Genomic DNA, 115343 nt, shown 5'->3' on the forward strand with positions numbered 1-115343 from the left:
CGTTACCCGTACATCGGACGCTGGTCGCTTCGCATGCCGCTGTTAGAGAAGGTTTCGTATGATCAGTACGATACCGTCCGACGCGTCAAAACGCTCCACTTTCGCCAGTGGAAATTGCCGTTCGGCATGATCGAAGCAGAACATATGGAGACGAACAGAGAAAAAGTGGTGTACCCGGTTCGCGAGGCTGAACAGCTGGCACTAGCGCGGGCAGAACAAGATGTGTTGAGCAGGCTCGGTCCGCACGGTTCCATTCAGTCGAGCAAAATTTTGCAGAAAGACGTGAAGGATGGTAAAGTGATGTTAAAGATTCTGTTCACCGTCCGTGAAAACATTGCGGAACAACGCCCAATTTTGTTAGAGAAAAGCGAGGACGATACATGACCGACGCGTTAAAAATACAGTTGGCGGACACGTCCGAAAGTCAAGCGCTTTTTGGTCCGCACGATCATTTGCTCAAAATTGTCGAAGAGGAGACCGAGGCCAGAATAGTCGCTCGGGGCACAGAAATTGCCATCTACGGACCGCGGGAAGAGCAAGAGCGATTGGAACAGTTGTTTGAGGCGCTCTTGTCGCTGATCAGGAAAGGAATAGCGGTGACAGAACGCGATGTGCGATATGCGGCGGAGATGGCGCGCCAAGGCAAAGTCTACGAACTCGTGGACTTGTATGAAGTCGAGATTGGAAGAACTTATAAGGGGCAGGTGATTCGCCCCCAAACGCTGGGACAGCGCCACTACATATCGGCGATAAAAAAACACGACATCGTGTTCGGCATCGGACCTGCCGGAACTGGGAAAACGTTTTTGGCCGTCGTGTTCGCCGTCATGGCATTAAAGCAAAATGCGGTTAAACGCATCGTTTTAACGCGCCCGGCAGTGGAAGCAGGTGAAAATCTCGGGTTTTTGCCCGGTGATCTACAGGAAAAAGTGGATCCGTACTTGCGGCCTTTGTACGACGCTCTTTACTATGTTTTGGGTGCGGAACCAGTAACTAAACTGATCGAGCGCAGGACGATAGAAATTGCGCCCCTCGCTTACATGCGTGGACGGACGCTTGACGATTCTTTTGTCATACTGGATGAAGCGCAAAATACGACGCCGGAACAGATGAAAATGTTTTTAACCCGATTAGGGTACGGTTCCCAAATGATCGTCACAGGGGACATCACCCAAATCGATTTACCTCACGGCAAAAAATCGGGTTTGATGGAAGCAGAACGCATTTTGGGTTCCATTGACGGCATTGCGTTTGTCCACCTGACAGAAGAAGATGTCGTACGCAATGCCCTTGTACAGAAAATTATTGAGGCGTATGCATCAGCTGATCGGGGGGCTTTTCACGAATAAGGGGCTAAGACAGATGAACGGCAAAAAAAGGAATTGGTTGCAAGGCATTCGAGAATGGCGCATACCGGGTTACTGGAATACGAGTTCACGGGTCAAGTTTTTGCTTTACGCCGTGTTGGGACTGTGTATGTACAGCTTGCTGATGGGGAGTGTCCTTCCTGAACGTTACGACGTAAAAGTCGGTTCCATCAGTCCTGAGACGATCGTGGCACCAGTGGATCGCATTGATCAGGTTGCGACAGAACAGGCCAAAAAAGAGGCAGCGCGAGCGGTGCCAAGACAGTACAAAACAGACGAGCAAGTGACAGACGAACAGGTGGAAAAAATTAACCGGTTGTTCCTCGACGCCAGGCGGAACGCCGAAGATGACTCCCTCTCAGAAGAGGAGCGCGTGGAGAACATTCGAGACCGGCAACCGTTTGACCTTTCGGATGAAACGCTCAAGAGGCTCGCGCGCATTTCTGCAGATGAACTGGTGCAAACACAGTCGACGACGCGAAACATTGTACAAGACGTGATGAACGGCGGTGTCGACGAATCGGGATTAGAAGAGGCCCGCAATCGCGTGGACCAGCAATTGGTCACGGCTGATCTGGGCAGCGATGCCCGTTTTGTCGCCCGCGAGGTCGCCCGACAGGCCATCGTGACGAACGTGGTGTACGATGAAGCTAGGACGGCTGCCATGCGTGAAGCAGCAGCGGAAAGCGTGGAACCCGTTCGCATCAACCGCGGCGACACGATTGTATACGAAGGCGAAGAAGTGAGTGAACAGCAGTACCGGCAGTTGAAGGAGCTCGGTCTTTTGAACGAATCCGGGAGACTTTGGCCGTATATCGGCCTCACCATTTTTATTATGCTGTTACTCGCTTTTTTATACTTCTCTATTGATCAAGTCAAACAGGACTTGCATCGAGACAATACACGGTTGCTCATGCTGGTGATGATTCTCTTCATCAATACGGCCGGGATGAAAATTGTCAGTCTGGGACAGAGTGTGGAGTTTAGTTCTGTCGGTTACGCGGCCCCCGTTGCCCTCGGGTCGATGTTAATCGCCATTTTGATTGACGTCCGCCTCGCGCTGTTCACCGGGGTCATTTTCAGCGCCGTTGCAGCTGTCCTGTTCAATGTGGAAGGGAGCGGGCTGTTCGACTACCGCTTCGGCTTCGTGACCTTAATCATGTGTTCTGCCGCCGCTTTCGCGTTAGCGGGGGCGAGGTACAGGAGCTCAGTCTTACAGGCGGGTGTCGTGGCAGCCGCCGTCAGCATTGCGCCAATTACGGCGATGCAAATGCTCACGGGGGGAGGCTTCAGGTGGCAGGAGTTTTTAACGTCCATCGGATTTGGCGTGGGAGGAGGGTTTTTGGCCGCCGTCCTCACCATCGGCCTGCTGCCTTTTTTCGAGGCCGCGTTCAGCATTTTGTCCCCGATGAAGCTGATTGAACTGTCGAACCCGAACCAACCTTTGTTGCGCAAGTTGCTCATTGAAGCCCCCGGGACGTACCATCACAGCGTCATTGTGGGGAACCTGGCGGAAAGTGCAGCGGAAGCGATCGGCGCTGACGGTTTGCTCGCCCGTGTCGGCGCTTTTTACCACGACCTGGGGAAGACGAAACGGCCACAGTTTTTCATAGAAAATCAAGTGAACAGCGAGAATCCGCACGACAAAATTTCGCCACACTTAAGTAAAACGATTATCATTAACCACACCCGGGACGGGGTAGACATTTTGCGTGAGGCCAACATTCCGAAACCGATTCAGGACATCGCCGCACAGCATCATGGAACGACACTTCTGAAATATTTTTACCATAAAGCGGTGAAACTGGATGACAGCGGGCAGGTACTGGAGGAGGACTTTCGTTATCCCGGGCCAAAAGCCCAGTTTAAGGAATCGGCCATTGTCGGTATAGCCGATTCGGTGGAAGCCGCCGTCCGCTCCATCAGTCGTCCAACGCCTTCGCGCATTGAGGCCCTCGTGCACAAAATTATTCAGGACAGACTGGAAGACGGCCAATTTGACGAGTGTGATTTGACGTTAAAGGAATTGGATACGATCGCGAAATCGATGCTAGAGACATTGCAGGGAACGTTTCATCACCGCATTGAATACCCTGACGACTCAGAAGATAAAGGAGCGAAACACGCGTAGATGCCGATTCAGATACATCTGAACAATGAACAGTCCGTTCAAGCGATCGGTTCATTTGAAGCCGTCGTTCGACAGTGCATTGAACGGGCTGCCGAAATGGAAGGCGCAATGCAAGGAGAGGTGTCCGTCACCTTTGTCGACGACGAAACGATTCGACAGCTGAACCGCCAGTACCGTCACGTCGATCAACCGACGGATGTCCTGTCTTTTCCGCTAGAAGGCGGCTCCCCCGGCCCTGAAGAAGACAGCGACATTCCCCTTTTGTTCGGAGATATTGTCATTTCTGTGCCACGTGCCGTAGAACAAGCGGAAGCTTACGGCCATTCGCTGGATCGCGAACTCGGTTTTTTGGCAACACACGGGTTTCTTCACTTGTTAGGTTACGACCACGAAGATGAACAAGAAGAGACTCGCATGTTTCAACGGCAGGAAGAAGTTTTGGCGTCCCTCGGTTTGAACCGGTAGAACCTGCGGCACATTGCGGCGCATTCGAGGCAACTGTCATGTCTACTGCTGGGCTGTCCCGCGGGCGAATGAACCGCTGTCGAAATAAGACGGTTACGTGTAGCGAGCGGCGCCACACCCCGATTCTAGCATGGGGCAAGGGAGGTGCGCACGGGTGTCAACGCGCAATCTTGTGAAAAGCTTTCAATATGCTCTGCAAGGGCTTATCTACACCTTGGCCACACAGCGAAATATGCGCATTCACTTCACTATCGCCTTGTGCGTGATGCTCCTGAGTCTCGTGCTCGGCGTGAACCGCTGGGAAGCGTTACTCGTCTTTATTGCCATTACACTCGTCATGATTGCGGAATTATTTAATACCGCTATTGAAACCCTCGTCGACATGGCGACTGAAGAGTTTCATCCTTTGGCAAAAGTCGCAAAAGACGTGGCAGCAGGCGCTGTGTTTCTGACAGCTGGCCTCTCCATCGCCATCGGAATGACTGTGTTTGTCCCGTACGTTTACGCTCTCGTGCACCAAACACTCGTAACGGAATTTTACAACCCGGACATTAGCGCCGTCTTCATTTTGGGGGTGGTTTTGTTCGGGACGATTGCGTTAAAAGCTTGGGCACGCTACCAAACCTGGCATAGCAGTCCGAGCTTGACGACAGCTGTAGCCGTATCCATCGTACTGCTCGTGTGGGGGATGACGTTGCATCTCACGGTTTCACTGCTCGTCACGGTTCTCTCCCTGTTGTTAGTCGGGAGCAAGTTGATGACCCAATCGGACTGGCGATCGGTTTTATGGGGAGCCGTCGTGGGCGGAGCGGTCACAATCGGCGGGTTTTTACTGACTTAACCCTAAAGAGTCATTCGAAAAGACCATGAACGACAAACGGTGTGCTCATCTGAGACAGCAGAGGGAAGCATGAGCACCAAGGCAGTGACCTCGAAGGTCACGTTTTCTGGGAATTAAACATGCCCAGATCTCAGCAGGCGCGTATCGGTGCCGCTGGGTGGGATGTGCGCGACTCTGAAAGGAAACAGGTGATGGCGTTGAAGGCATTAATTGAAGCGGCCACAGCGGCGAGACAACAGGCGTACGTACCCTATTCAAACTTCGCCGTAGGAGCAGCTCTGCTGACTCAAACGGGCCAAATTGTAACGGGATGCAATATTGAAAACGCGTCGTACGGATTGACGACCTGCGCTGAACGAACGGTATTGTTCAAAGCAGTGTCCGAAGGCGAGAGGGACTTCCGGGCTCTTGCCGTCGTGGGGAACACATTGGGGCCGATTACCCCTTGCGGTGCTTGTCGCCAAGTGATGGCCGAGTTATGTCCGCCGGAGTTGACCGTATACCTGGCCAATTTGGCGGGGAAAACTTTGGAGACGACGGTGAAGGAATTGTTACCTTACGTTTTCGACCAGGAGGCGCTGTATGGGAAACGAGAACGTTAAATCCGGATTCGTCGCCTTAATTGGACGGCCGAATGTCGGCAAGTCGACGTTGTTGAATGCGATTCTCGGACAAAAAGTGGCGATTATGTCGAACAAGCCACAGACGACGCGCAACCGCATTCACGGTGTGCACACGGATGAACGCGGCCAGATAGTGTTTCTCGATACACCGGGCATCCATAAGCCGAAATCTCGACTGGGAGATTACATGGTCAAGGTGTCGATGAACACGCTGCAGGAAGTGGACGTCGTTTGCTGGATTGTCGATGTAGAAGAAGAGATGGGGCCGGGGGACCGATTTATCGCCGATGTGTTGAAAAAAGTGGAGACGCCAGTCTTCCTCGTCGTGAACAAAATTGACCGCGTACACCCCGAGCGCCTGCTCCCGTTTATTGATCAGTTTCGAAAAGAACTCGAGTTCCAGGAAGTCATCCCAATTTCAGCTTTAAACGGCAACAACGTCCGGACACTGGTCGAACAGATTTACGAGCGCTTGCCAGAGGGACCGAAATACTATCCAGACGATCAGTTGACGGATCACCCTGAACAGTTTATCGTGTGTGAATTAATTCGCGAAAAAATATTGCACAAAACGCACGAAGAAGTGCCCCACTCCATTGCAGTCGTCATCGAAGACATGGAACAACGCGACGACGCGAAGGGCACGGTCTACGTCCGGGCGACGGTGTATACAGAACGGCCCTCACAAAAGGGAATTATCATCGGTAAACAGGGGAAGATGCTGAAAGAGGTCGGGAGAGAAGCCCGGCAGGACATTGAACGTCTGTTGGGCTCGCCTGTATACTTAGACTTGTGGGTGAAGGTGAAAAAAGACTGGCGCAATGAAGAACACGCACTGCGCCGCTTCGGCTACCGGGAAGATTAATTTATACCTGACATTATTTCCAAGGGATAGGGCTGGCTGAAGCGTCTCATCCTAATCATTGCAAGTAAAAATGGGAGGGATGCGACAGCATGCGGAATTTTTCTTGGTACGTCTTTTCGCTGACCGGAGACATTGACGCGTATTTGTTGTACAAGGCTTCCGACAATATCGATTTTCAGGAAGAGCACACTCCCCCAGATCAGGAGGAAAAGGTGAGCAGTAGGGAGCGGTAGACCGGACAGAGGGAAGAGAAGGCGATGTTGACAAAAGCGGAAGGAATCGTCATCCGCGCGCGCGATTACGGAGAATCTCATAAAGTGATCGTACTCTACACGCGTGAATTTGGAAAAATCGCGGTCATGGCGCGCGGTGTCAAGAAGACGAAGAGCCGATTAAGTTTTGTCACGCAAGTGTTGACACACGGTCAGTACCAATTTTTTGCTGGATCGGGGATGGGGACGTTAAGCCAGGGAGAGGTGATCGAGTCTCACCATGCCCTCAGACAAGACGTTCTCAACATGTCCTACGCGGCGTACATGGCGGAACTGACAGATAAACTCACCTTGGAAAAGGAAGTGAACCCTTACGTTTTCCATTTGTTGTCAAAGACGTTCTCTTACTTAGAAGAAGGGAAAGATGCGGACATTTTGTGTCGCATATTTGAATTAAAGATGTTAAGTGTTGCGGGATACCGCCCGCAATTGGATCAATGTCTCCATTGTGGGGAAGAAGACAAGCCGTTTTACTTTAGTGTGGCCAAAGGGGGGATCCTCTGTCAAGACTGTCGCCTTCCGGAAGAACCGGTTTTGAGCCTCTCAACTTCCGCAGCGAGGCTGTTGCGGTTGTTTCTCCACTTTGACATTAACCGCATAGGTGAAATTCGCGTCAAACAAGAGACGAAAGATTTGCTGGAGCGAGTGATGTATGACTATACCGACTACCACACTGACCTCCGCTTGAAGTCCCGAGACGTCTTAAATCAGATGAAAGCGTTCGAGGAACACAATCCTCGAACCATTTGACAACTTCCGCTGAAATGAGTAAACTTCTTTAATAACAGAAAATCATGTGTGTTGCTGTGAACGGCAGGAGTAACCGACGGTGATGGGTGGAAGCGAGCCGGGGAGAGTGCAAGCCTGGTCCCTAGCCCGGTGAACGGCGGCCTGGAGCAACCGATGAGTGAAGAAGAGGGTATGCCGTCGGCGTACCAAGTAGGGTGGAACCGCGGGAAAAACTCCCGTCCCTACGTTGTGAAGGGTGTCGCAGCGTAGGGACGGGAGTTTTGCGATGGAATAGACGGAAAGGCAGGTGAAGACGTGCAGAGGTGACAGAGAGAATGTCAGCTCTGCACGAAAAAGATGAACTTTCAGGACATGATCTTGACACTACACTCATTTTGGGCGAAACAGAACTGTGTCATTATGCAGCCGTACGATGTGGAAAAGGGGGCGGGGACGATGAGTCCGTTAACGTTTTTGCGGTCCATCGGCCCCGAACCGTGGAATGTGGCCTATGTGGAACCGTCGCGCAGGCCAGGGGACGGGCGTTACGGTGAGAACCCAAACCGCCTTTATCAACACCACCAGTATCAAGTCATTTTAAAACCGTCCCCAGACGACGTTCAAGACCTTTATCTCGACAGCTTGCAAGCATTGGGCATTAAACCTGAGCATCATGACATCCGCTTTGTCGAAGACAACTGGGAAGCCCCGACGTTAGGGGCGTGGGGGCTCGGGTGGGAAGTGTGGCTGGATGGGATGGAGATTACGCAGTTTACGTACTTCCAACAAGTCGGCGGCCTCGACGCAAATCCGGTGTCGGCAGAAATTACGTACGGCTTGGAGAGACTGGCGTCTTACATACAGAATAAAGAAAGCGTCTTTGACCTCGTGTGGGTCGACGGTGTGACGTATGCCGACGTGTTTAAGCAGCCCGAGTTCGAACATTCGAAATACACGTTTGAGATTGCAGATAGTCGTGCGTTGTTCGACATGTTCAGCATGTATGAGAAAGAGGCACAGCGGGCCCTCGAAGCCGATCTCGTGTACGCTGCTTACGATTACGTACTGAAGTGTTCCCACACGTTTAATTTGCTCGACGCGCAAGGGGCGATCAGTGTGACAGAACGTACCGGTTACATTTCCCGCGTGCGCCAGTTGGCTCGGCGCTGTGCCCAAACGTACTACGATTCCCGGAAGCAGTTGGGGTTTCCGCTCTTGAAAGGGGAGAGCGTCCGTGGCTAAGCGCGATTTACTGATCGAAGTCGGAACGGAAGAAATGCCCGCACAAGTTGTGGCTCCTGCCGCTTTGCAACTTAAAGAGAAGTTGGTCGGGTGGTTGGACGAACAGCGGATTCGTTACGACCGGGCAGACTGGTACGGGACGCCGCGAAGGATAGCTGCCCTCGTTTACGGCGTAGAAGAAGAACAGGATGCGTTGAACGAAGAGTTTAGGGGGCCGGCGAAGCGAATTGCCGTGGATGAAAATGGCGCCTGGACAAAAGCGGCTCTCGGTTTTGCCCGGGGGAAGGGCGTCTCGACGGAACATTTGTTTTTCAGGGAACACAAAGGTGAGACGTACGTCTTTGCGCGGAAGGAACAGAGGGGACAAGCCACTGATCGGTTGTTGAAAGAAGGATTAGAGCACATCGTCACGTCTCTTTCCTTTCACAAAACGATGCGCTGGGGCTCGCACTCAGTGCGCTTCGTACGTCCCATTCGCTGGCTCGTTGCCCTGTACGGGAATGAAGTGATTCCCGTTACAATCGCCGGGGTATCGTCGGGGAATGTCACATACGGACACCGATTTCTCGGGACGTCAATGGCGCTGGAGATCGCTTCCGATTACAAAGAAACACTGCGCCGTGGCTATGTCATCGCCGATCCGGAAGAACGGAAACAACGCATACGGGAAGAGTTGCAGAAAATAGCTGACGAAAACGGCTGGAGCATTCCCGTTGAACGTCAGTTACTAGAAGAAGTGACGTACTTGGTGGAATATCCGACAGCTGTTTCCGGTTCCTTTGATCCGGCTTTTCTGGAAGTGCCGGACGACGTGTTGATCACGTCTATGCGGGAACACCAGCGCTATTTTCCCGTTAAGTCGCAAGAGGGAAAGTTGTTGCCCCACTTTGTGACGGTCCGAAACGGTGACGACACGTCACTGGACACAGTGGCCAAGGGGAATGAAAAAGTGCTGCGGGCGCGCTTGGCAGATGCCCGTTTCTTCTACCGAGAAGATCAGAAGCGGTCGCCCTCCTTTTTCAATGAAAAGCTGAAGCACGTTGTGTTTCACGAAAAGTTGGGAACCGTGGCAGACAAAGTTCGCCGGATCGAGGCTGTCGCACGAAAGCTGGCAGACTGGCTAGGCGCGGATCAACGGACGAAGGCTCAAATAGAACGAACGGCTGAACTGTGCAAGTTCGATTTGGAGACCCACATGGTGGCTGAGTTTTCCGAGCTCCAGGGCAAAATGGGTGAAGAGTACGCCCGGATTGCAGGGGAAGAACCTGAGGTCGCCAAGGGGATTTTCGAACATTACTTGCCCCGTTTCGCAGGAGACGATCTCCCGGTGACAAAAACCGGCATTGTTGTCGGGCTGGCTGACAAAATCGATACGATTGCCGCCTGTTTTGGGATCGGCATCGTGCCGACAGGGTCACAAGATCCTTACGCGTTAAGGAGACAGGCTGCCGGCATTACACAGGTCATACTGGAGTTAGACTTGCCCCTCATACTGGATAAGTTATTCGATGCCGCCCTTGACGAATTGGAGGCCCGGGACAAGTTGGCCCGTCCGAAGCATGAAGTGGTGCAGGAACTTTTTGATTTCTTCCAACTGCGCTTAAAACATATACTGCAAAGTAAACACGTGCGCTATGACGTCATCGACGCCGTCCTGAAAAGCGGCGTCTCCCATGTGCAAGGTGTCGTCGCAAAAGCGGAGCTCTTGATGGAGCGCGTGTCCGACCCGGCGTTTAAGCGAACGGTTGAAGCCTTCACCCGAGTGGAAAACTTGGCGGCAAAAGCGGGGGGCAGACGGTTGGCGTTCAACGACGCCCTCAACCGGGAAAAAGCCGAAAGCCAACTGACAGACGCTTACCGTCGCGCTTTGCAGCGTTTCAAGGCGGGTGAGGAAAACGGGCGAATTGACGACATGTATGACGCCATCGCCTCAATGGAAGATGCCATTCACACGTTTTTTGACGAAGTGATGGTCATGGTCGACGATGCCGAGATCCGTGCGAACCGCCTCGCCCTGTTGCAAGCTGTGTCTCGTTTGACTCGCCAGTTTGCACACTTCAACGAAATCGTGTTCGCATGAGGTCGCACGCGGCGTGAGCGGCTGCCCTTGCACGCGTGCTCAAACAGGATGACGATGAGAATGATAGGTGTGATCCCCGCACGGGGGTCGACCGTTAAGGGTGGTGGGAAACATCGAATTATCCAAGCGACAGCAGAAAATCATCGAGATCGTCAAAGAGAAGGGGCCGATCACGGGCGAACTGATCGCGGAACATTTAAATTTAACGCGAGCGACGCTGCGCCCGGACTTGGCGATTTTAACGATGTCGGGTTTTTTGGAAGCCCGTCCCCGCGTCGGGTACTACTACGCGGGAAAAACGAGAGACCAGTTGTTCGCCCAGCGGATTCGCCAAATGAAAGTAAAAGATTATAAAGCTGTTCCAGTCGTCATGACGGAAGAAGCATCCGTTTACGAAGCGATCTGCAACATGTTTTTGGAGGACGTCGGGACGCTGTACATCGTACGTGAAGGCGCAATTCTTTCAGGAGTGTGTTCGCGTAAGGATCTGCTCAAGTCCTCCATGGGCAAACAAGACTTAAACGCGGTGCCGGTCAGTGTCGTCATGACGCGCATGCCGAACATCGTGACGTGTTTCCCGGAGGAATCGCTGTTTGATGCCGCTTCAAAAATCATACAGTATCAGGTGGATTCCCTGCCGGTCGTCAAACCGGCTGAAAAAGACAGCGATCAGTTGGAAGTGGTGGGGCGTATCACGAAGACAACCATTACTAAAGCGTTCGTTGAATTAGGGGAGGGACGGGAGACCGTATGACGGATGAAAAAGCTTTACAGTCACCGATCGTCTATGTCATTTCGGATTCCATTGGGGAGACGGCGGAATTCGTCGTTCGTGCCGCGGCCAGCCAATTTAACGGCGGCGATGTACAAGTTCGCCGTGTCCCTTACGTCGACAGTCAAGAAGCTATTGACGAAATTGTACAGGCAGCTCAAGAGGACGGAGCGATGATTGCCTTTACGATCGTCATACCGGAACTGCAACAGTACCTAATAGAACAAGCAGACGAACGAAATGTGCGTTACGTCGATATCATGGGGCCGATGCTCACGGCCTTGGAATCTGCCTACAACCGCCCTCCGAGGAGAGAACCGGGTCTTGTGCGCAAGCTCGACGAGGATTACTTCCGCAGAGTGGAAGCGATAGAGTTTGCAGTCAAATACGACGACGGCCGCGACCCGCGCGGACTGTTGCATGCCGACGTCGTCCTCATCGGCGTTTCGCGCACGTCGAAGACGCCGCTCTCCATGTACTTGGCGCACAAACGACTGAAAGTGGCGAACGTTCCCCTCGTTCCAGAAGTGGAGCCGCCGGAAGAACTTTTTCGCATTTCGCACAAAAAGATTATCGGGTTGACGATTGAAGCGTCACACTTGAACCGCATTCGCCGTGAGCGGTTGAAGGCCCTCGGTCTAACGTCTGACGCCAACTATGCGAGTGTCGAACGCATTCAGCACGAACTCGAATATTCTGATCGGGTGATGAAACGCCTCGGATGTACCGTCATCAATGTGTCGACAAAGGCCGTTGAGGAGACAGCCAACATGATTCTCGACCTGATTCGACAGGGGCGAACCCGTTAGGCGTAAGCAAATGTCAGGGAAATAAGCAGGATTTTTTCGACCCGGTCGCGTATACTATAACAATGGTTTTAGTTTCCAACGGGGAGAGAGGTGATAGGGATTCGTCAAAGAACGGAGCAGTGGGAGCGTGAACATTTGTCCGAGTACGCCTGTCTCAGTTCCGAATCCCGTGGCCGCGACCGCCCGATCGAGCCGTGCCCGATTCGGACCGAATTTCAGCGGGATCGGGACCGCATCATTCACTCTCGGGCGTTTAGGCGGTTGAAGCAAAAAACGCAAGTGTTCATTATACCGGAGGGGGACCACTACCGCACCCGTTTGACCCATACGCTAGAAGTGGCGCAAATTTCGCGCACTATTGCCAGAGGGCTGCGGCTGAATGAAGACTTGACAGAAGCGATTTGCATGGGTCACGACTTAGGGCACCCCCCTTTTGGACACGCAGGAGAAGAAGTGCTGAACAACATTCACCCCGGGGGATTTCGTCACAATGAACAAAGTGTGCGGGTGGTTGAAAAACTGGAAGGCGGCACAGGGTTAAACTTAACGTGGGAAGTGCGTGACGGAATCCTCCACCACACGGGGAAGCACGATGCCAGCACGTTGGAAGGTCGGATCGTGAAAATTGCCGACCGAATCGCCTATGTCAATCACGACATCGACGACGCCGTTCGCAGCGGCATCTTAAGCGGTGAAGACTTGCCAAAAGAGTGTATCTCCGTGCTTGGAGAAACGCACGGTGCACGCATCCACACGTTGGTTTCAGACGTCATTTTAACGAGCGAGGGAACGGGGGAAATTCGACTATCGAAAGAAGTGAGCGAAGCGTTAAACGAACTGCGGTCGTTTTTGTTTAAGAACGTGTACCTCGATTCTGAAGCTAAAAGAGACGAAAACAAAGCGAAAGAAATCGTGGCTTACGTCTACCGCTATTTTACTACGAGACCGGAGCAGTTGCGACAATTTTACTCATATTATACCGAAGACCAACCTATTGAGGAAACGGTGAAAGACTTTGTCGCCGGGATGACGGACCGCTACTTAATCAACTTGTACCGTCAGTTGACACTGCCTAAGCCGTGGGCTTTCCTTTAAAAAAGCGCATGCCCATCCGGTATTTCCGACAAAATTCGCATAATTAAAACATGTCTATTCTAGCAGGAAGTCGAAAGCTTTTGTAGAACATATTACTAGACCGTTTATGGGCAGGAATTTGACGAATTTTGCCGAATGAGTCTGATTCGTAAAAACGTTTGAGGGTGATCTCAGGATGGCGGGGTTTATTCCCGACGAGATCGTCGAACGCATCCGGGATGAGTGCGACATCTTAGATTTGGCAGGTAGATACGTCCACTTGAAGAAAAAAGGGCGTTACTACTTCGGTTTGTGTCCCTTTCATTCGGAAAGGACCCCGTCTTTCTCGGTTGATCCGGAAAAACAGATTTTTCACTGTTTCGGTTGTGGTGCTGGCGGGGACATCTATACGTTGAAGATGAATTTGGAAAATTTGACATTTGCCGAGGCAGTACGTGAGATAGCGAACGAGGTCGGCATTGCCATACCGGATCAAAACGAAGCAGAAGGAGATGTTTCGCACGCGAGGCGGAAAAAAAGCAAAATACTAGAAGCCCTTGACCTCGCAGCTAAGTTTTACCGCTACGTACTCCAGGAGAGTGTCTACGGAACGAAGGCTCGTGATTACGTTGCATCACGTGCCTTTTCTCCGAAAGTTCAAGAAGAGTTCCAACTCGGTTTTGCCCCTGGTTCGTGGGACAGTTTATGGCGCTTTTTAACGCGGCGCGGAATCGACGAGGCCGTTTTACAGGAAGCTGGTTTAGTGATGCCTAGACAAAACGGCCGCGGGTCCTACGATCGTTTTCGGCAACGGCTCATGTTTCCGATTCACGACACGCAAGGCAGGGTGATCGGTTTTGGGGGAAGAGTCATCGGAGAAGGGGAACCGAAGTACTTGAACAGCCCGGAAACACCTTTGTTCAACAAGAGCCGCACCCTTTTTAACTTACATCGTGCGAGAAAAGCGATCCGTCAAAAACAGGAAGTTGTGTTGTTTGAAGGGTATGTCGATGTCATTACCGCATGGCAGGCAGGCATTCACCATTGCGTAGCTTCGCTGGGGACGTCGTTGACAGAAGAACAGGCGCTTCTCATTAGGCGTAACAGCGAAAATGTCATTATTTGTTTTGACGCGGACAGTGCAGGAGAAGATGCGGCCTTGAGGGGGTTGGATGTGCTCAAGAAACAAGGTTGTTCGGTAAAAGTCGCCCAGATGCCTTCAAACACAGATCCCGATGATTACATTCGGCAATACGGGGGGAGGCGTTTCGGCAAAACATTATGGCGGCAGCCATTCCGTTAACAGCATTTAAGCTGCGAAATCTCGAAAAAGGGGTCGATTTAAAAGACGAGGACCAGAAGTTAAAAATGGTGGAAAAAGCGCTGGAGATCATTACAGATCTGCCAACGGCAGTGGAACGGGATCACTACTTGCGGCAGCTTGCCCAAAACTACGATTTGTCCTTTGACGCCGTTAAAATCGAACAGCGGCGGATCTATTACCGGCGCAAAAAAAACAAACAACGAGGGGATAAACCTGGGGGGGAGTGGAATAATAGGAGAATACCCAAACATATGGTCGCAGAACAAGAGTTGCAACCGGCACACTACAATGCCGAACGCCAATTGATCGCGCTCATGATGCGTGACGCCAATCTGGCTCAGCGGATTGAAAAGGAAGTTGGCAGTGCCTTCAACGTTGACAAGTACGCAGCGCTTGCAGCTTATCTATACGCTTATTACGCAGAAGGGAATCCAGCGGATCCTGGACGATTTATCCGCTCTCTGCCTGACGAATCGCTAAAACAGACAGCCTCTCAGCTAGCGATGTCCGATGTGCGGGAAGATGTCCCTGAACACGAAATTGACGATTACGTCAGACAAATTCGCATTTATCCGCTACTAATGGAAATCGAGGCAAAGCGGCGTCAAGTGAGATTAGCCGAACAAGCCGGAAACTCGGCGGAGGCTGTGAAAAACGCTCAAGACCTGATTCGTTTGGAGCAGGTGTTGAAACTAAGGAAGGAGGGAACTTAATTGGCAAACGATCAAAATACAGGGTCTGAAGGTGACATGTCCCTTGAGCAAGTGAAGGAACACTTACTCAATGTGGGTAAAAAGCGTGGAGCACTCACTTATAAAGAAGTGATGGATCAGCTCTCTCCCTTCGAACAGGATTCGGAACAAGTGGATGAGTTTTTTGAGTTTTTAAGTGAACAAGGCATAGACGTTACGAACGACGAAGACGACATCCTCAACCACCAAGCAGAGGACGAGGAAGATCTCCTGGACGATGACTTGAGTGTTCCGCCGGGGGTGAAAATTAACGATCCGGTCCGCATGTACTTGAAAGAAATTGGACGCGTCCCCCTCTTGACGGCGGAAGAAGAAATTGAATTGGCAAAACGCATCGAGCAGGGTGACGAAGAGGCCAAACGGCGTCTCGCTGAGGCTAATTTGCGACTCGTCGTCAGTATCGCCAAACGATACGTCGGCCGTGGGATGTTGTTCCTCGACTTGATCCAAGAAGGGAACATGGGCTTGATCAAGGCCGTTGAAAAATTCGATTACGATAAAGGGTTCAAATTCAGCACTTATGCGACGTGGTGGATCCGGCAGGCTATCACGCGGGCTATTGCCGATCAAGCGCGTACGATTCGCATTCCCGTCCACATGGTTGAAACGATTAATAAATTGATTCGCGTATCCCGTCAGCTTCTGCAAGAGTTGGGGCGCGAGCCGACCCCTGAAGAAATTGCGGAAGAGATGGATCTGACGCCGGACAAAGTACGGGAGATCATCAAGATTGCCCAAGAACCGGTATCGCTGGAGACGCCCATCGGGGAAGAGGACGATTCACACCTCGGTGATTTCATCGAAGACCAGGATGTTTTGGCTCCGGCAGATGCAGCTGCTTATGAATTGCTGAAAGAGCAGTTAGAAGACGTGCTGGACACTTTGACAGAACGTGAAGAGAATGTCCTTCGCTTGCGCTTTGGATTGGATGACGGGCGCACGCGTACACTGGAGGAAGTGGGCAAAGTATTCGGTGTGACGCGTGAGCGCATCCGCCAAATCGAAGCAAAGGCACTGCGTAAACTGCGTCACCCAAGTCGCAGTAAACGGTTGAAAGACTTTTTAGAATAACGGCTTCCTAACGACACTTGTATCACAAAGTGTCGTTAATTTTTTGTTAGAACGGAGTTTGGGACCGCTTTCTAAGCAAATTGTATCGCTTTTTTGTCACGCTTGCAAATGGAACGAGACGGAGTAAACGGAAGAAAAACGCCATATAGAGAGGAATCGTTGCCAAAATTGCGTATAATTCGTTGGAAGCGTTAACAGAAAATAGGTCACACCGCGAAGGAGTAACCCCGCTTTTTCTGTACATGCTAATAAAGGAATCTAAAAGTGGGGGTTTGCTCGATGAAAAAGCGTTACTACTTGTCCCTCTCCGTTGGAGCGTTTTGTTTGTTTATGGCCATGGTAAGCCTCTGGCATCCGTCTGAACCAAAAGAAGAGCAAGAAAGTCAGTCGGCGATGGTGGATGTCGTAAGCGATAAGGAATATAGCGCAGTCACCTCTGAAGAAGAGCGCACCCATTACCGTATTGATGCGCGTTACGACGAGTCGTCCCGTTCTGTAGACGGCAAGTTGCACGTTCACATCCCGAATCACGATGCCCCAAAATGGGAGAAGGTGTATTTTCACCTGTTTCCGAACGCGTTTCGCGACTGGGCGTTCAACAAAGCCGCTGCACCTGAAACGGAAGGACACATCGAAGTGGATCACGTCCGTGTCAACGGCAAGGCCATCAAACCGAAAATCGAGAAGACGCTTATGACACTCGAGTTGCCGCAACCTCTCGCAAAGGGGAAAAAAGCAGAGGTAGAGATGGACTTCTCCGTTAAGCTCCCCACTGGAGCCATGCGCTTAAACCACGTGGACAACACGGCGTTTTTGGCCCAGTGGTACCCGATGTTGGCGGTTTACGACGATGACGGTTGGCACACGGATCCGTACACGACGATCGGCGATCCGTTTTACACTGATATGGCGGACTACACAGTGTCCCTCAAGGTCCCCGCGGATACCGTGTCATTAGCAGTGCTGACGACCCTTTGAAGGGCTCATCTTCCACCGTTCGTTTGGCCCAACAGAACGTCCGTGATTTTGCCGTTGTGATTACGAAAGACTACAAAGTCAAGAGGGGTAAAGTGGGGAATACGGACGTAAACGTCTGGTACCGACAGGAGATGGAGGACGTCGTGGACGAGTTGTTGGCCGCAGCCCAAAAAGGCCTGCATTTTTTTAATGAGAAATTTGGCCCATACGCCTATCCCGAAGTGGATGTCGTGTTGGGGGAAAGCGGACATGGCATTGCCGGAATGGAGTACCCCGGTCTCGTGACGTCATTAGACCGCGTTTCCACTCGAGACGGCGAAGAGGCCGCCGTGAACGTCGTTGTTCACGAATTGGCGCACCAGTGGTGGTACGGAATGGTCGGAAACAATCAGGTGAAAGAACCGTGGCTGGACGAGGGGTTGACGACTTTCTCTGAATCGCTGTACATGAGTGAAGTCGAAGGACGACCAGAGCAACCGTTGTTCAAGAAGGCAGTGATGAGCAGTGAACAAGTACACGCCAAAAAAGGGTTGACTGTCGTCCAACCGGTATACGCCTATCCGGAACAGCTGTACGCACTGATGGTGTACGTCCGCCCGGCTGCCATGTTGTGGGATTTGAGCGAACAAATCGGTTTGGAGAAAGTGGTGGACATCCTACACGCGTACTTTGACCAATACCGGGGCAAAACGGCGACGACGGAAGATTTTATGCGAGTCGCCAGTGAGGTGAGCGGCAAAGATCTAGAGCCGTTCTTCAATCAGTGGCTGTACTTTAAATGAGACGTCCATCCGTTATAATAAAGGGGAACACGGTTTGAAAGGGAGAGGCGGCTTGCTGACATCCAAGCGTTTGCTGGAGACGGCGCACCGGGTACTGGAAAACGCGCCAGTAGCGGACATCGGAACAGACCACGCTTTGCTGCCCTGTTACTTAGTGGCGAACGACTTCGTTCCAACAGCTGTTGCAGTAGAAGTGAATGAAGGACCGTACCGAATGGCCCGCCGCCACGTAAAAAAGTACGGACTGGGTGGGCGAATCAGCGTACGGCACGGCGACGGTTTAACAGTCGTCAAACCAGGTGAAGTGGCAACCGTTGTCGTAGCCGGAATGGGAGGGGCGCTGATCGCAGACATTTTGTCCCGCGGAAAGGACGTCCTGAAGCAGACTAAGCGCCTCGTGCTGCAGCCAAACAGTGTGGCACAAAAAGTGCGGCGGTGGATGATGGACGAGGGATGGCAGCTGACCGATGAAGAACTCGTATTCGAGAACGGTCATTTTTATGACATTTTGGTAGCAGAGCCGGGAAAGCCGACACTCCCTTACGTGGACGCTCATTCCGATGCCCCGCTCTCCTTTTTGCTGGAGATCGGGCCGCTGCTCTGGCGGAGGAGACATCCGCTTCTGCGCCAAAAGTGTGAGAGAGAAATCGAGAAATGGGAACGCATTTTGGATCAAATCCCGGAAGGTAGCGAAAGGCGTTCTGAAGTGGAGAACCGGATTCAAAATTGGAAGGAGCTGATCTTATGTTTGCCCAGGGCGAACACATCGTCCGCATCTTCGAACAGTTCGTCCCGCCACATTTAGCGGTAAAAGACGATCCCATCGGATTACAGGTGGGGACCCTGCGGAAAGAAATAAAAAAAGTGATGCTCGCGTTAGACGTTACGCCGGAAGTCGTGGAGGAGGCGGTTCGTCAGCATGTCGACCTCATTATTGCCCACCATGCCGTCCTATTTCGTCCCGTTCGTTCCCTTCGCACCGATACGCTCAAAGGGCGTCTGTACGAAAAGCTGATCAAACACGACATCGCCGTCTACATCGCCCATACGAACTGGGACATCGCGCACGGCGGTGTGAATGACGTCATGGCTGAAGCTCTAGGCCTTAAAGAAAAGCGCGTGCTGTCACCGGTAAAGTTCCAGAAGCTGAAAAAGCTCGTCGTCTTTGTCCCGGAACAGTACCACGACCGCCTGCTTCAAGTGTTGGGAGAAGCTGGCGCCGGGTGGATCGGAAACTACAGTCACTGTACGTTCAACCTGTCGGGGACAGGCACGTTTCAACCGATGGAAGGCTCCACTCCTTTTATCGGAAAACAGGGAACGTTGGAAAAAGTAAACGAGGTCCGCATTGAGACGGTAGTGACCGAAGATGACGAGCAAAACGTCATTGAAGCGATGCTGGAGGCACATCCGTACGAGGAAGTGGCGTACGATGTATACCCCCTCGATTTAAAAGGCGAAACGTACGGGCTGGGCCGCGTCGGCAAACTTGAACAAGCGGTGACACTCGGTGAGTTAGCCGAAAAGGTAAAACGGACATTTGAGCTGCCGGCACTGCGCGTTGTCGGCCATCCCGAGCGGAGTATTCGCCGTGTCGCCGTAATGGGAGGCATGGGTTCAAAATATTTAAAAGACGCTGTCAGGGAAAGGGCGGACGTCTACATCACGGGAGATATTGACTTTCACACGGCACAGGACGCTCTGGCAGAGGGAATCGCCCTCATTGATCCGGGTCACCACGTCGAACACATCGCCCTTGAGCCGATGCAAAAGCGTTTGTCAGAAGCGATTGCGAAAACGAAAACAGTCGTTATCTTGTCGACAGTGAACACAAATCCGTTTCGTTACGTGTGACTGTCAAAATGTGCGCGTAATCCCAACAAAATGGCCTTGTACGACAGAGGGGATCGTGGTATACTCATAACTGCTGTTTTAGCGGGAAGTAAACCAGGTAATCGCCGGCGGACATCCGCAAGGATCCGCGGGAGGAAAGTCCGAGCTCCACAGGGCAGGGTGCCGGTTAACAGCCGGTGGAGGCGACTCCAAGGAAAGTGCCACAGAAACAAACCGCTTGAGTATTCACGCCAACGTGGAGACTCGATCGTTAGCCGGATGAGTTTCCGACAACCGAATGCTTGTGAATACTCAAGTAAGGGTGCAACGGTGCGGTAAGAGCGCACCAGCAGCATGGAGACATGCTGGCTAGGTAAACCCCACCTGGAGCAAGACCTAGTAGGGAATCAGCGACTTCTCGAGTCGCAGCTGTGGCCCGCAGCGATTCCGGGTAGGTCGCTTGAGCTTTGCAGCAATGCAAAAGCCTAGATAGATGATTACCACTCCACTTGCGGGAGCACGAAGGAAGTGCACGAGTACCGCTGGAGAACAGAACTCGGCTTACGGTTTACTTCCCGTAGCCAGGGAAAAAAGGCGGCGATGCAGCCGTCTTTTTTGAATCAAGGCGATTAATTAAACGAGTTGGGATTGTACTTTGGCCTTAAACTGTCGATCTTCTAAGAGTTTTTTTACAAACAGCGAAAACTTTTGTTGCACCCACGTTATCTCAACGCCGTCTGGATCGTGAACAAAAAAAGCGAGGGCATATCGGTGGTTGTCGACTCTCTCCGCATACAAAGCAATCGTTGCCACATACCGCGTACTCCCGCCTTTTGCCCCTATTCTCAAAATTTTGTCTGAACGGTAAGAATGACTTTCCAGTAAGTGGCGTAAAACGGATAGCCCTTCTCCGGATAAGATTGATTCACTATGGATCTTGTTCATTAATAAAGCGTATTCTTTCGCCGTTGATGCGGGTAAACGGTCTGATATAATCCTTTCAAATTTTGGATTGTGTAAGTGTTTTTCGAGGTGGTTTAGGAGCTGGTCCCGTTCATCCCTCAGTTGTTGATGGATTTTTTTGCAGTACGAGCCGTATTGTTCGCGATCCATGCTGTTAATCAGGTGAATCGTTTCTGCATTAGACAGTTTTTTTTCGTGTTTCATCGCTGCCGGCAACAAAAAGGAAGACGTAAAATAGTAGATGTCGCTGTGATCTTCGATTCCCAGCAGTTTCATCCTGGCGTTAATGTTGTCGACCCCTAACAGGTCAATCAAAAATTCCGTGTTCGCATTGGAGCTGAACTGTATCATGCCGCTCGCTACGTCATACAGGCTGACGTGGCCGTCAACGACATTGTCTCCCAAGCTCTGCAACCATTTATCGTGTGCTCCGCCATCTGTGCGAGGTATGTAAAATTTATCTAATTCAGATAGGCTGATCATTTGGTTTGGGTCAAGTCGACCGTCCACCACCTGTTTTGAAAATTCAACGGCTACGATGATTTTGACACTGCTGGCGAGTGGCATTAATTTTTCAGAGTGATAATCGATGACTGTTTCATCGTTCTCTATCAGGTAGAGCGAGCACTTGTCAGGGTGTTCTCTTACGAAATTTAACACGTCTGTCTCGTCTTTTTTTAAATCTTTTGCTTTTAAATAAAAGGGAATTCCGATTATAAAAATGAGAATGAACGTTACAGTCACCAATACGCCAAACACATTCCGTCCCCTTTCCACTACTGCTTTTCCCTGACGATCGAGCGGGAAGATTCAGTATACGGGTTTGCTGAGAAAGCTTTTTTTGCACCGAGTTGGTGCCATCTGTTTTTGATTCCGCCAGTGAAAGCTTTTATCAATGAACGGATTTTACAGTAGTACTGTTTGTACTCCCTGTCCGTGAATAAAAGAAATTCTACCGATATCATAATCAATGAAAAAGTGAGTAAACCCATTCCGAACAAAATACCTAGATGAAAGGCGCACATAGCAAGCACAGAAATTATTTTGGTTATGCGGTTGAATATTAGGAGCGGAAAAGCTAACTTTATGACGATGGTGGCATACGTGAGAATGATTGACAAATAAAGGTGATTTTCACTGATGGCGGAAAATAAGGGGAGAGAATAGGATTCAACTTGAGAAATGTAGTACAAAGCTGTACCAGAGTTCCACTTCTCGCCCATGACTTGATAGAATGCTGAGATGTAATAAACTAAACAGAGCTGTATCACGCACGCAGCCACCGCATAGTTATGTATAGTGCTGTTTAACAGTTTCCCAAGCGTTTTTTTCGGAAAGCGACGTCTCTTTTTCCTTCTTCTATCTAAAGAAAAGTGCGCGGTATTATTTGTAAACATCATGAAAAATAAAATAATGCGCATTAAGTTGTCTCCGCCATCGCCGATGTAACCGATGCGCTGGTATAGCGAAAAGTAGAATACGAAGGTTAAGATGCTGACAACGCGCCCCCTGTAGCCCAAGATGAATAAAATCGTCACCAGAATTCCCAAGTGGTAGACAATGTCAAAATACAGTAAGGACGCACTGAAGTTGTACAGCGAAAAGATAGCTGGATCGTAATCCGTGATGCCTACGTCGCTGAACAACAAATACCTTTGAAAATAATGCATTAAATAATTGTAGAGGATAATAATTCCGAAAACGATTCTCAAGATACTCGTTCCAATTAAAAAGCGGTCTTTTGCCGCCCACGAAACAAAGGCTGACAGCCGATTGAATGAGAGCACTTTGTTCACCACAAAAACCTCCTCTTACACACGTCATGTTTTTGAGACAATCGTGATGGCACGTAGCGGGCTATTTAAAAGCGACGACTTCTGAATCGATAGGTTGCCAGTCAAACTCGACATACCGCCGTTCAGGTTCGTAGTTCTTCTCATTTCTCTTGGAAAAGGGAACAGGCTCGACAGCTTCTATCATCACTTTAATGGAGTCAATATCTCGCTCCGGATACAACGATTTTGCGTATGAGGATGCAAATTTGAATATTTCCTCTTCTGCCTTTTTGCGGACTTTATCTTCCATTTTTTTAATTTCCTCGTCGATTTTTTCGTCCGTATTCTTGTTTTTCAGTTTGTATACGACGTCTTCATGATTGCCGTTAAAATATTTGTTGATTAAACTGTCCCCTATTCTCAGCATTCTGTTAAAGGGAGTCAAAACGTTGGATCGATTTAAATTTTTCATTGGACTGGTTATATCGATCCACTCACCTCTAGCCAGTTCCGAACCTTTTTTGAGTTTTACTTGTAAAAGGAGGTTGTAATTGACGGTTAAAGGCTCAGGAGCAAACAAGTGCCAGTTCTGTGTAAACAAAGGGTCAATGTAATAAGTTGAATACCGATTGACTTGAACAGATAAGGGATTTGTCGGTCCTGTATCGAATACCAGCAAGACGGTATGAACGGTTAAGAACACGATAAGCAGTACATTAACCACGACCAAGGAGAACAGCCGCCGTCTTTTTTTCATTCGGATCCTCTCTCTTCAAGGCACAGTGCTTCCAAATGGAAGCGCTGTGCCTTTCCATATTAATCAAATGCGACGTCTAAGTTGCTAGCTTCTACGTCGTCTGAAATCTTAAAGATGCTGTGCATTGCAGCCTGTTTTGTAATCTCATCCGCATAGTATCTCACAGCTTCCTTGCCGTAAACATAGGCTTTTTGTGCAGCCTTTGCCACGGCGCCCCAAACGTGGGGCTCATAAACCGTTGAATCGGTTTTTCCTTCCGCTGCATTCACTGTTCTGACTTCCAGGGCACTGTCTGAATTGTGGGATGCGAAAACAGTGGCACCCATGGCGAAAAAGACAGCGGAGCAAAGGATTAGGACAAAAAATTGTTTCTTCAATGCTAACTCACCTCCTTAATTACTAAAAATTTGATATTCTAGAATAAATATCTAGAAATATCAATCAAGATAATACCATTTATACGCATTATTTTAAATAGTACGTTATTAGTAATTTTAATAGCAATACAGTAATAAAATATTAAGTTCTCAGGTGTGCGTATGAAATCATCTCTTGAGTGGTAGACATTTACATGGTCCTTTTTTCCTTCGCGATGCTCTTTTATCTCGTTTTCGAATATTCATTTTGTTTCCAAACACCTAGTCAGAAGAGCTTATTTTGCTGGCGTGCCGACAATGTCGCCTTTTCAACGTCAGTTGGCGAGATGCGCATTCCGCCCTTGCGAAATAATAGTCACAATAGTACAATATTCGTGAAGGTGATGGTATGGGAGATTCGAAGCGGGGGCGAGAGTTGCAATTTGCCAACCTGGTTCGGTCTTACCGAAAAAATCACATCGGAAAGGGACCGGAGAAAATTAAAATCACGTTTTCCGGAAATTGGGCCATCGCTCACATGAGCGGCAACCTAAGTCCGGTAGAACGGTTTATCGCCAGCTCCGAACAAGGGCGGATGATGATTTGGCAGGCGCGCACTCACATGATAAAGGAGTTGTACAGTCAAACGCGGCCGAAGGAGATGGAAGAGCTCGTCGGGGCTAAGTTCGTCCAACTGTTCACAGACATTAACGTAGAAAAAGACGAGACCGTCTCCGTGTTTGTCTTTGACCGGCCGATTGACGGCAGCGATACAATGCACACCATCTAAGGAAGCAAAGGGAAAGCAACGGATGGTTGACAGTACATAAGTGCTGATGGATTAACCACCTTCTTTTCACGCATGATCGCATAGCGGGGATAAGGTGGTTTTTTCTTTACCGCAAAACGATCATCTCGTAAACACCCTGCTGTACCTTTAAAAAATAATAGGAGAGGGTTAGGACAATGAGTAAAGTTAAGAATCGTTGGTTGATTGCGTTGTCAGCAATCGCTATCCACTTGTCAATCGGTTCCGTATACGCTTACAGTGTGTATCAAAATCCGCTGTCTGACCAATTGGGATGGGACACGACAGACGTATCCCTCGCCTTTACGATTGCGATCTTCATGTTGGGCACATCGGCGGCTTTTTTAGGTCGATTAGTTGAGAAATACGGACCGCGTCGATCTGCGCTGGTCGCAGCGGCTTTCTTCGGGATAGGAACACTCGGCGCCGGTTTTTCGGTATCCCTCGCATCGTACCCTCTGTTTTTGTTCTTTTACGGATTTATTGGCGGTATCGGATTAGGCATCGGTTACATCTCTCCGGTCTCGACTCTCGTAAAGTGGTTTCCCGACCGCAGAGGCTTGGCTACGGGGATGGCGGTTCTCGGGTTTGGCGCCGGTTCTTTAATCACGGGTCCCATTGCCGGCTGGCTGCTCATTGAAACGAGTATTCCCAATACGTTTTACATTTTGGGGTTTGTGTACTTGATCTTAATGGTATCAGGGGCCACTTACCTGGAAAAACCTGCGGACGGTTGGATGCCCAAGGGGATGAAGAGCAAAGGAACTTCTGGCACACCGGTTGTCGAAGATCTAGCACAGTTGACAGCAAACGAGGCGGTGAAGACAGCGCGTTTTTGGATGCTGTGGCTGATGATGTTTATTAACATCTCAGCGGGCATTATGCTGCTCGCCGTCGCCTCTCCGATGGCGCAAGAAATTACGGGGATGTCTGCCATCACCGCGGCTAGCGTCGTCGGCTTGCTAGGCCTCTTTAACGGCCTTGGACGGATCGGGTGGGCGTCGTTGTCCGATTACATCGGCCGGCCGAATGTGTACATCGCCTTTTTCGTCATACAAGTCACAGCGTTCTTCTTGTTGCCAAACATTACGAGTCAAGTGGTATTCCCGATATTGCTGTACATCATCATCACCTGTTACGGCGGCGGGTTTGCTTCCCTCCCCGCCTTTATTGGCGACCTGTTCGGAACGAAACAGCTCGGCGCCATTCACGGCTACTTGTTGACATCGTGGTCGATGGCGGGAGTGGTCGGACCGATGGTCGTCTCATACATTTACGATACGACACAAAGTTACACGACGACTTTTACTATTTTTAACGTTTTGCTCGTCATCGCTTTAGTCACATCTTTGGCCATGCGCTTGAATATTAAGAAAATAAGGGAGAAGCAGGGAGTGTCCGATGTACAGAAGCCGTTAACGACATAAGTACGGAGTGATGGTCAATGGGTCGAAAGCAAACGGCCTCAAGGCACATTGTCAAATACAGGATGATGAAGGGGGCGGAAGCAGAAGATGACGTCGCGGTCGAATATCCGCTGACCATTGTGTTGAACGGGGAAGAATGGGCGACGGTCGTTTGCACGCCGTCGGATTTGGAGGACATGGTGTTAGGATTTCTCGCGGCAGAAGGTATCGTTCGCTTTCCCGCTCAGATTCAGTCTCTCACCATCGATGAGCCGGGCGGTTTCGCCTACGTGGAAACAGAGCAGAGACAGTCGGTACCCAAAGGGGATGTGATGAAGCGATTGATCGGATCTTGCTGCGGCAAGAGCCGGCACATTTACTTTCTGAACGATGCCAAAACAGCGAAAACGGTGGCGACTTCGCTGCACATACCGGCAGAAGACTGTTTTCGGTTCATGAATCGGCTGCACGAGATGTCAGCGTCTTTCCGACAGACGGGCGGTGTCCACAATGCCGCCCTGTTTAGCCCAACGGATGTGGTGGTCGCGCGGACAGATATCGGCCGGCACAACGCCCTCGACAAAATTTACGGCTATTGCTTGAAGCACCGCATCCCGGTCGACGACAAACTGATTGTGTTCAGCGGACGCGTGTCGTCGGAAGTGCTGTTAAAAATTTCGAAGATCGGGGTGGGGATTTTGTTGTCAAAGTCAGCTCCGACAGATTTAGCCATCGACTTGGCCGATGAGTTAAATGTGACGGTTGTCGGGTTCATCCGCGGCAACAGCTTTAACGTGTACACACACCCGCACCGCATTAAAGGATTAAATTTCAAAGGAGGCAGATCCCAACATGGGCACAGACACGATATCGCTCACAGTTGACGGGGTTGAACTGCATGCGCGTGAAGGGCAAAATTTATTGGAGCTGATGCGTGAACGCAACATCGAGGTTCCCCACGTCTGTTACCACCCGAGTCTAGGCCCGATCGAAACGTGCGACACGTGCATCGTCCAAGTAGACGGCGAGTTAGTCCGGGCTTGCGGGACAGAGGTCCGAGCGGGGATGACCGTGGAAACGACGTTGCACGAAGTGAAAGCAGCACAAAGAGAAGCGATGGACACGATATTGACGAACCACCAACTGTACTGCACTGTTTGCGACCACAACAACGGGACGTGTGATATCCATAACACCGTGAAGGCGCTCGGCATTGAACACCAGAGCGAACCGTTCAAGCCCAAACCTTACGCCGTCGACGCGACCAACCCTTTTTACCGTTACGACCCCGACCAGTGCATCTTGTGCGGCCGCTGTGTCGAAGTGTGTCAGGACGTGCAAGTGAACGAAACCCTTTCTATCGACTGGTCCCTTGAGCAACCGCGGGTCATATGGGATGACGGGGTTTCGATCAATGAATCGTCGTGTGTGTCTTGCGGCCAGTGTGTCACCGTTTGCCCGTGCAACGCCTTAATGGAGAAGTCGATGCTCGGGGAAGCAGGCCATTTGACAGGTATCGAACCAGAGACCATCAGGGGTATGATCGAGCTGACGAAAAAGGTGGAGACGGGGTACGGATCGCTCATGTCCGTATCAGACGCGGAAGCGGCCATGCGCGAACACCGCATCAAAAAGACGAAGACAGTGTGCACCTACTGTGGTGTCGGGTGCAGCTTCCACGTGTGGACGAAAGGTCGGAAAGTCTTGAAAGTCGAGCCGCATCCCGAATCGCCTGCCAATGGCATCTCTACGTGTGTAAAGGGCAAGTTCGGCTGGGATTTCGTGAACAGCGAGGAAAGGCTGACAAAACCGTTAATTCGGGAAGGTGATCACTTTCGCGAAGCAGAATGGGAGGAAGCGCTCCAACTCATTGCTGATCGACTGACGGAAATAAAAGAAACGGACGGGCCAGACGCCACTGCGTTCATTTCCTCGTCCAAGTGCACCAATGAAGAATCGTATTTAATGCAGAAGTTTGCCCGGGCCGTCATCGGTACGAACAACATTGACAACTGTTCGCGTTACTGCCAGTCCCCGGCGACACAGGGGCTGTTTCGAACGGTCGGATACGGCGGGGATTCTGGCTCCATCCGTGACATTGCCACTGCGGACCTCGTCATCGTCATCGGTTCCAATACGGCTGAGTCCCATCCTGTGTTGGCCACACGGGTGAAACGGGCGCAGAAGCTGAACGGGCAGAAGCTCATCGTCGCCGATCTGCGCCGCCACGAAATGGCGGAGCGGGCAGACATTTTCTTGCATCCGCGGGCAGGTTCCGATCTCGTCTGGCTTTCCGCCGTGACGAAGTACATCATCGACAAAGGGTGGCATGACACTCGCTTTCTGGAAGAACGGGTGAACGGTTTTGAGGAATACGTCGCTTCACTCGAACCGTTTACTTTGGAGTACGCCGAAGAAGTGACGGGAATTCCGAGGGCGACCCTCATCCGCGTGGCCGAAGCGATTCGCGATGCGGACACAACGTGTGTGCTGTGGGCGATGGGCGTCACGCAACAGCAGGGCGGAAGCAACACGAGTACGGCCATTTCCAACTTGCTGCTCGTGACGGGGAATTACGGCCGCCCGGGAACGGGAGCGTATCCCTTGCGGGGGCACAACAACGTTCAAGGTGCGAGCGACTTTGGCAGCATGCCGAACAACTTTCCAGGTTACGAGTCGGTCACAGACGACGCCGTCCGGGCCCGCTACGAACAGGCGTGGGGCGTTGAGCTGCCGAAAGAGCCGGGAATGAACAACCACAACATGGTCAACGCCATTCACGACGGAAAGTTAAAGGCGCTGTACATTATCGGGGAAGACATGGGCATTGTCGATTCCAACATCAACTACGTCCAGGCCGCGTTTGAAAAGCTGGACTTCTTTGTCGTACAGGATATTTTCCTGACGAAGACCGCTGAGTATGCCGACGTCGTGTTGCCGGGAAGCCCCAGCCTGGAAAAAGAAGGGACATTTACCAACACGGAAAGGCGCATCCAGCGTTTGTATCGAGCTCTTGAACCTTTAGGGGATTCGAAGCCGGATTGGATGATATTGCGCGATCTGGCGAATGTCATGGGGGCCAACTGGCACTATGAGCACCCCAGCGAGATCATGGACGAAGCAGCAAAACTCGCCCCGCTTTTTGCCGGCGTCACCTACGAACGCCTGGAGGGGTACAACAGCTTGCAATGGCCGGTGACAGAAGACGGGAAAGATTCCCCGCTGCTGTACACGGAGCGCTTCAACTTCCCGGACGGAAAAGCCCGGCTTTATCCGCTGGAGTGGATTGAACCGGACGGCACCGATGACGAGTACGACTTACACGTGAACAACGGCCGACTGTTAGAGCACTTCCACGAAGGAAACATGACGTACAAGGTGGAAGGCATCCGCGCCAAAACGCCACAGGCGTTTGTGGAAGTCTCACCGGAGCTGGCAAAGGAACGCGGCTTGAAAGACGGGACGCTCGTGCGCCTTCAGTCTCGGTACGGAGCAGTGAAGGTTCGCGCCTTCATTACGGATCGCGTCAAAGGACATGAGCTGTACCTCCCGATGAACGATGCCGGGGAGGCCGCCGTCAACCGCCTGACTGGCAGCAAGACGGATGTAGAGACGAATACACCGGCCTACAAAGACGTTGCCGTGAAGATGGACGTGTTAGAAACAGAAGGAGAGTCGCCGCTGCCTCGCGTCAACCACCGCTTTGGCAACCGTCAGCCGCAAATCGGTGTACAAGTGGAGAAAAAGTGGGAGCGCACCGATTACCGTTTTCCCGGCGGTTCTGTTAAAAAGGATGTGACGTACAGTGGCTAGACCGATCAACCGCATCAAACGGCTTCCAGAATCTGAAGACGTGCGCAAACAGCGTGATCTAGAGGACATTGTGCAGGCGCTGTCCCGCCACAAAACGGCGGTACTGGAGACGATTGAACTCGTGCAAGGATTGTACGATCGGGGGATTTTGCCGCTTTTAAACAGTTTAGTGGCAGAAGGGGACAAAGTGTTGGCCATTGCGGTGAAAGAACTGAACAGGCCGCAAAACGCACGCATTCTGGAAAATTTTGTTCAGCTTGCCCTGCTGGTAGGCTCTTTGGATCTTGAGCGGTTAAAGCCGATGTTGGACAGTGTGAATGCCGGTTTGCAGGAGGCGGCGACAGGAAAAGCGTCGGAAAACCGGGAGAGCCTCATATCCCTGTTTAAAGCACTGCGCGACCCGGACGTGCAGCGCGCCCTCTCTGTCCTCATCAGCTTTTTAAAAGGGATGGGGAGTGAGGGAGACAGGACGTCGTCTGGATGGGACGGGCTTTAATGCGACAAATTTTATGGAGGAGTGATGAATAGTGGGACAATCCATTCCTGAGATCGCACTTCACGACGGGCTAACCTTGCCTGTGATCGGTCTCGGCACGTACAACCTTAGAGGGAACGAAGGAGTCAACGCCATCACGAGTGCTATAGACTCAGGTTACCGGCTCATCGACACAGCGTACAACTATGAAAACGAAGGAGCGGTAGGGGAGGCTGTTCGGCGCAGTTCTGTACCGAGAGAAAAATTGCGCATTACGTCCAAGTTACCAGGTCGGTATCATGCGTATGACAAAGCCGTTCAGGCTGTTCAAGAATCTTTGTTTCGGGCAAATTTAGATTACTACGATGTGTATTTGATCCATTGGCCGAACCCTAAGCAAGATCTGTACGTGGAAGCCTGGCAAGCGTTAATTGATGCTAGAAAGTGGGGCTACGTCCGCTCGATCGGGGTTTCTAACTTCCTGCCTGAACACATCGAACGCCTGGAAAAGGAAACGGGCGTTAAACCTAGCATCAACCAAATTGAATTGCACCCGTTTTTTAATCAAGAACCTTTAAGGACATGGCACAGGGAGCGTGACATTCAGATCGAATCTTGGAGTCCGCTAGCGCGGGCAAGGGAAATTCTACAAAATCGCACACTTCAACACATCGCCCGGCGCCATGACAAATCGATTTCACAAGTTATTTTACGCTGGCATTATCAACTTGGCGCCATTTCGATTCCTAAATCGTCGTCTCCCAAACGACAGCTTGAAAACTTGTCGATATTCGATTTTTCGCTGAACGAAACAGAAATGAGGGAAATATCGGATTTAACGCGTCCGGATGGCAGAATTAACAATCAAGATCCAGCGACGTACGAAGAGTTTTAAGTCGCTTTGAGCGTGTGAAGAAGCGCATCGCTTCACGTACAAGCGGTGCGCTTCTTTCTGTACGCCCAGCATGGGCGTCATCTATAGGGTGAAAGTCCCGAACGGGGGCTGGCGAGCGCCTACCGTAGTCAAAGGCAAGGGTGTCCGTCGCGAGGCGGAATCTGAAGGAAGCCGGAGACAAACGCACGGGTCAAGGTACACGAACTGGATTTGAGGCAGGATTAGTTGGATGAGTTGCCAGAACACAACGAAATCCAAAGCCGCCAAGGGCTCATCCTGTAAACTCCAGTGATCGCGGGCGGAAAGATGACGCTCTTATCTGGGGAGGCCTGCGGAACACGCGAAGTAACATCGTAACCGCAGTCGAGAGGCTGCGCTGAATCCGCAGGAGTCAGCAGAGGCCATAGTACGCAAGTACGGGGCGCCGGAAAGCGGAAGGGCCGAACCGAAAGGAGAGAGGAAACCGATGCGTTCGAGAGAAGAGCGCAGACAGCAGAATATCCCGCAAGGGAGCTGCCAACAGAGAGCAGCGGTGAAGCCGCGAGGGTATGTTGGAGCGCCGAGCTCTTCTCCGGCACAAGTCGCCCCTTCCTCTCGCGAAGACCATAACGACTTGCTGGACAGGATGCTTGAGAGAGAAAATCTCTTGCTCGCATACAAGCGAGTGGTCCGAAACGGAGGAGCGCCCGGAGTGGACGGAGTAACGGTAGCTGAACTGCAGGCTTACCTGAACACACACTGGGCACAGGTGAAAGCAGAGCTCCTAGCGGGAACCTACAAACCCGCGCCAGTCAAACGGGTGGAAATCCCCAAACCTGGAGGCGGCGTGAGGCTTCTAGGGATCCCGAACGCGATGGACCGGCTCCTCCAGCAAGCCCTGCTGCAAGTGATGCATCCGATCTTCGATGCTCACTTCTCATGGGACAGCTACGGCTTCCGACCAGGGAAGCGAGCCCATGATGCGGTCCTTCAAGCCCAGCGCTATATCCAGAGTGGATACAGATGGGTTGTGGACTTGGACTTAGAGAAGTGCTTTGACCGAGTAAACCACGACATGCTCATGGGGAGGGTAGCAAGAAGGGAGCAGGACAAGCGAGACCTGAAACTCATCCGGGTGTACCTCAACGCCGGAGTCATGGTCAACGGAGTATGCCAACGGACAGAGGAAGGGACGCCGCAAGGCGGACCGCTGAGTCCGCTTCTGGCCAACATCTTGTTGGACGACCTGGACAAAGAACGAAAGAAACGCGGGTTGCAATTCGCACGTTATGCGGACGATTGTAACATCTTTGTCGCTAGCAAGCGCGCAGGGGAACGCGTCATGGAATCGGTGATTCGCTTTGTAGAGGGAAAGCTGAAACTGAAAGTGAACCGAGACAAAAGTGCGGTAGACCGCCCCTGGAACCGGAAATTCCTAGGGTTCAGTTTTCTGCCGGACAAACAAGCAACGATTCGGTTAGCCCCGAAGACCGTCTCCCGATTCAAAGATAGAATACGTGAGATGACGAGTCGTTCACGGGCGATCTCCATGGAAGAGCGAATTAAACGGCTCAACCGCTACATCATCGGTTGGGTCAGGTACTTTCGACTGGCATCGATGAAGACGCACTGTGAAAGATTCGACCAATGGATTCGGCGCAGACTGAGGATGTGCCTATGGAAACAATGGAAACGGGTCAGAACCCGTCTTCGTGAACTTAGGGCCCTTGGCGTACCAGAATGGGCCTGCTTCATGATGGCCAATTCCCGCCGAGGACCATGGGAAATGTCCCGGAACACAAACAATGCCCTTCCGACTTCCTACTGGGAAGCGAAAGGGCTGAAGAGTATGCTTTTTCGTTATATGGAACTTCGTCAACCTTTTGGAACCGCCTAGTGCGGACCCGCATGCTAGGTGGTGTGAGAGGACGGGGGCTAGCCGCCCCCTCCTACTCGATTTCTCAAAGCTTTTCACTGTTCAGATGGCTGAAACTCGCGGGAAACGGACAAATGCTGTATACTTACTCTATCTTGAATATACGCGCCTAAGTAACTGAGCACCAGCCCAGAAAGACAACACCAAGTTGTTTCTACGAATCAGCGATTGAGAGAGTGTCATTGTCGGTGGCACAAAGCTTCTTGGGACTATCTTCAAACGGTCGTGAGGTGACGTTATGGTTCGCAGAGGAGTGTTTTGGATCGTTCTCATCGCCGCAATCATGCTGTTATGTTTGATCGTGCCTTTCACCGCGTTAAGCGGTGTCGATGCTTGGTACGGGAGTTTTCTGTTCTGGGTTGTCGCCACGTTGGCGGTCATTGTCATCAATGTTGTCATCACCGGGAGTTGGAGGGAGTAACGTGAGTGCGACTTACATTTGGTGGGGAGTAACGCTTTACACAGTCGCTGCCGGCATTGTCGCTTTATGGTCGAAGAGAGGGAAGTCACGCACGATGTCTGGCTACTTTTTGGGGAACCGCGCCATGGGCGGTTTTGTTTCGGCGTTGAGTTACAGCTCGACGACATACAGCGCCTTTATGTTAGTCGGGTTAGCAGGGCTTACGTATCAGGGCGGAGTCGGAGCGTTAGGCTTTGAGCTGCTCTACCTTTGCGGTGTGTCTTTAGTCGCCGTCTTCGGCCCGCGGTTCTGGCTGGCCGGGAAACGGTTCGGCTACATCACGCCGACGGAAATGCTGGGCGACCGGTATGACAGCAAGGCCGTATCACTCGTCACCGCTGTGTTCAGCTGTCTTTTTTTGATCCCGTACACAGCGGTTCAACTGGCCGGGGTCGGCTATTTGTTGCAAGGGATGACGAACGACGCCATTTCTTTTACGACCGGGACCGTCCTAGCGACGGTCTTGGCCATTGTGTTTTCCCTCACGGCAGGTTTGCGCTCCGTCGCCTGGACGGATGCGCTGCAGGCCGTGTTTATGGTTGTGACGGCTACGTCCGTCGTCCTCGTGGTGATTGACAGTTTGGGAGGATTTGGTTCGCTTTTTCACGCGATTCAAACGGAACACCCTGGCATGCTCACAGTGCCTGGAAACGGGTATTTCAGCTTTAGTACTTTTTTAGGGTTGACACTGCCGTGGATTTTCTTCAGCATCTCTAACCCGCAAGTGAGTCAGCGCCTCTTTACCGTCAAGTCGATGAAAGACTTGCGGCACATGCTCCTCGGCTTTCTCTGCTTTGGATTCATTTATACACTGGTTGCAGTGTTGTGGGGTTTTTTGGCTCTGACTCAGTTTCCAGATCTTCCGACCGCTGACTTGGCCACACCGAAACTCCTCGCCTCGAGCTTGGTGCCGACTGCATTAGGTGTGATTGTGATGATCGGCATTATGGCGGCAGCCATTTCAACGGTGGATTCCATTTTGTTGACGTTGTCTTCCGTTGTGGCGCGCGACGTGTACAGGCGATCCGACGAGGCGCAGCAGCTTTTGATCGGCAAGATTGTCATTCCCATCATCGCCGTCCTCGCTTTCTCGTTTGCCCAGCTGGAACTCAATCTGATCGCCGTGCTATCGGTTTCGGCTTCTGCCGGACTGTTGGTGATGGTGCCGGCCATCGTCGGAGCTTTCTTCTGGAAGCGCGGAACTGCGGCCGGAGTGATCGCCAGTACAACGGTCGGCGGGTTGCTCGTCATCGTTCTCGAGCTCTTTCAGCTAAAGTGGCTCGGGCAAGGGTCCGGTGTTTGGGGGTTGACCGTGTCATTAGTCCTTTATGTCGGCGTCAGTTTGCTGACACGCGCTCCAGAGGAGAAGGCGGCAGCGTTTTTGAGCTATGTCCGAAAGGCATTGCGGGAGAAGGGTGCGGTGTAAGCGAGATGGTTGCATACACGGTGTGATGTCGGCTTACACATAGGTAGTAAGAACAAAAGGAAGAAGGGGAAAGCCATGGGTCAATCGCCGATCACACCGTCGACAGACGAAGATAAACGCATTTACAAGTTGGAACAGTTGCGGGAAGCGGCACGTTTGGACGAGCGCGAAAGGCGGGAGGAACTGGAGGAAGAAAAGGAAGCTGTTAAAAACTTTTGGAAGGCCGTCCAAGCTGGAATTTTAATTGTGAGTGCGGTGGTGATAGCGTACTTCGTCTTCTTTTAAGACGCACTGTGGTAAAATGTAACACAGCACGAAACATGGGAGTGGACAAACGAAGTGGACGTACGAGTAAAACCGACAAAACGGCTGGCCGGAACGATCAACCCGTTATCATCGAAAAACTATACGACCCGCTACTTACTGGCTGCGGCCCTTGCCGACGGGACGAGCACGATCCTCCATCCGGCTGAGAGTGAGGACGGAGAGGCGATGCGTCGCTGTTTGCGCCATCTCGGGGCCGGCATAACAGAGGACGGAGAACAGATGACCGTCACCGGGTTTGGACGCCGTCCGCATCCGGTGAAAGAACTGGACCCGGGAAACGCCGGTGCCGTCGCCCGCTTTCTGATGGCTGTCGGAGCGTTTTTGCCTGAGGTGACGTTTATAAACAGTTATCCCGCTTCCCTCGGGAAGCGGCCCCACGGAGATCTGTTAAAGGCGCTGGAACAAATGAACGTGAGATCGGAGTCGCGGGACGGGAGATTGCCCGTGACTCTGTACGGCGGAAACCCGAAAGGGGGCCACATTTCGGTATCGGGTGCAATCAGTTCGCAGTTTTTAAGTGCGCTATTGTTTTTAACGCCGCTATTGGACGAAAATTCCACTGTAGAAGTCACAGGAGGTTTAAAGTCGAAGCCGGCTGTGCGGCAGACGCTGGACGTTTTAGACCAGGCGGGAATCGCCATTGAGGCAGACAAAGATTTGTTGCGGTATCGTGTTCCCGGCAGACAGGAGTATCAAACCAACACGTACACTGTCCCGGGGGACTATCCGGGGACGGCGGCGATCATGGCGGCGGCAGCGGTGCTCGAATCGGACGTGACGATCTTGCGCATGGACGCGCATTCGCTGCAAGGGGAACGGGCGATCGTGGACGTGCTGCGAAACATGGGCGTGCCGCTCAAACACGAAAACGACACCGTCTCCATTCGTGGCAACGGCCGGTTGCGAGCGGTAGAGTTTGACGGTGACCGGGCGACGGACGCGGTGCTGGCGATGACGGCCGCCGCCGTGTTTGCCGAAGGGACATCGCGTTTTTACAACGTGGAAAACTTGCGTTACAAAGAGTGCGACCGCATCTCTGATTTCCGGAGGGAACTGGTGAAGGCGGGAGCTGTTGTCGAGGAAAAGCAAGATGAGATCATCGTCCGCGGATCACCGCAAGGGTGAAGGGCGGGGTGGAAATTCACTCCCACTACGACCACCGGGTAATCATGGCGCTAACCGTCGTCGGCTTGCGCTCAGATGAAGGGGTGCTCATCCGCGACGCACACCACGTGGCCAAGTCGTACCCCCAGTACTTCGACCACTTGCGCGCCCTGGGAGCCGAGATCGAAAAGATTGACACGTGACAGCGGGTCATGATTGCCCGACAAAGCAGGAGGCAGCATGGAGGTCTTTCGTGAGAATACATGCTGCCATGCTTGCTTTTAGCATCAGAACATACTGACCGATTTGTATGAGAGAGGGGATGTCTTCAGACATCCCCTCCCCCATGTGCTTTTGATTCCCTTGCTGGTGAATGGCATTGTGTTTGCTCACTGCCAATGTAAACGGAATGCAGCGTTTTTTAGCTCTCCTGCCGTCTCATCCCCACTTCTGTGACTCGTTTTTCTTGTGGCGGACGACGAAACGTGCGATGCGCGCCATTGCCTCCCGCAAGTTATCGATGGATGTGGCGTAAGAGCAGCGAACGTGTCCTTCCCCGCTTTCTCCAAAGACGTGCCCGGGCACGACGGCAACCTTTTCCTCCATGATGAGTTTCTCGGCAAATTCGGACGACGTCATGCCGGTCGATTCAATGTTGGGGAATGCGTAAAACGCCCCCGCCGGTTCGTGACAGTCCAAACCGGCGGCCCGGAGTGCGTGTATCACAAAATTTCGCCGCTGCCGGTAACTTTCGATCATGCGCTGCATTTCGTCAAATCCGTTTTTCAACGCTTCGATCGCCGCCATTTGGGCGTTGATGGGTGCGCACAACATGGTGTACTGATGAATTTTCGTCATCGCTTGAATGACGTCTTCCGGCCCCGTCGCGTATCCGATGCGCCAGCCCGTCATGGCGAAAGCTTTGGAAAAACCGGAAAGCAGTACGGTGCGCTCTCTCATGCCCGGGAGGGACGCAAAACTGACCGGGTGGCCGGTGTAATTCAGTTCAGCGTAAATTTCGTCTGAGACGGCCAAGAGATCCAATTCTCGCACGACGTTGGCAATGTCCATAAACTGTTTGCGGGTCATGACGGCTCCTGTCGGATTGTTCGGATAAGAGAAGATAATCGCTTTGGTCTTGTGCGTTACGTTTTGGCGAATGTGGTCCGGGGTCAACGTGAACCCTGTCTCTTGGGTCGTGCGGATTTTAACTGGCACGCCGCCAGCCATGCGAATGATGGGATCGTAAGAGACGAAGCACGGCTCCACGACTAAAATTTCGTCCCCGGGATTCGTGATCGCTCGGATGACGAGATCAATGCCTTCGCTGGCGCCGACGGTGACGAGCACTTCTCTCTCCGGGTCGACGTCCACGGCGAATCGCTCGAACAGATACCGCGAAATCTCTTTGCGCAACTCTAACAGACCACTGTTGGACGTATAACTCGTGTAGCCCCGTTCCAGGGCGGCAATAGAGGCTTCTCTCACGTGCCACGGGGTGACAAAGTCCGGTTCCCCCACCCCTAGTGAAATGACACCTTCCAGTGTTTGGGCCAAATCAAAAAATTGACGAATACCGGACGGCGGCATATTTCGGACGTTTTCGGCAATGCGTGTCATGGTGTGACGACCATCCTTTTATCGTCGTCGCTTTCTTCAAAGACGACACCGTCGTGCTTATACTTTTTTAACAAGAAGTGGGTCGCCGTGGAGACGACTGAATCGAGAGTCGCCAGTTTCTGTGAAACGAAATAGGCGACTTCTTTCATCGTTTTCCCTTCTACAGTGACAGAGAGGTCGTACGCGCCAGACATGAGGTAAACCGATTTCACTTCTGGAAACTTGTAAATGCGCTCCGCGATTTTGTCGAACCCGACATCGCGTTTTGGAGTGACTGTCACATCGATCATCGCGGTAACCTTGCCGTTTTCGTCAAACTTCTCCCAGTTAACGAGGGTGGGGTATTTGACGATAACGTGCTGTTCTTCCAGTTCTTCCACCATTCTCTCGACTTCTTCTTTTGATAGGTCGAGCATGCCGGCCAGTGTGTCGGCATCGTACCGGCTGTTTTCTTCAATCAGCGTCAGCAGCTCTTTCGCTTTAGTCCGATCCAACCGACTTCACTCCTGATGATTTTTAGCGACTAATCATGATCTTATCGCAACACGCCTCAATCGACAACCCATTTTTGACCCTTTCTCCTATCGTATGACCGTGGCGGTGAAAATGAAAAAGCACCTCGGAAAAAGGTGCTGACGAAGTGGTTGGTAAGAGACTAAAATTTTAACCGGCGCCCTGACCCGCAGTTGTTTCCAACACTCGCCGTTCGACGTAATCGTGAAAAAACCACTCCACGATGGCGATGATGAGGGCGGAGAGAACAGACACGAGGTACGTGTACGATTGGTAGATCAAAAGTCCGGCCACCCACACGAAGGCAGCGTCTGCGATGGGAGCCACAAATTTTCCCGCGTACTTGAGGACGATGAGATCGCCGAGGACGTAGCCTATTAGCGTAAACAGCACACTCATTAAGAGTGTCTCGTAAAAAGTAACGGCAAAGTTGACGGTGATAAACAAGGCGATAAACACGGAAATGAATTTAATTCCCAGGGCTTTTAAATGGATCAAGGATGTTCCCCCTTTTTGTCAGGCGACTCCCTATTAGTGTGGCATCCACAATCGCTTTTATGTACGTAGGACGCGGGAACTTCGTTAAATGCAAAATCAGGTGGAGGAATGCCATTCATTTCCTCCACCTGTTTCGTTTGGAGCTATAGAGATATCTCCTGTCCTTTTTGGCTAGCTGTTCGATTGACTGCTCTCGGCTTTGAGCGGCAAGGATGCTGGGTCGGAACGGGTGATGCCGTCGTAAGTCACAGCAGCGAGACACGCTCCCATCAGGGGACCGATCACGTAGACGGGAAACTCAGTCCAGTGGATCGTTCCCCCGAACAGACTGGCGACGACGTAGGGACCAAAGGTGCGGGCAGGGTTGAAGGAAGCGCCCGTCGGTCCAGCTGTCATCATGATGATACCCCCGACGGTCAACCCGATCACGAGTCCCGCAAATCCTTTTGGAGCCCGGGGATCGACGGCGACGGCCATAATGACTATCATCAGAATAAACGTTTCCAGCGCTTCTATTAGAATCCCTTGGACGTAACCGGTAGTAGGCGCGAGTACAGTCGCTCCCACATTCCCGACAGTTGCGCCGCTTTGGCCGAGCACGAGCAAAATCCCGAGCGCCCCTGCGACTCCTCCTGCTAACTGAGCGGTGACGTACGCGGGCACGTCATGCCACGGAAAACGTTTGACAGTGGCAAGTCCGACAGTTACGGCAGGATTGATGTGGCATCCGGATATTCCCCCGAAAGTGTAAACCATCGCCGCCACGATAATCGCAAAGGCCAAACCGATCACGCCGATGTCCGCCAACGTCGCAGCTCCACCGGCTTCGGCCGTTAGGATGCCGTTAAAGGCTGCGGTTCCCGGGCCGATGAGAACGAGGAGTGCCGTTCCGATAAACTCGGCTGCACATCGCTTAAACAATGAGGGTGGATGATCCATCGTGACCACCTCTCACGGTTTTAACTGACCATGCCGTGGGGGTCGATGACGAACTTCTTGGCAGCGCCTTTGTCGAAGTCGCGGTACCCCTTCGGTGCGTCATCGAGGGAGATGACGGTGGCGTTCACTGCCTTGGCGATCTGCGCCTTGTCGTGAAGGATGGCCATCATCAAATCGCGGTGATACCGCATGACCGGTGTTTGACCGGTGACGAAATGGTGCGCTTTAGCCCATCCAAGCCCGATGCGGATCCTCAATGTTCCGACTTGGGCATCTTCGTCGATCCCTCCCGGGTCGCCGGTGACGTACAGACCTGGAATCCCCAGTTTTCCTCCGGCCCGAGTGACATCCATAATCGTATTTAACACAGTAGCAGGTGCTTCCTCGTGGTCTGTTTTATGGCCGTATGCCTCAAAACCGACGGCGTCGATGGCGCAGTCGACTTCCGGCACGCCGAGTATTTGCTCAATCTGTTCGCCAACGTCGTCGTGTTGACTCAAATCAATCGTCTCACAGCCGAAACTTCTTGCCTGGGCCAGCCTTTCCGGCTTCAGGTCGCCCACGATGACGACTGCGGCACCTAGCAGTTGTGCCGAATGGGCTGCCGCGAGTCCTACGGGGCCAGCACCTGCCACATACACTGTGGAACCGGTTTTCACACCGGCACTGACGGCGCCGTGATACCCGGTGGGGAAGATGTCAGAGAGCATCGTCAAGTCGAGTATTTTCTCCATCGCTTGATCTTTGTCCGGAAACTTGAGCAACTGGAAATCTGCATACGGGACCATGACGTACTCTGCCTGACCGCCGACCCAGCCGCCCATGTCGACATAGCCGTAAGCGGAGCCGGGACGATCTGGGTTGACATTCAAGCAGATGTGGGTGTTGCCCTCTTTGCACATGCGACAGCGGCCGCAGGCGATATTAAACGGAACAGACACGAGGTCACCTTTTTTAATAAATTCAACATCGCGCCCAACTTCGATGACTTCACCAGTAATTTCGTGTCCCAGCACGAGTCCCACCGGTGCTGTCGTGCGGCCCCTGACCATATGTTGGTCACTGCCGCAAATGTTTGTCGTTACGACTTTCAAGATGACACCGTGTTCGCACTTGCGTCCGACGTTCAACGGATTGACTCCCGGACCGTCCTTCAGCACGAGCTCTGGGAAATCGATGTTCTGCACCTCGACCTTTCCGGGTCCGGTGTAAACGACAGCCCTGTTACCCGCCATTCCGCATTCCTCCCTTGATAAAGTAATCATTTTGTGCTCGCCAAATTAGGAAGCAAAAACCGTGCCATGTAAGTAAATCGCTGTCCCCGGACATGTTTACAGAACACGCCAGGATAGATGTTCCACTTTTTAACGATTCAGTTGTTCCGTTTTGGAACATATATGAAAATTGTTATAATTAGGGCGGAAAGTGTGATATAATGATCGCGAATCCAACTGTTCGGGAGGTGGTCGCGTTGTCATCCCTGAATACGTGGAGTGATACCGAAATCGTTCAAAAGTCTTGGAAGCGCTGTCAAAAATACGGCCTAAGGCCGACAGATGCAGTTTACGATTCAGTCATGACCGGTAGACGTTTGAACGAAATCATAAAAGAAAACGAAACATTTATTCAACACACTGTTCGCATCTTGGAAAAACTTGCGCCGTACATCCGTCAATCGGGGCATATTGCGACGCTGGTGAGCAAAGATGGGACCATCGTTCACACTGCAGGCGACCCCAGTTTTGAAGAACAGGCCAGAACAGTCCACCTGCAAGTCGGAACCAATTGGCAGGAGCGCCGAAAGGGGACGAACGCGATGGGCGTCGCCTTAGTTGAACAAAAGCCTGTCCGCGTTCACGGGGCCCAGCATTTTTATGTAAAAAATCGCTTTCTGACGTGTGCGGCCAGCCCGGTGTTCACGCCGAGAGGTGAGTTGGCGGGGGTGATCAACATGAGCGGAAGAAAGGAAAGGTTTAACCCGCTCACGTTGTCACTCGTGAGCATGGTGGCCGAAACTTTGCAAAGTCGCCTGTTACTCGAGGAGGCGCAGCATGAACACGTTTTGACCGTAAGGGAGCTTGAGCGCACAGTCGACTTTACCCCCTTTCCGCTTGTATCGTTAGATCACGAGCGCCGAATCATTCGGGCGAATCAGGCTGCGCGGCGACTTCTAGGACAAGATTGCATCGGCAAAGAATTTAAGGAAAAAAAGGGGTTTGTCGTTGAAACGATTTCCGACAAAACTCGTAAAACGTGGCGGTCTGTAGCCGTTTACAAAAGAGAGAGACAAAAGAAAGAACGGCTGTACACCTTTCAAGATATCGCCGGAGCTTGTCCGCGTATCCAACATGTGAAACGCCTTGCTGCTAAAGCGGCCATGACGGATTACCCTATTCTCCTTTTAGGGGAGAGCGGAACAGGAAAAGAACTGCTGGCCCAGTCTATCCACACGGCCAGTCCGCGCGCTGATCGCCCCTTTATTGCCGTAAACTGTGGCGCGTTACCGGACAGCCTCTTGGAAAGTGAATGGTTTGGCTATGAGAGGGGAGCTTTTACAGGCGCCAGGCGGGAAGGCGGTATCGGCAAATTTGAGGCCGCTCATTTAGGCACGATTTTTCTCGATGAAGTGGGTGATTTGTCGCCGCGGGCTCAAGTGGCTTTGCTTCGTGTTCTACAAGAAAAAGTCATCACCCGTGTCGGCGGCGTCAAAAGTCGACAGGTGGATGTACGCGTTGTTGCAGCGACGAACAAAGATCTGTTGCGGGAGGTGAAAAAAGGGACGTTTCGCACTGATTTGTACTACCGGTTGAAGGGTATCCAACTATCCCTTCCCCCGCTTCGCGAACGGAGTGACATTATTCAGTTAGCTGAAACTTTTTTAGAAGAGATGGATTACCCTTCCGCTCGCTTGTCAAAAGAAGCTCAAGAAAAACTTGTCTCTCACAGTTGGCCGGGCAATGTCCGTGAACTGAAAAGCGCTCTCGTTCAAGCCGCTTTTTTGGCCGAAGGGGGCGACATCCGGCCTGAACATTTGCAGTTTGAATGGGATCACGGCGATGATGACCGCACTGACAGTGTTCCCACTTTAAGAGAGGTGGAAATAGCCGCTATTCAAAGATCGTTGAAAGCAACGGGATGGAATGTCAGCCGAGCGGCTGAACTGTTACAAATCGGACGAAATACACTGTATCGCAAGATGAAAGGGTATCAGATCGAAAAATTGTGAAACTGAAGACGTCAATTGCCCGCGTGTCGAAAGGGCGTACAGTGTGCGAGACGATCGCTCTCCAAGTCGTACTTTGCCCAAAGTGCTCAGGCGGGGAGCCGGCAAGGGACGGCAGAAGTGACTGAAAAAGCAGGTTTAAACATTGTGTTCCGCCGCTTCTGCCGCTCCTTGCTGCAGCAAGTACATTTTGTGATACAGCCCTTTTTTCGCCAGCAGTTCCCGGTGGGTGCCCCGTTCCACGATTTCTCCTTGGTGCAGCACTAAAATTTGATCGGCGTCTTGAATTGTGGAAAGGCGGTGGGCAATGGCAATCGTCGTACGGCCTTTGCGCATGTTGTGTAACGCCAGTTGAATCGCCTCTTCCGTTTCCGTGTCGACACTTGCCGTCGCCTCGTCGAGGACGAGAATTTTCGGATTTAAAGCCATCGTGCGGGCGAAAGAGATAAGTTGCCGCTGTCCGCTGGACAGCGTAGTCCCCCGTTCCCCGATCGGTTCGTCGTACTGTTGCGGCAGGCGTTGGATAAACGCATCTGCTTGAACGAATTGGGCGGCTTGTCGAATGTCCTCGTCACTAATGTCTGCGTGACTTAAGCGAATGTTGCTCTTCACATCTCCGACGAACAAAAACGAGTCTTGCAACACGAGCCCCATTTTACGTCGCAACTCCTCGTTGTCGAACGTCTCAAGCGGTGCGCCGTCAATGGTGATCTGCCCCCGGTCGAGGGGGTAGAAACGCATCAACAAATTGGCAACGGTACTTTTCCCGCTTCCGGTGTGGCCGACGAGGGCCACTGTTTCCCCGGGTCGGGCCGTAAATGTAATGTTTTTTAACACGTCGGTCTTCCCGTCGTAAGAGAAAGAGACATTGTGAAATTCGATGTGCCCCCTTTCGATACGCGGTGTCTCGTCTCCTTCTTTCTCGGGGGCGGTTCGCTTGTCGTCCAGCAGGCCGAAGACACGTTCGGACGACACGATCGCTTGTTGAAATTGATTCAGCCACACCATCATGTCATTGACCGGTTCAAAAAAGCGGCCCAAGTAGTTGACAAAGGCGTACAACACCCCAATTTCCACTGTATGTGAGAGCGATTGAAACCCGAAGAACATCAGCACGACGACAACAGCCGCTGCGTAAAGGAACTCGACGGCCGGTCGGAGCAACAAACTGTTCAATTGAATGTTTTTCATTAAAGCGCGGTAATGGTGCTCGTTGATGTGGGCGAATTCGCGCCGCATCCGTTTTTCTTGCCGCATTGCCTGGATGACGTTCATTCCTGAAATCGATTCGTTCAGTTTCGTGTTGAGCTGGCTCAGTTTGAACCTGGCAACGCGGTAAACTTTGGCGCTGAAGTAGCGGTACACGAGCATGAGTCCGACGATGAGCGGCATGAACGTCAAGCACATCATGGCCAGGCGGACGTCGAGGACGAACATGCCGACCATGATGCCCACCAGGAATACGCCGTTTTTCACAAACGTTGACAACACGTGGACGAACAAATCTTTGATCGCTTCAGTGTCGTTTGTGATCCGGGAGACGAGACTCCCGCCAGGCGTTTGGTCGAAAAATGTGAGACCGAGGTCCTGCACTTTGTTAAACACATCGATGCGCAGCTGTTGAATAATTTTGAGCGCCACCTTTTGAAAGAGAAGGAGCTGGTAGTAGTTCAGCCCGACAGCGGCTACGTGCAGTGCGCCGTAAGTGACACACAAGATGGTGATCGGCCGCCAGTCAAAAATGCGCGGTGTCAAATAGTCGTCAATAAAGACTTTCGCCAGAATCGGCCCCACGACATCTGCCGCTGTGCCGCACATGAGCAGCAAAAAAGCGAAGGAGAGCGTCTTTTTGTAAGGTTTTGCATAACCGAGCAAGCGGCGAAAGGCCCGATGTGGCGAAAGGGATTCGGTTGTGTGCCATTCGTTCAAGACGTCATGCCTCCTTTGGCGACGAGTGCTTCCAACTGTTGGCTGCGGTAGACGGAAGCATACCATCCTTCGTTGTTCATCAAGTGATCATGTGTGCCGCGTTCGACGATGCGCCCTTGATCCAGCACGAGAATGAGGTTCGCGTGTTGAACGGCGCTCAAGCGGTGCGCGGCAATGATGGTCGTTTTGTTTTGCCGGGTCTGTTTGAGAGAGCGGAGAATCGCCTCCTCGGTTTTGGCGTCAACCGCTGACAGCGAATCGTCGAGAATGAGGATGTCCGGATCGGCGAGCAGTGCCCGGGCAATGGAAATACGCTGTTTTTGTCCCCCTGACAGCGTGACGCCCCGTTCGCCGACGATGGTGTCGTATCCGTCCTGAAAGCCGAGAATGTCCTCGTGAATGTGGGCGAGACGCGCCACGCGTTCAATTTCCCCTTGTGATGCATCGGGGTTGGCGAACGCAATATTTTCCGCAATTGTGGCCGAGAAGAGGAAGTGGTCCTGTGGCACGTAGCCGATCGAACGGCGCAAGGCGTCAAGCGTGTAATTGTAAATCGACCGTCCGCCAATGGCGATATCCCCGTTTTCACAGTCGAACTCTCTCAGCAACAGTTTCAGAACGGTCGTTTTGCCGCTCCCGGTTTTGCCGACGAGCCCGACGGTTTCGCCAGGTTGGAGCGAGAAGTGAACATTTTGTAACGCAGGTGTCTCCTGCCCGGGGTAAGCAAAAGTTTGAATGTGGAACGCGATCTCCCCTTGCGGCCTTTCGTCGACGGCTCCTTCCCGGTTGACGATGTCCGGTTTGATCTTCAGCAGCCGGCTAATGCGGTCGTACGATGCGCGGCCCCGTTCCACAATGTTGAACAGAAAACCGAGGGCCAGCATCGGCCAGATCAGAAGACCTAAGTAAATGGTGAAACTCGTCAATTCCCCAAGGGTCATGGTATTGCGTACGACGAACACGGCTCCGAAGAAAATGGCGAGAAAGTAGGAGATGCCGACGATGAAGGAAATCGTCGGATCGAACAAGGCGTCGATTCGAGCGACGGCCATGTTCTTGTCCACAACGTCAGCCGACTGCTTGCGGAATTTTGCTTTTTCCGCTTCTTCTATGCCGAATGCCTTGACCACCCGCATTCCAGCGACGTTTTCCTGCACTTTGTCGTTCAATTCGGAGAACGCTGCTTGGGCTTTGTGAAACCGTTCGTGCAACAGGGTGCCGTACCGGCTCGTCGCCCAGGCCATGAGCGGCATCGGCATTAACGTAATCAAAGTCAGTTCCCAGCTGAAAAAGAACATGACGATTACCACGAGGCTGCCCATGACAACGGAGTCGACCAAAGTGAGCACACCTTCCCCTGCTGTCCCTTCGACAGCCTGTACGTCGTTTGTCGCATGAGCCATTAAATCTCCGGTGCGCCTTTTTTGGAAAAAACCAGGGGACATGTTCGTAAAGTGTTCGTACAGCTGGTTTCTCAACTGCCGCCCGAGTTTGATTGCAGACCCGAACAGCATGGACCGCCAAATAAAGTTGGAACCGTAATGAATGACACCGGACGCGAGTATCAGTCCGACCCAAACAAGCAGGGTATTGACAGTGAGTGATTTTTGTTCTATGTGATCGACGATGACACCGACGACGTACGGCGGCACCAACGAGAACGAACTCGCTACGATTAAAAAGATAATGCCGATGATGTAACTCTTTTTCTCTTGTACAAAAAACCACCACAAGTCGCGAAAAACACGCATTTTCTTTTCCTCCACCGACTGTATTCGCATATTTGACATAAAAACACCATGGGTGGAACACAACCCATGGTGTGATCGTTTCGATGTACATTGACCGGTTAAGTACTAAAGTGTCAAACCGTCCAAACAAGAGGTTGTGTCATGAACTGTGTATGACATTGTGGACTGTGAGGAAAACAAACCGCTATTTGTACGCATGACACACACCTCCTTTTATTATGGGAATTTTCCTACATGGGCTATTATATAAAGGTTTCGATAAGAAGTAAAGCTTTATGCTTCGCTATTTTTATGACAAGTGAAAAATTTAACCCGCGCACGGTTTGACGTTACACACCTCGAATTGTGATAAACTGGACGAAAAGAAGAGGACAGGGAGTGGTGGCATGAAAAAAGCGCTGCTTTCGTGGAGCGGGGGGAAGGACTGTTTACTCGCCTTGGAACGCATACGTCAGCAAGGGACATATGACGTGGTCAGCCTTTTGACGACGGTGACAGAGGATGTCGACCGGATCAGTATGCACGGTGTGCGGCAGTCACTCCTCGAAGCGCAAGCCCAATCGTTGCAGCTTCCGGTGACAACGGTTCGAATTCCGCCAGCGGCGAACAACGACACATATGAACAGCGAATGCGTGAAACGTTGGAGCATTTTTGCGATGACGGGGTGGATACCGTGATTTTTGGCGACGTTTTCCTGACCGATGTGCGGGAGTACCGGGAACGACAGCTGGCTCAAATGGGAATGAGGGCGCACTTTCCCCTTTGGGGAGAGGCGACAGACCGATTGGTACAATCGTTTTTGGCGGAAGGTTACAAGGCGACGACAGTGTGTGTCGATGCGGAAGCGCTGCCGAAACGGTTCGTCGGTCGGGATCTGACCCCATCCTTTTTTAAGGAGCTCCCGGACACGTGTGACCTTTGCGGGGAAAACGGGGAATATCACACATTCGTGTACGACGGACCGGCATTTCGATCGCCGATACCGATTGTAAAGGGGGATATCGTCCTGCGCGAGAAACGGTTTTACTATTGTGATTTACTGTTAGATCGACAGTGAGAGGCACATGTTCCCCGTTCTTCTCCATATACATGTGAGAAAGAGGAGTTTATTCGGGGGAGGAAACGTGATGGCAGTACGGCCGCCTATTCTGAAACCGGGGGATACGATCGGGATCGTGACGTTAGGCAGTCCGCCGGATGCCAACGTCATTGACGCCCGCATCGCCACATTGCGAAATTTAGGGTTTAATGTCGTATTGGGGCAGTATGTGTACGCCCGGAACGGATTTCTCGCCGGGACGGATGAAGAGCGAGCATTTGACTTAATGAACATGTTCCAAAATGAACAAATAGACATGATATTGCCTTCCAGGGGCGGAGTGGGAGTGGCCGGCATTTTGCCGCATCTCGACTACGGGATCATCCGGGAAAACCCCAAAATTATCTCCGGGTACAGCGACATCACCGTATTGTTAAATGCTTTGTACGAGTATGCCGATCTCATTACGTTCCACAGTTTGATGTTGATTGATTTCAACTTGGCGACTCCTGCGTACAACTACGATCAGTTTTTTGCCGCCACGTCGACATTGACAGCGCCCCGGCCGATTATGAATCCGCCGGGAATTCCGACCGTGAGCCGAGTGCCGGGGAATGTGACAGGGCCCATTGTCGGAGGCAATCTCACGTCTTTCGTCGATACGTTGGGAACCCCCTTTGAGATTGATACGCGAGGGCGCATCCTGTTCCTGGAAGAAATCCGCGAACCGGTGAATACAGTTTACCGGTATATGAACCATCTGAAATTGGCTGGAAAATTCGAGGACTGCATCGGCATCGTGATGGGAGAGTGCACGGGGTGTCAGGTGGCGTACGGCATGTCGTATGAAGATCTCATCAACGAATTCGTCGTTCCCCTCGGCAAACCGCTGATGACGAATCTCGCCACGGGACACGGATCATATAAGGCAGCGATTCCGATTGGAGCAAATGTCAATCTGGATACCGTCAACAACACGTTAACCGTGTTGGAGCCGGCTGTCAGCCGTTGATAAGGGGTTAAGGCGGTTAACCACCCTTCATGCACTACACCCCGACTTCAGCCGGCCTTTGTCCAACTGTTGCAGGGACGCGTTCAGCCCGTCCGCTTCGATAAACAAACCATCCATTGCTTTGGGCGTAGGGCCTCACATTCTAAGCAGAGTGGAAAAGTAGAGCACTTCGTTTGCATGCCTGAAACAAATATCGCTACAACCTGACTGGTAACCTGGGTTGCCGCATTAAAAACTTAATTATATTTTGGTAACCAGTCACCATGTGCTTCAATCAAATCGTCACACAGAGAAACAATATCATCGATCGATAATTCGGCTGATGTATGTGGATCTAACATAGCGGCTTGATAGATGTATTCTTTCTTTCTTGTCATTGCAGCTTCGATCGTGAGCAATTGAGGATTAATGTGGGTTCGGTTTAAAGCTGCTAATTGCTCAGGCAAATCCCCGACATATGTAGGTGCAACACCACTGGCATCCACCAGACAAGGAACTTCGACACATGCTTTCCTTGGGAGATTACTAATTAATCCACCAGTGTTTAACACGTTACCTCCGAACTTAAACGTTTTATTCGTTTCCATTGCTTCGATGATATAGGAGCCATACTCATGAGTACGTTCATGAGTTAAATCTCTGTTATGAACTAAGTGTTCACGCATTTTTTTCCAGTCTTTAATTTGCTTTTCGCAGCGCCTTGGATATTCATCTAACGGAATGTTGAACTTATCAATTAATTCAGGGTATTGTCTTTTGATAAAGTAAGGGTAGTATTCTGCATTGTGTTCGGAAGATTCAGTTACGTAATACCCAAATCGCAGCATCAATTCAAAACGAACCATATCGTCATGCTTGGTTTGTTGTTTTATCAGGGCTCTTTTTTTTATTTCTGGATACAAGTCTTCTCCATTACGTTTAATTTCTAGCAACCAGGCCATGTGATTAATCCCGGCGATTTTCCATTGAATGTTATCCGTCGGCATATCTAATGATCTCAATAATTGATCTGCACACACTTGAACACTGTGACATAATCCGACTGTTTGTATTCCTCCATATTTTATCATGGTTCCAGTGAGTACAGCCATTGGATTAGTATAGTTTAAGAACCAGGCATCAGGACACACTTCCTGCATGTCCCTGGCAAAATCCAACATGACAGGAATCGTTCTCAAACTACGGAAAACGCCTCCAATTCCAATCGTGTCGGCTATCGTTTGACGTAAGCCGTATTTCTTTGGAATTTCGAAATCTGTTATTGTACAAGGATGATACCCTCCTACTTGAATGGCGTTAATGACGTATTTTGCGTTTCGTAAAGCTTCTTTCCGATTTGTGTAGGGAACAATCTTTACTGTTGAATTCAGGCGCTCTTTTAAATGGTTTAACATCATGTCAGAATCCCGTAACCTTTTTTGGTCAATATCGTATAGGGCGAACTCGAATCCTTGTAAAGCAGGAACTGTCATACAATCTCCAAGTAAATTTTTTGCAAAAACTGTACTGCCTGCACCGAGAAAAGTAATTTTCGACATTTTTGTTTGACCTCCTGATCACGTAGAAATACGGAATTGGGTTATTTACTAAATTTAACTAAAAACACTCAAGAGTATTTATCTAAATACTCTTTTTTCTAATAAAATATGATAGCATATGTTTTTTATTCAGAAAATATTGATTAATAAATTTCTATTTGATAATATTTAAAATAAAAATTTATATAACATGTAAAAATACATTGGGATCGATTTTATATAATTTTTTAGTAAATATTTATTAAGTTAAAGCTCTTTAAAAAGAGGTTGAGTAATATGGCCACCATAAAAGACATTGCTGAGCGTGCAAAAGTGTCTGCCTCTACGGTCTCCCGTGTACTTAATAATGATGTGACCTTATCGGTATCCGAAGACACACGGCAAAGGATCGTAAGATGTGCCGAAGAAATGCAGTATAAGACAGTAAGGGAGCGAAAACGAGAAAAAGAAAAGTTATCTATTCATAACAAAAGAATAGGTATTGTCTTGAATAAATCAGTAGAAGAAGAACAGAGTGATCCCTACTTCTTGGACATTCGACAAGGTATTGAAGATGAGTGTCGTAATAGAGGTCTCTTTTCAACTGAGTTATTTAGGCCGAACTGCTTCAGCTTCGGATATCCATTTGATGAATTGGACGGTTTGATCGTTGTGGGGAGATTAAATGTGAAAACGGTACAAGTGTACAACGAGTTAAAAGAATACAGTAAAAAGCGCGCAAACGTTGTGTACATCGATTACTCTCCGTGTGATCAAATGTTTGATTCCGTGGCGGTAGATTTTGAAAAGGCTACAAATATGGCGTTAGATCATTTACTAAGCCTTGGCTATAAAAGTATTGGTTTTATAGGGGCTTGTCAGGTAGAAAAGTTTGGTCAAAAGAAGCAGATTATGGATGATTTGAGAAAAATTTTTTTTGAAAAAAGGATGAAGCAGGAAGGGTTGTATCGTCCTCAGGATACTTATATTGGAAATTTTACGATGAGCGATGGTTATGAGCTCATGAAAAAAGCGATAAAAAGAAAAAATCTTCCTGAGGCTTTTTTCATAGCAAGTGATCCAATGGCGGTAGGCGCGTTAAAGGCGTTACAAGAAAATAAAATTGATGTCCCCACACAAGTTGCCATTGTAAGTTTTAACGACATTGAAATGGCTCGTTTTGCCAGCACATCATTAACCACTATAAAAGTGCATACACAAGAGATGGGGAAGTTAGCGGTAAAACTTTTGTTAGATCGCTTGAATGGAAGGGCAATTCCAATAAAGGTAACAGTACCGACAGAACTCGTGGTTCGTGAAAGTTGTGGGAGCCAACTGAAAAGAAAAGCGACGTACAGCTAATACGTCCATACGAGGTGGTGGTAGATGCTGTGACGATTGTATATCTTCTTCCTTTATCCTAATAGAAACGGAGGTATCGTAATGAAGAACTTTTTAAAGTTTTTTGTTTTAGTGTCCCTTCTAATCTTATTCTCAACTGGTTGTGGCAATGCGAGTGGCGATTCTACCAATGATCCATCTTCTGGAAAAGATCAAGTCACCTTAACGTTTTTTTCCACTATTACGATGGAGCCTCAAAAAGAAGTGATGGCTAGTGTAGTTGATCAATTTGAAGAAGAAAATCCTGAGATAGTTATTGATGACAACTATCCAGGAGGTGAGTACGAAAGTATGCTCCGTGTGAAGATGGCTGCTAATGACATGCCAGATTTATTCGACACACATGGATGGGCAAAAAAACGTTACGGTGAGTATGTAGTTGATCTAAGTAATATGGAGTGGGTTGACAGACTGGACCCTGCTTTAGACCAAATCTTTAAGGATAAAGACGGTAAAGTTTATGCATACCCTTTAAATCAAGCAAAAGATGGGTTGATTTACAATAAAACGCTTTTAAATAATTATGGAATTGATCCTCCCGGCACATTCGAGGAATTTATGGCCGCATTGGAAGAGATTAAAGAAAAAAGCGATGGAGAAGTGATCCCTTTTTGGTTTGCAGGGTCGGATAAAGGTGCGTTAGCTCAATACTTTGATCAATTTGCAACCCCCCTATTAATTACACATCAAGATCATAACTATGAAGAAGAGCTGTTGAATGGATCAAGTCCGAAATTGTGTGTAAAAAGCTCCTCGGTTAGATAAGCTGCCTACATGATGCGTGTCACCTTACTATGTGTTTTTGCTGAATGGCTTTTGCGCCAGGTGAAGTAATCTTCCATATCGAGGTATTTCCGACCACTGGCCCACTTCTCATCCTGTTCCATGAGTAAGGCCCCCAACAGACGAATCACCGATTGGCGGTTGGGAAAAATGCGAATCACACGTTCCCGTCTGCGGATTTCTTCGTTCAACCGCTCGACGCTGTTGGTGGTACGCAGTCGCTTACGGTACTTCTCAGGGAAAGCCAAAACGGCGGTGGCATCATCAAACCCGTTTTCCAAAATACGCATGGCTTTAGGCGCTTTCTCTTCAAAGACTTTCAGCGTTTCGTTCAAAAGCATTCTGGCTGTTTCGATATCCGCTGCATCCAGGATGCCACGGACATGGCGATGAACTTCGTCTCTCAGCGCTTTTGGTGTGGCATCCAGAATATTACGCATCAAATGGGTTTGACAGCGTTGCCAGGTGACCCCTTGGAAATGGTGACGAATGGCACGGACTAAACCGCCATGGTCATCAGAGGTGATCAAATCGACACCACCAAGACCACGTTGTTTTAACCAACTGAAAAATTCGCTCCAGCTGGCTTCCGATTCCGTGTCACCGGTCATGATCCCCAAGACTTCCCGGTAACCGTCTGTGTTGACACCGATTCCTATCATCACTCCTCTGGACCGTACCCGGCCATCCTCACGGACTTTGAGGTACAAGGCATCCACCAGCACAAACGGGAACCGGCGGTCTGAAAGCGGACGATAATTCCAAGCCTCCACAATAGGATCAAGCCTTTTGCACAGGTCTGAAACGGTGGACTTGGAAAAATGAGTGCCGCAAAGCTCTTCGGTAATCTGAGTCACTTTACGTGTGGAAACCCCATTCACGACCATTTCCATCAAAGCCAACACCAAAGCTTGCTCGCTCCGTTGGTAACGGGCAAACAGTTCAGTGGAGAACTGACCGTTTCGAATCCGTGGAACACGTAACGTAATGGTCCCCACCCGAGTGGTTAATTGATGAGGATAGGATCCATTGCGATAGCCTTGACGGGAATCCGTGCGTTCATAGCGTTCAGCTGCCAGCTGTTCGGTCACCTGCGCTTGGAGAATTTGGTTTAATACCGATTCCAGTAATTTCGCTACACCAGCGTCTTTTGAATGTCCTAAAAAAAGTTGCTGCAAAAGTTCTTGATCTACGGTAATCTGGTATTGAGCCATTTCAAAATTCTCCTCTCCAGAATGGTATTTCCGACAACTCCATTCTAACCGAGGATTTTGAAATTGGCTCCTTTATTTTTAAGGAATCCATTTTACACAATTATAAGGACTTAACTTGTTGAATGGCAACTTTGATTGGTCTAATTACACTTTTTTGGCTGAAAAACTTTTAGAGATGCAACAAAAGGGTTTCATTAACAAAGACGTGCTGACGGCACAAAACCATGAAATGGTCAGTTTAATGGCTCAAGAAAAAATAGGCTTTGTCATGGGAGGCTTGACTGGCCATGACGTTGAAGAAATGAATCCTAATGTTCAACTTGGAATCATACCGGTTCCTTCCATCCATGAAGGAGGAATACCGAGTTGGATCGGTGGAGAGCGCCATACTGTTGCCATTTGGAAAGACACTGATCATCCAGAAGAAGCGCGTAAGTTTGTTGAATTTCTTTCCCAACCGGATATAGTCAAAAAGATAGCAGATGGAACAAGCTTACCACCGGGACTAACGGGTGTTGAATCAGATAACTATTTTGCTACAGATTATGAAGCCTACTCACATGTAAAGGTGGAACCGTATTTTGATCGCGTTTATTTGCCGAGCGGTATGTGGGATGTGATGGGAACGACAGCTCAAGAACTCCTATCCGGTTCGCTCACTCCTGAAGAAGTATCAAACACGATGGATGAAGAGTATAATCGACTGAAAGAACAAAAATAACAAAATATTGTTGGAAGGGCAGAATACGGTGTTTCTGTCCTTTCACCAGCTTTTACTTAATTGGAGTTGAGAATATGAGTGAAATCAAGCTTAAATTAAGGCCCCAACTTGTAACAGTCAATTACTTTAAAAGAAAATATGTGAATTCACTATGCTGGATGTACCTTCCGGCGCTGTTAATAGTGTGTACATTTATAATTTATCCGTTTATGAATGGTCTCAAAATTTCGTTTACAGACTGGAACGGGTTTTCTCAAACATATCGTTACGTTGGATTGCAACAATATCAAAGATTGCTTCATGATCCGGATACGTGGGTTGTTGTACGAAACACGTTGTTATATGGATTGGGGAGCACGTTTTTTCAGAATGTCATTGGTCTTCTTTATGCTTTATTACTAAACCAAAATATTCGCTTAAAAACGATTACACGCACAATTGTCTATTTACCAGTCATTATTAGCCCGTTGATCATGGGCTATATTTGGTATTTCTTTTTTGCATATAACGGTGGAGCCATAAATGATATACTCCAACTTATCGGTATTGAACCGATTAATGTATTGGGAAATCCGGATTTCAACATATGGATTATTGTATTTGTGAATACGTTCCAATTTGTGGGAATCGCGATGATCATTTATTTAGCTGGATTGCAAAGTATTTCAAAAGATTATTATGAGGCAGCACAGATTGATGGCGCCTCGAGTTTTCAAAAATTTAAATCTATTACCTTTCCACTATTAATGCCCTCTATTACCATCAATATGGTTATAAATATTATTGGGGGATTAAAACTCTTTGATGTTATCATATCTCTTACTGGCGGTGGGCCAGGTAATGCTTCGCAATCTATGTCGACTTTTATGTATGACTTATATTTTTCCAGACAAGATGCCGGATATGCGGCTACACAGGGAGTATTAATGGTTGTCATTATATTAATTCTCAGTTTAAGTGCTTTGATCGTTTTTAAGCGCAAGGAGGTCGAGGCTTAATGTACAGAACGGATCTTGTAAAAAAAAGAATACTCGTTGTCCCTTCTTTAATGATTGCATTATTTCATTTAATTCCTTTTTACATTTTGTTTACCACCTCCTTAAAGCCAAAAGGTGACTTTAGCTCAAAGTGGATTTTATCCAGGAATATCAGTTTTCAAAATTTTGGCGAAGCGTGGGACAAGGCTAATCTTGGAAATGCCCTTGTAAATACTTCTGTCATCACTGTCTGCGCTGCAATTTTATTGATCTTCTTTGGTTCATTGGCAGCATATCCATTAGCTCGAAGGAATACGAGGTTAAATAGATTGATCTATACGTTATTTATCGCCATAATGGTCGTTCCTCCGTTAACTGTTCTCGTACCGCTGTATCAACTAGTCGTTAACATTGGTATGATGAATACGCTTGAAATCGCAATATTGAATAATGTCGCAGCATATATGCCGCTTACCATTTTTCTATATTCAGGTTTCATTCGCTCCACCATTCCAAAGGAGATTGAAGAGGTTGCTCGTGTTGATGGTGCAACCACATTGAGTATTTTTTACAGGATTGTATTTCCACTGCTAAAACCGGTCACAGCAACAATTCTTATTATTTCTTGTATATTCATTTGGAACGATTATCAGTTTGCGATTTTTTTTCTACAAGCCGAGGAAGTTAAAACTTTTACAGTCGCTTTATCAGGGTTCTTTGGTGAAAATGTGAACAATCTAAATTTGGTAGCAGCTGCGGCTATTATCTCGATGATGCCTATGGTCATCCTTTTCCTTTTCTTACAGAAATATTTTATTAAAGGATTAACTTCCGGTTCAGTAAAAGGATAAACAAATGATAGTGGATGGAGGTTTCCGCTTGGAGTATCCGTAACAGGTGGAGAATTAACAGGATGAGGTCGTTTTGTTGGATTGGAAGGGAGTTACAGGACATATAAAGTGTCTGCTCTTGTTAACCAGAATTTAAAGTTGAAACAGGTAAGGTTATTCTGTTGTTGAAGATTGACGATAACGAATATTAAAGTTTTTTCTGGCTTCAACGCGCTACGGCTGGGTAAGGACTTCCGCATGTTAACGGAAAAACGTTATGTCGAGATGTGCGTGCGTTCAATATAGGATAAAGACATAGTGACATTAAGCATATACAAAGGGAGGTTGTCGTATGAAGAGGATTTTGTTGGCTTGTTCGTCAGGAATGTCCACGAGTCTGTTAGTTGAAAAAATGAAACAAGCTGCTCTTCAAAAGGGGGTTGATGTCGAAATTTGGGCAGTTGCCCAGGATAAAGCGAGCACGGAAATGGATAAAGCAGACGTTTTGCTGATCGGACCGCAAATGCGCTTTTTGAAGCAAAAACTGGAAGAAAAAGCAGATGAAATCAATATACCGGTAGATGTCATTGAACCCGTCGCTTACGGACGGGCTGACGGGGAAGCAGTGTTGAACAGGGCGCTTGAGCTGATCAGGGAAAGGGGACATTGAACGGTGAATAAATTCATGGAAGTGCTTGAAAACGTTTTACTCCCGCTAGCAGACAAACTCAATAATAACCGGTATTTAACCGCATTGCGGGACGGCTTTATGGTGGCCCTGCCGGTGATCATCTTTGGTTCGATCTTCGTTGTGATTGCGAATTTCCCTTTTTTGGACAAACTTTTGAGCCAGAGCGCTTATGAGGCCTACCAATCCGCTTTAGGTCCGGCCTCAGCAGCCACGCTAAGCATTATGGGGTTATTTGTCATTGTCGGTATTGGTTACAAGCTATTGCAGCACTACGGCGGTGAAGCGATTTACGGAGGGGTTGTGGCCATCGCGTCGTTTCTTATCCTCACACCGCAGGTAGTTGAAAGTGTCACCGGTGTTATTCCAACTGCCAGTCTCGGGGCACAAGGGATGTTTTTAGGGATTTTGACCGCTTTCGTTTCCGTTGAACTGTATCGTTTCTTTGTGAACAGGGATTGGACGATCAAAATGCCTGCCGGTGTTCCGGATGCGGTCTCCCGGTCTTTCAGCTCTCTCATCCCGATTACACTCACTTTGACCGTTTTTTTAATCGTCCGGATCGCCTTTAGTTTGACACCGTTTGTGACCGTGCAAGATTTTATTTACACCGTTGTGCAGGAACCGTTAACCGCCTTGGGCAGCGGATTGGCGGCGACGATCGTCGCAGTCGTGCTGATTCAGCTGTTCTGGTTTTTCGGCCTTCACGGGCAAATTATTGTGAACTCCGTGTTCGACCCGATTTGGTTCACGTTGAACAATCAGAACCTGGAAGCCTTCCAGGCAGGAGAACCCCTGCCCCACATTATTACAAAGCAATTTATCGATTCTTTCCTCGTGGGCATGGGCGGATCAGGGATGACGCTGGCTGTGGTGATTTTGATTTTGATTATCGGGCGCAGCCGACAGCAAAAAGAGCTGGGGAAATTAGGGGGGCCTCCCGGCATTTTCAATGTCAATGAGCCGATCATTTTCGGACTCCCGATCATTATGAATCCCCTCGTCTTCATACCGTGGATTCTTGCGCCAGTCGTGGTCACTATCGTCACGTATTTTGCGATGGCAACAGGGTTGGTTCCGCCGCCGGCTGGCATTATTGTGCCGTGGACGACCCCGATCATTCTGAACGGTTTTCTGGCGACGGGTAACGCTTGGCAAGGCGGTGCGCTGCAACTGGTGAACTTGCTCATCGTCATGGCCATCTGGTGGCCCTTCCTTAAAATACTGGACAAAAATTATTACGAGAACGAGAAGAGTCGCGAGAAGTAGTCGATAACTTTTGAAGCCCTGTCATCGACGCAGGGCTCCATTGATTTTACATCAAAGGTGGTAGACGTCGTGGAAAATAACGCAACAGAAGTGGCATTCCAAATCATTCTTTACGCTGGAAACGGAAGGTCCAATGCGATGGAAGCGATCCAGGAGGCGAAGAAAGGCGAGTTTGAAAAGGCGGACCAGTTAATGAAAGAAGCGAGTGAAGAACTGAGCAAGGCTCACGAGTACCAAACGAAACTGCTTCACGAGGAAGCGAGTGGAAACAATCCGTCCGTCAACGTCATGCTCATCCACGCGCAAGATCATTTAATGACTGCGATGACGGTAAAGGATTTAGCTTCGGAATTCATCGAACTGTATCGAAATCGATAACGGAGGGATTTTTCATGTCCGTCACATACACATTTCCGAAAGGTTTTTGGTGGGGCAGTGCCACATCTGCAGCACAAATCGAAGGGGCTTCCAATGTAGGGGGGAAAGGGAAAAGTATATGGGATCACTGGTACGAGCAGGAACCTTATCGCTTTTACGGAAATGTCGGGCCGACGACGGCGTCGGATTTTTACCACCGGTACAAAGAAGACATTCGCCTCATGAAAGCAGTCGGGCACAATTCCTTTCGGATGTCGCTCGCTTGGTCGCGCCTCATTCCTGAAGGACGGGGAAAGGTCAATCGGGAAGCAGTTGATTTTTACGACAGGGTGATCGATGAACTGCTGTCGCATGACATCGAACCGTTCATCACCCTGTTTCACTTTGACCTGCCGATGGCTATGCAGTATGAAGGCGGGTGGGAAAGCCGTCGAGTGGTCGACGCTTACGTTGAATACGCCAACGTGTGCTTTAAACTGTTTGGCGACCGAGTCAAAAAGTGGTTCACGTTCAACGAACCGATCGTTCCCGTCGAGGGCGGATACCTTTACGATTTTCATTATCCGAATGTCGTCGACGGCAGAAGAGCGATACAGGTGGCGTACCACACCATCATCGCCCACGCCAGAGCGGTTGAGGTCTTTCGCTCTTTGGCCATCGAAGACGGTAAAATCGGGATCATCTTAAATTTGACCCCTTCTTACCCGAGAAGCCAACATCCCGCCGATGTGAAGGCATCCAAAATCGCTGACTTATTTTTCAACCGCAGCTTTTTAGATCCGGCAGTGTTAGGCGAATTTCCTCCCGAACTAATTGACCTTTTGAACGAACACGGACACGTACCGGTGACGCAAAAAGGGGATGCTGAGACCGTTCAAAAAAACAAGGTGGATATTCTCGGAGTGAACTACTATCAACCGCGGCGTGTCAAAGCGAAAGAGCACGTGCCCCATCCGGACAGCCCCTTCATGCCGGAATGGTTTTTTGATCACTACGAAATGCCGGGCAGAAAGATGAACCCTTATCGCGGTTGGGAAATATACGAAAAAGGCCTTTATGACATTATGCTCAATTTGCGTGACAACTACGGAAACGTCGAGTCGTTTGTCTCTGAAAACGGCATGGGGGTTCAAAATGAAGAGCGCTATCTCAAAGACGGCCAAATTCAGGACGATTACCGCATCGAGTTTTTCCGCGAACACCTAAAGTGGTTGCACAAGGCCATTCAAGAAGGTTGTAACGTAAAAGGTTATCACGTATGGACGTTTATGGACAACTGGTCTTGGATGAACGCTTACAAAAACCGGTACGGCCTCGTTTATGTTGACCTGGAAACACAAAAGCGCACCCCGAAGAAAAGCGCTGAGTGGATGAGAGCCGTATCAGAGCAAAATGGCTTTTAATTCGCTCAATGTTTGTTTTTGTTTCGGTTTGTGTGGAAGGTGATGTGAATGAACTCCCGCTTACACGTGATACTGCGTGAACTGCTGGCTGCGTCATCTGCACTGACCAGTTCGTATTTGGCGAGCGTGTTACAAGTGAGTTCCCGCACTGTACGGGGTGATATGAAGCGACTTGATCAGTGGCTGAGGGAGCGCGGGGCATCTATTCAGGGGGAAGCGGGAAAAGGGTATCGACTGATCGTTAACGATGATAAAACGTTTCGAGCATCCTTAGAAGAGCTGTCAAGGGGCGATTCTGACCGAGATTCGGTTCCGGTCCTCCCTGAAGAACGAACGGTGTATCTGCTAAAACGACTGTTGTTGAGCGGGGACTTTATAAAAATAGAGCAACTGGCGGACGAACTTTACGTGAGTAAGTCAACGGTGCAAAATGATTTAAAAGCTGTCAAAAACGTTTTGGAAACGTACGACATCGTACTGAAAGCAAGGCCGAACTACGGGTTGAAGGCAGAAGGCCGAGAAGTAGACATTCGTTTTTGCATTTCCGAGTACGTGTTCAACCGGCCAAAAGGGGTTTCGACGGTAAACGGGAGGACCTCCCATCTGCTCTCACCGGAAGAGATGGATCAACTGTGGAGCATTCTGCTTGATGAAATATATAAAAGTCCCCTCAAGATTGCGGACATTGCGATGAACAACCTGTATATTCATATCGCCATTGCGATTCAGCGTATCAGAAACGGATACGAGATCTCTTTAGTTCCGAAAGAAATTCAAGACATCGCACAACAACAGGAATTTCAGATCGCGAAGCGCCTGGTCACCAACATAGAGAGACAGTTCGGCGTGGCGTTTCCCAAAATGGAAGTGGCTTACATCACCTTGCACTTGCTGGGGCCAAAAGGGCGGCGGAAAATGTGGCCGACGATGAGACGGTGAAACATTTATTGGACGACGACATCTACCAGCTTGTCAATACGGCATTGGATACCGTTGAAGAGCACTTGAATGTGGGGCTAAAGAGAGACCGGGAACTCATGATGGGTCTAGGTCTTCACTTAAAGCCGGCCATCAATCGACACAAATATCGCATGAATGTGAGGAATCCACTTCTCGAAGACACCAAGCGAAATTACCCTTTGGCATTTGAAGCGGCCCTCTTTTTTGCCAAAGGCGTGGAGGAACAGATCGGAATTCGGTTTCAAGAGGATGAATGCGGATATTTTGCCCTCCACATTGGCGCAGCAATCGAGAGGCAAAAGGCAGAACAAGACGCGAAAACGTGTTTGATCGTATGTGCATCCGGATTCGGCAGTTCACAGTTGATTTACTATCGGCTGAAAGCCTACTTTGGCGACCAGTTACGCATTTTGGAAACGATCGACTACTATAAACTGCCGAAGACAAATCTGGATGGCGTCCATTTTATTGTCAGTACTGTTCCGATAGAGGAGCGACTGTCCGTTCCAGTCATTCACGTCAATGCCATTTTAACGGATGAGGATGTAGCGAAGGTCGACCGGTATGCCTCCGATGAGGAGTCTATCCTCCGTTTTTTCAAGAGGGATTTACTGTTCCTGCAGCGCGATTTGGCCACCCGCGAGGACGTTTTTAAGTTCTTCCAGGAAACCTTGCAGGAGAAAGGGTTGGTTGGCGATTCCTTTTTGCAGGCACTGTTTGACAGGGAAGAGGTTGCTCCCACTGCTTACGGAAATCTTGTAGCCGTCCCCCATCCCATCACCCCGCAATCGGATGAGACGTTTGTTGCGGTTTGCACACTGAAAAAGCCGATCCAGTGGGCGGAACAGTCCGTCCAGTTTGTCTGCTTGTTAAGTGTTAAAAGGGACAGTCAGGAAGATTTGCAATCACTTTACGAACTGCTGGTGAAAGTGACGAATAACCCGACAACGGTCCAAGCGTTAATCAAATGTGAAAACTACGACGAATTTGTAAAGATCGTGCTCGATGAGCGGCACGCGTAAGGCAGCTTCGTCAATGAATCCGACTTCTTGCGAAAGGTGATCGCCAACGTGAGTGTCAGTGTTGGCGATCTTTGACAGAATGCGCATCTTGTCGCCAGTCGCTCATATGCGAGAATGATGTATAATAGGAGAAGAGGACATGGTAGTGATGTTTGTGGCAGAGCGCTGCGAAAGGTGATGCCATTCATGCACTTGAGCGACAAAACAGTCAAGGCGGTAAGAGAACAATCTCGACAGATGGAGCAAATAGGCAATGTGACGCCACGTATTCTTAAGATCATGTATGACTACAATCTTTTTAAACTGTTTGTCCCGCGAGAACTGGGCGGAGAAATGTTGCCGCTTCCCGACGCTTTAAGGGTATTTGAACAGGCCTCCTGGATTGACGGCAGTTTCGGCTGGTTAACCGACATCGGTTCAGGCGGGGGATATTTCGTATCGTCCATTTTACCGTCCGTGTGCCAAGAGACCTTTTCCGACAAAAAGGCGGTCGTCGCCGGAAGCGGCGCCCCTTCGGGAACGGCGAAAAGAGTGGACGGCGGTTATTTGGTCAGCGGACGGTGGAAGTACTGCAGCGGTTCACCTTATGCGACGGTCTTTACGGTAAACTGTCAAATTGAGGGCGATGCACGAGATTCAAACCCGGAAGTGCGTTCGTTTATCTTGCCTCCGGATCGGGTGAAGGTCATCGAAGACTGGAACGCCTTCGGCTTGAAAGCGACCGCCAGTCATTCCATCGCTGTCGACGACGTATTCGTGCCGGATGAGCGGACATTTAACGTATTTGACGATTGCGTCTACTGGCATGACCCGCTTTACCGATATCCGTTTCTCCAGTTTTCCCAGACATCCTTTGCTGCCGTGTGCATCGGGATTTGTCGGCATTTTCTCGACGAAGCTAAACTTATTTTGAAGCAGAACAAAGGGGTGTGGGAAACGTCGTCTCCTAACCGATACCCGTATGTCCAGCGTAAAGTAGAAGGAGCGGAACGGACTCTGCAGCAAGCGACTGAAAACTTTTACCGGGCAGTCGATGAATCGTGGGATACCCTCGTAAGGCACTCAGACCTTTCCGAACAGGTACAAGAACAGGTTAGTTATGTGTGTCATGCGACGAGCAGGGCAGCCCTTTCCTGTGCGCAGTCTGTCTTTCCTTATTTGGGGATCAGCGCCATTATGGAAGACGCTCCGGTCAATCGGGCGTACAGGGATTTGCACACGGCTTGCCAGCATACGATGATAGTTCCTTTTTATGAAATCGAGGTCAAAAGCTAAGGGGAGAAGCCGGTTGTACGACTTTACGGTCATCGGCGGGGGGATTGTCGGTCTTGCGACAGCGTACCATTTAGTTCACGCGTACCCGCAAGCAGCCGTCCTCGTCTTGGAGAAAGAACAGTCCCTCGGTTTGCATCAGACGGGAAACAACAGCGGTGTCATCCACTCTGGCATATACTACAAACCGGGGAGTTTAAAAGCGCGGTTTGCAACGGAAGGCAACCGGAGGATAGTTGAGTTTTGCCAAAAATACCGCATCCCGTACGAACAGTGCGGCAAAGTGATTGTCGCGACGGCAGAAGCCGAACGCCCCCTTTTACACACTCTGTACGAGCGGGGAATCGCCAACGGACTGACGTTACGCAAACTGACCCCGAACGAATTGCAGGAGAGGGAACCGCATGTACACGGGCTGGAAGCGATATTCGTGCCGAGTACCGGCATCGTTGACTATGTGCAAGTGTTGAATACGTTAGCGCGCGTCGTGGAAGAAAAAGGCGGAGAGATTCGGGTGGGGACCCGAGTTGAAGGCATGGAAGAGGAGGCTGAGTTTATAGACATAGGGACGAATGCCGGAACAGTGCAGACGCGTTTTGCCATCAACTGTGCCGGCCTGTTCAGCGACCGTGTCGCCCGTATGACCGGCCTTTCCCTTGGAATGAAGATCGTTCCTTTCCGCGGCGAGTACTACGAGTTGAAGCCCGAGAAACGACATCTGGTGAAGCATTTGGTCTACCCCGTGCCGAATCCGGCGTTTCCGTTCCTTGGCGTTCACTTTACGCGAATGGTGGATGGCTCCGTCCACGTCGGTCCGAATGCGGTGCTCAGTTTGAAACGGGAGGGGTACCGCAAAGGGGACGTGAACCTGCGGGACAGTTGGGATGTGTTGACGTACCCCGCTTTTTGGAAAATTGCGTTTAGGTACATGTCAGTCGGCTTGAGCGAAATGGTGCGGTCTTATAGTCAACGAGCGTTTGTGCGGAGCATCCAACGGTTTATTCCGGAAATAACCGCCGACGATCTCGTCCCGGCACCGGCAGGAGTGCGGGCGCAGGCGTTGACCCGGGACGGACGGCTCGTCGATGACTTCATCATCGTGAGGTCTAAGAGGGCGGTACACGTGTGCAATGCGCCTTCTCCGGCGGCTACTGCTTCCCTCGTCATCGGCGAGCACATCGTCAGTCTCATGGCTGAGTCGTACACTTCCCATAAAAAACGTGTCACAAAATCTGTCTGATTCCCCTTGCGTCTTTTTATGAACTGTTACAATAACGGTAGGATAACGGACAGCGAGGGGAGTAAGGTGAGCAGACGGAAGATTGCAAGGCTCGAGGTCTGAGAAAATTGTTTCCACACGAAAGGTGGGAAGAACGTTGTCGAAACTCCAAGCGCACATTCAGCAGGAGCTTCACGTCAAACCTTCCGTAGCACCAGAAGAAGAAGTCAGAAATCGGATCGATTTTATCAAGCGCTACGTGACGCAAACCTCGGCCAAAGGGTTGGTCCTGGGGATATCGGGCGGACAGGATTCTTCGTTGTGCGGCCGCCTCTGCCAACTGGCAGTCGAGGAACTGCGGGAGGAAACAGATAGAGACTACGTATTCATCGCGATGCGTTTACCTTACGGCCGGCAGCAGGACGACGCTGACGCAGAACGGGCCCTTGCCTTTATACAGCCCGACAGGTGTATCACCTTGAACATAAAAGAACCGGTCGATGCGTCCGTCCGAGCGTTTGAGGCCGCAACGGGGGAGAAAATCACCGACTATCTCAAAGGGAACATTAAAGCCCGCGAGCGCATGAAGGCCCAATATGACGTGGCAGGGTTTTATCAACTGCTCGTAGCGGGGACCGATCATGCGGCGGAGGCTGTGACGGGTTTCTTCACGAAATTTGGCGACGGCGGATGCGACCTTGTTCCCCTCTTCGGGCTGACGAAGAGACAAGGACAGGCATTGTTAAAATATTTAGGGGCAGATGATGCCATCTATACTAAAAAACCGACGGCCGATTTACTGGACGACAACCCTGGACGTCCGGATGAAGACGAATTGGGGCTTCGTTACACTGACATCGACGACTATTTGGAAGGCAAAGAGGTGGAGGGTCACATCGCCCGAAAAATTGAATCCAAGTATTTAGCGACACGGCACAAGCGACGACTCCCGGTCACGCCGTTTGACACGTGGTGGACTTAAGTTTCACATCGCTCGATTTAACATATGCTTGAATGGTCACTAGAAAATGTCCGGGTACAAAAGTTGGGCGAGCTTCTCAATCCCGGTCAAGAGGCGCGGTGATGGACGGCAGTACAACCCTTCTTCCAGAATGTGAACCCGGTCCCGTTTGGCGAAACGCTGTCCTCGCCACGCGGGACGGCTGACGATCTTCTCCACCTTTACCTTTTCCTTCGGGACACCTGTCCACACGACAAGGGCGTAATCCGGGGCCGCTTGAACGACTCCCTCCCAATCTGTCTGCTTCTTTTCATCCGGATGGTCAGCAAAGACGTTTACCGCAGAGACGGCCTCACTCACATCGGTCAGCCAATTGTTCCCGCCAGGGGAAAACACCGGTTTGGGCCACCATTCCCAGTACAGTCGGGGAGTGTCACCCTGCGACGAACACCTGTCTGCCACTTCCTCTATCCGCTCTTTCATTTGATGCACGAGTTGAGACGCTTGAGCGGTGCGGTTCGTCGCCGCTCCTACGTCTAAAATGTCGTCGTAAATGTCTTCCAACCGTTTTGGATTGAGGACGAGGTAAGGAATGCCGAGATCTTGCAGTTGTTCGACATTTCGCTCCATGCCCGGGACACTCAGGGAGGCGACAATGAGACTCGGTTGCAGTGCAGCCACTCTGTCCATGTCGATGGCGAGATCGGGTCCGAGATCCGGCAGGGAGCGGACGGCGGGAGGCCAGTCAGAGTAGCGGTCGACGCCGACAATGTGATCGGACAAACCGAGACAGGCCAATATTTCGGTGTTGCTTGGACATAACGAGACGATGCGCACGCTCCTCTCTCCTTTCCGTCACGTATCTTCATTCTGTTCGGCCAGCTGGGACAACACGTCTCTTCGCACGTCTTGGATATGGTGGCGCATGGCTTCGTGGGCCTTGTCCGGCTGTTGCGCTTCAATCGCATGTACGATTTTTTCGTGATCCTTTACCGATTGGGCGAAACGTCCCGGGATGCTAAGGGCGTGCTGACGCCCCACTTTCATCAGATCGAGCAAGCTGTTCATGATCCGCAAAATGACAGAGTTGTGCGAAGCTTGGGCGATGGCGTAGTGAAAAGCGTGGTCGTTGCGCGTGGCAAAATCGGGATCCGGAAGGTCGCGCATGTCCTTATTCGCTGCCGCTACGATGGCGTGGAGATTTTTCAATTCGTCGTCGGTGCGCCGGGCAGCCGCCCATTTGGCTGCTTGCGCCTCGAGGACGAGTCGCACGTCAAACAGGTCCATGAGGGTATGTCGTTTCAGTGAGACAGCATTAGCCAGCTGGGAAATGACGGCTTCATCCGGGTCTGCGACGAACAGACCGTGACCGTGCCGGATGTGAATATACCCCATGGCGGAGAGAATTTTCAACGCCTCCCGCATCGGAGTGCGGCTCACATTGAGCATGTTGGCCAACTCCCGTTCTGGGGGCAGCTTTTCTCCGGGTTTCAGCTCACCGTTATAAATTAACTGCTTCATGTAGTCGACGATTCGGTCGGTAATATTCGTACGCTGGTCTACCAACGGTTTAAACACATAGTGTCACCCTTCCTTCCTCATTCCATTGGATTTCATTATAGCAAATCGAAAGCCGCATCACCTCCATACCCGAGGCAGACGGGATCAAGGCATGATCTCGTGGATGAACACGTCAACTGGCCGAGGGAGGACATGTCCCTTCAATGTGACCGTGTAAAAGTGTCGATTCAGGCTGAGACCACTTAAAGAGTAAGCTCGCAAAATGTTGAGTTGTAACTCTTTTTCAATAGCGGCCGCCGAAAGAACGGATACGCCCAAGTTTTCTACTACAGCCCCTTTGACTGCTTCAGTGCTTCCCAGTTCGAGAAAAACCGTCAACTCCGACGGAATGACGCCTTGCGACTGCAGGCGCTGTTCCAACACCTGGCGGGTGCCCGAGCCTTTTTCCCTTAAAATGAGGGGAGCTTCCAGCAGAATGTTGGGGTGGGCTGTTCTCGTTTGTCGGCAGAGGGCGGGGTGGTCGAATACGGGGGAGGCGATCAAGACGAGTTCGTCTTCCTGGAACGGTTGCAGTTCCAGGGCAGGGTCGTCCACAACCCCTTCCACGAGGCCGATGTCCAACACGCGGGCACGTATCTTTTCCACAATGTGCTCCGTGTTCATGATATGCATCGATAACTGGATGTGCGGATACTTCTGTTTGATTTTCCCCAACATTTTTGGCAACACGTATTCGCCGATCGTCAGGCTAGCGGCGATTTCCAGTTTGCCGCTGACCGTATGTTGTAAAGATTCAATTTCTTTCTTTGCCGCATCGAAAGAGTTCACGATCTCTTTGCCGTAGCGGTACAAGATCCGTCCCGCTTCTGTCAATTCGACGCGTTTTGTCGTGCGGTGGAACAGTTGGGTGTCTAACTCGTTTTCCAGTGACTTAACCTGCGAGGTGACCGTCGGTTGCGCCATGTGCAGCGTTTTGGCCGATTCGGAAAAACTTCTCTTTTCAGCGACGGTCATAAAAACTTTAAGCTGGTGTTCGTTCATCCTCATCCTCTTCCTTCTAGTAGAACCATTGTACTAGGAGGACGCCGAACAAGACAAGGGCACTGCTGCCGATGGCGCACGTCATCATCCCTTTTCGGCCGTTGTCACGAAACGCTTGGAACGAGACTCCGAGCCCGACGCCGACCATCGCCATCGCGAGTAACAAACCGCTGAGTGAAAGCAGACCGTTCACGGCGTATTCCGGCAACCAGTCTAGTGTGTTCAAGGCGCTCATGGCGAGAAATCCGACAATGAACCACGGAACCGGGAGGTTTGCGAGCCGTGAGGCGGATTGGCTTTGTACCCTTTCCCAGCGGTGTCTCTTGTTGTAAAGCGTCCCGATGGCAAGGGCGACAGGGATGAGTAAGGCGACCCGACCAAGTTTAACTAACACGGCCATTTCACTGCTTGAAGTTCCCCCTGCCGCTCCGGCGGCAATGACGTGTCCCAGCTCGTGTAGCGTGGCTCCGGTCAAGACGCCGTAAACTGCCGGGTCGTAGGGGAGAAGCGGGTACAGAAACGAGTAAGCGAGAGCGCCGACCGTTCCCGTCAACGCAATAAACGATACGGCGAGCGCTGTCACATCTTCTTTAGCGCGGATGAGGGGGGCGACGGCAAGAATGGCAGACGCGCCGCAAACTGCTGTCCCGACAGCCGTTAGTAACGTCAACTGTTCCGGCAACTTCATGCGCTGTCCAATGGCATGCATGACGATAAGCGTAAACACAATCACGAACGCGTCGATGGCGATCACGTTTATCCCGCTGGCCCATATATCATGCAAATTGAGACGCAAACCCATGAGAATGATGCCGGCTTTCAACAACCTTTTTGTCGTAAACGTAATACCTGCCTGTGCGCCAGCTGGTAAGCCCAGAGACGCGCGCCAGCTCATGCCGAGCAAGATGGCGAGGACGAGTGCTCCGACAATGGACAAGTAAGGCAAGCGCGCCAACTGAAGGGAGGCCAAGGCCAACACAAACGTCAAAAAGATGCCGCGGCTGTATGTCAGAACAGTGTGTTGATATGGAGCAGAGTTCTGGGAGGCGGCGGATAGGTTGTTTCCGTGTACAGACATAAGCATCCTTTCCTTGTACAGTAGGTTATTACTACATAACTGTAGCACGAATTTCTGCACGGATTATTCATAACTCGTAATCGCGTTTATTACATTTTTCAATGAGTAACACGTGTAAAAAACGTCACAACACGATTGACGCATACGCTAAGTGTTGGTAAATTGTTTGTATAGGTATTACCTATTATGTATGAAGATTAAGGGGAGGTGGGATCGGGATGAGCGACAGTACTCAGAGTAGTGTTGCGGCCCGCGATGTTGAGAGACAAGATCAGAAGGTGAAGGTTCATCAATTTCTCATTCATCACAAAGGGGATCATGTCGGTGTGGCCGTCACGGATATCCGTGCAGGGGAGAAAGCTGTTGGTGTCTACATGGACGACGATTCGACAATCGAGGTTGAGGTGAAACACGATGTGCCACTCGGGCATAAAATCGCGTTAGCCTCTCTTAAAGAAAACGAACCTGTCCTGAAGTACGGCATTCCCATCGGCGTGACGACTTGCAAATGGGAAGTGGGCGATTACGTGCACACACACAACATAAAAACGGCGAGGTGGTAATGAAAGTGGAACGTCAACTGTACGGGTATCGCAGGGAAAATGGAAGAGTCGGCATACGCAATCACGTCGTCATTTTACCAGTAGACGACATATCCAACGCTGCGTGTGAAGCGGTTGCGAACCATGTGAAAGGTACGCTAGCTTTGCCCCACTCGTACGGCAGACTGCAGTACGGGGAGGACTTAGAACTGCATTTTAGAACGATGATCGGCACCGGTTCTAACCCAAATGTGGCGGCTTGTGTCGTCATTGGCATTGAAGAGAACTGGGCGAAGAAAATCGCTGACGGCATTGCGCAAACGGGGAAACCAGTCTCATACTTTTCGATTGAAGGTCACGGGGATTTTGAAACAGTGCGGCGCGCGTCGTGGAAAGCGAAGGAATACGTCCAATGGGCTTCCGAACTGCGACGAGAACCAGTGGAACTTAAGGATCTGACCGTCAGCATCAAATGCGGCGAATCCGATACGACGACGGGACTGGGATCCTGCCCGACGGTTGCCCAGGCTGTCGACCGCTTGGTCGATGCCGGAGCCACCGTCATCTTCGGTGAAACGTCGGAGTTGACTGGCGGAGAACACCTTATCGCTGAAAGAATGGCCACAGAAGAGTTAAAGCAGAAGTTTATGCGGGTGTACAAAGACTATGTCGGGGAGATCGAGTCAAAAGGTGTGGACTTACTAGGGTCACAACCGACACAAGGCAATATTGCCGGAGGCTTGTCGACAATTGAGGAAAAAGCGTTGGGCAATATCGCCAAAACCGGGACGAAGGAAATTATCGGCGTATTAGCGCCGGCCGAAGCGCCGAACAACGGAAACGGTCTATACTTCATGGACACCTCGTCGGCAGCCGCCGAGTGCATCACGCTCATGGCGGCCGGAGGAGCTGTCGTCCACTTTTTCCCGACCGGCCAGGGGAACATCATTGGAAATCCCATCGAACCGGTGATCAAAATTACCGCGAACCCGAAGACGGCAGAAACGATGCGCGAACACATTGATGTGGACGTGCAAGGCTTACTGGCGCGCACGATCACGCTTCCGGAAGCAGGCGACATGCTGATGGATTACTTGTACCGCACAGTCAACGGCCGTTTGACGAGTGCCGAAGCGCTTGGACACCGTGAATTCGTCATGACGAAACTGTACCGCAGTGCGTAGAGACAAGGGGATGCGAGTGCTATGAACAACATGCTGGATCATTTCACGGGAGCAGGCAATGAAAGATGGAGGTGCTGATCACAGAGTTTATCGATGAAAGCGCGCTGTCGCTGTTCGATGAAGCCGGTGTCACCTACGCTTACAAACCGGAAGCGTGGCAAGGATTTTCGTTTGATGAGAAAGCATTGGCCAGTTTGAAGGCGATCATCGTTCGCAATAAAACGCGGGTGGGGGCAGACCTTCTAAATCAGTGCCCGCAGTTACAAGTCATCGGGCGTCTCGGTGTCGGCCTTGACAACATCGATGTGGCGGCGGCGAAAAAAAGGGGCGTTTCTGTGGTCAGCGCGCGCAATGCTAACGCCATATCAGTTGCAGAATACGTCATCGCCGCCATGTTAGCAGTCGTCCGCCGGCTGAGAGAAGCGGATGAACACGTGACGGAAGGCGGATGGGATCGCCATACGTTCACCGGACTGGAATTGTACGGGAAGACGTTAGGCTTAATCGGATGCGGGGAAATCGCACAGCGCCTGGCCTTGAGGGCGAAGTCTCTCGGGATGAACGTCATCGGACACGATCCGTACGTCGCGCCGTACGACTTTGCTCCTTCCGAGCTCAAGATGCAGTTGCGTTCCCTGGACGAAGTGTTGGAACGGGCCGATTTCGTCAGTTTGCACGTGCCCCTGACGGAGGGGACACGACATTTGATCGACTACAAGAGACTGAAGCAGATGAAGCCGTCAGCGTATCTCATCAATACGTCCCGCGGTGGGGTGATCCAGGAAGAACACTTAAGGCAAGCTTTGCAAGAAGGTCGCTTGGCCGGTGCGGTACTGGATGTCTTGGAAGAGGAACCCCCGCACCGGGATCACCCGTTACTCGGTTTAAAGGGCGTGTTGGTCACGCCGCACATTGCCGGTCTGACAGTTGAATCTCAGGCCCGTGTTGCCCGGCTCGTCATCGGTGAAGTGCTCCACGAACTGCAAGGTGATCCGTCCATATGCCGTGTGTAGAAAGAGGTGTGCCAAAGATGGCCAGACAAACCCGCACAGTTAGTGCTGAAGAGCTGACGGCTCTCGCGGTGGAGATATTGACACAAGCGGGCATGAACGAAGCGGATGCTGTGACGAGTGCGAAGGCCCTTGTCCAGGCGAACTTGGAAGGAGCTGACAGCCACGGCATCTCCCGGCTTCCCGTATACGTCAAATGCTTGAAGAGCGGCAGAATCAACCCGACGCCTGACATTCGAATTTCCCACACAGGAGCGGTCATCACCGTCGACGGAGACAACGGGCTCGGTATGGTTACCTCTATGCGGGCATTGGAAGCGGCGGTGCCGGTGGCTAAGGAACTGGGCATAGCCGCTATCGCGATTAAACACAGCAACCATTTCGGCGCCGCTTCATACTACTGCCGGCAGATGTGTGAGCACGGCCTTGCCACTGTCGCTTTTACGAATTCCCCGAAAGGGATTCCCCCCTGGGGAGGGCGTCAGGCATACTTCGGCACCAATCCCATCGCCTTCGGCTTTCCTTACAAGGATGAACCGATCCTAGTCGATTTGTCTTCCAGTGTCGTCGCCCGGGGGAAAATCATCCTCGCGGCGAAAAGCGGTGAACCCATTCCCGAAGGATGGGCGATTGACAAAGACGGACGCGCGACGACGAGTGCCGAAGCTGCACTGAAAGGCGCCGTCCTCCCAATGGCGGGCCCGAAGGGCTACGCCGTTGCCCTTGCCGTGGAGATGATGGCCGGCATTTTAACCGGAGCTGCTTTCGGACCACACGTCGGCTGGATTTACGATGACGAGACAGAGCCCGCGAATGTGGGACACTTTTTCATCTTGGTAGATATACAGAAATTTATGGACATGAAACAGTACGAACAGCGAGTGGAGAAGATGAAGGAAGAGGTTAAAGGCGTTCCGCTGGCAGAGGGATTCGATGAAATCCTGATTCCGGGCGAACGCAAACGGCGCAGCGAAACTGTGCGGCGCCGCGAAGGCATTCCGCTTTCTGAAGAAGTGTGGAAGGAACTGAATAAATTATTAAAGGGTAAATGATCTAGCTAGTGTTATGTAATTAATTATTAGTATAATGTTTGTAAGCGATTACTATTATAAAAAGGAGGGAATAACGTTGAAAAAAACAGTAAATTGGTTTCTATTTTTATTAATAGCAGGTATTGTTACGGTGTTCGTCGCGTGCGGCAGTGAAACTTCAGAAGGAGAACGCAATGCGGGTGACGACTACCCGTCGAAGCCAATTACGTACATGATTCCGTTTGACGCAGGTGGGCAATCGGATTTAGAGGCGAGGAGACAACAGCCGTTCTTGAAAGAAGAACTTGGGCAATCGATCAACATTACGTATAAACCGGGGGGAGGCGGTTCCGTCGGATGGGCGGAACTCGTGCAGCAAGAGCCAGACGGACACTACATGGCCGGGATTAACATCCCCCACATCATCTTACAACCCCTTTCCCAAGAAGATACTGGTTACGAAACGGAACAGATTGAGCCAGTGGCCGTATTTCAAGCGACCCCCATCGGCCTCGCCGTGATGAAAGACAGTGATATTGAGACGATGGAAGACTTTGTGGCGGCCGCGAAAGAAAATCCGGGTCAAATAACGGTCGCCGGTACGGGAACGTACTCTGGACATCACTTGGCGTTTCAACAGCTGCAAAATCTGGCAGACATCGATATCCAATATGTGTCCTTTACCGGCGCTGCGTCCCAAGTCCAGGGTTTTCTCGGTGGCAACACGACAGCCATCCTCGCCAACTCCAACGATTTGGTCAGTTACAAGGATGAACTGACGATTTTAGCCATCGGGTCTGAGGAGCGATTCGAACCGTTGCCCGACGTACCGACATTTAAAGAATTGGGATACGACATGACAGCGAGCATCGACCGGGGGGTGGCAGTGCCGCCGGGGACACCAGCAGACATTGTTCAAAAGCTGGAAGACGCGTTTTTAAAGATTGCGAATGACTCGACCGTGCAGCAGCAGATGACGGAAGAAGGGTTTGAACCGAAGGCGTTGGGGGCAGAGGAAACGAAAGCCTATATCGAGGAAAAGACAGCAGAATACAAGCCGCTGTTAGAGGAACTGCAATCTTCTGAAAACTAGATGTGAAGGCAGGTGAAAGAGATGTTAGACGTTCTGCCGGAAATCGTTATTTCCCTCACACAACCGACTAACATTCTGTTGATGATCGCCGGTGTTGCCGGTGGGATCGTCATCGGCGCACTGCCCGGTTTAACGGCCACCATGGCCTTAGCTCTGATGTTGCCCTTTACGTTTACGATGGAAGCAGACGCCGCACTGATCACGCTGGGCGGCATTTACATCGGCGCCATATATGGTGGGTGTATTGCAGCGATTTTGATCAATACTCCCGGGACTCCGTCATCGATTGCCACGACGTTTGACGGATACCCCTTGACGTTGAAGGGTAAGGCGGAACACGCTCTCGTCACGGCTGCCTTCAGTTCCAGTTTGGGGGGAGTGCTAGGTGGCCTTGCCCTTCTTTTCATTACACCTCTGTTAGCGAGTCTCGCTCTAAAGTTCGGCCCGCCGGAATACTTTTGGGTTTCCGTTTTCGGATTAACGATTATTGCCACACTGTCGTCTGGTTCACTGTTAAAGGGATTGCTCGGCGGAACGTTAGGATTGTTGCTCAGTACGATCGGCATCGCGCCCATCGGCGGAGAATCCCGTTTCACCTTCGGCTTTCCGCCGCTACAGGCGGGTATTGATCTCATTGTCGTCTTAATCGGTCTGTTTTGTATCCCAGAAGTCATCGGCATGATCGAACAAAAAGGAGGAGCGAGGGACAGAGCATCTTACACGCCGAAAAAAGGGGTGGCCTTCGCTGTCATAAAAGAATTGATTCGCAAACCGATCTTGTACTTGCGATCGTCCGTCATCGGCATCGCCGTCGGGATCATTCCCGGCGCGGGCGGCAATATTGCAAGCTTGCTCTCGTACGACATGGCCGTCCGCTTTTCCAAAGACAAACAGTCATTCGGAAAAGGAAACATCGAAGGTGTCGCTGCTTCAGAATCGGGGAACAACGCGGAAGTCGGAGGTTCTCTCGTCCCCCTGCTTTCCCTCGGGATCCCCGGCGCGGCCCCGGCAGCAGTGCTGTTGGGGGCGCTCATGATGCAAGGCATACGGCCCGGGCCTGACTTGTTCACGACGTCGCCGGGACTGGTGTACACGTTTTGCTGGGCGTTTATCGTTGCGAACATCGTGATGTTCGTCCTCGGTTTTTACGGTTCTCGATACGTCGCTCAGGTCATTAACATGGCAACTTTTTACTTAGCTCCTCTGATCGTCTTTCTGACGGCTATCGGCTCTTACGCCATTCGCAACAACATGCTCGACGTGGCGATGATGATCGGATTCGGTATTTTAGGCTATATCTTAAAGAAAGCCGGTTTTGAACCGGGGCCGATTGTGTTGGGTCTCATACTTGGTCCCATTGCCGAGACAGGACTTTCTCAATCGATGCTGATGGGGCAGGCACAAGGTAGCATCTGGTCGCTTTTCTTCAGCCGCCCCATTTCCGTCACGCTCATACTGTTGTGTCTCTTTTCCCTCATGTGGCCTCTTTTGTCTAGAACGTTGTTGGGCAAATCTTTGGAACACAAGAGGTCAGAAAGGAGCGGGAATCAGCCGTGAAAAGAATCAATCACGATACTTACGCCGCTGTCGCATTTTTGGCCATCGCGTGTTTTGCGCTGTGGGAGACGCGGGGTTTGAACGACATGAGTGCCATGTTTCCGAGGACGATTGGGTTCATCTTGTCAGGTTTGAGTGCAATCTATCTCGCGGCGAGTGTGTTCAACCCCGAGAGGGACAAGTTATTCGCATCGGTAGACAAACGGCGTGCCGTTTCCATGGGGTTGGGAATGATCGCTTACGTGGTGTTCATGTGGTTCGCTGGATTTTTGTTAGCCAGCTTGTGTTTTATCGCTTTTTTTGTATGGTTATTGCAAGGTAAAACGGAGAGGCGGTTACGACGAGTGATGCGAGCAAGCTTCTTTTCACTGTTAGTCGGGGGAGGGTTTTACCTCCTGTTTCGCTTCGTCTTTTTGGTGCCCCTGCCGGAAGGGGTGTTGTTCGGAGGGTAATCACCATGCCGCGGCAATAGAATATGATCCTGAATTATTCATATAGCTGAACTTAAAATATCAAAAAGCGCGTCATACCAGGCCATTAAAAGCATTCCACCTTTTCACCCAATGGGTGAAAAATAGAAATGGAGCCCAACCTTTGGTATTGTAAAAGTGACCAAAACCAATACAAACCAAGGAGGCTCCCTTATGCATAGTGTAAACGAGCAGACCATGCATTTCAACAAAAGTGTGAAAGTCAATTTTGAAGGTGGAAACCTGACCTCAGATGCCGGTTGGTTACTGTATAAAGAATTTGATGAAAAAATCGGGCTCAGTCAAGCGATCACGGATCACCTCAATGTGAATGATCCAAACCGTCATCACATCCATTTTAACGATGACGTCATCATCCAAAAGATCTATCAGCACATTGCCGGGTATCATGCGGATGATCATGCCGATGAATTACGTCATGAACCTGTGTTGACCACCATTTTGGGTAAAGAAGTCCTGGCTTCTCAACCGACCATTTCCCGGCTAAATCAGAAATTGGATAAGGAAACGATGAAGCAGTTGCAATCGGTCAATTCACTGATGCAAAAACGAGTCGATATCATCCAACCCAAGGAAAACATCATGATGGATCTGGACTCGACCAACTTGGCCACCTATGGTGAACAGCATGGATCCGCCTTTAACACGCATTATCAAGCCCAGGGTTACCATCCCCTGATGATGTTTGATGGACTGACTGGAGATTGTCTCAAAGCAGAACTGCGCGCTGGTCATGTGTACACATCCCGGCAAGTCGTCCGCTTTGTCGGCCCTGAAATCAAGCGATATCGGAAGCAAAGTCCATGGGCAACGCTATGCATACGCGGGGACAGCGGTTTTGCCATCCCGGCTCTCTATCAATTGGCGGAAACACATGATGTCCACTATGTGATCCGCTTAAAAGCAAACAACGTGTTGAAACAAAAAGCACAGCCATTTGAAGATGAACTCTGGAAACAGTTTGATCTGAACACGACAGAAGCCAAGGTGTTTTACACATCATTTGACTACCAGGCACGTGCTTGGGATAAGCCGCGTCGTGTGGTGGTCAAGATGGAGAAACCGGAAGGTGAGCTTTTCTTCACCTACACCTTCATCGTGACCAACATGGGGCTCTCACCCAAAAACATCGTCAAGCTTTATGCGAACCGTGGCACGATGGAAAACTTTATCAAAGAAGCCAAGAACGGCTTTGCTTTCGATCAGATGAGCAGTCCATCGTTTTACAGCAACGCCACAAAGCTGCAACTCATGGTGCTCGCCTATAACTTCAACAACTGGTTTCGTCGACTGTGTCTACCCAGAACGATGAACAAAAATCGTATCGACAACATCCGTTTGAAGTTGCTTAAGATCGCGGGAAAGCTGGTTCGTTCAGGCAGATATCTGACATTTAAACTGTGCAGCAGTTGTCTGTATCAAAAGGCTTATTGGCAGACTTTACGAACCATCCATCACCTCCCACGGTTTGGTTGAATGAGATGATATTAGAAAAGTCAATCTCATAGCATTCACATTGACCACAGGATCAGTGTGCCCTTTTACAGCCGATTATGAAAGCTAGCGTATGACTTCCTGCTGTTTTTCCAGTAGATTAGGTAATATATTTGAGAAAACATCTAGGGAAACCAAAAACTTACAAAAATCAGGCTTGAAACTGGTTTTTAAAACATTTGAGACGCGGTTATGAATAATTCAGGTATGATTTGTGATCCATTGTTCTGGAACAGGAATATGATTGATTTTATCCGGATTTGAGATTATAAAGATGCTCTGGATATTTTTTAAGGAGATCACTCTGATGGGATGCCCCTCTTTAACTTGCAAGATTCCTTTTTGACCGTTGACCATCACCGGAAGTGCTCCTTTTTTGGAAATTCCTTTGAGAAACAGAATATAACGGAAAAAAAGAAACAGAAAATCGATGGAAAAAATTTGTCTTGCGCAGGATTCCCTCCTGTTTTAGAGCGGCTCTTTTTGAGATAATGTAAAGAGATACAGCTGAGATGAAGACGTGAATCTTAGGCAAAGGGAGGCCACGTGTGTGAAAAAATTGATTAACCGCCCGGACCGAGTCGTCAGCGATATGCTGGCAGGAATGGCACTGTCGTACCCCGATCGACTGCGTCACCTGGAAGGGACAGGTGTCATCGTCAGGCGCGATGCCCCGGTGACGGGCAAGGTCGGTTTGGTGAGCGGCGGCGGCAGCGGACACGAGCCGGCACACGCCGGGTTTGTCGGCACAGGCATGCTGGATGCGGCTGTTGCCGGGGAAGTGTTCACTTCTCCCACGCCGGATCAGATTCTTGAAGCGATTAAAGCGGTGGACAGTGGCCAAGGCGTGCTCTGTATCGTGAAAAATTACACCGGGGACGTATTGAATTTTGAAATGGCTGCCGAAATGGCGGCGGCAGAAGGGATCGACGTGGATCACGTCGTCGTCAACGACGATGTTGCCGTGGAAGACAGCACGCATACGACCGGTCGGCGCGGCATAGCTGGGACCGTGTTCGTCCACAAAGTGGCCGGCGCCCGGGCACAAGCAGGCGGAACGCTGCACGAAGTTAAACAGGCGGCTCAAACAGTGATTCAAAATGTGCGCAGTATGGGGGTCGCTTTAACGCCCTGCACGCTTCCCGAAGCTGGAAAACCCGGCTTCACTTTGGGCGAGAATGAAATTGAGATCGGCATCGGTATTCACGGTGAACCGGGTGTGGAACGGACAAAGGTGCGAACGGCTGCCGACGTCACGACAGTGCTGGCAGACAAAGTGTTGTCGGACTTACCGTTTCAACCGGGAGACCGGGTGGCAGTTATGGTGAACGGGATGGGAGCTACACCGTTGATGGAACTGAACGTTGTCGGCAAGGAACTGCACGCCATTTTAAAGGAAAAGCGGATCGAGGTCGTGGATACGTGGATCGGCGAATTCATGACATCTCTCGATATGGCCGGTTGCTCGATTACGCTGTTAAAAATGACAGACGACACGGAAAAATGGCTGTCAGCGCCGGCAGACACGGTGGCAGTCAGGAGGTATTGAGATGGATGTCAAACAAATGGTTGCCTGGTTTCGACACTATGCTGACGTCCTGGACGATCAGAAAGCGTTATTGACCGAGTTGGATGCCGCGATCGGTGACGGTGACCACGGCGCGAACATGGCACGCGGCTGGCGGGCCGTCAAGGAAGGGCTGCACGAGTTCAGCGGCAACGTCGGGGACAGCTTCATGCTCGTCAGTAAGACGCTGATTTCAAAAGTGGGCGGAGCGTCCGGCCCGTTGTACGGGACGGCCTTCTTGCGAATGGGGATGGCCGTGAAAGGTAAAGACGCCATTGAGTTGTCGGATTGGCCCAAACTGCTTCAAGCCGCTTCTGATGGCATCGCGCAGAGGGGCAAAGTGTCCGGCGGCGAAAAAACGATGTACGACGTGTGGAAACCGTTATCCGATGGACTGATGCTGCGGGACGATTTCGAAGGTGAACAGTCTTTGGTCAGATGGTTGGCACAAACGGCCGCAGCGAAAGCAGAAGAAACGAAGGAGCTCAGAGCGACGAAGGGACGCGCTGCCTACCTGGGAGAACGAAGTGTCGGTCATCCCGATCCGGGAGCTGTTTCGACGAGTCTGCTGTTTAAAAGTTTGCAGTCGACATTGGCTCCAGACTGAAGGAACAAAGTGTTTTAAAATCAGCCGCGTCTTGTCGTTTAGAATAGTGGCAGCAGAAGAAAAGGTTCAGAAAGGGTATCGGATATGCTCGTTCACATTGTAGGACTCGACCGCACTTACGAGAATACGGTTGTCAACTTGTTGCGCCTCTACTTCGATGACGCTGACGTGACGTACGAAGGGGATAAGGACGCAGACATGACGCTGGCGTTCACAGTACGAGAATCCCATCGCGGGAGTCAAAACGTAGACGTCAAAGTGATTGGCCGCGAACAGGAAATAGGCGCCCGCGCCGAGCGGAACGTTCCAACCCGTTCATTAGACGAGCGGCGGAAGCAGATGAAAAGAACGGTGAGTCAGGCTTTGCTTAAAGCGCTTGGCTCTTTAACTGGTATTCGGCAGCCGTGGGGCATCTTGACCGGCGTGCGGCCGACCAAATTGTGGCATCAGGCAGTGCAGCGGGGATTCGACGATGCAGACATTAGGCGGCACATCGCGGCAGAAACGATGGTGGCACCGGAAAAGCTGGATTTGATGCAGACGATCGTGAAGCGGCAGCGCGAAACGATCCCCGATCTATACGAACTGAAGCAGGCCGTGAGCATTTACGTCGGAATTCCGTTTTGCCCGACAAAATGCGCCTACTGTACGTTTCCCGCTTACTCCATTCGCGGACAGCAAGGTTCTGTCGATTCGTTTTTATGTGGGTTGCACTATGAAATGCGCGAAATCGGAAACTGGCTCAAGGAAAGGGGGATCGCGATTACGACGGTTTACTTCGGCGGCGGCACGCCGACGTCGATAACGGCGGAGGAGATGGACCGCCTGTATGCGGAAATGTACCGCGCTTTCCCCCACATGGACCGTGTGCGGGAAGTTACGGTGGAAGCAGGTCGGCCGGATACGATCACGCGGGAAAAACTGAACGTGCTCAAAAAGTGGAATATCGATCGCATCAGCATCAATCCTCAATCCTACATTCAAAAGACGCTCGATGCCATCGGTCGGCACCACACAGTGGAGGAGACTGTGGAAAAGTTTCACCTCGCGAGGGACATGGGGATGCGCAATATCAATATGGACTTAATCATCGGGCTGCCCGGAGAAAACGTCGAACATTTTGAACACACGTTGCGCGAGACGGAAAAACTGATGCCGGAATCCCTCACGGTTCACACCCTTTCGTTCAAGCGGGCTTCTGAAATGACGCGGAACAAGTGGAAGTACCAGGTGGCAGACCGGGAAGAAGTCGTCGACATGATGAACCGGGCGCGAGAGTGGACGGCAGAGAAGGGCTACACCCCGTACTATCTGTATCGCCAAAAAAACATTTTGGGTAATCTGGAGAACATCGGTTACGCTTTTCCCGGTAAGGAGAGCCTGTACAACATCATCATCATGGAAGAACAGCAGACGATCATCGGCCTTGGTTGCGGCGCATCCAGCAAACTGGTGCACCCTGAGACAGGAAAGATCTCGCGCTATGCTAATCCGAAATCGCCGCGTGTGTACAATGAAAACTTTCAAAAATATACCGCGGACAAACTCGCGTTGCTTGAACAATTGTTTGCCGTGTGACGGCTTGATCAGGAGGTTGACGATGACGACAACGTCAGATGCGGCCATCGTTCTCGTGTCGCACAGTTCAAAACTTGCATCGGGATTGCAAGAACTCATTCAGTCTATGGCCCGGGACGTGACGGTACGGACGGCAGCCGGAGACGGAGAAGGGGGCCTCGGCACTCAGTCAGACGCCATCACGGAAGCGATTCGGACAGCCGGCGCCCGGCGTGTGCTGCTCTTTTTCGACTTGGGGAGTGCCATGATGAACGCAGAACTGGCTGTGGAGGTCATGAGGATGGAGGACAGGAGTGTAGACGTCATCCTGGTCGACGCTCCCCTTGTGGAAGGCGCGTTCGCTGCAGCGATGGCTTTGCAGACAGGGAAGGACATTGAGGATGCCGTACAGGCCGCCGAAAGAACGCGGACAGAGGGGAAGAAGCGGTAGACGTCGGCGCGTTGAACGTTGTGGGAAGAGTCTTGTTCGTGATAAGATGAAAGAAAAGGCTTTCGAAGAGATGCCAGGTGGGATAAAAAAAGAGCTGTCCCACTTCTGTCGTTTGAAAAGATAGTTCAACGCGTTGTGGATATCTTCTCAAATGAGAGGTTTAATTGCTACCGTTAGCACCGACTAGGTACTGCGTTGAAGTATGATCGATTGCATTCGCATCTTTCGAATGGAGACGGTCGAAAGTTTGGCCACGTCCGAGGTGGTGTGATGACGATTCGCGCGATGATTGCAGAAGACGAGCGTTTAGTGCGGGAGGAATTAGCCTATTTATTGCAACTGGAAGACGATGTCGTCTTGTGCCCGAGTGCGGAAACGAGTGAACAGTTGCTCGCTCTAGAGCAACAGTACAAACCGGATGTCATCTTCCTCGATATCCAGATGCCTGGGCTGTCAGGTGTGGAAGTAGCTAAACAGATGAAGGGGGCGAGCAGCGGGTCCCCGACTTCTCCGCTGTTTGTCTTTACGACCGCTTATGACGATTACGCTGTCGAGGCGTTTGAACTGGAGGCAGTGGACTACCTGTTGAAACCGTACGATGAAAAGCGGTTTAAAATTGCGATGGAACGGGTGCGCCGACGGTTATCACAGCCGTCAGCGGGTGAAAGAGGTGGACGTGACACGCCAGTTTCAGTGCAAACGCAGCTTGGGACGGCCAAAATTATGATCCATGACGGTGAACGGTCGGTGATCCTCTCCCCGGAGTCCATCTGTTATGCGGTAAGAGTGCGGCGCGTACTGGAAATTCACACGGAAGAACAAGTGCTGCGGACCAAAATGACGCTGCAAGAGCTGGAAAGGAAGTTGCGAGGCTTCCCTTTCTTTCGCTCGCACAGGGGGTATTTGGTTAATTTGGACTACGTTCATGAGATTACACCGTGGTTTAATGGAACGTACAACTTGATTTTACGGGACGGACATGCAAGTAAAGTGCCGGTCAGCCGGGCCGCGGCGAAGCGTTTGTTTCGCCTGTTAGAGAATCACTGACGCGTGCCGTTCTCTTAAACAGCCATTAAAAGATACGGAGTGAGTAGTTTGTCTGGTCGACCGCCTTACGAATTGCGTTACGATCCGAGATTAAAAATTGAGCGGCCGTCCCTTAACGTCGATTACGAAGCCCTGTCCAAAACAGAGCGGGAGGAATTCGAAGTGATCTGCCAGAAAGTGTGCTCGCGCATTTCATTGCAAATTCGATCGTTTGAGAAAGCGTATTTGGAGCGCTTCGAGGCACTGGAACGGACCGAAGACGACGAGGCCTTTTACGTGCTGTTAGACGAGATGAATGAAATCTCGAGCTGCATCAGTGACTTGAATGTGCTCTTTTTACATATTGAAGGAAGGTTTTTGGCGAGTCGTGAGCACGCGTGACATTCGTTCAAAGTACCACTGTTGCGCCTCCTGCCGCCACTTTGCTTCTGGACGCGAAGACGGCCGCGTGTACAACCGCTGTGAGCGCCTCGGTTACCGCACTCACCCCAAGTATCAGTTTAACTGCTGGGATCCGAAGGATCGCGTAAAGAAGCGCATGATGGAGGAACGGTGAGGGCTTTATGTGGCTAACCATGACGAGACGAAGATGGAGGGAACGAGATGAAGGTATTAGTGTTGGGCGGCACGCGCTTTTTTGGTAAGCGATTGGTGACACGTGCGGTGGAATCCGGTTGGGATGTCGTCGTCGCGACGAGGGGGCATTCTTTCGCTCAACTGCCGCAAGGAGTCCATCACGTCCTGGTTGACCGGCATGACATTCAGTCGATGGGGCAGGCGTTTCGCGATCAAACATTTGACGTCGTGTTCGATCAGGTCGGGTATTCGCCTGACGACGCCCGCTTATCGTGCCAGCTCTTCCGCGGAAACGTCGGCCGTTACGTGTTTACCTCTTCCGCTTCTGTTTACGAGCCGCAGATGATCCCGTTGAAAGAGGAGCATTTCGATCCACGGACCTTGGCGATTCGCTACGGAGGTCAAAGCGAGTTGACCTATCCAGAGGGGAAGCGACTTGCCGAAGCGGTCTTCTTTCAACAGGCGACTTTTCCCGTTGTGGCTGTTCGCTTCCCCATTGTCATCGGGGAAGACGATTACACCGGCCGTTTTCGCTTTCACGTGGAACGGATACAGCAAGGTAAACCGATCGGCATTCCAGGGAAAGCGGCCAAAATGTCGTTTATTTCGGCAGATGAAGCTGGGGCATTTCTACACTGGTTGGCGACGTCAGACTTGCGTGGACCGGTGAATGCCGCATCGCATATTCCCTTGTCGGCGACAGAGGTGATGGACATCATCGCCGAGGAAGTCGGTCAACCCCCTGTCATATCCACAAGCACTCGAGAAGGGGAAAGGTCCCCGTACTTTATATCGGAAAACTGGACGCTAAACTTGACGAAAGCCGTCGAGCACGGATACCGCTTTACGAACAGTAAAGAATGGCTGCCGGAAGTGACGCGAAAGTGCATGACGTGAATGGGCAATTGTGGGGCCGTGCCAGTGATGGGCAGTTCAACCAGACCGTGTGATGATTGACCTAGCAATGACAATGTAAGGTTAAGTGAGAAAGAAAGGGGCAGTGCATTGGCTAAAGAAAGTTCGTTTGACATCGTCTCCCGGGTCGATGTCAGTGAAGTGGGGAACGCCGTCAATATGGCGAACAAAGAGATCAAAAACCGTTACGACTTTAAGCGGAGTATCAGCAACATTGAGCTGCAAAACGACGAAGTTGTCATCACTGCCGACGATGACTACAAGCTGGAACAAGTAAAAGACATTTTAAGTGACAAGTTGGTGAAGCGAGGTGTGTCGCTGAAGAGCGTCCGGTACGAAAAACAGGAAGCGGCCAGCGGCGGAAACGTCAGGCAGCGCGCTCAATTGACGCAAGGAATTGACCAAGAACATGCAAAGAAAATCAGCAAAGCCATCCGCGACAGTAAACTAAAAGTGAAGAGCCAAATTCAGGGTGACCAGCTCCGGGTGACTGGGAAGAGCAAAGACGATCTGCAAAAAGTGATTGCCCTTGTGAAGGAGATGGACCTCCCCATCGCCGTGCAGTTCGTCAATATGCGTTAACGTTGTTTACGCTAAATTTACAATTGAGTGGAGTGGCTGCAGATGAATCGCGAAGAGTACGTGAGACAATTACTAGGTGAAGACGATCCAGTGTTACTCAACATACGTCGACGCATTGCCGCTGCAAAGATGCCAGAAATTTCCGTTGAGCCGGAATGGGGCCGGTGGTTGACGATGTTAGTCCGCATGGTGGGAGCTGAGAGCGTGTTGGAAATCGGCGCACTGGGTGGGTACAGCGGGGTCTGTCTCGCGCGGGGATTGGGGGCGTCCGGAAGATTGATTTCGTTGGAGATCGATGCCCGGTTTGCTGAGTTTGCGCGGGAAAGCATGAAGCTCGCTGGCCTCGACCACTTGGTAGAATACCGGGTAGGGGACGCCATGGACACCCTCCCCCAGCTCGCCAGAGAAGGTCAACAGTTCGATGTCGTGTTTATCGATGCCGACAAGGGACATTACCCGGACTATCTCGAATGGGCTATTGAGCTGTCCCACGCTGGCAGTGTCATCGTTGCCGACAACGCAATGTTGCGGGACCGCGTCTTGAACCCAGACGATCAGCGCCGTTCTACCGTCGCGATGCGAAAGTTTAACGAAATGATGATGCGCGACCCCCGGCTAGAAGGACTCGTCATTCCGTTTCACGACGGTTTCGCCGTCGCCTGCGTCAAATAGAAGGCCACCTGCGTTCGCTGCATGGGCACCTTTCACGCTCTCTCTGTATATATTGTGGGCGTAGAGTGCTCAGAAGGGAGAGAAAATATTGAATAGCTGGAAAGTGGTGGCCCAACACTTGTCAAACGCCAACTTGACGCAAATATTGGAGTGGGCGATACGCAAATTCGGCGAGAAACTGACATTGGCCTGCAGTTTTGGCGCAGAAGATGTAGTGTTAGTCGATGCGTTACAACGCATTCCCGGTGGAAAGAAAGTCGATATTTTTTACCTGGACACGGACCTGCATTTTCCGGAAACGTACGAAACACGCGACCGTTTGGAAGAAAGATACGGGATTCGGTTTAAGCGAGTGACACCCGACTTGACTCTGGATGAACAGCAGGCCTCTTACGGTCCTGCTTTGTGGCGTCAAGATCCGAACCGATGCTGCTATCTTCGGAAGGTTCAGCCGTTGGAGAAAACGCTGTCGGAATACGATGCCTGGATGACGGGGATACGCCGCGAACAGTCGCCGACACGGCGCAAGGCTCAGATTGTGGAAGTCGACCAACGCTTTCTCCTGACGAAAGTGAATCCGCTCGTACACTGGACGAGTGAAGACGTGTGGGCGTACATTCGCGAAAGGGATGTTCCGTACAATCCGCTTCACGATGAACGATATCCGAGTATCGGATGCGCACCCTGCACGCGGCCCGTTCATGAGGGAGAGGATCTGCGGTCTGGCAGATGGAGCGGCTTTCAAAAAACGGAGTGCGGGCTGCATCAAACATGAGATGAAACGAAAAAAGACTTGTGTTATCTTCTACGATTCGATAGAATGGAATCAAAAGGGGAGTAGCTTTTACAACAAAGTCGTCATGACAGAGAGTCTACCTCTCTCGGCTTTGTTGGCAACGACGAGTTGTTAGCAAGACCTTTTACCTAAAGCAGGTAAAAGGTCTTTCTTTTTTGGGGATACTTCGTGATGGGGGTACACGTGATGGTATTGGACTTAGATTTTTTTACGGCACTCTTCAGCATCATTGTCATCGACATCGTTCTGGGCGGAGACAACGCGATCGTCATTGCGATGGCGAGTCGTAACCTTCCCGACAAACAGCGCAATCGAGCGATCGTCTTCGGGACGGGGGCCGCAATCGCTGTGCGTGCCGCTTTAACTTTTGTCGCCGTATACTTATTAAGCGTACCGTTCTTGCGCTTGATGGGAGGGTTACTCCTCGTCTGGATCGCATTCAACTTGTTGACGAGTCGCAAGGAACACGCTGACGTTCAAGCCGGTGCGAATTTGGGGCAAGCGATTCGGACGATTGTCATCGCCGATGTCGTCATGGGACTGGACAACGTGTTAGCTATTGCCGGGGCCGCAGATACTGCCCACAACAGCTACTTCCTCGTCATTCTCGGATTGTTAATCAGCGTTCCGATTATCATTTGGGGAAGCAAAATTATTTTGACATTCATGGACAGGTTTCCGATCGTCATTTACGTTGGCGCCGGTGTGTTGGCGTGGACGGCAGGTAAGATGATTACAGACGACCACATCGTCCACGCTTGGCTTGCCAGTATTCCGCATGCCGCGGTCTGGTTACCGCTGTTGCTTATTGTTGCCGTATTAGCATTTGGCAAACTGAAAAACAGAAAGGCTGCACAAAACTAGAAAAACAAAAATTTACTCTTTCTCATAAAAAAGTTAAACTAGAAACAGAGAAAAATAAGGGAGAAGGGGGCCGATCATCGGTTGCGGCAAAAACCGAGCATACTCATTTTGTCTGCCGGTTACGGGGAAGGTCACCGTCAAGCGGCGACGGCGTTGTCCCGCGCATTTCAGGAGCGGTCAGAGCCGATCCGCGTCCATGTCGTCGACTACATGGAGATGGTTCATCCGGTTTTAAACTCCATCACTCGGCATTTGTATCAAAGCTGCGTCAAATACGCTCCGAATGTGTACGGCGCATTTTACAGGCTGACAGATAAAATTCCGCCGACGTCCGTCGTGCAAAAACTTGTACGCCAATTAGGCGCCCGCAAATTGCTCACATATATCCGCTCGACTGGGCCGGATGTAGTCATCAACACGTTTCCCCTTTCTTCAGGGGCGATGGCGTGGTTGAAAGGGCAGGCATTAACCGACGTCATGTCAGCGACAGTGATCACCGATTACACGGTGCACTCCCAGTGGGTACACGACCAGACTGACCGGTACTTTGTCGGGTCCCAGCATGTGAAGGAAACGCTGCTCGAGAAAGGAGTCCCAGCCGGAAAAATTGAAGTGACCGGCATTCCGGTCCGGCCTTGTTTTCACGAGCGGCATGACCGTTCCCACTTAAAGCAGACGTTGGGGCTTGACGAGCGCCCGACACTGTTAGTTATGGGAGGTTGGCACGGAGTTTTTAATGCCTCGACATGTGAGCGACTGGCAGAAGTGGGCACAACGGTACAGCTCCTGTTTGTTTGTGGCGGGGACCGACAACTGTTTCACCGCATATTGCCCTTGCAGATGAAGTATCCCGATCGGGTTCGCGTCTTTGGGTACGTGTCGAACATTCAGGAACTGATGGCCGTTTCAGATTGCATCTTGACCAAAGCAGGAGGGCTGACAACGTCAGAGGCGTTAGCGATGGGAGTGCCGATGTTGTTGTACCGTCCCATCCCCGGTCAGGAGGAGGCCAATGCCCGTTTTTTGATCGAACGAGGCGTTGCGTGTTTGGCCCGCCATCCGCACCAGCTCATCGAACAGTTCACACACTTGTGTCGCAACAGCGAACAACTTGCATTAATGAAGGAGCGGGCCAACAGCGCAAAACCGGGGAATGCCTCTGAAAAAATTGTGGACTGTGTGCTCACACACACTGAAGGGCGGAAGGTTGTATTCGCCGCTGTCAAGTCTTAAGTTGGGTGAAGGAAAATAGGTCTAACCCGTTTTCGCCCCCATAAGATGTCCATAGGGACAAGATCAGGGGGGATTTGTTTTGAGCCACAGTTTGAAAATGACATGTAAAATCGGTTTTACGTACATCGGCACTGTCGTGGGGGCCGGGTTTGCGTCAGGACAAGAAATTTTGCAATTTTTTACGAATAAAGGCCCTTTTGGATTTATCGCCATCCTCTTGGCGTCTTTGGGGTTCGTCTGGCTGGGAAACCGGATGATGTTGCTAGGAGCCAGGTTGAAAGCTGCTTCGTACGAAGAGTTTAACAACTATCTGTTCGGCCCAACAGTCGGGAAGGTCATGAACGGTTTTGTTACGCTCATTTTATTCGGAGTCACGACGGCCATGATTTCGGGAACAGGGGCGTTGGCCGAAGAACAAATCGGCCTGTCCTTTCACGTTGGCGTGTTGTTTACCCTGTGTCTCGCATACTTTGTCATGTTGCGGGGGCTGGACGGGATTCTGTCAGTCAATTCCCTCGTCGTGCCGATGATGTTGTTTTTTTGTGCACTGATTGGTGTCAACGGATTGGCACAGTTAGTGGATGTATCATCAGATCTTGTGGCAGTGGAGACGTCAACGACGCGTTCGTGGGTGATGGCGGCCGTCACGTACGTGTCGTTTAACTTGGCGATGGCTCAAGCGGTGCTCGTTCCGATGGGAGGTGAAATCAGGGACGAGCGATTGATTAAGAACGGAGGACGTCTGGGAGGTATAGGTCTCGGAGCCATGCTCCTGGCGACCAATCTGGCCCTCGCGTTAGAAGGAACGTCCATTTGGCATCTGGAGATTCCGCTGGCGCCGATTATTGCCGACTTGGGAACTATTGTGAAAGTGCTGTTCCTGACAGTGATGTGGGCCGAAATCTTTACGACACTCATTGGCAATGTGTACGGACTGTTAGCGAATTTGGAAACAGTGTTCCCCTTCAGTCAGAAAAAATGGCTCATGCTGCTGTTTGCTGCTAGTTACATGTTGTCCCTCGTCGGCTTTTCCAATCTGGTCGGTTACGCCTATCCGCTGTTCGGTTATTGCGGTATGGTGACAATGGTCTTGCTGGCGTCGCGCAAAATGCCCCCAGCGCGAATCTAGCGGAAACCGCTATGAGCGGTATGGTGACAATGGTCTTGCTGGCGTCGCGCAAAATGCCCCCAGCGCGAATCTAGCGGAAACCGCTATGAGCGGTATGTGTTATAATATTCTACGAACGGATTACGAACGAAGTTTGGGGGATGTCAATGCCTGAGTCTGGCGTATTCGGCTTCATATACCGTGTCACAGATGTCATTTACAAGTTAGCCTGGAGCAATATTCTCTGGTTTTTTACATCGGGGTTTCCCCTCGTTCTGTTCATCTTCGGAGATTGGATTATTCCCCTCGCGTTGTTTCTCCTCATAGGACCTCCCGGGACTGTGGCACTGTTTCACGTGATGTCCGTCTGGCAAAAAGATGGAGATCTTTCCGTTTGGAACACGTACTGGTCCGGATGGAAAAAGAACTGGAAACGCGCATACAAAGTCGTGGACGTATACGTCATAATCGGCGTTATATTAGTTGTCGATTTAGTTGTCGTGGCGAACGCGCCGCAATCCGTTTTAAAGTGGATCGGCTTTTTGCTCTTTCCGACGGCGACTCTGTACATCCTCACCAGTGTCACATTGTTGCCGCTCCTCGTGCGTTACCCGTGGAAACTGTTCGAACTCGTTAAAAATGCGTTCGTCTTGTCGGTCAGCCACCTGTTTTCATCTACAGCGGTGTTGTTGAGTTTGGGTGTTGTCATTGTGACGGCTGTCAGTTTCATGCCTCCCTTGGCTTTCTTCTTCTCCGCCAGTGTCACGGCGTGGGCGTTTACGTGGCAGACGGGCCGTATCCTTGACAAAATCGACCGTTTGCAAAAAGAGCGCAGTGAGTCTTTGGAAAGTAACGCGATGTAAACAATTTTAGACGGTCGCGGCCAATCTCCCCTGACCATGGGGAGACATTTTTTTTGGTTACAACAAAAATGGTCATCTGGACCATTTACTTATAATCGTTATTATATTATAATCATTATAAATAAGACAACCAAGGTTCATGCTGCCGAGGGCGGCATGAACGTCATTTTAGGCGGAGTTATAAGAATGAGTTTCGTTATCACGTGAAAGGGTGAGGGACGTGGAACTATCGACAGCAAAAACCGTCCAGTTTCATAAGCGAACAGGCAGCCGCAAGGAATTCCTCAAACAGAACGGCGAACTGCTCGCTGCTATTTTGAGCGGGGTTCTGATCGTCACCGGATGGATGCTCAGTGTGGGGGACTGGCCACTGGCGTCAGTCGCTTGTTACCTCACGGCTTTTGTCATCGGTGGGTACGCCAAAGGAAAAGAAGGGATAGAAGAGCTCATCCGGGACAAACAGCTGAATGTGGAAATGCTGATGATATTGGCAGCTATCGGTTCCGCCGTGATCGGATACTGGGCGGAAGGGGCCATGCTCATCTTTATTTTTGCGTTGAGCGGTGCGTTGGAGACGTACGCCATGAACAGAAGTCGGCGGGACATCTCCAGCCTGATGGCGCGGCAACCGGATGAAGCGAGGCTGTACGAAAACGGCGTTGAACGAAAAGTGCCAGTGAAAACGTTGCGCAAAGGACAAGTCGTCGTCGTCAAACCGGGTGACCTCATACCGGTTGACGGGACCGTCGTGGAAGGGGTGACGTCCGTCGATCAATCCGCCATAACAGGTGAATCACTCCCGGTCGAGAAAAAAGCAGGGGACGACGTACTGGCCGGTACAGTCAATGTGCAGGGAGGCATTCTCGTTCGAGTTGACAAGTTAAGCGACGAAACGCTGTTTCAAAAAATGGTTCAACTGGTGCAAAAAGCGCAGTCGGAAAAGCCGCCGCAACAACACTTTATTGAAAAGTTTGAAAGAAGGTACGTCGTCGCGGTACTCGTTTCGGTGGCCTGTGTCATGTTGTTCACGCCGTTTCTGTTGAACTGGAGTTGGAATGAGGCAGCCTACAGGGGAATGGTCCTGTTGGTCGTGGCATCCCCTTGCGCCCTCGTCGCTTCAGTGATGCCGGCTCTGCTCTCGGCCATTTCCAACGGAGCGAGGCGCGGGGTGTTGTTTAAAAGTGGCAATCACGTACAAAACTTGCAAGGGGTGCGCGTCATCGCCTTTGATAAAACTGGAACCCTGACAAAAGGTGTTCCGGAGGTAAGGGACATTGTGGCGTTTCACGGTTACGACGAAAAAGAAGTGTTACAAGCCGCGGCCTCCATCGAGCAACTGTCGACTCACCCTCTGGCAGAGGCCATTGTCAAGCGAGCCCGTGAAAAGGACCTTCCCCTTTCCCGGCCGGAAGGGATGGAGTCCGTCACTGGCTTCGGCATCACAGGGAAGTTGAACGGGGCCTTATGGAAAGTGGGAAAAGAACAGTTTGTGGATGCCCCCTTCGTCGAGCGAGCGAAAGAGCGGGTAAACGAATTCGCCAGACAAGGGAAAACCGTCGTTTTCGTCCAGCGGGAACGCGAACTCGTCGGACTGATTAGTCTGGAAGACGTCATGCGGCCCGCTGCGAAACAGGTGATCGAGGAACTAAAGCGACAAGGCATCTACACCGTCATGCTGACAGGGGATTCTGAGGAGACGGGGAGGTCGCTCGCAGCTCAAGCAGGTGTCGACGCCTATTACGCCAACTGTTTGCCAGATGAGAAAGTGAAACGAATTCAAAAACTGCAAGAGCGGTACGGAAAGGTGGTCATGGTAGGTGACGGCGTAAATGACGCCCCCGCCTTAGCGACGGCGTCTGTCGGTGTCGGCATGGGGGAGGGAACGGATGTCGCTTTGGAGACCGCCGACGTCGTCCTCGTCAAAAATGAGTTAAAGCGAATTCCGTACACGGTGCGGTTGGCGAAACGGGTGGACCGTGTGACCAAACAAAACATCGCCTTTTCAACGGCCGTCATCATCGCCTTGATCACAGCGAACTTTTTCCAATCGATCACACTGCCCCTGGGAGTGATCGGGCATGAAGGGAGCACCATTCTCGTCATATTAAACGGATTGCGGCTGTTGGCGGCAAAATAGGTGCCGAAGGGAACGCGTTTCCTTTGAGTCGTAACTTTGATTTTAACCGTGTATAATTGACATAACATACCGTGACGTTTGATTTGTCATCAGTTTGTCACGACTATTGCCCGAGATTGTGCTAGTCTGAAAGTAGTGTGGTTTTTCAACGATGTGATAGGGAGGAACTGGCATGAAACGCTCCGGATGGCGAATGTTTCTCGCGTTTACAGTGACAGTCGTTTTGCTGCTGTCAGCGTGCGGGACCGGAGGGGGCGGGCCTTTAAGTTCGGCTCAAAGCGACACGTTGAATTGGGAAGTTCAAGATTTTACCTTCACGAACCAGGACGGGGAGAGTGTCAGCCTCGAAGATTTAAAAGGGGACGTCTGGCTAGCCAACTTTATCTTTACGAACTGTCGCACCGTTTGTCCTCCGATGACAGCCAATATGGCTCAAATTCAGCAAGCAATGAAAGAAGAGGGGCTCAACATACCGATTGTGTCGTTCAGCGTTGATCCGGAGAACGACAGCCCGGAAGCGTTAAAAGAGTATGGCGGCAACGTGGGCGCCGACTTTACGAACTGGCACTTCCTCACGGGGTATGAGTTTGAAGACATTCAGCAGTTGTCTCAAGAGAGCTTTAAAGCCCTTGTGGAACCTGAACCCGACTCTGACCAAATCATGCACGGAACCTCCTTTTACTTAGTGAATCAATCGGGAAGCGTTGTGCAAAAATATAACGGACTGGAGCCGCCTGTGGAAGAGATTATCGACGATATAAAAGCGTTAAGGTGATGAAGATGTGGGATCTTGTGACAAGCCAGTTCAGTTTTACCGCATTGTGGAGTCCGGTGTTTCTGGCGGGAACGGTTGTGGCCGCTCTCCTCTACTTAGCTGTGGTCGGGCCGCTCAGGTCCCGTTTTACCCATGCGGTACCCGTTCCGTGGTATAAAAAAATGTCGTTCGTTGCCGGTCTGTTTGCGTTTTACTTAGGTTTTGGGGGTCCAGTGTACTTAATTGGACATTTGATGTTCAGCGCCCACATGTTTAAAATGGCTTTTGTCTATTTTATCACTCCACCTTTGCTGATGTTCGGCACGCCAGCTTGGTTGGTGAGACCGTTGTTCCGCTACCGGGCAGTGGAGAAACTGTTTAAAATCGTTATGCATCCTTTTCCTTCGCTGTTTATGTTCAACCTGCTTGTGTCTCTGTACCATATTCCGCAACTGTTTGACCACCTGATGGCCAATTACACGCTGCACATTGGGTACCAAGCGGTCCTTTTCGTCACGGCGCTCTTCATGTGGTGGCAAGTTTTGACCCCGCTTCCGGAATTTGACAGGCTGTCAGACATCAAGAAAATTGCCTACGTGTTCGCCAACAGCGCCTTGCTGCTTCCGGCCTGTGCCCTCATTATTTTTGCAGATCACACGATTTACGCGACGTACACAGACCCGGCTAAATGGGCGACGGCCCTCGGTTACTGTTTACCTGCCGGAACGACGGTTCCGCCGCAGTTGTTTGAAACGTTTAGCTTGCTGTCTCCTATGGAAGACCAACAACTGGGCGGGATTGTCATGAAATTGACGCAGGAGACCGTCTTCATGATCGTATTGGGGCACATTTTTTACCATTGGGTGAAGAAAGAAAAGAAAGTGGTGGACATACAAGATTTTCAGCGTTATCCGCGATTGTCAAACAAGTAATTTGGGCGCCGTTAAAGGCGTCATTTATTTTTGCTGTTAAATCGTAATGATTACTATTTACAAATCGTCGATCCCCTAGTACAATGTTTTTATCATGTATAGATGACAAGGAGATGGCGATTTTGATCAGAGCGAGGAGAGGGTTGTTAATCGGAGGCATCCTGATGATAGTGGCGGTCACTTCTCTCGCAGGGTGCAGTGACGAGGCCGCTGATTCGAACGAAGGGAAGGAAGCCATTGAACTTGAGTTGATTCACGTGTACACGAGTTTTTATCCGCTGTACGACTTTGCAGCCAAAATTGGAGGGGATGCCGTCAAGGTGCGCAGCATCACCCCGCCCGGGGCTGAACCACACGATTATGAGCCGTCTCCGAAGGACATGGTTTCTCTGGCGGACGCTGATCTGTTCGTGTACAATGGATCTGGGTTTGAGCCGTGGGCAGAACAAGCGTTAAAAACATTGGACGGAACGAACACTCGCATCGTTAATGCGACGGAGCACCTCGACACTGCGACGAGCGGGGAAGGTCACGTTAAACACAGCGATGACGAGGGAGAGCACGTTCACTCTCATTCACATGGAGAACAGGATCCTCACGTTTGGCTGGACCCGAATCTGGCGAAGCAGCAAGCACAGATGATTAAAGACGCCCTGGTGGAGATTGACGCTGATCGTGCTGACGTGTATGAAGCAAATTTTGAACAACTGGCTGCACAGTTTGACGAATTAGACCGAACACTCCGAAATGTGACGCGAACTGCTGAAAAGAAAGAATTTGTCGTCTCTCACGCCGCGTTTGGTCACTTGGCCCATCGCTACGGTCTTGAACAGGTGGCAGTGTCCGGTTTGTCGCCTTCTGACGAGCCGAGCAGTAAAGAGCTGCAACAGGTGATTGATTTTGCCAAGGAGCACGATGTACACTACATTATGTTTGACGTATTAGTCAGCCCTAAAGTGGCAAATGCGGTAAAAGAATCCATCGGGGCAGAGGTGTTGCGGCTGCATTCCCTGGAGAACTTGACGGAGGAGGAGTTGGGACGGGGTGAAGACTACTTCTCGATCATGAAACAGAACGTTGCGAATCTCGAGAAGGCCCTCAACCCGTCAAACGATGATGGAGGAACCGATTATTGACGTTCGGGACGTTACATTTGCATACGGCGCTGTAAACGTGTTGGAAAACGTGAGTCTCGCCGTGAATCGGGGTGAATTTTTGGGGCTTGTCGGGCCTAACGGCTCGGGGAAGTCGACGTTGATTAAAGTTATTCTCGGACTGGAACAGCCCCAGAGCGGTGACATTCGCCTGTTCGGAAAACCGTCATCCCAGTTTCGAGCCTGGTCTCGGATCGGGTACGTATCGCAAAAAGCGAATCGCTTTAACACAAGTTTTCCAGCGACCGTGTTCGAGGTCGTCTCCACCGGACTTTACGGTAAATTGGGCCTGTTCAAGCGTCTGTCCCGCCAGGACCGGCGTGTCGTTTACGACATGATGGACCGGGTTGGGCTGTCGACATATCACAAGCACTTGATGGGGGAACTGTCGGGAGGACAGCAACAGCGGGTTTTTATTGCCCGGGCGCTCGTCAGTCAGCCGGACTTGCTGATCCTGGATGAACCGACAGTTGGCATCGATGCCGAATCAGTCGATCGCTTTTACCGCTTACTAGAAGATTTGAGGAACGAGTACGACTTGACAATCTTGTTAGTCAGTCACGACATTGGAGTGATGACCGCTAAAGTGAGCAGCGTGGCGTGTCTCAATAAACAGGTGCACTACCATGGAGATCCGGAAGCGTTCAACGCGCGTCAAGACGAAATACTGTCCAGGACTTACGGGCACGACGTCCGTATGCTGGAACACAGTCACTAACGCAATAAAAGACTGAATCAGTGTGAAGTGCTAAAGGGCGGAGGAGATCATGCTAGATGTGTTGTTGGAGTACGAATTTTTAAGAAATGCGTTTTGGGCGGGAATGATTATCGGAATCGTCAGCCCGGTTGTCGGCGTTTTTCTCGTTGTGCGACGTCTGTCCCTCATGGCCGACGCGCTGTCGCACATTGCCCTGTCGGGTGTCGCGGCTGGAATGTTATTGCGTGAAGTGTCTCCTGCCTTCGCTTTTTTTAACCCCGTTTATGCCGGCATGGCCTTTTCCGTCGCAGGCTCCCTATTTGTGGAACAACTGCGCAAGCTGTACAGGTCGTATGAGGAACTGGCTATCCCGATCACGTTGTCGACTGGCGTGGCTCTCGGGGTTGTGCTCATCAGCATTGCCGACGGGTTTAACAGTGACTTGTTTGGCTACTTGTTCGGCAGCGTGTTGTCTGTGACGCCGTCTGATTTAATGGCAATCGGCGGGATCGGCCTTGTCGTGCTCCTCGCAGTCTTCGTCTTTTATAAAGAGCTGTTCTATTTGTCATACGACGAAGAGAACGCTGTCCTTTCCGGTTTGCCGCGAAAGGCGTTGAACGTGTTGTACATGGTGCTAGTCGCCCTCGTCATTGCGGCTGCGATGCGAATAGTCGGCATTTTGCTCGTGTCGGCGATGATGACGTTGCCTGTCGCCGCAAGTTTGCAAGTGGCCCGGAGTTTTAAACAGACGTTTTTGTACGCCGTCGGTTTTGCCGAAACATCTGTTTTGGGAGGGCTGACACTGTCGTACTATTTAGACTGGGCTTCCGGCGGCACCATCGTCCTGCTGTCTGTCACAATTCTCGCCATCACACTCACGTTTAAACGGCTCAAACGCCGGCTCGTATCGAGACGCGTTCTGTCCTCTGGTCAGGAGGCGGGACACTGTTGAGTGGGAGGTTATCGGAATGAACGTTTCAGAAGCATTGGCCATTCTAAAAGAGAAGGGGTTCAAATATACCGACAAACGAGAGCTGTTGTTGAACATCCTTGCGCAAGAGGGGCGCTACTTAAGTGCTAAGGCCGTGTTGGAGCAAATGAAGGCCTCTTTTCCGCAGCTCAGTGTCGATACAGTTTACCGCAATTTGACTTTGCTCCACGAACTGGACATTTTGGAAGCAACCGAATTGAACGGCGAGCGCCTTTACCGCATGGTGTGCGCAGGCGACGACCATCACCATCACCTTATATGCACCGAGTGCGGCAAAACGAAAAAAATCGACATCTGCCCCATGCACGCGATGTTCGGAAGACCGGAAGGTTTCCAAATTACTGGTCACAAATTCGAAATTTACGGCGTGTGTGACGGGTGTGCCCCTTAAACCCTCGTAAAGGGTTTCAGGAGGGTGAAATAATTCGAGAAATAACGGGTTTGACCACAAAATGACCACATACGTCTTTTTTACCCACTGTAGGGGGCTTTACGTTGCTCGAAGACGTGCAACCCTCCGCCAACAGGCGGAGGGTTGCTTTTGTGGTGGGGCATGCAGGGCTCGAACCTGCGACCTTCTGATTAAGAGTCAGCTGCTCTTCCAACTGAGCTAATGCCCCTTACTTTTTTGTACGGTGTCATTTTACTACATATCCCTCGGTGAAACAAGGGGATTTAATACGTCAATTACTTGTGGGAGGGTTTACTAAAAGGCTGAAAATTCCCCCTTTGGTGTTTTTTCCGTGACCACACGTACTGGTAGTTTTAATCCACGGCACCGTTTAAAACGGACAAGCGTTCCTTTATCCCGTAATGGCTGAACAGGGCATGAGGCGTTAGACTTTAACTTTTGATGAGAGACCGTTGCGTACTAAACTCCTTGAGAGAGGAAGGGAAGCGATGAAAAAGGACAAAATCACTGGCGCGTTAACAAGACTTTTTCACTGACGTTTGCAGGGAATTCGATTCATTACTGGGCGGACAAGGTCGTTTTTTCGAGCTACTTGGATGAAAACGATTGATAGGGGCGATTAGTTCATCTTTTTCATAGAAACGATTAATAAATGCCAGTATTTACAGCAAAATTGTTCTTTGCTTAAGCTGTTGCAAAGGTGTAAACTGCTACAGAAGTCTCCGAAAATTTTCAATAAAAAAGAGAAATATGCGTTTACAAAGGGTGGAGAGGAGTATCAGCCGTGGATGTTTTTAGGCGCCTCAAGCCATTTTATTGGCCTCACAAAAGGTGGGGAATGCTTTCTGTCTTCCTGCTCATCGGTGTGACGGCTTTAAGCCTCGTGCAGCCGATGTTGTTACAGTTTCTCATTGACGACATCGTCATTGCGGGCCGTTATGAGTGGATTCCCCACGTGTCAATCGGTATTTTGTGCATAGCGGGTGTGCGCTCGATTTGCCGCTATTACCACCAGTACACGGGGCATTTGTTCGGTATTGCCAGTGTTTACGATCTCCGGACCGCCCTGTACGACAAATTGCAAGGATTGTCTTTTTCTTATTACGACAACGCCAAGACCGGAGATCTCATGGCCCGTTTGACAGGAGATGTGGAAGCGTTTCGCATGTTTTTGTCCTTTGGAATCGCCCAGCTGCTCAACATCGTGCTCATGGTCGTCTTGGGAATGGTGGTGTTGGGGACGATTAACGTCGAACTGACGCTGATCACCCTTGCGGTGACGATGCCCTTGCTCGCTTTTGTCAGCATTCGATTTGACAGCGCGGCGCACCCGGCTTTTTCAAACATACGCAAGGCGATTGCTCGCATGTCCACTCGAGTACAGGAAAACATTACCGGCGTTCGGACGGTGAAGTCGTTTTCAAGGGAAGCCCACGAAATCGACAAGTTCGCTACTTCAAATGACGACTATATGGACACGCACTTGCGTGCGGCACGGCTGTGGTCGAAATATTTTCCTCTAATGGAGACGCTGGGAAACCTCAGTTTGGTCATCATGCTGGGCTACGGCGGGTTTCTCGTGATTCAAGGAAAATTGACTCCGGGGGGATTGGCCGCGTTCTTTACACTCACTTCGTTTATTGTGGGACCTCTGCAGGCGCTAGGATTTCAAATCAACAATTTGACGCAGGCAAAAGCGGCAGGGGAGCGGTTGATGGAAATATTGGATACACCCCAGCACGTTCGAGAGAAGCCGAATGCCAAGGATCTTACGGACGTGAAAGGACGAGTCCAGTTCGAGGGTGTAACGTTTCATTACCGGGGAAACGTCCCGGCTCTCTACAACGTTCACTTCGAGGCAAAGCCGGGTTCCGTCATCGCCTTGCTGGGGGCGACGGGATCTGGCAAATCGACCGTCGTCCAGCTGATCATGCGCAGTTACGATGTGACAAAAGGCAAAGTGACGGTTGACGGCAACGACGTGCGGGACCTCACGTTGAAGAGCTTGCGCAGGCACATCGGGATCGTCTTTCAGGATACTTTTCTTTTTTCTGCAAGCATACGCGACAACATCGCTTACGGAAATCACGAGGCGCCGATGGAACACGTCGTGCGGGCAGCGAAAATCGCCCAGGCACACGATTTTATTATGGAAATGCCTGAGCAGTACGATACCGTCGTCGGAGAACGGGGACTCGGTTTGTCCGGCGGACAAAAACAGCGGATTGCCATTGCGCGCGCCATTTTGACGGACCCGCGCATTTTGATACTTGACGATGCGACGAGCGCCGTAGACATGGAAACGGAAATTTCGATTCGAGAAGCGCTCCGTTCCGCGATGAAAGGCAGGACGACGTTCATGATCGCACACCGCATTTCTACGCTGAAAAGTGCTGATGAAATTCTCGTCATGGATCAGGGACGGATTGTTCAGCGGGGCCGCCATGAAGACTTGTTGCAACAGCGGGGTCCCTACCGGCGGATATTCGATGTACAATTTTCGGATCAGCGGGAAGTGTTGCAGGAAATGGAGAGGATGCGGGCATGAAGAACGTCCGGAAGGAACGGTTTGTTTACCGGGACGACCGAAAAATGGAGAAGCCGTTCGACTGGCAACAGTTTCGCCGGTTGCTTGGCTATTTAAAACCGTACCGGCGCCACTTGCCCCTCGTTGTCCTGACGATGCTCATCGTGACCGGGACGAGGTTGGCTGTTCCGTATCTCATCAGTGTCGCCATTGACCATGCCATTTTGGACGACCAAAACATCCCGTTGCTCGTCACGATGGTTGTTACGATTTTCGTCCTTTACCTGGCCAGTTGGGGAGCGAACGCCGTCAGGATTCAATGGACGAACTGGATCGGACAGAACGTCATATACGATTTGCGCCACGCGCTGTTTCAAAACATTCAGCGCCTGTCGTTCCGCTTTTTTGACCAGCGTCCGGCAGGCTCCATTCTCGTGCGCGTCACAAACGACGTGAACTCCTTGCAAGAGTTGTTTACGAACGGCATTATCAACTTGTTGACAGACGTTTTGCTACTCGTCGGCATTTCGGTCGTCATGCTCTCGTGGCACGCTAAACTCGCGCTAGCCGTCATGATCACTGTACCGATCATGTTTTTTCTCTCGACGAAACTGCGCATTAAAATTCGACGCGCCTGGCAGCATGTGCGGCTGATGCAGTCGAGAATTAACGCCCATTTGAATGAGTGCATTCAGGGGATGCGCGTGACGCAAGCTTTTACTCAGGAAGAACCGAACATGCGCTACTTTGAGCGCATGAACCAAGATAACAGCGAGGCCCATCGCGAGGCCGCAAGGCGCAACGACAAATTCGGGCCCCTCGTCGATTTTACGGCAGCCATTGGGACGTGTGTCTTGTTTTGGTACGGTTCGCATTTGCTCTTGACAGCGCCGGAAACGATGTCGATCGGTGTGCTCCTCGCCTTCTCCATGTACCTGGGCCATTTTTGGGAGCCGATATCTCGGCTGGGGCAAGTGTACAGTCAATTGCTCGTGGCGATGGCCTCGTCGGAGCGCATCTTTGAATTTCTCGACGAAAAGCCGCTAGTGGCGGAGCGTAAAGGGGCGGTTACGATGCCGCCGATTAAAGGCCGCGTCGAGTTTCAAAACGTGTCTTTTGCTTATGAGCAAGGGCGACCGGCGCTCAGGGACGTTCAGTTGACGGTTTCACCTGGTGAGACGGTGGCTCTCGTCGGACATACGGGTTCGGGGAAGAGCACGATTGTCAATTTGCTCAGCCGCTTTTACGATCCGGTGCGAGGAAATGTTCTCGTTGACGGCATCGACCTTCGCCACGTGACCATTGACAGTTACCGCTCACAGATCGGCATCGTGCTTCAGGACACGTTCATTTTTTCTGGGACGATTCGCGACAACATCCGTTTCGGGAACTTGGCGGCGACAGACGAGGAAGTGGAAGAGGCGGCCAAAGCCGTACAGGCCCATGACTTCATCTCCAGGCTTCCACAAGGGTACGAAACGGAAGTGGAGGAGCGGGGAGGTGTGTTGTCGATGGGGGAGAAACAACTGATTTCCTTCTCTCGGGCAATTTTGGCCGATCCACGCATCTTGATTCTCGACGAGGCGACGGCTTCCATTGATACGGAGACGGAAGTGCGCATTCAGAAGGCATTGCAGACGTTGTTGCAAGGGAGGACTTCGTTTGTCATTGCCCACCGTCTCTCTACGATACGAAACGCGGATCAAATCGTCGTGTTAGACCACGGCCGTATCGTCGAAGTCGGGACACACGAGTCGTTGATGGAACAAAAAGGGGTTTATTTCCGTCTGGTCAAAGCCCAGTTTGACCAGTTCGCCGCAAGTTAGGTTTCGTTCGCTAGGGACCGTTATTCGATGTGCCCTTGTCGGCGGTAAGAAGGCATATCAAGCCCGTATTTTTTCTGCAAATAGCGCAAACGAAAGGCGTTCTGGGCTGTTTTCCCCAAGTCGTCCATGAGGGAATGGTTCGCCCACGCCCCGATGACGGCCCCGATCCCGGGCAAAATCTGCAACAGTTTGCGAAATTCGATGTACTGCTTGTAGTCCATGTAGAAATCGCGCCACGCAATAGATTCGGCTATCATTTGTCTGGTGTCTAACGCTGTTTTTTCCCACTGCTTCACCTGTTCAAAGTTCACTTGTCTGCGCTCCGGACTGGAGAAGGCGAGCTGAAACACGTGTAACAGAAAGACCCGTTCGGATTTGTCGCGGATGTCAAACCCGTAGAGTAAAGCGACTTCTTGTAAAAACTTCAGTTTGATCGAAATGAGGGCGGGGAAATCGACAGCGGCCAAAATGAGCCCACCTGCGCCCGTTCCGGCTCCTTCGGCGGCGGCCCATTTTTTGTATGTGTCCAACAGGGGAGGAAGGTGTCGGTCTGCTTCCTCCAGCAGAGGTGGAAACGGCGTCAGACGCTTGTTGTCGACGGGGATTAAGCTCAGGCCGCCTAACAGTGAGCTGACGCCAATGCGCACGCCTTGCGCCATGGCGTCGTGCACTTTGAGCGGAATGAGGCCGTCCAGTTTTCGCTGCCAACGCAAGGACCATGTCCTGAGCAAACCGGGGCGGTGCCATTTCATGTCGGACTGCCAGCGTTCCAGTGTGAGGCGCACCCGTCTCTCGTAAGGGTCCATCGGTAGCAAAACCTCCATATCTCAAAAGTACGCTCTACTAAGTATACGTGCTGCTCCTTCATCCGTTGCATCGAGAAGCAGCACCCGACTCGAGTGCTGCTTCTAATCCCTTAGTCGTTTTCGTCCGTTTGCGCTTCTGACGATGCTTCAGACTGGTCACCCGATTGCCCGTCAGCCTCTTGCTGTCGCTGCCAGTTGTGGAGCAGTTGTTCCAACTGTTTGAGGGCGCGTCCCGCTTCTTCGTAGTTGCCGTCTTGGTTCGCCTGGCGGTACGCGTCGAACTGTTCCTGTATGTCCGTGATCAACTCATAGGGGGTGACGGCGTCAGACGATGCCCCTTCTCGTTGCTGGCTTTCCTCCGCTTCCTGGGGTGACACCCCTTCATCGATTAAATCCATTAACCGCCCGATCGCTTGGTCCAACGTCGGTTCCATGACAATGTAGTCCTGGTAGGCGACGATCACCTGTTTGACTTCGGGCAAGGACGTCTCGTTATTCGATTCGATGTACAGCGGTTCGACGTACAGGACAGTGTCTTCAATCGGGACGACGAGCAAGTTTCCACGAATCACACGGGAACCGCCTTGTGACCATAAGTTGAGTTGCTGTGAAATGGCGGCGTTTTGGTTGATGCGGTTTTCAATTTGTTGCGGTCCGTAGATGTTGCTCTGCTTCGTGAACTCGTAGACGAAGATCTCTCCGTAGTGCTCCCCGTCGTTGCGGACGGCCATCCACGAAATCATGTTTTGCTTCGTGTTCGGCGTAAAGGGTAGCATCAAAATGAATTCTTCCCGCTCCGCATCGTCCAGCTTCATCGTCACGTAGTACGGCTCCATCACCGTGTCTTCGTCAAAGTACTTTTCGGTCGGGATTTGCCACATGTCTTCCCGGTTGTAAAACAGTTCGAGATTGGTCATGTGGTAGATGCGGTACATGTTGGCCTGAATTTTAAACAAGTCGATCGGATAGCGGAAGTGGGCGCGAATGTCTTCCGGAATGTCCGTTTCAAACAGTTCAGGAAAAATGTTTTGGTACGTTTTGGCCAACGGTTCGTTCGGATCTAGTAAGTAAAATCTCACTTCCCCTGTGTATGCGTCAACGGCAATTTTGATCGGATTTTGGACGTAATTCAGCGAACTGTTGCCCGTGTCCGAGTAAGGGTAGCGGTTGGTCATGGTGAACGCGTCCAACAGCCAGACGATGCTCCCGTCTTCGCGTACGACGGGATAGGGGTCGTCATCCAGATCGAGAAACGGGGCGATGCGTTCGACCCGCTCCACAATGTTGCGCGTCTGCAGCAACTGGCTCTCTTCTGTTATTTGGTCGGACACGAGGTAACGGAACGACAGTTCATCCAAGGCAAACAGCAAACGGTTAAACCCCGTCATCGGAATTCCAGATTGAGCTTCGTAACGGTGTGTTTTGTTTTCGTCGTTGTCCGGGTAGTCGAATTCGTCCACTTTCGTGCCGACGATGACAGAATTGTAATCATTCTCGCCGAAGTATATTTGCGGTTTTTCAACGGCGATCGGACCTTTTGGGGGCAAGTCTTTGACCAAATACTCCGGCTGCCCTTCAGGCGTAATTTCGTTCACATTGCTGATAGAAACCCCGTAACCGTGGGTGTAGCGCAAGTTTTTGTTGACCCACGTTTGGGCTTGATCCGGCAAGCGCTGTTGGGTCAGCTCGCGGGCCGAAATGAAAACTTGCTGGTATTTTCCGTCTATTTCGTAGCGGTCGACGTCCACGTCGTTAAAAAAGTAGTACGGGCGGAATGTCTGCAGTTGATTGTAGACGTTGTTGAGCGGACGGGCGTCGTTAATGCGAATGTTGTCGACCGTCAGTTGGTTTCGGTCCAGCATGTCCTGAGAGAGCGTGTCGTTAATTTCTTTATCCTCCACGCGCACCTCGTCCAGTTGGTAAGCTTTGCGCGTGTAGTCCAAGTTGTGTTGCAAGAAAGGCTGCTCTCTGGCAAATTCGTTGGGAGAGACGATAAAGTTTTGGACAATGAGGGAAGCGGCGCCTCCGACTAGCTGCGTGCCGAGAAAGAGCCCCAAGCCGATGGCGAGGAAGCGAAACTTGCGGCGCACGATGGCCAGTGCGAACAAAACGGTGGCGATGATGGTCACGCCGGCCATGATGTAGTCGAACGGGATGTTAATCACATGGTCGGTGTAACTGATCCCGAAAACGGAAGATTCTTGAAAGAGATTGACTTTGTTCGTCAGAGCTTTTTCATACGGCGATAGTAGAAAGTGGGTGGCGATCAAGAGACCGAGGAGAACGACACTGACGAGAAAGTGTCGTTGCGCCCGGCTTGAATATTTAATTAATCCGCGCAGCGAGTATAGTACGAGCTTGACCACGATGGCTGCCCCGACGAGAAGCATGAACACGGACAAGGCGAAATTCCACAGCGGTAACGTGTACACGAAGAAGGAGACATCACGGCCGAAATAAGGGTCCGTCACCCCGAACGGCGTTTGGTTTAAATAGGTGAGGAGCGGTTCCCAGCCCAGCCCCTGTACGAGGACACTGCCGAATATACCGCCGAACGCGGAAACGAGGGCGTTCACCCACAGAAAGGTTTTCCGGTTCTGAACGAAGGAAACAAATCGCTCGTTGGGGAATTCCCGTAAGTAGGTTGAGCGAACATTGAGAAACAACACAAAGGCACTGACAAAGAACAGGACGAACCCGATCAAACCCAACGACACCTTCGCCGTAAAAATCGTGATGAAGATTGAACGGAAGCCGAGGGTGTCCATCCAAATGTAATCGGCGAGCCATTTGACGGCGAGGTTGAAAGCGACAATGAACAGAATAATGGCGATGAGCCACTTGCTAAACTTTTTCAAGCCTTTTGGCGGTTTTGGGTCTTTTGGATGTTCGTTGTGAATGACGGTGAATTCCACTGAATCCTCTCCCCAAACAAAAAGTATATTTCAATTATAAATACGCAGGTCGGCTGTCGCGGTTTCAGTCAACAGTTACGATTATAAAGGAACTGGTCTGAAGTGCCAAGGGAAAAGGGGCCGTCCGGATTCAGGTGTAGGGAAGTGAGAGACTTATGAGCCTAAGGAGGTGGTGATGTTGGGCGTTCAAATTGCGCTTAAGCGCGTGTATGAAGAGGTCACCGACGATGACGGGGTCCGTGTACTCGTGGACAGGTTGTGGCCGAGGGGGATCTCGAAAGGTGACCGGCGCATCGACGAGTGGTTTAAAGAAGTGGCCCCTTCCCACGAATTGCGTCGGTGGTTTCACAAACACGGCGACTTCGAGACTTTTGCCAAACGGTACAGACGGGAATTGGTCGAGGGGAACGAAGCGTCCGCCGCTTTAAAAAACTTGTGCCACCTGGCGAGAAGTGCGGAAAAGCTGACACTCGTCTTCGCCAGTAAGGATGAAACCCATAACAACGCCGTCGTCCTTCAGCGGGTGTTGCAAGACATTTTAGAATAGACCCTGATAGCGCGTCGTGACCCGAACATACCGGGTAAAAATTTATCAGCGTGCGTGCGGAAAAGGGATGTCTGCAGACAATTTCCCGAAAAAGTGACCGTCTGAGGCAGCCTTTGAGGCGGATTCCGTCTAGTTCGTCATAACCGCCTCGCGGGTCGCATCGCCTTTTTTGCGCTGTTTCCGCGGCATTTTGTAGCGGGAAATGTTGAGTAAAATGCCGCTAATCGCCATACACATGAGGAGAGAGGTTCCGCCGTAACTGATGAACGGGAGCGGCACACCCGTCACTGGAATGAGGGCTGTTGCCACTGCGATGTTGAGAAATGCCTGGATGCCGATCAAAGTGACCAGTCCGATGGCGAGCAAAAACCCGAACTGGTTGGGGGAGCGGAGGGCGATCACAATGCCGCGCCATATAAACAACAAGTAGAGAAAAATGAGTCCGCTACTGCCGATAAACCCGAGTTCCTCTGCTATAATCGAAAAGATGAAATCCGTGTGGGCTTCAGGCAAGTACAGCATCTTCTGAATGCTGTTACCCAGTCCGACACCGGACCACCCTCCCGGTGCGATGGCGTAGAGCGACTGCACCGTTTGAAAACCGCTGCCCATCTTGTCAGCGAACGGATCTAAATACGTCTCCAGACGCGTCAGGCGGTACCCCCTTAACAGTAAAAAGCCGATTAAAACCGGGACGGACAGTACTGCCAGCAGGAACAAATGGCGCAGGCGCGCTTTTGAACAGAAGACGACAGCCATGCACGAGACGAATAACATGAACGCCGAGCTGAAGTGCGGTTCCAGCACAATGAGTAAAAACAGTCCGCCAATAATGGTGAGGGGAGGAAACAGGCCGCGCCAAAAGGAATCGAGGCGGTCCTGTTTTTTGGAAAATATGTATGCAGCATAGACAACGGCCGTTATTTTTGCCAATTCTGACGGTTGAAATTGAAAACCGGGAAGAATAATCCAGCGGTGGGCTCCGCCGCGCTCCTCCATGAAGAAAACGGCGATTAAAAGGACGACTGTGACGACCAGCATCGGCGCCATCAGTTTGCGGTACAGCGTAAACTTTACATTCATGGCGAAAAAGAGTGCAAACAGCCCTAATACGGCCGCAAGCAGCTGGCGTTTAAAGTAAAAGTAGCTGTCGTCAGTTTCGGTCATGGCGATGTAATAGCTGGAGCTGAACACCATGACGAGCCCAAACCCCACTAACAAAAAAACGGTGAACAAAAGCAAAAAATCCGGTTTTCCGCGTGTCATGTGTCATCCCCTCAAAACGTCCGACTTTGGACATTTTAACACAGGCAATTATATGATAGCATGATAAAGCAGACGAATCACGTGAAAGGCGATGCCCGATGAACCGTAAGCGCGAACTGAAAATGCTCCGCTACTTAGACGTGCCCATATTGCTGATCATTGTCGCATTAAGCGTGATCAGTTATACGGCGATATCGAGTGCCAAATTTTACGATCCGAGTTTTGCCGAAAAACAGTTAATGTGGTATGCAATTGGATTTGTCGCCATTTTGTTGTCGCTGTTAATCGATTACCGTCACATCGGTCAGTACGCGTACTGGTTGTACGGTTTGGGGATTGTCCTCCTACTCCTTTTGTACGTGCCGGGAATCGGAATGGACCCCACCGATACGAAAGGGGCGCGTTCCTGGATGAATCTCGGAGTTACGCAGTTTCAGCCGTCTGAATTGATGAAAGTTTTTATCATTTTGGCACTGGCTAAAGTGTTGGCCGATACGAAGGAAGTCAGGATTAAGAGCGGGAAGGCCATTTTGAAAACGGCCCTCATTTTTGCAATCCCGTTCGCTCTCATTGTCAGTCAACCCGATTTAGGGACGGCTCTCATTTTTCTCGGCATCATCGCCAGTATGTTGTTAGTGGCGGGGTTGGACTGGCGCATTATTCTCGTCCTTGTGCTCATAGCGGCGCTGGCCGTGGCAAGCGTGTTCTGGTTGTACTTTTACCACAAGCCCATTTTGGAAAAAGTGTTGGAGCCCCACCAAATTCACCGCATCGGTTCCTTTCTAGACCCGACCTCCGATGTGGACGGAAACGGCTGGCAAATTGTGCAGGGAATGATTGCCATCGGCTCCGGTCAGTTACTCGGTAAAGGGTATCAAAACGGGACACAAACGCAAGGGATGTGGATACCAGAAGCCCACAATGACTTCATATTTCCAGTTATTGCCGAAGAATTCGGCTTCGTCGGAGCGAGTGTCCTTTTGTGCCTCTTTATTTACCTCGTTTACCGCATGGTGCACATTGCGCTGGCTGCCCAAGATTTCTTCGGCACGTACCTTGTAGCTGGCGTTATCGGCATGCTTGTGTTCCAAATTTACCAAAATGTCGGAATGACCGTTGGTTTGATGCCGGTCACGGGCATCAATCTGCCGTTTATCAGTTACGGGGGAAGTTCCCTCGTCTCGACCATGCTGGCGGTTGGACTCGTGTTGAATGTTGGGATGCGACGAAAAAAAATTATGTTTTACAGTGAAGATTAACCGTATGAATTCTCCCTTTCATGTAAACAATAATAAATGTAAGCCCTTAGCATGACATAACTTTTTCCACTTATACATCAAGGCGTTCCGCTTACCCTAAAGGCAGGAGGTGATCTCTTTGCCTGAGGTCTACTGCAGTGTCGCCAACTGTTTCTTTTGGGCAGAAGGAAACAAGTGTGACGCTGACGCCATCATGGTGGAAGTGAATGAGCATGCCGATCATCGCTTTAATGAAGAGGTCGGCGGAGAGATGGTCCACACGTCTCACCAGGATTACGCAAAACATTCCAGAGATACGTGTTGCCACACGTTTAAGCCAAGACAGTAACGATCTGCAAATTACCCCCGATGCGGGGGTAATTTGCCATTTCAAGCCGACTGTTAAGAGTAATGCCGCCACATTCGTCTCACAAGTTGAAGTTCCTTAAAACGGCATTCGATGACGGTTGTGTCATCTGGCACGTTTGATTGAGCGGAACGACGTTGTTGCAAGGAGGTTCTGCCGTGCCCGGTTTAGCACTGGCCACTCTCTCACCTTTTGCGATCGCTGTCACGACGCCCTGGGTGAACCGGCGATTTCGCTTTGTACATACCGGATGGTTCTTGCTTATCCTTCCGGCAGTGCTCTTTGGCTATTTTGCCTGTTTTCTGCCGCAAGTATGGCGTTTTGAAACGGTCACGCAACAAGTGAGTTGGATGCCGTCTCTCGGAATCAATTGGACGCTGTACTTGGACGGCTTGTCACTCCTCTTTGCTCTGCTCATTACCGGTATTGGGTTTCTCGTCGTCCTCTATTCCGTTTATTACTTGGCAAAGGACGAACCGCTGCATTACTTTTACGTCTATTTGCTCATCTTTATGGGCTCGATGTTGGGGGTCGTCCTCTCCGACAACTTGCTCGTGATGTACGTGTTTTGGGAATTGACGAGCATCTCCTCCTTCCTCCTCATCGGTTACTGGTACCACCGTAAACAGTCCCAGTACGGTGCCCAAAAATCGATGCTGATCACCATCGCCGGCGGTTTTGCCATGCTGGCGGGCATTGTCCTCACCCATTCGGTGACGGGAACCTTCAGCGTGAGAGAAACGCTCCAACAGGCTGATGCCGTGCTCAGTTCTCCGTATTATGGGGCCATCTTGTCGTTGTTTTTGATTGGCGCATTTTCGAAGTCGGCTCAATTTCCCTTCTACATTTGGCTTCCCGATGCGATGGAAGCCCCGACACCCGTCAGTGCGTACTTGCATTCGGCCACCATGGTTAAAGCCGGCGTTTATCTCATGGCCCGCTTGACGCCCGTATTGGGAGACACAAAACAGTGGTTCTGGTCCGTGACAGGCGTCGGTCTGTTCACCATGTTCTGGGCGGCGTTTATGGCAATTCGCCAGACAGATTTGAAAAGAATATTGGCTTTTTCCACTGTCAGCCAACTCGGGTTGATGATCGCCCTTCTCGGGTACGGGACAGAACTAGCCATTTTGGCGGCGGTATTCCACCTGTTGAACCATGCCACGTTTAAGGGGAGCTTGTTTATGGTCGCCGGTATTGTGGACCACGAAACGGGGACGCGGGACATCCGTCGTCTGGGGGATTGTACGCGCTGATGCCGGTGACGGCAGCTCTTGCGTTTATCGGTACTTTTGCCATGGCTGGCGTACCGCCGACAAACGGTTTCCTCAGTAAAGAAATGTTTTTCCAGGCGTCCGTCAACATGACGGAAGAGGTGTCGTGGCAACTGGTCTTTCCCATTGTCGCGTTTTTGGGCAGCATTTTCACCTTTATTTACTCCATGATGTTGTCGTTTCACGTGTTTACCGGGCAAGCCCAGTTGGAGAAACTGGAAAAGAAGCCGCACGAAGCGCCCTTAGGGATGTTGATACCCCCCGTCACGTTGGCCGTCATGATCGTCGCCGTCGGGTTGTGTCCCGGCTTGGTGGCTAACAGTATTCTGGCACCCGTCGTGGAGGCGATTGTCCCCGGGTCGGAACCCGTTGTACACATCAGCCATTGGCACGGATTGAACTGGCCGCTGTTTATGACGATCGGAGTGTTGGGGATCGGGTTTGTCATGTTTCGCTCTCTCTCCCGTTGGCAGGCGGTCTACAGAGCCTTTCCACCAATATTGTCCCTTAACAGTTTTTACGACAGTTGGCTTGACGGGTCGGAAAGGGTGCCCCGACAGGTGATGAACTGGCACATGACAGGTTCCTTGCGCGATTACCTCGTGTACATGTTGACGTTTATAGTGCTTTTCGTCGGATACGTTTTCTTTGAGCAAAACGCCTTTTCCCTCATTCCGGAAAAGGCATCGCCCGTCAGCACGTACGAACTGTTATTGGCGTTGACGATGATAGCCGCTGCCCTTTACATTGCCGTGAGCGGCCACCGGATCAGGGCCATTCTCGCCCTTGGAGCCGTCGGTTTTATCGTCGCTCTGTTCTTCGTCAATTTCCGAGCGCCGGATTTAGCCCTCACCCAGCTTGTCATTGAAACGGTGACGACGGTGCTGTTTTTGCTCTGTTTTTATCACTTGCCCCGATTGAAGCGCGAACGAAAGAAACGGCGTACCGCCGTCAGTCATCTGATCGTGTCCGTTGCGGTGGGTATTCTGGTGACGGCGTTGGCGTTGTCGTCTTTCAGCTCGAAACTGTTCGAGCCTATTTCAAGCTACTACGTGCAAAACTCTTATGAAGAGGCAGGCGGTTACAACGTGGTGAACGTCATTCTCGTGGATTTCCGGGGGACGGATACGATGCTGGAAATTTTAGTGCTCGGCATTGCCGGACTCGCTGTGTACGGGCTGGTAAAACTGCGTTTAACGGGGGGCGATGTCAATGAAAACAAATGACCTCATCTTACAGACGGTTACGAAGGTCGTCTTGTTTATCATTCTCGTCTTTGCCGTCTTTATCTTAAATGCCGGTCACCATTCCCCAGGGGGCGGCTTTGTCGGGGGATTGTTGACGACCTCTGCTTTCGTGCTCCTGTCCCTCGCTTTCGGGATGGAAACGGTCCAAAAGGCCGTTCCCGTCAATTTCCGTCATGTGATGGCCCTCGGCCTGTCGATCGCCTTTCTGTGCGGCATCGGTGCAACGGTACTTCAATACCCGTTTTTAACCCATGCTTTCGGGTATGTTCACCTGCCGCTTTTGGGCGAGACCGAACTCACGACGGCGCTCATTTTTGACATCGGCGTGTACTTGACTGTGACAGGTGCCACGATGACGGCGATACTCACAATTGGGGAGGACCGGTAACATGGAATGGGTCATGTCTGTTGCCGCAGGAGTTTTGTTCGCTGTCGCGACGTATTTGATACTGTCCAAAAGCGTCTTGCGCGTTGTTCTCGGTTTATCGCTTATCTCTCACGGAGCTCACATTCTCTTGCTCACCATGGGCGGCTTAAAAAGGGGAGCTTCTCCTGTGCTCGACCAGGAATCGGCCGTTTATACAGATCCGCTGCCTCAAGCTCTCATCTTGACCGCCATCGTCATCAACTTCGGGGTAACCGCTGTGCTCCTCGTCCTCGCTTACCGCTCTTATCGAGCGCTTCAAACAGACGACTTGGAACAGTTTAAGGAGACACAGGATGAATAACGTTATTGTCTTTCCGGTCATTGTACCGCTTTTAACTGGCATATTACTCATTTTTTTGAAGGAGCGCGTCGGCGTACAGCGTGTCCTGAGTGCAGCCGGGTTATTTTTGAGCACAGGGATTGCGCTGTTTTTAGTCCGGCAAGTACCAGCAGAAGGGATTCAAACTTTGGCCGCGGGAAACTGGCCGGCACCGTTTGGCATCGTGTTTGTCGCCGACATGTTTGCCGTCCTGTTAATCCTCACCACGCACCTCGTCGGATTGGCCTGTCTCTTTTTCTCGTTTCGGGGGATAGGGGAAGGGCGCGAGCGACATTATTACTATCCGCTCTTTTTGTTTCTCGTCGGAGGCGTGTGCGGAGCTTTTTTAACGGGTGACGCGTTTAACTTGTTTGTCTTTTTTGAAGTCCTCTTGATCGCGTCGTACGCGTTAATCGCGTTGGGCGGAACGCGGCGGCAATTGCGGGAATCCCTTAAGTATGTCGTCGTCAATGTCGTCTCATCGACGCTGTTTCTGATTTCACTCGGCTTTTTGTACGCCGTGACTGGAACGCTCAACATGGCAGATTTGTCCGTGAAGGTCGCTGATAGCGGCCAGCCAGGCGTCCTCACGGCGTTGAGCGTCTTGTTTTTGGTGGTCTTTGCCATTAAAGCTGCGCTTTTTCCCCTTTACTTTTGGTTGCCGGACTCGTACGCCGCACCGCCGACGCCAGTCGCCGCCCTGTTTGCCGGATTGTTGACCAAAGTGGGGGTTTACGCCATTTTTCGTTTCTTCACCCTTATATTTGTAAACGACACGCCCTTTACCCACACGATGATCCTCATATTTGCTGCGGTCACGATGGTCATCGGGGTTATCGGGGCCGTCGGTTCGGAAAATGTGAAGCACATATTAGCTTACAACGTCATTAGCGCCGTCGGTCTCATACTCACGGGTTTAGGATTTTACAACGACGCGGGCGTCACCGGGGCTGTTTTGTACCTCGTACACGACATGATCATTAAAGCGTGCCTGTTTTTGTTGGGCGGTGTCATCGTGGGAATCGCAGGTACGGAGAAACTGGCGCATATGGGGGGATTGATCAAAAAGCATCCCCAGCTCGGCTGGTTGTTCTTCACTGCCGCCATGTCGTTGGCCGGTATTCCGCCGTTGAGCGGATTTGTCGGGAAGGTGCTGCTCCTCCAGGGAGGGATTCAAGCTTCGTCTTACTGGGTGGTCGGTTTATCCCTCCTGGTGAGTTTACTCATTTTGTTTTCTGTCATGCGCATTTTTATATACGGGGTCTGGGGAGAGGAGCGGTTCCCCGCCGGAAAAAAAATGAGGGGAGACGGTGCGCTGCTTGCGCCCGCTGCCTTTTTGGTAGTGTTGTCCGTTGCCATCGGATTAGGGGCAGAAGGGGTTTATCCTTACATATCGCTGGCGGGAGAGCAGTTGATGGACCCGTCCCTATACATTGAGTCCGTAAATGTGAAGGAGTAGATGACAGTGGCAATGCAAGTGTTGGTGAACCTCATACTGGCCTTCGTCTGGGCGTTTCTGAATAACGACTTGACTCCGGTGACATTTGCTGTCGGGTATGTGCTCGGGTTTGTGTTACTGTTCCTCCTGCGGCGTTTTCTTCCAGCGCCGTTTTACGGCAGGCGCATTGTGGCCCTCGTCGTGCTGATCGGTATTTTTTTGAAAGAGTTGATTCTGTCTAACATCGATGTCATCAAACACGTGGCGAAACCGCAACAAGCTTTTACACCTGGAATTGTCGCTCTCCCGATCCATCTGCGTTCCCCGCGGGAAATTACGACCCTCGCCAATCTAATATCGTTGACACCGGGAACGTTGAGCGTCGACGTATCCGTGGACAACTCGACTCTGTACATTCACGTGCTGGATATTTCCGCAGCGGAAGAAGTAAGTGACGACATCAAAAATACGTTTGAGAAACGGATTCGGGAGGTGACTCGATGATCGACATCGTGTGTACAGTCAGTTTGAGTGCCTTGGCCGTCTCGATTGCCGGATGTACGTACCGCGTCTTAGTCGGCCCCACCTTGCCCGATCGGGTCGTGTCCCTCGACACCATCGGCGTCAACTTGATCGGGGTCATTGGCATTTTATCGATTAAGCTGGATTCGCTCACGTATTTAGACGCCATTCTGGTCATTGCCATATTGTCGTTTATTGCGACGGTTGCCTTCTCCAAGTTTTTGATAAAGGGTGTTATCGTTGATTGACCTGATCGTTAGCGGCCTTATTGTCGTCGGTGTGGTGTTCACTTTTTTCGGAACGGTTGGACTGCTCCGGTTTCCCGACATATACACCCGCATGCACGCTGTCACCAAAAGCTCGACTTTGGGGATCATGTGTATTCTACTCGGCTGTATGACCTACTTCATGGCCGAGCACGGTGTCGTCAGTGTAAAACTGCTGCTCGGGATTGTTTTTCTCTTCCTGACCGCCCCGGTTGGCGCGCACATGATTTCCCGCGCCGCCTACCGCACAGGCGTTCCCTTGTGGGAGCACAGTGTACAAGACGACTTAGCTGACGATGGAAAAAGGGGCCCGCGACTAACAGAATAAGCCTTCCTGCTTAAGCGCAAATTAACACCAGGGAGTGATTTCACGTGTACCGACGCCAAGTGCTCACATTTGCTCTAATGTATACGTGTTGTGCCATCTTAAACGGATGTGATCCCGTCTTGGAAGAGCGTAAACGAAACGGGTTGGAAGTAGAGCCGTTCGCTCCTCGCGAGTACATTCGGGTCCGGCAAACAGAAGAGGCGCCTTCGTTTGCAGAGGAGTTGCACGAGTGGGTAGAAGCCATGGAACAAGTGGAAGACGCCGTACTTGTAGAGCGCAGCAGGAAATTGTACGTTGGCGTGTTGAGCTCCGGCGATTTGGCCGTGGAAACAGAGCAAAATATGCAGGAATTGCTGAGAAGCTGGGTCAACCAGCCGGAAGTGGAAGAAGTGTACGTAACGTTCGACACGGATGTAGCGGCCGAGCTGATGTCAAATCCTGAC

At 51.0% G+C, this 115343-nt stretch carries 111 protein-coding genes, 1 tRNA gene, 1 other RNA gene and 2 pseudogenes (2 of these 115 running past the window's edge); 93 read left to right on the forward strand and 22 right to left on the reverse strand.

Annotation, left to right across the window (positions count from 1 at the left end; all coding sequences use genetic code 11):
* The 22 genes from yqfD to rnpB all read left to right on the forward strand — a co-directional run.
* Positions 1 to 384: the 3' end of a sporulation protein YqfD gene (gene yqfD / locus B0W44_RS05730; RefSeq protein ID WP_169835436.1), read on the forward strand. 843 nt of this gene lie to the left of the window's left edge; only the last 384 of its 1227 coding nucleotides appear in the window; its start codon lies beyond the left edge, outside the window; it ends in the stop codon at positions 382 to 384.
* Complete coding sequence (locus B0W44_RS05735; protein WP_077719181.1) at positions 381 to 1349, forward strand: PhoH family protein; 969 nt, start codon at positions 381 to 383, stop codon at positions 1347 to 1349. The genes yqfD and B0W44_RS05735 overlap by 4 nt, the downstream gene beginning before the upstream one ends.
* Before the next feature lie 13 nt (positions 1350 to 1362).
* A complete protein-coding gene (locus B0W44_RS05740) occupies positions 1363 to 3498 on the forward strand; it encodes an HD family phosphohydrolase (RefSeq protein WP_169835437.1) in 2136 nt (711 codons plus the stop codon).
* Positions 3499 to 3963, forward strand: a complete 465-nt coding sequence (ybeY, locus tag B0W44_RS05745) for an rRNA maturation RNase YbeY (RefSeq protein ID WP_077719183.1) — start codon at positions 3499 to 3501, stop codon at positions 3961 to 3963.
* 154 nt (positions 3964 to 4117) lie between these two features.
* On the forward strand, positions 4118 to 4804 hold the full coding sequence (locus B0W44_RS05750; protein ID WP_169835438.1) for a diacylglycerol kinase family protein: 687 nt from the start codon (positions 4118 to 4120) through the stop codon (positions 4802 to 4804).
* 191 nt (positions 4805 to 4995) lie between these two features.
* Positions 4996 to 5406, forward strand: coding sequence for a cytidine deaminase (locus B0W44_RS05755; protein ID WP_077719185.1), 411 nt, complete (start codon positions 4996 to 4998; stop codon positions 5404 to 5406).
* A complete protein-coding gene (gene era, locus B0W44_RS05760) occupies positions 5387 to 6292 on the forward strand; it encodes a GTPase Era (RefSeq protein WP_077719186.1) in 906 nt (301 codons plus the stop codon). The genes B0W44_RS05755 and era overlap by 20 nt, the downstream gene beginning before the upstream one ends.
* Positions 6293 to 6381: 89 nt before the next feature.
* Complete coding sequence (locus tag B0W44_RS05765) at positions 6382 to 6525, forward strand: YqzL family protein (RefSeq protein ID WP_077719187.1); 144 nt, start codon at positions 6382 to 6384, stop codon at positions 6523 to 6525.
* A 24-nt stretch (positions 6526 to 6549) separates the two neighbouring features.
* A complete protein-coding gene (recO, locus tag B0W44_RS05770; protein WP_077719188.1) occupies positions 6550 to 7314 on the forward strand; it encodes a DNA repair protein RecO in 765 nt (254 codons plus the stop codon).
* 336 nt (positions 7315 to 7650) lie between these two features.
* Positions 7651 to 8535, forward strand: a complete 885-nt coding sequence (gene glyQ, locus B0W44_RS05775) for a glycine--tRNA ligase subunit alpha (RefSeq protein ID WP_077719189.1) — start codon at positions 7651 to 7653, stop codon at positions 8533 to 8535.
* Positions 8528 to 10615, forward strand: a complete 2088-nt coding sequence (gene glyS / locus B0W44_RS05780) for a glycine--tRNA ligase subunit beta (RefSeq protein ID WP_077719190.1) — start codon at positions 8528 to 8530, stop codon at positions 10613 to 10615. Before glyQ ends, glyS begins: the two co-directional genes overlap by 8 nt.
* A gap of 112 nt (positions 10616 to 10727) precedes the next feature.
* On the forward strand, positions 10728 to 11369 hold the full coding sequence (locus tag B0W44_RS05785) for a transcriptional regulator CcpN (RefSeq protein WP_077721272.1): 642 nt from the start codon (positions 10728 to 10730) through the stop codon (positions 11367 to 11369).
* The gene (locus tag B0W44_RS05790; RefSeq protein WP_077719191.1) at positions 11366 to 12196 is read left to right on the forward strand and encodes a pyruvate, water dikinase regulatory protein; all 831 of its coding nucleotides are present in this window, start codon (positions 11366 to 11368) and stop codon (positions 12194 to 12196) included. The genes B0W44_RS05785 and B0W44_RS05790 overlap by 4 nt, the downstream gene beginning before the upstream one ends.
* Positions 12197 to 12286: 90 nt before the next feature.
* Complete coding sequence (locus B0W44_RS05795) at positions 12287 to 13291, forward strand: deoxyguanosinetriphosphate triphosphohydrolase (protein ID WP_228441559.1); 1005 nt, start codon at positions 12287 to 12289, stop codon at positions 13289 to 13291.
* A gap of 175 nt (positions 13292 to 13466) precedes the next feature.
* Positions 13467 to 14573, forward strand: a complete 1107-nt coding sequence (dnaG, locus tag B0W44_RS05800; RefSeq protein WP_077719192.1) for a DNA primase — start codon at positions 13467 to 13469, stop codon at positions 14571 to 14573.
* Positions 14552 to 15307 carry a hypothetical protein gene (locus B0W44_RS05805; protein ID WP_077719193.1) on the forward strand — a complete coding sequence of 252 codons (756 nt, stop codon included), beginning with the start codon at positions 14552 to 14554 and terminating at the stop codon, positions 15305 to 15307. Before dnaG ends, B0W44_RS05805 begins: the two co-directional genes overlap by 22 nt.
* Complete coding sequence (rpoD, locus tag B0W44_RS05810; RefSeq protein ID WP_077719194.1) at positions 15308 to 16417, forward strand: RNA polymerase sigma factor RpoD; 1110 nt, start codon at positions 15308 to 15310, stop codon at positions 16415 to 16417.
* 279 nt (positions 16418 to 16696) lie between these two features.
* Positions 16697 to 17395 carry a gluzincin family metallopeptidase gene (locus B0W44_RS05815; protein WP_077719195.1) on the forward strand — a complete coding sequence of 233 codons (699 nt, stop codon included), beginning with the start codon at positions 16697 to 16699 and terminating at the stop codon, positions 17393 to 17395.
* Positions 17392 to 18177, forward strand: coding sequence for a M1 family aminopeptidase (locus B0W44_RS05820; RefSeq protein WP_169835440.1), 786 nt, complete (start codon positions 17392 to 17394; stop codon positions 18175 to 18177). The genes B0W44_RS05815 and B0W44_RS05820 overlap by 4 nt, the downstream gene beginning before the upstream one ends.
* A gap of 34 nt (positions 18178 to 18211) precedes the next feature.
* Positions 18212 to 18982 (forward strand): tRNA (adenine(22)-N(1))-methyltransferase, encoded by a 771-nt coding sequence (locus B0W44_RS05825; protein WP_169835441.1) that lies wholly within the window; start codon positions 18212 to 18214, stop codon positions 18980 to 18982.
* On the forward strand, positions 18922 to 20031 hold the full coding sequence (locus B0W44_RS05830) for a Nif3-like dinuclear metal center hexameric protein (RefSeq protein ID WP_077719198.1): 1110 nt from the start codon (positions 18922 to 18924) through the stop codon (positions 20029 to 20031). The genes B0W44_RS05825 and B0W44_RS05830 overlap by 61 nt, the downstream gene beginning before the upstream one ends.
* 85 nt (positions 20032 to 20116) lie before the next feature.
* An RNA gene (gene rnpB / locus B0W44_RS05835) (RNase P RNA component class A) lies at positions 20117 to 20589 on the forward strand.
* Between the two features lie 54 nt (positions 20590 to 20643).
* Here rnpB and B0W44_RS05840 read toward each other — a convergent pair.
* The 4 genes from B0W44_RS05840 to B0W44_RS05855 form a co-directional block, all read right to left on the reverse strand.
* Entirely contained in the window at positions 20644 to 21732 is a 1089-nt protein-coding gene (locus B0W44_RS05840) for a serine hydrolase (RefSeq protein WP_077719199.1), read from the reverse strand.
* A gap of 17 nt (positions 21733 to 21749) precedes the next feature.
* Positions 21750 to 22769: an HTTM domain-containing protein gene (locus B0W44_RS05845; RefSeq protein WP_077719200.1), complete on the reverse strand. Its 1020-nt coding sequence runs from the start codon at positions 22767 to 22769 to the stop codon at positions 21750 to 21752.
* A gap of 61 nt (positions 22770 to 22830) precedes the next feature.
* On the reverse strand, positions 22831 to 23505 hold the full coding sequence (locus B0W44_RS05850) for a DUF5819 family protein (RefSeq protein WP_077719201.1): 675 nt from the start codon (positions 23503 to 23505) through the stop codon (positions 22831 to 22833).
* 59 nt (positions 23506 to 23564) lie between these two features.
* Positions 23565 to 23882 carry a hypothetical protein gene (locus B0W44_RS05855; RefSeq protein WP_077719202.1) on the reverse strand — a complete coding sequence of 106 codons (318 nt, stop codon included), beginning with the start codon at positions 23880 to 23882 and terminating at the stop codon, positions 23565 to 23567.
* A 388-nt stretch (positions 23883 to 24270) separates the two neighbouring features.
* Here B0W44_RS05855 and B0W44_RS05860 point away from each other — a divergent pair, with 388 nt between their 5' ends.
* The 11 genes and pseudogenes from B0W44_RS05860 (at position 24271) to aroA (ending at position 36693) form a co-directional block, all read left to right on the forward strand.
* Positions 24271 to 24651, forward strand: a complete 381-nt coding sequence (locus tag B0W44_RS05860) for a Na-translocating system protein MpsC family protein (RefSeq protein WP_077719203.1) — start codon at positions 24271 to 24273, stop codon at positions 24649 to 24651.
* A 176-nt stretch (positions 24652 to 24827) separates the two neighbouring features.
* Positions 24828 to 26096, forward strand: a complete 1269-nt coding sequence (locus B0W44_RS05865) for an L-lactate MFS transporter (protein ID WP_077719204.1) — start codon at positions 24828 to 24830, stop codon at positions 26094 to 26096.
* Positions 26097 to 26113: 17 nt separating this feature from the next.
* Positions 26114 to 26959 (forward strand): formate dehydrogenase accessory sulfurtransferase FdhD, encoded by an 846-nt coding sequence (fdhD, locus tag B0W44_RS05870; RefSeq protein ID WP_077719205.1) that lies wholly within the window; start codon positions 26114 to 26116, stop codon positions 26957 to 26959.
* On the forward strand, positions 26928 to 29888 hold the full coding sequence (gene fdhF / locus B0W44_RS05875; protein ID WP_077719206.1) for a formate dehydrogenase subunit alpha: 2961 nt from the start codon (positions 26928 to 26930) through the stop codon (positions 29886 to 29888). Before fdhD ends, fdhF begins: the two co-directional genes overlap by 32 nt.
* The gene (locus tag B0W44_RS05880; RefSeq protein ID WP_077719207.1) at positions 29881 to 30384 is read left to right on the forward strand and encodes a helical membrane plugin domain-containing protein; all 504 of its coding nucleotides are present in this window, start codon (positions 29881 to 29883) and stop codon (positions 30382 to 30384) included. The genes fdhF and B0W44_RS05880 overlap by 8 nt, the downstream gene beginning before the upstream one ends.
* Positions 30385 to 30415: 31 nt before the next feature.
* Positions 30416 to 31258, forward strand: coding sequence for an aldo/keto reductase (locus B0W44_RS05885; protein WP_077719208.1), 843 nt, complete (start codon positions 30416 to 30418; stop codon positions 31256 to 31258).
* Between the two features lie 466 nt (positions 31259 to 31724).
* Positions 31725 to 33134 (forward strand): group II intron reverse transcriptase/maturase, encoded by a 1410-nt coding sequence (gene ltrA, locus B0W44_RS05890; protein WP_077719209.1) that lies wholly within the window; start codon positions 31725 to 31727, stop codon positions 33132 to 33134.
* Positions 33135 to 33411: 277 nt separating this feature from the next.
* Positions 33412 to 33594: a hypothetical protein gene (locus tag B0W44_RS05895; protein ID WP_077719210.1), complete on the forward strand. Its 183-nt coding sequence runs from the start codon at positions 33412 to 33414 to the stop codon at positions 33592 to 33594.
* A 1-nt stretch (position 33595) separates the two neighbouring features.
* On the forward strand, positions 33596 to 35059 hold the full coding sequence (locus B0W44_RS05900) for a sodium:solute symporter family protein (protein WP_077719211.1): 1464 nt from the start codon (positions 33596 to 33598) through the stop codon (positions 35057 to 35059).
* 75 nt (positions 35060 to 35134) lie between these two features.
* The gene (locus B0W44_RS05905; protein ID WP_077719213.1) at positions 35135 to 35344 is read left to right on the forward strand and encodes a hypothetical protein; all 210 of its coding nucleotides are present in this window, start codon (positions 35135 to 35137) and stop codon (positions 35342 to 35344) included.
* A 54-nt stretch (positions 35345 to 35398) separates the two neighbouring features.
* Positions 35399 to 36693: pseudogene (gene aroA / locus B0W44_RS05910) on the forward strand (3-phosphoshikimate 1-carboxyvinyltransferase).
* Positions 36694 to 36928: 235 nt separating this feature from the next.
* Here the strand turns inward: aroA and B0W44_RS05920 are convergent.
* The 5 genes from B0W44_RS05920 to fdhA all read right to left on the reverse strand — a co-directional run bounded on the left by B0W44_RS05920 (position 36929) and on the right by fdhA (position 41295).
* Complete coding sequence (locus B0W44_RS05920; protein ID WP_077719219.1) at positions 36929 to 38110, reverse strand: aminotransferase class I/II-fold pyridoxal phosphate-dependent enzyme; 1182 nt, start codon at positions 38108 to 38110, stop codon at positions 36929 to 36931.
* Entirely contained in the window at positions 38107 to 38604 is a 498-nt protein-coding gene (locus B0W44_RS05925; RefSeq protein ID WP_077719221.1) for an Lrp/AsnC family transcriptional regulator, read from the reverse strand. Before B0W44_RS05925 ends, B0W44_RS05920 begins: the two co-directional genes overlap by 4 nt.
* Before the next feature lie 169 nt (positions 38605 to 38773).
* The gene (locus B0W44_RS05930; RefSeq protein WP_077719222.1) at positions 38774 to 39121 is read right to left on the reverse strand and encodes a DUF2512 family protein; all 348 of its coding nucleotides are present in this window, start codon (positions 39119 to 39121) and stop codon (positions 38774 to 38776) included.
* A gap of 171 nt (positions 39122 to 39292) precedes the next feature.
* On the reverse strand, positions 39293 to 40060 hold the full coding sequence (locus tag B0W44_RS05935; RefSeq protein ID WP_077719223.1) for an MIP/aquaporin family protein: 768 nt from the start codon (positions 40058 to 40060) through the stop codon (positions 39293 to 39295).
* A gap of 20 nt (positions 40061 to 40080) precedes the next feature.
* Positions 40081 to 41295 (reverse strand): formaldehyde dehydrogenase, glutathione-independent, encoded by a 1215-nt coding sequence (fdhA, locus tag B0W44_RS05940; protein WP_077719224.1) that lies wholly within the window; start codon positions 41293 to 41295, stop codon positions 40081 to 40083.
* Positions 41296 to 41531: 236 nt separating this feature from the next.
* On the opposite strand from fdhA, the gene B0W44_RS05945 reads away from it, so the two are divergent.
* A complete protein-coding gene (locus B0W44_RS05945) occupies positions 41532 to 43286 on the forward strand; it encodes a sigma-54-dependent Fis family transcriptional regulator (protein ID WP_228441561.1) in 1755 nt (584 codons plus the stop codon).
* 135 nt (positions 43287 to 43421) lie between these two features.
* Here B0W44_RS05945 and B0W44_RS05950 read toward each other — a convergent pair whose 3' ends face one another.
* A complete protein-coding gene (locus tag B0W44_RS05950) occupies positions 43422 to 45212 on the reverse strand; it encodes an ABC transporter ATP-binding protein (protein WP_228441563.1) in 1791 nt (596 codons plus the stop codon).
* On the reverse strand, positions 45209 to 46963 hold the full coding sequence (locus B0W44_RS05955) for an ABC transporter transmembrane domain-containing protein (RefSeq protein WP_077719227.1): 1755 nt from the start codon (positions 46961 to 46963) through the stop codon (positions 45209 to 45211). The genes B0W44_RS05950 and B0W44_RS05955 overlap by 4 nt, the downstream gene beginning before the upstream one ends.
* 386 nt (positions 46964 to 47349) lie before the next feature.
* Between B0W44_RS05955 and B0W44_RS05960 the strand changes: the two genes are divergently transcribed.
* Together B0W44_RS05960 and B0W44_RS05965 are read left to right on the forward strand one after the other, a co-directional pair.
* Positions 47350 to 48021: a Dph6-related ATP pyrophosphatase gene (locus B0W44_RS05960; RefSeq protein ID WP_077719228.1), complete on the forward strand. Its 672-nt coding sequence runs from the start codon at positions 47350 to 47352 to the stop codon at positions 48019 to 48021.
* A gap of 70 nt (positions 48022 to 48091) precedes the next feature.
* A complete protein-coding gene (locus B0W44_RS05965) occupies positions 48092 to 49015 on the forward strand; it encodes a S66 peptidase family protein (RefSeq protein WP_077719229.1) in 924 nt (307 codons plus the stop codon).
* 236 nt (positions 49016 to 49251) lie between these two features.
* Here B0W44_RS05965 and melA read toward each other — a convergent pair whose 3' ends face one another.
* A complete protein-coding gene (melA, locus tag B0W44_RS05970) occupies positions 49252 to 50553 on the reverse strand; it encodes an alpha-glucosidase/alpha-galactosidase (RefSeq protein ID WP_077719230.1) in 1302 nt (433 codons plus the stop codon).
* Between the two features lie 276 nt (positions 50554 to 50829).
* On the opposite strand from melA, the gene B0W44_RS05975 reads away from it, so the two are divergent.
* Positions 50830 to 51894: a LacI family DNA-binding transcriptional regulator gene (locus tag B0W44_RS05975; protein WP_077719231.1), complete on the forward strand. Its 1065-nt coding sequence runs from the start codon at positions 50830 to 50832 to the stop codon at positions 51892 to 51894.
* Positions 51895 to 51975: 81 nt separating this feature from the next.
* Positions 51976 to 52698, forward strand: a complete 723-nt coding sequence (locus tag B0W44_RS05980) for an ABC transporter substrate-binding protein (RefSeq protein ID WP_077719233.1) — start codon at positions 51976 to 51978, stop codon at positions 52696 to 52698.
* Positions 52699 to 52703: 5 nt separating this feature from the next.
* On the opposite strand, the gene B0W44_RS05985 is transcribed toward B0W44_RS05980, so the two are convergent.
* The gene (locus B0W44_RS05985; protein ID WP_077718568.1) at positions 52704 to 53930 is read right to left on the reverse strand and encodes an IS256 family transposase; all 1227 of its coding nucleotides are present in this window, start codon (positions 53928 to 53930) and stop codon (positions 52704 to 52706) included.
* A gap of 118 nt (positions 53931 to 54048) precedes the next feature.
* On the opposite strand from B0W44_RS05985, the gene B0W44_RS05990 reads away from it, so the two are divergent.
* From B0W44_RS05990 to nadE, 12 genes are all read left to right on the forward strand, one after another.
* Positions 54049 to 54651 carry an extracellular solute-binding protein gene (locus B0W44_RS05990; protein WP_228441564.1) on the forward strand — a complete coding sequence of 201 codons (603 nt, stop codon included), beginning with the start codon at positions 54049 to 54051 and terminating at the stop codon, positions 54649 to 54651.
* A gap of 74 nt (positions 54652 to 54725) precedes the next feature.
* Positions 54726 to 55649 carry a carbohydrate ABC transporter permease gene (locus tag B0W44_RS05995; RefSeq protein WP_077719235.1) on the forward strand — a complete coding sequence of 308 codons (924 nt, stop codon included), beginning with the start codon at positions 54726 to 54728 and terminating at the stop codon, positions 55647 to 55649.
* Positions 55649 to 56479 (forward strand): carbohydrate ABC transporter permease, encoded by an 831-nt coding sequence (locus B0W44_RS06000; RefSeq protein ID WP_077719236.1) that lies wholly within the window; start codon positions 55649 to 55651, stop codon positions 56477 to 56479. Before B0W44_RS05995 ends, B0W44_RS06000 begins: the two co-directional genes overlap by 1 nt.
* A gap of 331 nt (positions 56480 to 56810) precedes the next feature.
* Positions 56811 to 57128 (forward strand): PTS sugar transporter subunit IIB, encoded by a 318-nt coding sequence (locus tag B0W44_RS06005; protein ID WP_077719237.1) that lies wholly within the window; start codon positions 56811 to 56813, stop codon positions 57126 to 57128.
* Positions 57129 to 57131: 3 nt separating this feature from the next.
* Entirely contained in the window at positions 57132 to 58415 is a 1284-nt protein-coding gene (gene celB, locus B0W44_RS06010) for a PTS cellobiose transporter subunit IIC (protein ID WP_077719238.1), read from the forward strand.
* A gap of 69 nt (positions 58416 to 58484) precedes the next feature.
* On the forward strand, positions 58485 to 58793 hold the full coding sequence (locus B0W44_RS06015; protein WP_077719241.1) for a PTS sugar transporter subunit IIA: 309 nt from the start codon (positions 58485 to 58487) through the stop codon (positions 58791 to 58793).
* Positions 58794 to 58807: 14 nt separating this feature from the next.
* Positions 58808 to 60196: a glycoside hydrolase family 1 protein gene (locus tag B0W44_RS06020; protein ID WP_077719243.1), complete on the forward strand. Its 1389-nt coding sequence runs from the start codon at positions 58808 to 58810 to the stop codon at positions 60194 to 60196.
* A 48-nt stretch (positions 60197 to 60244) separates the two neighbouring features.
* Positions 60245 to 61135 (forward strand): BglG family transcription antiterminator, encoded by an 891-nt coding sequence (locus B0W44_RS06025; RefSeq protein ID WP_077719245.1) that lies wholly within the window; start codon positions 60245 to 60247, stop codon positions 61133 to 61135.
* The gene (locus B0W44_RS06030; RefSeq protein WP_077719247.1) at positions 61114 to 62178 is read left to right on the forward strand and encodes a BglG family transcription antiterminator; all 1065 of its coding nucleotides are present in this window, start codon (positions 61114 to 61116) and stop codon (positions 62176 to 62178) included. The genes B0W44_RS06025 and B0W44_RS06030 overlap by 22 nt, the downstream gene beginning before the upstream one ends.
* A 186-nt stretch (positions 62179 to 62364) precedes the next feature.
* On the forward strand, positions 62365 to 63453 hold the full coding sequence (locus B0W44_RS06035; protein ID WP_077719250.1) for an acyl-CoA dehydrogenase family protein: 1089 nt from the start codon (positions 62365 to 62367) through the stop codon (positions 63451 to 63453).
* Positions 63454 to 63466: 13 nt separating this feature from the next.
* A complete protein-coding gene (lhgO, locus tag B0W44_RS06040) occupies positions 63467 to 64690 on the forward strand; it encodes an L-2-hydroxyglutarate oxidase (protein WP_077719251.1) in 1224 nt (407 codons plus the stop codon).
* 136 nt (positions 64691 to 64826) lie between these two features.
* A complete protein-coding gene (gene nadE / locus B0W44_RS06045; protein ID WP_077719252.1) occupies positions 64827 to 65651 on the forward strand; it encodes an ammonia-dependent NAD(+) synthetase in 825 nt (274 codons plus the stop codon).
* Positions 65652 to 65690: 39 nt separating this feature from the next.
* On the opposite strand, the gene B0W44_RS06050 is transcribed toward nadE, so the two are convergent.
* From B0W44_RS06050 to B0W44_RS06065, 4 genes are all read right to left on the reverse strand, one after another.
* On the reverse strand, positions 65691 to 66467 hold the full coding sequence (locus B0W44_RS06050; protein ID WP_077719253.1) for an ABC transporter substrate-binding protein: 777 nt from the start codon (positions 66465 to 66467) through the stop codon (positions 65691 to 65693).
* An 18-nt stretch (positions 66468 to 66485) separates the two neighbouring features.
* Positions 66486 to 67208: a FadR/GntR family transcriptional regulator gene (locus B0W44_RS06055; RefSeq protein WP_077719254.1), complete on the reverse strand. Its 723-nt coding sequence runs from the start codon at positions 67206 to 67208 to the stop codon at positions 66486 to 66488.
* Positions 67209 to 67295: 87 nt separating this feature from the next.
* Complete coding sequence (locus B0W44_RS06060) at positions 67296 to 68192, reverse strand: selenium metabolism-associated LysR family transcriptional regulator (RefSeq protein WP_077719255.1); 897 nt, start codon at positions 68190 to 68192, stop codon at positions 67296 to 67298.
* A 16-nt stretch (positions 68193 to 68208) separates the two neighbouring features.
* Complete coding sequence (locus tag B0W44_RS06065) at positions 68209 to 69270, reverse strand: YeiH family protein (RefSeq protein WP_077719257.1); 1062 nt, start codon at positions 69268 to 69270, stop codon at positions 68209 to 68211.
* Between the two features lie 218 nt (positions 69271 to 69488).
* On the opposite strand from B0W44_RS06065, the gene B0W44_RS06070 reads away from it, so the two are divergent.
* The 8 genes from B0W44_RS06070 (at position 69489) to B0W44_RS06105 (ending at position 77654) form a co-directional block, all read left to right on the forward strand.
* Positions 69489 to 69833: a UxaA family hydrolase gene (locus B0W44_RS06070; RefSeq protein WP_077719259.1), complete on the forward strand. Its 345-nt coding sequence runs from the start codon at positions 69489 to 69491 to the stop codon at positions 69831 to 69833.
* Between the two features lie 5 nt (positions 69834 to 69838).
* Positions 69839 to 70996 carry a UxaA family hydrolase gene (locus B0W44_RS06075; RefSeq protein ID WP_418304076.1) on the forward strand — a complete coding sequence of 386 codons (1158 nt, stop codon included), beginning with the start codon at positions 69839 to 69841 and terminating at the stop codon, positions 70994 to 70996.
* A gap of 65 nt (positions 70997 to 71061) precedes the next feature.
* Positions 71062 to 72009, forward strand: coding sequence for a hydroxyacid dehydrogenase (locus B0W44_RS06080; protein WP_077719264.1), 948 nt, complete (start codon positions 71062 to 71064; stop codon positions 72007 to 72009).
* Positions 72010 to 72026: 17 nt separating this feature from the next.
* On the forward strand, positions 72027 to 73058 hold the full coding sequence (locus B0W44_RS06085; protein ID WP_077721273.1) for an Ldh family oxidoreductase: 1032 nt from the start codon (positions 72027 to 72029) through the stop codon (positions 73056 to 73058).
* A 76-nt stretch (positions 73059 to 73134) separates the two neighbouring features.
* Complete coding sequence (locus tag B0W44_RS06090) at positions 73135 to 74130, forward strand: tripartite tricarboxylate transporter substrate binding protein (protein ID WP_077719267.1); 996 nt, start codon at positions 73135 to 73137, stop codon at positions 74128 to 74130.
* 21 nt (positions 74131 to 74151) lie between these two features.
* Positions 74152 to 75687 (forward strand): tripartite tricarboxylate transporter permease, encoded by a 1536-nt coding sequence (locus B0W44_RS06095; RefSeq protein ID WP_077719268.1) that lies wholly within the window; start codon positions 74152 to 74154, stop codon positions 75685 to 75687.
* On the forward strand, positions 75684 to 76139 hold the full coding sequence (locus B0W44_RS06100) for a tripartite tricarboxylate transporter TctB family protein (protein ID WP_169835442.1): 456 nt from the start codon (positions 75684 to 75686) through the stop codon (positions 76137 to 76139). The genes B0W44_RS06095 and B0W44_RS06100 overlap by 4 nt, the downstream gene beginning before the upstream one ends.
* A gap of 192 nt (positions 76140 to 76331) precedes the next feature.
* Positions 76332 to 77654 carry an IS1380 family transposase gene (locus tag B0W44_RS06105; protein ID WP_077718401.1) on the forward strand — a complete coding sequence of 441 codons (1323 nt, stop codon included), beginning with the start codon at positions 76332 to 76334 and terminating at the stop codon, positions 77652 to 77654.
* Positions 77655 to 77873: 219 nt separating this feature from the next.
* Here B0W44_RS06105 and B0W44_RS18035 read toward each other — a convergent pair whose 3' ends face one another.
* Positions 77874 to 78032, reverse strand: coding sequence for a hypothetical protein (locus B0W44_RS18035; protein ID WP_169835443.1), 159 nt, complete (start codon positions 78030 to 78032; stop codon positions 77874 to 77876).
* A 190-nt stretch (positions 78033 to 78222) separates the two neighbouring features.
* Here B0W44_RS18035 and dhaK point away from each other — a divergent pair, with 190 nt between their 5' ends.
* The 22 genes from dhaK to B0W44_RS06220 all read left to right on the forward strand — a co-directional run bounded on the left by dhaK (position 78223) and on the right by B0W44_RS06220 (position 97566).
* Positions 78223 to 79221: a dihydroxyacetone kinase subunit DhaK gene (gene dhaK / locus B0W44_RS06115; RefSeq protein WP_077719273.1), complete on the forward strand. Its 999-nt coding sequence runs from the start codon at positions 78223 to 78225 to the stop codon at positions 79219 to 79221.
* 1 nt (position 79222) lies between these two features.
* On the forward strand, positions 79223 to 79846 hold the full coding sequence (dhaL, locus tag B0W44_RS06120) for a dihydroxyacetone kinase subunit DhaL (RefSeq protein ID WP_228441566.1): 624 nt from the start codon (positions 79223 to 79225) through the stop codon (positions 79844 to 79846).
* Positions 79847 to 79930: 84 nt separating this feature from the next.
* Positions 79931 to 81424: a coproporphyrinogen III oxidase gene (locus tag B0W44_RS06125; RefSeq protein WP_077719278.1), complete on the forward strand. Its 1494-nt coding sequence runs from the start codon at positions 79931 to 79933 to the stop codon at positions 81422 to 81424.
* Positions 81425 to 81446: 22 nt separating this feature from the next.
* A complete protein-coding gene (gene dhaM / locus B0W44_RS06130; RefSeq protein WP_169835444.1) occupies positions 81447 to 81854 on the forward strand; it encodes a dihydroxyacetone kinase phosphoryl donor subunit DhaM in 408 nt (135 codons plus the stop codon).
* 270 nt (positions 81855 to 82124) lie between these two features.
* Entirely contained in the window at positions 82125 to 82901 is a 777-nt protein-coding gene (locus B0W44_RS06135; RefSeq protein WP_077719283.1) for a LytR/AlgR family response regulator transcription factor, read from the forward strand.
* Between the two features lie 48 nt (positions 82902 to 82949).
* Entirely contained in the window at positions 82950 to 83282 is a 333-nt protein-coding gene (locus tag B0W44_RS06140) for a hypothetical protein (RefSeq protein ID WP_077719284.1), read from the forward strand.
* Positions 83269 to 83457: a hypothetical protein gene (locus tag B0W44_RS06145; protein WP_077719285.1), complete on the forward strand. Its 189-nt coding sequence runs from the start codon at positions 83269 to 83271 to the stop codon at positions 83455 to 83457. Before B0W44_RS06140 ends, B0W44_RS06145 begins: the two co-directional genes overlap by 14 nt.
* 47 nt (positions 83458 to 83504) lie before the next feature.
* Positions 83505 to 84374 (forward strand): NAD-dependent epimerase/dehydratase family protein, encoded by an 870-nt coding sequence (locus B0W44_RS06150; protein WP_077719286.1) that lies wholly within the window; start codon positions 83505 to 83507, stop codon positions 84372 to 84374.
* Positions 84375 to 84482: 108 nt separating this feature from the next.
* Positions 84483 to 84974 (forward strand): YajQ family cyclic di-GMP-binding protein, encoded by a 492-nt coding sequence (locus B0W44_RS06155; protein ID WP_077719287.1) that lies wholly within the window; start codon positions 84483 to 84485, stop codon positions 84972 to 84974.
* Between the two features lie 42 nt (positions 84975 to 85016).
* Entirely contained in the window at positions 85017 to 85646 is a 630-nt protein-coding gene (locus tag B0W44_RS06160; protein ID WP_077719288.1) for an O-methyltransferase, read from the forward strand.
* A gap of 88 nt (positions 85647 to 85734) precedes the next feature.
* Positions 85735 to 86421, forward strand: coding sequence for a phosphoadenylyl-sulfate reductase (locus B0W44_RS06165; protein WP_228441568.1), 687 nt, complete (start codon positions 85735 to 85737; stop codon positions 86419 to 86421).
* A 204-nt stretch (positions 86422 to 86625) separates the two neighbouring features.
* Complete coding sequence (locus B0W44_RS06170; protein WP_228441642.1) at positions 86626 to 87306, forward strand: TerC family protein; 681 nt, start codon at positions 86626 to 86628, stop codon at positions 87304 to 87306.
* Positions 87307 to 87387: 81 nt separating this feature from the next.
* The gene (locus B0W44_RS06175; protein ID WP_077719291.1) at positions 87388 to 88539 is read left to right on the forward strand and encodes an MGDG synthase family glycosyltransferase; all 1152 of its coding nucleotides are present in this window, start codon (positions 87388 to 87390) and stop codon (positions 88537 to 88539) included.
* A 79-nt stretch (positions 88540 to 88618) separates the two neighbouring features.
* Positions 88619 to 89668, forward strand: a complete 1050-nt coding sequence (locus B0W44_RS06180) for a YkvI family membrane protein (RefSeq protein WP_077719292.1) — start codon at positions 88619 to 88621, stop codon at positions 89666 to 89668.
* Positions 89669 to 89814: 146 nt separating this feature from the next.
* Positions 89815 to 90510 (forward strand): YesL family protein, encoded by a 696-nt coding sequence (locus tag B0W44_RS06185; RefSeq protein ID WP_169835445.1) that lies wholly within the window; start codon positions 89815 to 89817, stop codon positions 90508 to 90510.
* Positions 90511 to 90730: 220 nt separating this feature from the next.
* Entirely contained in the window at positions 90731 to 92647 is a 1917-nt protein-coding gene (locus B0W44_RS06190) for a heavy metal translocating P-type ATPase (RefSeq protein WP_228441570.1), read from the forward strand.
* Positions 92648 to 92819: 172 nt separating this feature from the next.
* Positions 92820 to 93422, forward strand: coding sequence for an SCO family protein (locus B0W44_RS06195; RefSeq protein WP_077719294.1), 603 nt, complete (start codon positions 92820 to 92822; stop codon positions 93420 to 93422).
* Entirely contained in the window at positions 93422 to 94333 is a 912-nt protein-coding gene (gene ctaG, locus B0W44_RS06200; protein WP_077719295.1) for a cytochrome c oxidase assembly factor CtaG, read from the forward strand. The genes B0W44_RS06195 and ctaG overlap by 1 nt, the downstream gene beginning before the upstream one ends.
* Positions 94334 to 94446: 113 nt before the next feature.
* Positions 94447 to 95469 (forward strand): metal ABC transporter substrate-binding protein, encoded by a 1023-nt coding sequence (locus B0W44_RS06205; protein WP_169835446.1) that lies wholly within the window; start codon positions 94447 to 94449, stop codon positions 95467 to 95469.
* Entirely contained in the window at positions 95450 to 96205 is a 756-nt protein-coding gene (locus B0W44_RS06210) for a metal ABC transporter ATP-binding protein (RefSeq protein ID WP_077721275.1), read from the forward strand. The genes B0W44_RS06205 and B0W44_RS06210 overlap by 20 nt, the downstream gene beginning before the upstream one ends.
* Positions 96206 to 96254: 49 nt before the next feature.
* Entirely contained in the window at positions 96255 to 97136 is an 882-nt protein-coding gene (locus B0W44_RS06215) for a metal ABC transporter permease (protein WP_077719297.1), read from the forward strand.
* 16 nt (positions 97137 to 97152) lie between these two features.
* Positions 97153 to 97566 carry a Fur family transcriptional regulator gene (locus B0W44_RS06220; protein WP_077719298.1) on the forward strand — a complete coding sequence of 138 codons (414 nt, stop codon included), beginning with the start codon at positions 97153 to 97155 and terminating at the stop codon, positions 97564 to 97566.
* A gap of 153 nt (positions 97567 to 97719) precedes the next feature.
* Here the strand turns inward: B0W44_RS06220 and B0W44_RS06225 are convergent.
* Positions 97720 to 97795 (reverse strand) — tRNA-Lys (locus B0W44_RS06225).
* 576 nt (positions 97796 to 98371) lie between these two features.
* Between B0W44_RS06225 and B0W44_RS06230 the strand changes: the two genes are divergently transcribed.
* Complete coding sequence (locus B0W44_RS06230; RefSeq protein WP_077719299.1) at positions 98372 to 100135, forward strand: ABC transporter ATP-binding protein; 1764 nt, start codon at positions 98372 to 98374, stop codon at positions 100133 to 100135.
* Positions 100132 to 101940 (forward strand): ABC transporter ATP-binding protein, encoded by a 1809-nt coding sequence (locus B0W44_RS06235; RefSeq protein WP_077719300.1) that lies wholly within the window; start codon positions 100132 to 100134, stop codon positions 101938 to 101940. The genes B0W44_RS06230 and B0W44_RS06235 overlap by 4 nt, the downstream gene beginning before the upstream one ends.
* Before the next feature lie 20 nt (positions 101941 to 101960).
* On the opposite strand, the gene B0W44_RS06240 is transcribed toward B0W44_RS06235, so the two are convergent.
* Positions 101961 to 102746 carry an EcsC family protein gene (locus tag B0W44_RS06240; RefSeq protein WP_169835447.1) on the reverse strand — a complete coding sequence of 262 codons (786 nt, stop codon included), beginning with the start codon at positions 102744 to 102746 and terminating at the stop codon, positions 101961 to 101963.
* A gap of 110 nt (positions 102747 to 102856) precedes the next feature.
* Complete coding sequence (locus B0W44_RS06245) at positions 102857 to 105661, reverse strand: UPF0182 family membrane protein (protein ID WP_077719302.1); 2805 nt, start codon at positions 105659 to 105661, stop codon at positions 102857 to 102859.
* Positions 105662 to 105836: 175 nt separating this feature from the next.
* On the opposite strand from B0W44_RS06245, the gene B0W44_RS06250 reads away from it, so the two are divergent.
* Entirely contained in the window at positions 105837 to 106208 is a 372-nt protein-coding gene (locus tag B0W44_RS06250) for a DUF488 domain-containing protein (protein WP_077719303.1), read from the forward strand.
* A gap of 129 nt (positions 106209 to 106337) precedes the next feature.
* Here the strand turns inward: B0W44_RS06250 and ftsW are convergent, their stop codons facing one another.
* On the reverse strand, positions 106338 to 107474 hold the full coding sequence (ftsW, locus tag B0W44_RS06255; RefSeq protein WP_077719304.1) for a putative lipid II flippase FtsW: 1137 nt from the start codon (positions 107472 to 107474) through the stop codon (positions 106338 to 106340).
* A gap of 98 nt (positions 107475 to 107572) precedes the next feature.
* Between ftsW and rodA the strand changes: the two genes are divergently transcribed.
* From rodA to B0W44_RS06305, 10 genes and pseudogenes are all read left to right on the forward strand, one after another.
* Positions 107573 to 108733, forward strand: a complete 1161-nt coding sequence (gene rodA / locus B0W44_RS06260) for a rod shape-determining protein RodA (RefSeq protein ID WP_077719305.1) — start codon at positions 107573 to 107575, stop codon at positions 108731 to 108733.
* A 118-nt stretch (positions 108734 to 108851) separates the two neighbouring features.
* Positions 108852 to 109061, forward strand: a complete 210-nt coding sequence (locus B0W44_RS06265) for a DUF1540 domain-containing protein (RefSeq protein WP_077719306.1) — start codon at positions 108852 to 108854, stop codon at positions 109059 to 109061.
* A 176-nt stretch (positions 109062 to 109237) separates the two neighbouring features.
* Positions 109238 to 111579 (forward strand): annotated as a pseudogene (locus B0W44_RS06270) (Na+/H+ antiporter subunit A).
* On the forward strand, positions 111566 to 111988 hold the full coding sequence (locus B0W44_RS06275; RefSeq protein ID WP_077719307.1) for a Na(+)/H(+) antiporter subunit B: 423 nt from the start codon (positions 111566 to 111568) through the stop codon (positions 111986 to 111988). The pseudogene B0W44_RS06270 and the gene B0W44_RS06275 overlap by 14 nt, the downstream one beginning before the upstream one ends.
* A 1-nt stretch (position 111989) precedes the next feature.
* The gene (locus tag B0W44_RS06280) at positions 111990 to 112328 is read left to right on the forward strand and encodes a Na(+)/H(+) antiporter subunit C (protein ID WP_077719308.1); all 339 of its coding nucleotides are present in this window, start codon (positions 111990 to 111992) and stop codon (positions 112326 to 112328) included.
* Positions 112321 to 113805: a Na+/H+ antiporter subunit D gene (locus B0W44_RS06285; RefSeq protein ID WP_077719309.1), complete on the forward strand. Its 1485-nt coding sequence runs from the start codon at positions 112321 to 112323 to the stop codon at positions 113803 to 113805. Before B0W44_RS06280 ends, B0W44_RS06285 begins: the two co-directional genes overlap by 8 nt.
* Positions 113806 to 113817: 12 nt before the next feature.
* Positions 113818 to 114288: a Na+/H+ antiporter subunit E gene (locus B0W44_RS06290; RefSeq protein WP_335582666.1), complete on the forward strand. Its 471-nt coding sequence runs from the start codon at positions 113818 to 113820 to the stop codon at positions 114286 to 114288.
* On the forward strand, positions 114285 to 114554 hold the full coding sequence (locus B0W44_RS06295; protein WP_077719311.1) for a Na(+)/H(+) antiporter subunit F1: 270 nt from the start codon (positions 114285 to 114287) through the stop codon (positions 114552 to 114554). The genes B0W44_RS06290 and B0W44_RS06295 overlap by 4 nt, the downstream gene beginning before the upstream one ends.
* Positions 114538 to 114900 carry a monovalent cation/H(+) antiporter subunit G gene (gene mnhG, locus B0W44_RS06300; RefSeq protein WP_077719312.1) on the forward strand — a complete coding sequence of 121 codons (363 nt, stop codon included), beginning with the start codon at positions 114538 to 114540 and terminating at the stop codon, positions 114898 to 114900. Before B0W44_RS06295 ends, mnhG begins: the two co-directional genes overlap by 17 nt.
* 44 nt (positions 114901 to 114944) lie before the next feature.
* Positions 114945 to 115343 carry the 5' portion of a hypothetical protein gene (locus tag B0W44_RS06305; RefSeq protein ID WP_077719313.1) on the forward strand. The gene runs 57 nt beyond the window's last position, so only the first 399 of its 456 coding nucleotides appear in the window; its start codon is at positions 114945 to 114947; the stop codon falls past the right edge of the window.

This window comes from Novibacillus thermophilus, from assembly GCF_002005165.1.
Lineage (GTDB): Bacteria > Bacillota > Bacilli > Thermoactinomycetales > Novibacillaceae > Novibacillus > Novibacillus thermophilus.

Excerpts from the sequence above, each read along its gene's own strand:
- B0W44_RS05735 (WP_077719181.1), top strand. The coding sequence starts at position 381 with ATGACCGACGCGTTAAAAATACAGTTGGCGGACACGTCCGAAAGTCAA.
- B0W44_RS05740 (WP_169835437.1), top strand. The coding sequence starts at position 1,363 with ATGAACGGCAAAAAAAGGAATTGGTTGCAAGGCATTCGAGAATGGCGC.
- ybeY (WP_077719183.1), top strand. The coding sequence starts at position 3,499 with ATGCCGATTCAGATACATCTGAACAATGAACAGTCCGTTCAAGCGATC.
- B0W44_RS05755 (WP_077719185.1), top strand. The coding sequence starts at position 4,996 with ATGGCGTTGAAGGCATTAATTGAAGCGGCCACAGCGGCGAGACAACAG.
- era (WP_077719186.1), top strand. The coding sequence starts at position 5,387 with ATGGGAAACGAGAACGTTAAATCCGGATTCGTCGCCTTAATTGGACGG.
- B0W44_RS05765 (WP_077719187.1), top strand. The coding sequence starts at position 6,382 with ATGCGGAATTTTTCTTGGTACGTCTTTTCGCTGACCGGAGACATTGAC.
- recO (WP_077719188.1), top strand. The coding sequence starts at position 6,550 with ATGTTGACAAAAGCGGAAGGAATCGTCATCCGCGCGCGCGATTACGGA.
- glyQ (WP_077719189.1), top strand. The coding sequence starts at position 7,651 with ATGAACTTTCAGGACATGATCTTGACACTACACTCATTTTGGGCGAAA.
- B0W44_RS05790 (WP_077719191.1), top strand. The coding sequence starts at position 11,366 with ATGACGGATGAAAAAGCTTTACAGTCACCGATCGTCTATGTCATTTCG.
- dnaG (WP_077719192.1), top strand. The coding sequence starts at position 13,467 with ATGGCGGGGTTTATTCCCGACGAGATCGTCGAACGCATCCGGGATGAG.
- B0W44_RS05805 (WP_077719193.1), top strand. The coding sequence starts at position 14,552 with ATGGCGGCAGCCATTCCGTTAACAGCATTTAAGCTGCGAAATCTCGAA.
- B0W44_RS05815 (WP_077719195.1), top strand. The coding sequence starts at position 16,697 with ATGAAAAAGCGTTACTACTTGTCCCTCTCCGTTGGAGCGTTTTGTTTG.
- B0W44_RS05830 (WP_077719198.1), top strand. The coding sequence starts at position 18,922 with ATGTTTGCCCAGGGCGAACACATCGTCCGCATCTTCGAACAGTTCGTC.
- B0W44_RS05850 (WP_077719201.1), bottom strand. The coding sequence starts at position 23,505 with ATGAAAAAAAGACGGCGGCTGTTCTCCTTGGTCGTGGTTAATGTACTG.
- B0W44_RS05860 (WP_077719203.1), top strand. The coding sequence starts at position 24,271 with ATGGGAGATTCGAAGCGGGGGCGAGAGTTGCAATTTGCCAACCTGGTT.
- B0W44_RS05865 (WP_077719204.1), top strand. The coding sequence starts at position 24,828 with ATGAGTAAAGTTAAGAATCGTTGGTTGATTGCGTTGTCAGCAATCGCT.
- fdhD (WP_077719205.1), top strand. The coding sequence starts at position 26,114 with ATGGGTCGAAAGCAAACGGCCTCAAGGCACATTGTCAAATACAGGATG.
- fdhF (WP_077719206.1), top strand. The coding sequence starts at position 26,928 with ATGGGCACAGACACGATATCGCTCACAGTTGACGGGGTTGAACTGCAT.
- ltrA (WP_077719209.1), top strand. The coding sequence starts at position 31,725 with ATGCGTTCGAGAGAAGAGCGCAGACAGCAGAATATCCCGCAAGGGAGC.
- B0W44_RS05895 (WP_077719210.1), top strand. The coding sequence starts at position 33,412 with ATGGTTCGCAGAGGAGTGTTTTGGATCGTTCTCATCGCCGCAATCATG.
- B0W44_RS05905 (WP_077719213.1), top strand. The coding sequence starts at position 35,135 with ATGGGTCAATCGCCGATCACACCGTCGACAGACGAAGATAAACGCATT.
- B0W44_RS05920 (WP_077719219.1), bottom strand. The coding sequence starts at position 38,110 with ATGACACGCATTGCCGAAAACGTCCGAAATATGCCGCCGTCCGGTATT.
- B0W44_RS05935 (WP_077719223.1), bottom strand. The coding sequence starts at position 40,060 with ATGGATCATCCACCCTCATTGTTTAAGCGATGTGCAGCCGAGTTTATC.
- fdhA (WP_077719224.1), bottom strand. The coding sequence starts at position 41,295 with ATGGCGGGTAACAGGGCTGTCGTTTACACCGGACCCGGAAAGGTCGAG.
- B0W44_RS05955 (WP_077719227.1), bottom strand. The coding sequence starts at position 46,963 with ATGCGTGTTTTTCGCGACTTGTGGTGGTTTTTTGTACAAGAGAAAAAG.
- B0W44_RS05960 (WP_077719228.1), top strand. The coding sequence starts at position 47,350 with ATGAAAAAAGCGCTGCTTTCGTGGAGCGGGGGGAAGGACTGTTTACTC.
- B0W44_RS05965 (WP_077719229.1), top strand. The coding sequence starts at position 48,092 with ATGGCAGTACGGCCGCCTATTCTGAAACCGGGGGATACGATCGGGATC.
- melA (WP_077719230.1), bottom strand. The coding sequence starts at position 50,553 with ATGTCGAAAATTACTTTTCTCGGTGCAGGCAGTACAGTTTTTGCAAAA.
- B0W44_RS05975 (WP_077719231.1), top strand. The coding sequence starts at position 50,830 with ATGGCCACCATAAAAGACATTGCTGAGCGTGCAAAAGTGTCTGCCTCT.
- B0W44_RS05980 (WP_077719233.1), top strand. The coding sequence starts at position 51,976 with ATGAAGAACTTTTTAAAGTTTTTTGTTTTAGTGTCCCTTCTAATCTTA.
- B0W44_RS05985 (WP_077718568.1), bottom strand. The coding sequence starts at position 53,930 with ATGGCTCAATACCAGATTACCGTAGATCAAGAACTTTTGCAGCAACTT.
- B0W44_RS05995 (WP_077719235.1), top strand. The coding sequence starts at position 54,726 with ATGAGTGAAATCAAGCTTAAATTAAGGCCCCAACTTGTAACAGTCAAT.
- B0W44_RS06000 (WP_077719236.1), top strand. The coding sequence starts at position 55,649 with ATGTACAGAACGGATCTTGTAAAAAAAAGAATACTCGTTGTCCCTTCT.
- B0W44_RS06005 (WP_077719237.1), top strand. The coding sequence starts at position 56,811 with ATGAAGAGGATTTTGTTGGCTTGTTCGTCAGGAATGTCCACGAGTCTG.
- B0W44_RS06020 (WP_077719243.1), top strand. The coding sequence starts at position 58,808 with ATGTCCGTCACATACACATTTCCGAAAGGTTTTTGGTGGGGCAGTGCC.
- B0W44_RS06025 (WP_077719245.1), top strand. The coding sequence starts at position 60,245 with ATGAACTCCCGCTTACACGTGATACTGCGTGAACTGCTGGCTGCGTCA.
- B0W44_RS06035 (WP_077719250.1), top strand. The coding sequence starts at position 62,365 with ATGCACTTGAGCGACAAAACAGTCAAGGCGGTAAGAGAACAATCTCGA.
- B0W44_RS06060 (WP_077719255.1), bottom strand. The coding sequence starts at position 68,192 with ATGAACGAACACCAGCTTAAAGTTTTTATGACCGTCGCTGAAAAGAGA.
- B0W44_RS06065 (WP_077719257.1), bottom strand. The coding sequence starts at position 69,270 with ATGTCTGTACACGGAAACAACCTATCCGCCGCCTCCCAGAACTCTGCT.
- B0W44_RS06070 (WP_077719259.1), top strand. The coding sequence starts at position 69,489 with ATGAGCGACAGTACTCAGAGTAGTGTTGCGGCCCGCGATGTTGAGAGA.
- B0W44_RS06080 (WP_077719264.1), top strand. The coding sequence starts at position 71,062 with ATGGAGGTGCTGATCACAGAGTTTATCGATGAAAGCGCGCTGTCGCTG.
- B0W44_RS06085 (WP_077721273.1), top strand. The coding sequence starts at position 72,027 with ATGGCCAGACAAACCCGCACAGTTAGTGCTGAAGAGCTGACGGCTCTC.
- B0W44_RS06095 (WP_077719268.1), top strand. The coding sequence starts at position 74,152 with ATGTTAGACGTTCTGCCGGAAATCGTTATTTCCCTCACACAACCGACT.
- B0W44_RS06105 (WP_077718401.1), top strand. The coding sequence starts at position 76,332 with ATGCATAGTGTAAACGAGCAGACCATGCATTTCAACAAAAGTGTGAAA.
- dhaL (WP_228441566.1), top strand. The coding sequence starts at position 79,223 with ATGGATGTCAAACAAATGGTTGCCTGGTTTCGACACTATGCTGACGTC.
- B0W44_RS06125 (WP_077719278.1), top strand. The coding sequence starts at position 79,931 with ATGCTCGTTCACATTGTAGGACTCGACCGCACTTACGAGAATACGGTT.
- dhaM (WP_169835444.1), top strand. The coding sequence starts at position 81,447 with ATGACGACAACGTCAGATGCGGCCATCGTTCTCGTGTCGCACAGTTCA.
- B0W44_RS06135 (WP_077719283.1), top strand. The coding sequence starts at position 82,125 with ATGACGATTCGCGCGATGATTGCAGAAGACGAGCGTTTAGTGCGGGAG.
- B0W44_RS06150 (WP_077719286.1), top strand. The coding sequence starts at position 83,505 with ATGAAGGTATTAGTGTTGGGCGGCACGCGCTTTTTTGGTAAGCGATTG.
- B0W44_RS06160 (WP_077719288.1), top strand. The coding sequence starts at position 85,017 with ATGAATCGCGAAGAGTACGTGAGACAATTACTAGGTGAAGACGATCCA.
- B0W44_RS06185 (WP_169835445.1), top strand. The coding sequence starts at position 89,815 with ATGCCTGAGTCTGGCGTATTCGGCTTCATATACCGTGTCACAGATGTC.
- B0W44_RS06195 (WP_077719294.1), top strand. The coding sequence starts at position 92,820 with ATGAAACGCTCCGGATGGCGAATGTTTCTCGCGTTTACAGTGACAGTC.
- ctaG (WP_077719295.1), top strand. The coding sequence starts at position 93,422 with ATGAAGATGTGGGATCTTGTGACAAGCCAGTTCAGTTTTACCGCATTG.
- B0W44_RS06205 (WP_169835446.1), top strand. The coding sequence starts at position 94,447 with ATGGCGATTTTGATCAGAGCGAGGAGAGGGTTGTTAATCGGAGGCATC.
- B0W44_RS06210 (WP_077721275.1), top strand. The coding sequence starts at position 95,450 with ATGGAGGAACCGATTATTGACGTTCGGGACGTTACATTTGCATACGGC.
- B0W44_RS06215 (WP_077719297.1), top strand. The coding sequence starts at position 96,255 with ATGCTAGATGTGTTGTTGGAGTACGAATTTTTAAGAAATGCGTTTTGG.
- B0W44_RS06220 (WP_077719298.1), top strand. The coding sequence starts at position 97,153 with ATGAACGTTTCAGAAGCATTGGCCATTCTAAAAGAGAAGGGGTTCAAA.
- B0W44_RS06235 (WP_077719300.1), top strand. The coding sequence starts at position 100,132 with ATGAAGAACGTCCGGAAGGAACGGTTTGTTTACCGGGACGACCGAAAA.
- B0W44_RS06240 (WP_169835447.1), bottom strand. The coding sequence starts at position 102,746 with ATGGACCCTTACGAGAGACGGGTGCGCCTCACACTGGAACGCTGGCAG.
- B0W44_RS06250 (WP_077719303.1), top strand. The coding sequence starts at position 105,837 with ATGTTGGGCGTTCAAATTGCGCTTAAGCGCGTGTATGAAGAGGTCACC.
- ftsW (WP_077719304.1), bottom strand. The coding sequence starts at position 107,474 with ATGACACGCGGAAAACCGGATTTTTTGCTTTTGTTCACCGTTTTTTTG.
- rodA (WP_077719305.1), top strand. The coding sequence starts at position 107,573 with ATGAACCGTAAGCGCGAACTGAAAATGCTCCGCTACTTAGACGTGCCC.
- B0W44_RS06275 (WP_077719307.1), top strand. The coding sequence starts at position 111,566 with ATGAAAACAAATGACCTCATCTTACAGACGGTTACGAAGGTCGTCTTG.
- B0W44_RS06280 (WP_077719308.1), top strand. The coding sequence starts at position 111,990 with ATGGAATGGGTCATGTCTGTTGCCGCAGGAGTTTTGTTCGCTGTCGCG.
- B0W44_RS06285 (WP_077719309.1), top strand. The coding sequence starts at position 112,321 with ATGAATAACGTTATTGTCTTTCCGGTCATTGTACCGCTTTTAACTGGC.
- B0W44_RS06290 (WP_335582666.1), top strand. The coding sequence starts at position 113,818 with ATGCAAGTGTTGGTGAACCTCATACTGGCCTTCGTCTGGGCGTTTCTG.
- B0W44_RS06295 (WP_077719311.1), top strand. The coding sequence starts at position 114,285 with ATGATCGACATCGTGTGTACAGTCAGTTTGAGTGCCTTGGCCGTCTCG.